At 50.7% G+C, this 115,343-nt stretch carries 100 protein-coding genes and 10 pseudogenes (1 of these 110 only partly in view); 59 read left to right on the top strand and 51 right to left on the bottom strand.

All coding sequences use genetic code 11. From position 1 onward, the window contains the following. Window positions 1-73 precede the first annotated feature (73 nt). Window positions 74-297: pseudogene (locus AC6I8W_RS27730) on the bottom strand (acyltransferase); the annotation flags it as partial. Between the two features lie 262 nt (window positions 298-559). Here AC6I8W_RS27730 and AC6I8W_RS27725 point away from each other — a divergent pair. Together AC6I8W_RS27725 and AC6I8W_RS27720 are read left to right on the top strand one after the other, a co-directional pair. Next, window positions 560-1,942, top strand: coding sequence for a diguanylate cyclase (locus AC6I8W_RS27725; protein WP_497839435.1), 1,383 nt, complete (start codon window positions 560-562; stop codon window positions 1,940-1,942). A gap of 10 nt (window positions 1,943-1,952) precedes the next feature. Then, complete coding sequence (locus AC6I8W_RS27720; RefSeq protein ID WP_497839434.1) at window positions 1,953-3,074, top strand: FUSC family protein; 1,122 nt, start codon at window positions 1,953-1,955, stop codon at window positions 3,072-3,074. 11 nt (window positions 3,075-3,085) lie between these two features. Here the strand turns inward: AC6I8W_RS27720 and AC6I8W_RS27715 are convergent, their stop codons facing one another. Then, window positions 3,086-3,592, bottom strand: coding sequence for a hypothetical protein (locus AC6I8W_RS27715; RefSeq protein ID WP_497839719.1), 507 nt, complete (start codon window positions 3,590-3,592; stop codon window positions 3,086-3,088). A 217-nt stretch (window positions 3,593-3,809) separates the two neighbouring features. Between AC6I8W_RS27715 and AC6I8W_RS27710 the strand changes: the two genes are divergently transcribed. Next, entirely contained in the window at window positions 3,810-4,439 is a 630-nt protein-coding gene (locus AC6I8W_RS27710) for an ECs1377 family protein (RefSeq protein WP_497839433.1), read from the top strand. Between the two features lie 4 nt (window positions 4,440-4,443). Here AC6I8W_RS27710 and AC6I8W_RS27705 read toward each other — a convergent pair whose 3' ends face one another. Beyond that, window positions 4,444-4,851 carry a nuclear transport factor 2 family protein gene (locus AC6I8W_RS27705; RefSeq protein WP_497839432.1) on the bottom strand — a complete coding sequence of 136 codons (408 nt, stop codon included), beginning with the start codon at window positions 4,849-4,851 and terminating at the stop codon, window positions 4,444-4,446. Between the two features lie 113 nt (window positions 4,852-4,964). Here AC6I8W_RS27705 and AC6I8W_RS27700 point away from each other — a divergent pair. After that, window positions 4,965-5,243, top strand: a pseudogene (locus AC6I8W_RS27700) (ABC transporter substrate-binding protein); the annotation flags it as partial. Between the two features lie 95 nt (window positions 5,244-5,338). Here the strand turns inward: AC6I8W_RS27700 and AC6I8W_RS27695 are convergent. After that, the gene (locus AC6I8W_RS27695) at window positions 5,339-6,085 is read right to left on the bottom strand and encodes an IclR family transcriptional regulator (RefSeq protein WP_497839431.1); all 747 of its coding nucleotides are present in this window, start codon (window positions 6,083-6,085) and stop codon (window positions 5,339-5,341) included. Window positions 6,086-6,284: 199 nt separating this feature from the next. Here AC6I8W_RS27695 and AC6I8W_RS27690 point away from each other — a divergent pair, with 199 nt between their 5' ends. Then, window positions 6,285-7,436 carry an MFS transporter gene (locus AC6I8W_RS27690; RefSeq protein ID WP_497839430.1) on the top strand — a complete coding sequence of 384 codons (1,152 nt, stop codon included), beginning with the start codon at window positions 6,285-6,287 and terminating at the stop codon, window positions 7,434-7,436. 43 nt (window positions 7,437-7,479) lie between these two features. On the opposite strand, the gene AC6I8W_RS27685 is transcribed toward AC6I8W_RS27690, so the two are convergent. Together AC6I8W_RS27685 and AC6I8W_RS27680 are read right to left on the bottom strand one after the other, a co-directional pair. After that, a complete protein-coding gene (locus AC6I8W_RS27685; protein WP_497839429.1) occupies window positions 7,480-8,337 on the bottom strand; it encodes a helix-turn-helix transcriptional regulator in 858 nt (285 codons plus the stop codon). A 22-nt stretch (window positions 8,338-8,359) separates the two neighbouring features. Next, complete coding sequence (locus AC6I8W_RS27680; protein ID WP_497839428.1) at window positions 8,360-8,992, bottom strand: YbhB/YbcL family Raf kinase inhibitor-like protein; 633 nt, start codon at window positions 8,990-8,992, stop codon at window positions 8,360-8,362. 277 nt (window positions 8,993-9,269) lie between these two features. Here AC6I8W_RS27680 and AC6I8W_RS27675 point away from each other — a divergent pair, with 277 nt between their 5' ends. Further along, the gene (locus tag AC6I8W_RS27675; protein ID WP_497839427.1) at window positions 9,270-9,524 is read left to right on the top strand and encodes a type II toxin-antitoxin system prevent-host-death family antitoxin; all 255 of its coding nucleotides are present in this window, start codon (window positions 9,270-9,272) and stop codon (window positions 9,522-9,524) included. Continuing rightward, on the top strand, window positions 9,521-9,949 hold the full coding sequence (locus tag AC6I8W_RS27670) for a type II toxin-antitoxin system VapC family toxin (RefSeq protein WP_497839426.1): 429 nt from the start codon (window positions 9,521-9,523) through the stop codon (window positions 9,947-9,949). Before AC6I8W_RS27675 ends, AC6I8W_RS27670 begins: the two co-directional genes overlap by 4 nt. Window positions 9,950-10,082: 133 nt before the next feature. Here the strand turns inward: AC6I8W_RS27670 and AC6I8W_RS27665 are convergent, their stop codons facing one another. After that, window positions 10,083-10,961: a LysR family transcriptional regulator gene (locus AC6I8W_RS27665; protein ID WP_497839425.1), complete on the bottom strand. Its 879-nt coding sequence runs from the start codon at window positions 10,959-10,961 to the stop codon at window positions 10,083-10,085. A gap of 105 nt (window positions 10,962-11,066) precedes the next feature. On the opposite strand from AC6I8W_RS27665, the gene eamB reads away from it, so the two are divergent. Continuing rightward, window positions 11,067-11,654: a cysteine/O-acetylserine transporter gene (gene eamB, locus AC6I8W_RS27660; protein WP_497839424.1), complete on the top strand. Its 588-nt coding sequence runs from the start codon at window positions 11,067-11,069 to the stop codon at window positions 11,652-11,654. A 99-nt stretch (window positions 11,655-11,753) separates the two neighbouring features. Here eamB and AC6I8W_RS27655 read toward each other — a convergent pair whose 3' ends face one another. Further along, complete coding sequence (locus AC6I8W_RS27655) at window positions 11,754-12,764, bottom strand: aldo/keto reductase (protein ID WP_497839423.1); 1,011 nt, start codon at window positions 12,762-12,764, stop codon at window positions 11,754-11,756. A 108-nt stretch (window positions 12,765-12,872) separates the two neighbouring features. Next, a complete protein-coding gene (locus AC6I8W_RS27650) occupies window positions 12,873-13,226 on the bottom strand; it encodes a MarR family winged helix-turn-helix transcriptional regulator (RefSeq protein ID WP_497839422.1) in 354 nt (117 codons plus the stop codon). Between the two features lie 290 nt (window positions 13,227-13,516). Here AC6I8W_RS27650 and AC6I8W_RS27645 point away from each other — a divergent pair, with 290 nt between their 5' ends. Further along, window positions 13,517-14,905 carry an MFS transporter gene (locus AC6I8W_RS27645; RefSeq protein WP_497839421.1) on the top strand — a complete coding sequence of 463 codons (1,389 nt, stop codon included), beginning with the start codon at window positions 13,517-13,519 and terminating at the stop codon, window positions 14,903-14,905. Window positions 14,906-15,465: 560 nt separating this feature from the next. Here AC6I8W_RS27645 and AC6I8W_RS27640 read toward each other — a convergent pair. Next, window positions 15,466-16,014 carry a TetR/AcrR family transcriptional regulator gene (locus tag AC6I8W_RS27640; RefSeq protein ID WP_497839718.1) on the bottom strand — a complete coding sequence of 183 codons (549 nt, stop codon included), beginning with the start codon at window positions 16,012-16,014 and terminating at the stop codon, window positions 15,466-15,468. A gap of 132 nt (window positions 16,015-16,146) precedes the next feature. Between AC6I8W_RS27640 and AC6I8W_RS27635 the strand changes: the two genes are divergently transcribed. From AC6I8W_RS27635 to AC6I8W_RS27620, 4 genes are all read left to right on the top strand, one after another. Further along, window positions 16,147-17,238: an alkene reductase gene (locus AC6I8W_RS27635; RefSeq protein WP_497839420.1), complete on the top strand. Its 1,092-nt coding sequence runs from the start codon at window positions 16,147-16,149 to the stop codon at window positions 17,236-17,238. A 74-nt stretch (window positions 17,239-17,312) separates the two neighbouring features. Next, complete coding sequence (locus AC6I8W_RS27630) at window positions 17,313-18,095, top strand: SDR family NAD(P)-dependent oxidoreductase (RefSeq protein ID WP_497839419.1); 783 nt, start codon at window positions 17,313-17,315, stop codon at window positions 18,093-18,095. A gap of 117 nt (window positions 18,096-18,212) precedes the next feature. Further along, on the top strand, window positions 18,213-19,031 hold the full coding sequence (locus AC6I8W_RS27625) for an oxidoreductase (protein ID WP_497839418.1): 819 nt from the start codon (window positions 18,213-18,215) through the stop codon (window positions 19,029-19,031). Beyond that, on the top strand, window positions 19,032-20,051 hold the full coding sequence (locus tag AC6I8W_RS27620; RefSeq protein WP_497839417.1) for an NADP-dependent oxidoreductase: 1,020 nt from the start codon (window positions 19,032-19,034) through the stop codon (window positions 20,049-20,051). Window positions 20,052-20,102: 51 nt separating this feature from the next. Here the strand turns inward: AC6I8W_RS27620 and AC6I8W_RS27615 are convergent. Further along, window positions 20,103-20,588: pseudogene (locus tag AC6I8W_RS27615) on the bottom strand (IS3 family transposase); the annotation flags it as partial. A gap of 71 nt (window positions 20,589-20,659) precedes the next feature. Between AC6I8W_RS27615 and AC6I8W_RS27610 the strand changes: the two are divergent. Both AC6I8W_RS27610 and AC6I8W_RS27605 read left to right on the top strand, forming a co-directional pair. Next, window positions 20,660-21,064, top strand: a complete 405-nt coding sequence (locus AC6I8W_RS27610; RefSeq protein WP_497839416.1) for an SDR family NAD(P)-dependent oxidoreductase — start codon at window positions 20,660-20,662, stop codon at window positions 21,062-21,064. 114 nt (window positions 21,065-21,178) lie between these two features. Then, window positions 21,179-22,324, top strand: coding sequence for an MDR family NADP-dependent oxidoreductase (locus tag AC6I8W_RS27605; protein ID WP_497839415.1), 1,146 nt, complete (start codon window positions 21,179-21,181; stop codon window positions 22,322-22,324). A 36-nt stretch (window positions 22,325-22,360) separates the two neighbouring features. Here the strand turns inward: AC6I8W_RS27605 and AC6I8W_RS27600 are convergent, their stop codons facing one another. From AC6I8W_RS27600 to AC6I8W_RS27590, 3 genes are read right to left on the bottom strand one after another with little or no spacing between them, the layout of a single operon-like run. Beyond that, window positions 22,361-23,209: an SDR family oxidoreductase gene (locus AC6I8W_RS27600; RefSeq protein WP_497839414.1), complete on the bottom strand. Its 849-nt coding sequence runs from the start codon at window positions 23,207-23,209 to the stop codon at window positions 22,361-22,363. Between the two features lie 55 nt (window positions 23,210-23,264). Continuing rightward, on the bottom strand, window positions 23,265-23,627 hold the full coding sequence (locus tag AC6I8W_RS27595; RefSeq protein WP_497839413.1) for a VOC family protein: 363 nt from the start codon (window positions 23,625-23,627) through the stop codon (window positions 23,265-23,267). Between the two features lie 4 nt (window positions 23,628-23,631). Continuing rightward, on the bottom strand, window positions 23,632-24,708 hold the full coding sequence (locus AC6I8W_RS27590; protein WP_497839412.1) for a zinc-binding dehydrogenase: 1,077 nt from the start codon (window positions 24,706-24,708) through the stop codon (window positions 23,632-23,634). Between the two features lie 121 nt (window positions 24,709-24,829). Between AC6I8W_RS27590 and AC6I8W_RS27585 the strand changes: the two genes are divergently transcribed. Then, a complete protein-coding gene (locus AC6I8W_RS27585; protein WP_497839411.1) occupies window positions 24,830-25,783 on the top strand; it encodes an AraC family transcriptional regulator in 954 nt (317 codons plus the stop codon). Here AC6I8W_RS27585 and AC6I8W_RS27580 read toward each other — a convergent pair. Beyond that, window positions 25,772-26,422, bottom strand: a complete 651-nt coding sequence (locus tag AC6I8W_RS27580; RefSeq protein WP_497839410.1) for a cysteine hydrolase family protein — start codon at window positions 26,420-26,422, stop codon at window positions 25,772-25,774. The genes AC6I8W_RS27585 and AC6I8W_RS27580 overlap by 12 nt on opposite strands. A gap of 97 nt (window positions 26,423-26,519) precedes the next feature. Here AC6I8W_RS27580 and AC6I8W_RS27575 point away from each other — a divergent pair, with 97 nt between their 5' ends. Together AC6I8W_RS27575 and AC6I8W_RS27570 are read left to right on the top strand one after the other, a co-directional pair. After that, window positions 26,520-27,485 carry a threonine/serine dehydratase gene (locus AC6I8W_RS27575; protein WP_497839409.1) on the top strand — a complete coding sequence of 322 codons (966 nt, stop codon included), beginning with the start codon at window positions 26,520-26,522 and terminating at the stop codon, window positions 27,483-27,485. Further along, entirely contained in the window at window positions 27,482-28,420 is a 939-nt protein-coding gene (locus tag AC6I8W_RS27570; protein ID WP_497839408.1) for a Rossmann-fold NAD(P)-binding domain-containing protein, read from the top strand. Before AC6I8W_RS27575 ends, AC6I8W_RS27570 begins: the two co-directional genes overlap by 4 nt. Window positions 28,421-28,457: 37 nt before the next feature. Here AC6I8W_RS27570 and AC6I8W_RS27565 read toward each other — a convergent pair whose 3' ends face one another. Both AC6I8W_RS27565 and AC6I8W_RS27560 read right to left on the bottom strand, forming a co-directional pair. Then, on the bottom strand, window positions 28,458-29,579 hold the full coding sequence (locus tag AC6I8W_RS27565; protein WP_497839407.1) for a succinylglutamate desuccinylase/aspartoacylase family protein: 1,122 nt from the start codon (window positions 29,577-29,579) through the stop codon (window positions 28,458-28,460). 9 nt (window positions 29,580-29,588) lie between these two features. Continuing rightward, on the bottom strand, window positions 29,589-30,362 hold the full coding sequence (locus tag AC6I8W_RS27560; protein WP_497839406.1) for an ABC transporter substrate-binding protein: 774 nt from the start codon (window positions 30,360-30,362) through the stop codon (window positions 29,589-29,591). A 356-nt stretch (window positions 30,363-30,718) separates the two neighbouring features. Here AC6I8W_RS27560 and AC6I8W_RS27555 point away from each other — a divergent pair, with 356 nt between their 5' ends. The 3 genes from AC6I8W_RS27555 (at window position 30,719) to AC6I8W_RS27545 (ending at window position 32,777) form a co-directional block, all read left to right on the top strand. Beyond that, on the top strand, window positions 30,719-31,327 hold the full coding sequence (locus AC6I8W_RS27555; protein ID WP_497839405.1) for a helix-turn-helix transcriptional regulator: 609 nt from the start codon (window positions 30,719-30,721) through the stop codon (window positions 31,325-31,327). A 94-nt stretch (window positions 31,328-31,421) separates the two neighbouring features. After that, window positions 31,422-31,991, top strand: a complete 570-nt coding sequence (locus AC6I8W_RS27550) for a TetR/AcrR family transcriptional regulator (RefSeq protein WP_497839404.1) — start codon at window positions 31,422-31,424, stop codon at window positions 31,989-31,991. Between the two features lie 63 nt (window positions 31,992-32,054). Beyond that, window positions 32,055-32,777: an SDR family NAD(P)-dependent oxidoreductase gene (locus AC6I8W_RS27545; protein WP_497839403.1), complete on the top strand. Its 723-nt coding sequence runs from the start codon at window positions 32,055-32,057 to the stop codon at window positions 32,775-32,777. Between the two features lie 47 nt (window positions 32,778-32,824). Here the strand turns inward: AC6I8W_RS27545 and poxB are convergent, their stop codons facing one another. Genes poxB through ripC form a run of 4 tightly spaced genes read right to left on the bottom strand, consistent with a single transcriptional unit; the run spans window position 32,825 to window position 37,289 of the window. Beyond that, window positions 32,825-34,552 carry a ubiquinone-dependent pyruvate dehydrogenase gene (gene poxB / locus AC6I8W_RS27540; RefSeq protein ID WP_497839402.1) on the bottom strand — a complete coding sequence of 576 codons (1,728 nt, stop codon included), beginning with the start codon at window positions 34,550-34,552 and terminating at the stop codon, window positions 32,825-32,827. Between the two features lie 10 nt (window positions 34,553-34,562). Then, a complete protein-coding gene (ripA, locus tag AC6I8W_RS27535) occupies window positions 34,563-35,885 on the bottom strand; it encodes an itaconate CoA-transferase RipA/Ict (protein ID WP_497839401.1) in 1,323 nt (440 codons plus the stop codon). 11 nt (window positions 35,886-35,896) lie between these two features. After that, window positions 35,897-36,424, bottom strand: coding sequence for a (R)-specific enoyl-CoA hydratase RipB/Ich (ripB, locus tag AC6I8W_RS27530; protein ID WP_497839400.1), 528 nt, complete (start codon window positions 36,422-36,424; stop codon window positions 35,897-35,899). Window positions 36,425-36,446: 22 nt separating this feature from the next. Then, window positions 36,447-37,289 (bottom strand): itaconate degradation C-C-lyase RipC, encoded by an 843-nt coding sequence (ripC, locus tag AC6I8W_RS27525; RefSeq protein WP_497839399.1) that lies wholly within the window; start codon window positions 37,287-37,289, stop codon window positions 36,447-36,449. A gap of 91 nt (window positions 37,290-37,380) precedes the next feature. Between ripC and ripR the strand changes: the two genes are divergently transcribed. After that, window positions 37,381-38,259, top strand: a complete 879-nt coding sequence (gene ripR, locus AC6I8W_RS27520) for an itaconate degradation transcriptional regulator RipR (RefSeq protein WP_497839717.1) — start codon at window positions 37,381-37,383, stop codon at window positions 38,257-38,259. 4 nt (window positions 38,260-38,263) lie between these two features. Here ripR and AC6I8W_RS27515 read toward each other — a convergent pair whose 3' ends face one another. Further along, a complete protein-coding gene (locus AC6I8W_RS27515; protein ID WP_497839398.1) occupies window positions 38,264-38,578 on the bottom strand; it encodes a winged helix-turn-helix transcriptional regulator in 315 nt (104 codons plus the stop codon). 135 nt (window positions 38,579-38,713) lie between these two features. Between AC6I8W_RS27515 and AC6I8W_RS27510 the strand changes: the two genes are divergently transcribed. Further along, entirely contained in the window at window positions 38,714-39,208 is a 495-nt protein-coding gene (locus AC6I8W_RS27510; RefSeq protein ID WP_497839397.1) for a nuclear transport factor 2 family protein, read from the top strand. A 92-nt stretch (window positions 39,209-39,300) separates the two neighbouring features. Here the strand turns inward: AC6I8W_RS27510 and AC6I8W_RS27505 are convergent, their stop codons facing one another. The 3 genes from AC6I8W_RS27505 to AC6I8W_RS27495 form a co-directional block, all read right to left on the bottom strand. Next, complete coding sequence (locus AC6I8W_RS27505; protein WP_497839396.1) at window positions 39,301-40,371, bottom strand: tyrosine-type recombinase/integrase; 1,071 nt, start codon at window positions 40,369-40,371, stop codon at window positions 39,301-39,303. Window positions 40,372-40,719: 348 nt separating this feature from the next. Further along, the gene (locus tag AC6I8W_RS27500; protein ID WP_497839395.1) at window positions 40,720-42,156 is read right to left on the bottom strand and encodes a hypothetical protein; all 1,437 of its coding nucleotides are present in this window, start codon (window positions 42,154-42,156) and stop codon (window positions 40,720-40,722) included. Between the two features lie 60 nt (window positions 42,157-42,216). After that, on the bottom strand, window positions 42,217-42,918 hold the full coding sequence (locus AC6I8W_RS27495) for a hypothetical protein (protein WP_497839394.1): 702 nt from the start codon (window positions 42,916-42,918) through the stop codon (window positions 42,217-42,219). Between the two features lie 620 nt (window positions 42,919-43,538). Between AC6I8W_RS27495 and AC6I8W_RS27490 the strand changes: the two genes are divergently transcribed. Beyond that, window positions 43,539-44,471, top strand: coding sequence for a LysR family transcriptional regulator (locus AC6I8W_RS27490; protein WP_497839393.1), 933 nt, complete (start codon window positions 43,539-43,541; stop codon window positions 44,469-44,471). 77 nt (window positions 44,472-44,548) lie between these two features. Here AC6I8W_RS27490 and AC6I8W_RS27485 read toward each other — a convergent pair whose 3' ends face one another. After that, a complete protein-coding gene (locus AC6I8W_RS27485) occupies window positions 44,549-45,511 on the bottom strand; it encodes an NAD-dependent epimerase/dehydratase family protein (RefSeq protein WP_497839392.1) in 963 nt (320 codons plus the stop codon). A gap of 112 nt (window positions 45,512-45,623) precedes the next feature. On the opposite strand from AC6I8W_RS27485, the pseudogene AC6I8W_RS27480 reads away from it, so the two are divergent. Next, window positions 45,624-46,076, top strand: a pseudogene (locus AC6I8W_RS27480) (integrase core domain-containing protein); the annotation flags it as partial. 105 nt (window positions 46,077-46,181) lie between these two features. On the opposite strand, the gene AC6I8W_RS27475 reads toward AC6I8W_RS27480, so the two are convergent. After that, window positions 46,182-47,081, bottom strand: a complete 900-nt coding sequence (locus AC6I8W_RS27475) for a LysR family transcriptional regulator (RefSeq protein ID WP_497839701.1) — start codon at window positions 47,079-47,081, stop codon at window positions 46,182-46,184. Between the two features lie 141 nt (window positions 47,082-47,222). Between AC6I8W_RS27475 and AC6I8W_RS27470 the strand changes: the two genes are divergently transcribed. Then, on the top strand, window positions 47,223-47,885 hold the full coding sequence (locus tag AC6I8W_RS27470) for a DsbA family oxidoreductase (protein ID WP_497839700.1): 663 nt from the start codon (window positions 47,223-47,225) through the stop codon (window positions 47,883-47,885). Between the two features lie 264 nt (window positions 47,886-48,149). Further along, window positions 48,150-48,374 (top strand): annotated as a pseudogene (locus tag AC6I8W_RS27465) (Rpn/YhgA-type helix-turn-helix domain-containing protein); the annotation flags it as partial. Between the two features lie 260 nt (window positions 48,375-48,634). Here the strand turns inward: AC6I8W_RS27465 and AC6I8W_RS27460 are convergent. From AC6I8W_RS27460 to AC6I8W_RS27445, 4 genes and pseudogenes are all read right to left on the bottom strand, one after another. Beyond that, window positions 48,635-48,817, bottom strand: a complete 183-nt coding sequence (locus AC6I8W_RS27460; RefSeq protein WP_497839699.1) for a hypothetical protein — start codon at window positions 48,815-48,817, stop codon at window positions 48,635-48,637. Window positions 48,818-49,129: 312 nt separating this feature from the next. After that, window positions 49,130-49,411 (bottom strand): annotated as a pseudogene (locus AC6I8W_RS27455) (protein RepA); the annotation flags it as partial. Between the two features lie 496 nt (window positions 49,412-49,907). Further along, on the bottom strand, window positions 49,908-50,828 hold the full coding sequence (locus tag AC6I8W_RS27450; protein ID WP_224934919.1) for a LysR family transcriptional regulator: 921 nt from the start codon (window positions 50,826-50,828) through the stop codon (window positions 49,908-49,910). 230 nt (window positions 50,829-51,058) lie between these two features. Continuing rightward, window positions 51,059-51,853 (bottom strand): SDR family NAD(P)-dependent oxidoreductase, encoded by a 795-nt coding sequence (locus tag AC6I8W_RS27445; protein ID WP_497839698.1) that lies wholly within the window; start codon window positions 51,851-51,853, stop codon window positions 51,059-51,061. Between the two features lie 319 nt (window positions 51,854-52,172). Here AC6I8W_RS27445 and AC6I8W_RS27440 point away from each other — a divergent pair, with 319 nt between their 5' ends. Continuing rightward, entirely contained in the window at window positions 52,173-52,916 is a 744-nt protein-coding gene (locus AC6I8W_RS27440; RefSeq protein ID WP_497839697.1) for an SDR family oxidoreductase, read from the top strand. A 92-nt stretch (window positions 52,917-53,008) separates the two neighbouring features. Here the strand turns inward: AC6I8W_RS27440 and AC6I8W_RS27435 are convergent, their stop codons facing one another. Both AC6I8W_RS27435 and AC6I8W_RS27430 read right to left on the bottom strand, forming a co-directional pair. Then, entirely contained in the window at window positions 53,009-54,286 is a 1,278-nt protein-coding gene (locus AC6I8W_RS27435; protein WP_497839696.1) for an NAD(P)-dependent alcohol dehydrogenase, read from the bottom strand. 406 nt (window positions 54,287-54,692) lie between these two features. Beyond that, on the bottom strand, window positions 54,693-55,598 hold the full coding sequence (locus AC6I8W_RS27430) for an NAD(P)-dependent oxidoreductase (RefSeq protein WP_497839716.1): 906 nt from the start codon (window positions 55,596-55,598) through the stop codon (window positions 54,693-54,695). A 179-nt stretch (window positions 55,599-55,777) separates the two neighbouring features. Between AC6I8W_RS27430 and AC6I8W_RS27425 the strand changes: the two genes are divergently transcribed. The 4 genes from AC6I8W_RS27425 to AC6I8W_RS27410 are packed head-to-tail and all read left to right on the top strand — an operon-like array spanning window position 55,778 to window position 60,610. Continuing rightward, the gene (locus AC6I8W_RS27425; RefSeq protein ID WP_497839695.1) at window positions 55,778-56,611 is read left to right on the top strand and encodes a sugar phosphate isomerase/epimerase family protein; all 834 of its coding nucleotides are present in this window, start codon (window positions 55,778-55,780) and stop codon (window positions 56,609-56,611) included. A 43-nt stretch (window positions 56,612-56,654) separates the two neighbouring features. Then, complete coding sequence (locus AC6I8W_RS27420) at window positions 56,655-57,974, top strand: MFS transporter (protein ID WP_497839694.1); 1,320 nt, start codon at window positions 56,655-56,657, stop codon at window positions 57,972-57,974. A gap of 30 nt (window positions 57,975-58,004) precedes the next feature. Next, window positions 58,005-58,856: an alpha/beta fold hydrolase gene (locus AC6I8W_RS27415; RefSeq protein ID WP_497839693.1), complete on the top strand. Its 852-nt coding sequence runs from the start codon at window positions 58,005-58,007 to the stop codon at window positions 58,854-58,856. A 5-nt stretch (window positions 58,857-58,861) separates the two neighbouring features. Further along, window positions 58,862-60,610, top strand: coding sequence for a dihydroxyacetone kinase family protein (locus AC6I8W_RS27410; RefSeq protein ID WP_497839692.1), 1,749 nt, complete (start codon window positions 58,862-58,864; stop codon window positions 60,608-60,610). Window positions 60,611-60,632: 22 nt separating this feature from the next. Here AC6I8W_RS27410 and AC6I8W_RS27405 read toward each other — a convergent pair whose 3' ends face one another. The 4 genes from AC6I8W_RS27405 to rpiB all read right to left on the bottom strand — a co-directional run bounded on the left by AC6I8W_RS27405 (window position 60,633) and on the right by rpiB (window position 65,309). Then, window positions 60,633-61,598 (bottom strand): sugar-binding transcriptional regulator, encoded by a 966-nt coding sequence (locus AC6I8W_RS27405; protein ID WP_497839691.1) that lies wholly within the window; start codon window positions 61,596-61,598, stop codon window positions 60,633-60,635. Window positions 61,599-61,856: 258 nt separating this feature from the next. Further along, the gene (gene tkt / locus AC6I8W_RS27400) at window positions 61,857-63,854 is read right to left on the bottom strand and encodes a transketolase (protein WP_497839690.1); all 1,998 of its coding nucleotides are present in this window, start codon (window positions 63,852-63,854) and stop codon (window positions 61,857-61,859) included. Next, complete coding sequence (gene tal / locus AC6I8W_RS27395) at window positions 63,847-64,821, bottom strand: transaldolase (RefSeq protein ID WP_497839689.1); 975 nt, start codon at window positions 64,819-64,821, stop codon at window positions 63,847-63,849. Before tal ends, tkt begins: the two co-directional genes overlap by 8 nt. Before the next feature lie 41 nt (window positions 64,822-64,862). Next, window positions 64,863-65,309, bottom strand: coding sequence for a ribose 5-phosphate isomerase B (rpiB, locus tag AC6I8W_RS27390; protein WP_497839688.1), 447 nt, complete (start codon window positions 65,307-65,309; stop codon window positions 64,863-64,865). A gap of 449 nt (window positions 65,310-65,758) precedes the next feature. On the opposite strand from rpiB, the gene AC6I8W_RS27385 reads away from it, so the two are divergent. After that, window positions 65,759-66,760 carry an aldo/keto reductase gene (locus AC6I8W_RS27385; protein WP_497839687.1) on the top strand — a complete coding sequence of 334 codons (1,002 nt, stop codon included), beginning with the start codon at window positions 65,759-65,761 and terminating at the stop codon, window positions 66,758-66,760. Window positions 66,761-67,248: 488 nt separating this feature from the next. Further along, window positions 67,249-68,634 (top strand): MFS transporter, encoded by a 1,386-nt coding sequence (locus tag AC6I8W_RS27380; protein WP_497839686.1) that lies wholly within the window; start codon window positions 67,249-67,251, stop codon window positions 68,632-68,634. A gap of 203 nt (window positions 68,635-68,837) precedes the next feature. On the opposite strand, the gene AC6I8W_RS27375 is transcribed toward AC6I8W_RS27380, so the two are convergent. Continuing rightward, a complete protein-coding gene (locus AC6I8W_RS27375) occupies window positions 68,838-69,566 on the bottom strand; it encodes a haloacid dehalogenase type II (protein WP_497839685.1) in 729 nt (242 codons plus the stop codon). A gap of 390 nt (window positions 69,567-69,956) precedes the next feature. Between AC6I8W_RS27375 and AC6I8W_RS27370 the strand changes: the two genes are divergently transcribed. Together AC6I8W_RS27370 and AC6I8W_RS27365 are read left to right on the top strand one after the other, a co-directional pair. Then, window positions 69,957-71,702 (top strand): dihydroxyacetone kinase family protein, encoded by a 1,746-nt coding sequence (locus AC6I8W_RS27370; RefSeq protein WP_497839684.1) that lies wholly within the window; start codon window positions 69,957-69,959, stop codon window positions 71,700-71,702. 39 nt (window positions 71,703-71,741) lie between these two features. After that, entirely contained in the window at window positions 71,742-72,599 is an 858-nt protein-coding gene (locus tag AC6I8W_RS27365) for a phosphogluconate dehydrogenase C-terminal domain-containing protein (protein ID WP_497839683.1), read from the top strand. A 40-nt stretch (window positions 72,600-72,639) separates the two neighbouring features. Here the strand turns inward: AC6I8W_RS27365 and attM are convergent, their stop codons facing one another. Both attM and AC6I8W_RS27355 read right to left on the bottom strand, forming a co-directional pair. Continuing rightward, the gene (gene attM / locus AC6I8W_RS27360; RefSeq protein WP_497839715.1) at window positions 72,640-73,431 is read right to left on the bottom strand and encodes an AttM family quorum-quenching N-acyl homoserine lactonase; all 792 of its coding nucleotides are present in this window, start codon (window positions 73,429-73,431) and stop codon (window positions 72,640-72,642) included. 316 nt (window positions 73,432-73,747) lie between these two features. Further along, entirely contained in the window at window positions 73,748-74,977 is a 1,230-nt protein-coding gene (locus tag AC6I8W_RS27355) for an MFS transporter (RefSeq protein WP_497839682.1), read from the bottom strand. A gap of 283 nt (window positions 74,978-75,260) precedes the next feature. Between AC6I8W_RS27355 and AC6I8W_RS27350 the strand changes: the two genes are divergently transcribed. From AC6I8W_RS27350 to AC6I8W_RS27330, 5 genes are all read left to right on the top strand, one after another. Further along, window positions 75,261-76,394: a metallophosphoesterase gene (locus tag AC6I8W_RS27350; RefSeq protein WP_497839681.1), complete on the top strand. Its 1,134-nt coding sequence runs from the start codon at window positions 75,261-75,263 to the stop codon at window positions 76,392-76,394. Window positions 76,395-76,606: 212 nt separating this feature from the next. Beyond that, entirely contained in the window at window positions 76,607-77,809 is a 1,203-nt protein-coding gene (locus tag AC6I8W_RS27345; RefSeq protein WP_497839680.1) for an MFS transporter, read from the top strand. After that, window positions 77,806-78,645 carry an SDR family NAD(P)-dependent oxidoreductase gene (locus AC6I8W_RS27340; RefSeq protein ID WP_497839679.1) on the top strand — a complete coding sequence of 280 codons (840 nt, stop codon included), beginning with the start codon at window positions 77,806-77,808 and terminating at the stop codon, window positions 78,643-78,645. Before AC6I8W_RS27345 ends, AC6I8W_RS27340 begins: the two co-directional genes overlap by 4 nt. A gap of 69 nt (window positions 78,646-78,714) precedes the next feature. Then, window positions 78,715-79,440, top strand: a complete 726-nt coding sequence (locus AC6I8W_RS27335) for a dienelactone hydrolase family protein (protein ID WP_497839678.1) — start codon at window positions 78,715-78,717, stop codon at window positions 79,438-79,440. 246 nt (window positions 79,441-79,686) lie between these two features. Further along, window positions 79,687-80,807 (top strand): IS3 family transposase gene (locus AC6I8W_RS27330; RefSeq protein ID WP_497834991.1). Its coding sequence is split into 2 segments (ribosomal slippage): window positions 79,687-79,945 and window positions 79,945-80,807, totalling 1,122 coding nucleotides; the frame shifts between segments, so codons are not numbered across the junction. Between the two features lie 448 nt (window positions 80,808-81,255). Here the strand turns inward: AC6I8W_RS27330 and AC6I8W_RS27325 are convergent. The 4 genes and pseudogenes from AC6I8W_RS27325 to AC6I8W_RS27310 all read right to left on the bottom strand — a co-directional run. After that, window positions 81,256-81,393: pseudogene (locus AC6I8W_RS27325) on the bottom strand (ISNCY family transposase); the annotation flags it as partial. Beyond that, the gene (locus tag AC6I8W_RS27320) at window positions 81,372-81,524 is read right to left on the bottom strand and encodes a helix-turn-helix domain-containing protein (protein WP_497839677.1); all 153 of its coding nucleotides are present in this window, start codon (window positions 81,522-81,524) and stop codon (window positions 81,372-81,374) included. The pseudogene AC6I8W_RS27325 and the gene AC6I8W_RS27320, both read right to left, overlap by 22 nt. 131 nt (window positions 81,525-81,655) lie before the next feature. Continuing rightward, the gene (locus AC6I8W_RS27315) at window positions 81,656-82,048 is read right to left on the bottom strand and encodes a helix-turn-helix domain-containing protein (protein WP_497839676.1); all 393 of its coding nucleotides are present in this window, start codon (window positions 82,046-82,048) and stop codon (window positions 81,656-81,658) included. A 49-nt stretch (window positions 82,049-82,097) separates the two neighbouring features. Next, the gene (locus tag AC6I8W_RS27310) at window positions 82,098-83,444 is read right to left on the bottom strand and encodes an ISNCY family transposase (RefSeq protein ID WP_497839714.1); all 1,347 of its coding nucleotides are present in this window, start codon (window positions 83,442-83,444) and stop codon (window positions 82,098-82,100) included. A gap of 124 nt (window positions 83,445-83,568) precedes the next feature. Here AC6I8W_RS27310 and AC6I8W_RS27305 point away from each other — a divergent pair. Then, window positions 83,569-84,767, top strand: a pseudogene (locus AC6I8W_RS27305) (IS3 family transposase). A 491-nt stretch (window positions 84,768-85,258) separates the two neighbouring features. Here the strand turns inward: AC6I8W_RS27305 and AC6I8W_RS27300 are convergent. The 5 genes from AC6I8W_RS27300 to AC6I8W_RS27280 all read right to left on the bottom strand — a co-directional run bounded on the left by AC6I8W_RS27300 (window position 85,259) and on the right by AC6I8W_RS27280 (window position 100,227). After that, window positions 85,259-85,660: an Imm63 family immunity protein gene (locus AC6I8W_RS27300; RefSeq protein WP_497839675.1), complete on the bottom strand. Its 402-nt coding sequence runs from the start codon at window positions 85,658-85,660 to the stop codon at window positions 85,259-85,261. A 1-nt stretch (window position 85,661) separates the two neighbouring features. Then, window positions 85,662-97,259 carry a hemagglutinin repeat-containing protein gene (locus AC6I8W_RS27295; RefSeq protein ID WP_497839674.1) on the bottom strand — a complete coding sequence of 3,866 codons (11,598 nt, stop codon included), beginning with the start codon at window positions 97,257-97,259 and terminating at the stop codon, window positions 85,662-85,664. Window positions 97,260-97,271: 12 nt separating this feature from the next. Further along, entirely contained in the window at window positions 97,272-98,936 is a 1,665-nt protein-coding gene (locus tag AC6I8W_RS27290) for a ShlB/FhaC/HecB family hemolysin secretion/activation protein (RefSeq protein WP_497839713.1), read from the bottom strand. Between the two features lie 667 nt (window positions 98,937-99,603). Beyond that, window positions 99,604-99,942, bottom strand: a complete 339-nt coding sequence (locus AC6I8W_RS27285) for a hypothetical protein (RefSeq protein ID WP_497839673.1) — start codon at window positions 99,940-99,942, stop codon at window positions 99,604-99,606. 15 nt (window positions 99,943-99,957) lie between these two features. Then, window positions 99,958-100,227: a hypothetical protein gene (locus AC6I8W_RS27280; protein WP_497839672.1), complete on the bottom strand. Its 270-nt coding sequence runs from the start codon at window positions 100,225-100,227 to the stop codon at window positions 99,958-99,960. A gap of 367 nt (window positions 100,228-100,594) precedes the next feature. On the opposite strand from AC6I8W_RS27280, the pseudogene AC6I8W_RS27275 reads away from it, so the two are divergent. Then, window positions 100,595-100,825 (top strand): annotated as a pseudogene (locus AC6I8W_RS27275) (LysR substrate-binding domain-containing protein); the annotation flags it as partial. Between the two features lie 36 nt (window positions 100,826-100,861). Here the strand turns inward: AC6I8W_RS27275 and AC6I8W_RS27270 are convergent. Next, window positions 100,862-101,761 carry a LysR family transcriptional regulator gene (locus AC6I8W_RS27270; protein WP_497839671.1) on the bottom strand — a complete coding sequence of 300 codons (900 nt, stop codon included), beginning with the start codon at window positions 101,759-101,761 and terminating at the stop codon, window positions 100,862-100,864. Between the two features lie 139 nt (window positions 101,762-101,900). Between AC6I8W_RS27270 and AC6I8W_RS27265 the strand changes: the two genes are divergently transcribed. The 10 genes and pseudogenes from AC6I8W_RS27265 to AC6I8W_RS27220 all read left to right on the top strand — a co-directional run. Next, entirely contained in the window at window positions 101,901-102,206 is a 306-nt protein-coding gene (locus AC6I8W_RS27265; RefSeq protein ID WP_497839712.1) for a superoxide dismutase, read from the top strand. A gap of 11 nt (window positions 102,207-102,217) precedes the next feature. After that, complete coding sequence (locus AC6I8W_RS27260) at window positions 102,218-102,907, top strand: type 1 glutamine amidotransferase domain-containing protein (RefSeq protein ID WP_497839670.1); 690 nt, start codon at window positions 102,218-102,220, stop codon at window positions 102,905-102,907. Between the two features lie 85 nt (window positions 102,908-102,992). Then, window positions 102,993-103,940, top strand: a complete 948-nt coding sequence (locus tag AC6I8W_RS27255; RefSeq protein WP_497839669.1) for an aldo/keto reductase — start codon at window positions 102,993-102,995, stop codon at window positions 103,938-103,940. A gap of 102 nt (window positions 103,941-104,042) precedes the next feature. After that, the gene (locus tag AC6I8W_RS27250; protein ID WP_497839668.1) at window positions 104,043-105,077 is read left to right on the top strand and encodes an amidohydrolase family protein; all 1,035 of its coding nucleotides are present in this window, start codon (window positions 104,043-104,045) and stop codon (window positions 105,075-105,077) included. A 151-nt stretch (window positions 105,078-105,228) separates the two neighbouring features. Further along, window positions 105,229-105,786, top strand: coding sequence for an NAD(P)H-dependent oxidoreductase (locus AC6I8W_RS27245; protein ID WP_497839667.1), 558 nt, complete (start codon window positions 105,229-105,231; stop codon window positions 105,784-105,786). 18 nt (window positions 105,787-105,804) lie between these two features. Continuing rightward, the gene (locus AC6I8W_RS27240; protein ID WP_497839666.1) at window positions 105,805-106,824 is read left to right on the top strand and encodes an aldo/keto reductase; all 1,020 of its coding nucleotides are present in this window, start codon (window positions 105,805-105,807) and stop codon (window positions 106,822-106,824) included. 38 nt (window positions 106,825-106,862) lie between these two features. Beyond that, a complete protein-coding gene (locus AC6I8W_RS27235; RefSeq protein WP_497839665.1) occupies window positions 106,863-107,240 on the top strand; it encodes a DUF1330 domain-containing protein in 378 nt (125 codons plus the stop codon). 37 nt (window positions 107,241-107,277) lie between these two features. After that, window positions 107,278-107,874, top strand: coding sequence for an NAD(P)H-dependent oxidoreductase (locus tag AC6I8W_RS27230; protein WP_497839711.1), 597 nt, complete (start codon window positions 107,278-107,280; stop codon window positions 107,872-107,874). A gap of 49 nt (window positions 107,875-107,923) precedes the next feature. Further along, window positions 107,924-108,604 (top strand): putative quinol monooxygenase, encoded by a 681-nt coding sequence (locus AC6I8W_RS27225; RefSeq protein WP_497839710.1) that lies wholly within the window; start codon window positions 107,924-107,926, stop codon window positions 108,602-108,604. A 30-nt stretch (window positions 108,605-108,634) separates the two neighbouring features. Beyond that, window positions 108,635-108,861, top strand: a pseudogene (locus AC6I8W_RS27220) (carboxymuconolactone decarboxylase family protein); the annotation flags it as partial. A 113-nt stretch (window positions 108,862-108,974) separates the two neighbouring features. On the opposite strand, the gene AC6I8W_RS27215 reads toward AC6I8W_RS27220, so the two are convergent. Next, window positions 108,975-109,769: an AraC family transcriptional regulator gene (locus AC6I8W_RS27215; protein ID WP_497839664.1), complete on the bottom strand. Its 795-nt coding sequence runs from the start codon at window positions 109,767-109,769 to the stop codon at window positions 108,975-108,977. A gap of 140 nt (window positions 109,770-109,909) precedes the next feature. Here AC6I8W_RS27215 and AC6I8W_RS27210 point away from each other — a divergent pair, with 140 nt between their 5' ends. The 6 genes from AC6I8W_RS27210 to AC6I8W_RS27185 all read left to right on the top strand — a co-directional run. Continuing rightward, a complete protein-coding gene (locus AC6I8W_RS27210) occupies window positions 109,910-111,874 on the top strand; it encodes an FUSC family protein (protein WP_497839709.1) in 1,965 nt (654 codons plus the stop codon). Then, complete coding sequence (locus AC6I8W_RS27205; RefSeq protein WP_497839663.1) at window positions 111,864-112,079, top strand: DUF1656 domain-containing protein; 216 nt, start codon at window positions 111,864-111,866, stop codon at window positions 112,077-112,079. The genes AC6I8W_RS27210 and AC6I8W_RS27205 overlap by 11 nt, the downstream gene beginning before the upstream one ends. Beyond that, the gene (locus tag AC6I8W_RS27200) at window positions 112,076-112,939 is read left to right on the top strand and encodes an efflux RND transporter periplasmic adaptor subunit (protein WP_497839662.1); all 864 of its coding nucleotides are present in this window, start codon (window positions 112,076-112,078) and stop codon (window positions 112,937-112,939) included. The genes AC6I8W_RS27205 and AC6I8W_RS27200 overlap by 4 nt, the downstream gene beginning before the upstream one ends. Window positions 112,940-113,138: 199 nt before the next feature. After that, entirely contained in the window at window positions 113,139-113,324 is a 186-nt protein-coding gene (locus AC6I8W_RS27195; protein WP_497839661.1) for a hypothetical protein, read from the top strand. 416 nt (window positions 113,325-113,740) lie between these two features. Beyond that, window positions 113,741-114,517, top strand: a complete 777-nt coding sequence (locus AC6I8W_RS27190; protein ID WP_497839708.1) for a type IV toxin-antitoxin system AbiEi family antitoxin domain-containing protein — start codon at window positions 113,741-113,743, stop codon at window positions 114,515-114,517. A gap of 6 nt (window positions 114,518-114,523) precedes the next feature. Continuing rightward, window positions 114,524-115,343 carry the 5' portion of a nucleotidyl transferase AbiEii/AbiGii toxin family protein gene (locus AC6I8W_RS27185; RefSeq protein WP_497839660.1) on the top strand. The gene runs 95 nt beyond the window's last position, so the window shows 820 of its 915 coding nt (coding positions 1-820); it begins with the start codon at window positions 114,524-114,526; its stop codon lies beyond the right edge, outside the window.

Genomic DNA, 115,343 nt, shown 5'->3' with positions numbered 1-115,343 from the left:
AATAAACAGGCCGTTACTGTGCGCTCTGGATGGCAGCCAGCGCATGATCTAACCGCGCCCACTATCGCCGCACAATGCCGGGATGCTCAAACGCGTACATTTTTCGATGCATATGCACGCAGCCGTCCGGCATACAAATCGCATAGGAATTGTAATTAAGCCCGTCTTCTCCGCGTTCGGTACTGCCAGCTCGGTAATCTGTTGGGCCGTCAGGTCGGGAACGTGCCAGTAGCCGGTGAGACACATTTCCGGAAAGGCCAGAATCTTAATACCCTGCTGGATAAAGTCTTTCATCACGCAACCGGCCATGACGCAACAGATTCAGCCAGCCAGCGGTGGTGTTACTGATTCTGCTGCGTGATAACTTTCTGAGTGTGGTTTGCCCCCCGACAATTGATTTATATCTAACGAATGGAGATATCCCAATTGCCATTGATGCTGCAAAACTCTTATTTTTGTTTGGGAAGCGTTAAAAGCCCAAGACCACTGGATCAGGTATGTTAGGATAGCCGCTTTTATTTTCACCAGACTCTCCAGCTAACATTTGGTCGATAAAAAGATGCAGGAAGAAATTAAACAATATATCTCTGTCATTCTTAAAGAATGGCAGCCTTTACGCGCAGAACTGCCACAAGATGTCATCGTCATTCTGCGAAATATTGCCGAAGAACAATCAGACAATTTAGCTCATCGATTTTATGAAGGTTTGTTTAAAGATCCGGCAATTGCCAGGCATTTGTCCTATGAGTTGGTAGAGGAACAACTGAGTCGTTCCCTGTCTAAATGGGTAAAGGCAATTTTGACTCAGGACGAAAGTCAGTTTGAAGCACTGGGACAACAGCAATATCACGTTGGTGGAGTACACGCCCGCATCGGTATTCCGGTAGAGTTTGTCCAGCGTGGTGCCCGGCAGCTTAAATATGGCATTTATGACTATATAACCGACCATAATATTGCCACTTATCTGGGTTTGCAGGTCATGCATTATGCCGCGATGGCCATTGATATTGCGATCGAAATGATGAGTCACGCCTATGCGATGTCACACTATCGTGCAACGCGCAATGAAGAAGCCTATCGCATGCATGTATTGATGAATAACGCTTATCAGGAACAAGGCAAACAACAGTCTGCACTTTCCAACTGGGAAAACTCCGTTATCTACGGGTTGGTCAGTGGTATTCACCAGAAGGAACCTTTGATTAAAATTTCCGAATCCAATTTTGGCTTATGGTTCCGCCATAAATGTGCGCGTCAGTTTGGTGAAAATGATCAGATTCAACAAATACGCCAACTGATGACAACCATTGACGAAAAGATGGCTGGCCTGGATATTACGGCAGAAATACCCGTAGAGAAAATGCAGGATTTGTTGCGCATCATCCATGCCTGCTGTCAGAAAATTGGCACCTATATGGAAATGCTGTTCAATGACGTATCACATATGCAAGACGGTAAAGATGTACTGACGAATTTACTGAATAAGCGTTATTTGCCGATTGTCCTGAAACACGAAGTCAGCCTGGCGATGGAAAATCATTTGCCATTGTGCGTAGCGATTATTGATGTCGACTTTTTCAAGAAGGTTAATGATGAATGGGGACATTCTGTTGGTGATCGTGCGTTAACGCATGTGGCCAACTTACTTAGCGATAATATTCGCGCCAGTGATTACGTGTTCCGCTACGGTGGGGAAGAGTTCCTGATTGTATTGGTGGAAGCGGGGCAGTCCGAGGCGTATACCCTGCTGGAGCGTATTCGTCGCATCGTCAGCAGCACGCCTTTTGAGGCGGTTTCCGGCAAAAACATCCCGATCACGGTGAGTATTGGCTTTACCGTCCATGATGGACACCCGGACTATAATCAGTTACTCAACCGGGCTGATGTTGCGTTGTATGACGCTAAACGCAACGGCAGGAATCGTATCGAGCAGCACAGGTAAGGGTATCTGCATGACCAGACATAAACTGCTTAAGTTTCGTTTGCAGATGCTGGTCAGTCGTCTCACAAAGAGTTGGGTGGGTTTCCGTGTCGCGCTGGTTCATCAAGTCTTTACTGTTCAGGTAATTATCGCCTTACTGTTGTCGGTTATGGTTTCCGACGCGCTGCACCTTGCTTATCCTGGTTGGGCTGCACTGAGTAGTTTCGCGGTTATGAGCCAGTCTGTGCGTGTGAGTATAACACGCGCGCTACATCGGGTTCTTGGGAGCGTTATCGGCGGACTCACTGCTTTGATTCTGGTGCCGGTTCTGGCTTTCAGCCCTTATCTCTTGATCTTGTTTTGTGCGCTCTCTGGGGGAGTGGCGGTCTGGATAGCGGCGACGTCTTCCCGTGCCTATGCCTGGGTGTTGGGAGCCGTCACGGCAATGATGGTGCTGGCTGAAGCGCAAACGGGTGAAGAGACTCAGGCGCTATTCAGCTTTACGTTGGCACGTCTTGAAGAGGTTATAATTGGTTGTGCGTGTTGTGTTTTTACGGTGCTACTCTTCCAACCCCTTAATCCCCCTCAACCCGACCCGGTTCTGCATCAGGATTCACCTGAAGGCAAGATAACCCCGTCCTTGCGCCTTGAGCTTGCCATACCGGCTGCGATCACCTTAGCGCTGGTCGCAGCAATATTGTTGAGATTTGATATGTCGGGCTTCTGGCAAGCGATGGTTTCCGTGCTGGCAATCTTGATTCTGCCCAACACCAACAAGGACAGAACGTCATTGGTAAAACAACGCATGCAGCAGCGTTTTGCCGGTTGTTTTATTGCCGCAGGACTGAGCCTGCTGCTATTGCCGCTATTACATGGATCCCCACCGGTTTACATTATTACGCTGGTAGCGGGATTATGGCTGGGGTGTCAGTGGCAACAGAAAACCCCGGACATGAGTTATTTAGGTCGTCAGTTTACCGTCGCCTGGATTATTGTTTTTATCCAGAATCAGTTGTGGCTCGCAGAACCCAAAACCGGGGTAATCAGGTGTCTGAGTATTTTAATGGCCGTGATGGTGCTTGCCCTGGTGATGGTTGCGGGCCACTGTCTGGTAAAAATAATGAAAAAATCGCCGGTTAAGTCAGGCTCTTGATCGGTTCGCACCTAGCGGAAGCTCCATTGCACGCTGATGACAAATACGGCGGGTAAAATAATCCCGCTCTCAATGGCAAAGTAATCGGTGAAGTTATATTGGACGGCATGATAAATGTAAGGTGCGAAGCCGATGCCGGTGACTTTTTCGAAGGAGTGATAAACCCCTTCATCGCCACAGTGACTGAAGGCGTCGAAGAAGAATTCCCCGGTGTAGCCGTACACTCCTTTAAAGGTCCAGCTGCTGTCCTTTATCCAGTCCCTGCGTACACCTAATGCGATACAACGATCGCCGTAGCTGTTTTTCAACGTTCCGGCCAGAAAGCTGTAATCTGAATCGGCGGAAAACTTTCTCTCAGCGGAAAAAAAGGCGTTATCAAACTTTTCGGTGTAAAGACCGTGATTGCCAATGATGTGATATACAAAAGATCCGGTATTAACGGAATATAAACTTAGCTCGCTGTCTTCTTTCTGCACAGCCAGGACCGGGAGCGGTAGGATCAGACACAGTAATAACATCAGGCGTGCAGGCATCGTGGTTAACCCATAAGGCATGAAGGTGCTGTAACGCAACGGTAGCAAAGAATTACGCATTCCGCATCGGATTTGCTGATTTATCAGGATTTACCACGAGATCCAGCGATAACTTTTTAGCCCGGCATCGCGTGATCGGGTATATTCAGGCTTGGGTGCCAGGTGCAATAGGTTCGACAGCATAATCAAAAGGGAACTCAGGGTGAGCGGGAAAATTGATTATCAGATTGAGAAGTACAGTTTTACTGAAAGCGCTGAACCAGCAAGGCTGGTAAAGCAGTGGGAGGAAGTGCTGGAAGAATGCCGCCAGTGTCATGCGGGTGCTGAGGAGCGTCTGCGCATCGCTTTGCTGAACGTTGATTATGTTACCAGCTTTGAACTTCCCTTTAGATTGCTGCTGATTCGTGCACCACAACTGATCGCCGGACTGCGGGATGAGCTGCAAATCCAGCAGAAAAACGTGCTGTTCAACGGCAAGCGCTTTGGTTGCGTTTACAGCCTGAACACCGATTTAAGCCAAATACCGGACGAATTCCAGTATCGCCTGTCGACCCGCATCCGCAGAGTGGATGCAGCCGGTGGTAGTGCGGCACCTTACCAGCAAATTGCCAAAGAGGTTAAAGCCCCACGTGAACGACTGAAACTGGCGCTTGAGACGGGATTACCGGTGACGGCACTGGATGGGCTGTTCTGGTTTGGACTTCAACGCATTGCCGCCGAGGTGCAGAGATTGAGAAAAACGGGGATGCAGATTGTTACCGCAGAAACCGATGTCTTCGATACACTCACCGGGACAACCCGGCGCGTGCCTTATTACCAGCTTACCCGTTGAGTCGTTAACTGACACAGGCCTGAGACACCGCGAAGCTGTCTTCAAACAGCCGGAAACGGCTGATCAGGCCATCAGTGACGGTAAAATCAAACACAAACTCGGTCTCAATCAACTTGCCGGTGTTATTTACCCGTGAGGCCAGTTTGCCTGGCACCAGTACTCTGCTGCCCTGCGTCAGCATGCCACTGATTTCAAAATGCTCCGAGGTGATGTGCTCGCGAATCTGGCGATAAAATTCAGCTGCACCCGCTTTGCCCTGTTTGCGTCCTATCCACGGCACAGTGGCAACATCTCCGGCGATATACCAGTCAACATCATCGCTGACCAGGTCCGCGATGATTGATACATCCTGCGCGCTGGCGGCACGGTTAAAAAATTCCTCAATAACAGCTTCAGGTTGCTGTGCAGACATAATGTTCCTTCTGTTTTATCAACGTGAATATACCCAAGGTTCTAACCAGGATGAATAGCACCGTCAAATCAGATGGCACGGAATGCTTTATTCTTGGTCCGCCAACAATAACGCTGGAATTAAAAGCGAACTCGATGGGCGCATTGTGTGAGCGAGTATCACTGACGGCAGAGGCGCTGGGGCCATCCGCTGTGATAATTAATGATCGTTACCAGCAATATTTTGACCGTAATATCGCGCTGATTAAGCAACGACTGCAAGGGTTGCCAGACAGTGGACAGGTGACACTTTATCACAGCATGGGGTTACCACTGATGACCAGTGGCCGACCGTCGCTCAATCAGGACTGGATGGATTTAGCGGGTGCGCGTAATGTTGCGGAGCATTGGTTTAGTGCCAAAAGAAACGCATGATTTTTACCGCCAATTTTTCGGCATAGACCTTACGTCACAACAGATTCACAGCATTCTTAACCCTTAAGGCGAAGCTATTTTATCAATGCTTCGATTTCGGCCTTACATTGCATCAGCGAGCTAACTAAATGATCAAACTTCTCTTCAAAGCGAAGTGATGGAACGGCGAGGGAGAGAGCATAGTGATCATTTAAACCCAGTTGCAGATATACCCCAACGCCACAGACACCACGCGCGTGTTCCTCCTGGTCAATGGCGTAGCGACGCAACCGGGTTTCTCTGATGTCATCCAGAATCAATGGCAGGCTATGCAGGGTGTTATCCGTTCTCACATCTGGTCGCCCGCCGAGCACACCTTCAATTTGCTCGTCTGTTAATGTTGCCAGAATGGCCTTCCCGTGTGCTGTGCAGTGGCAGGGGAAGGCCGTACCGACGGCCGAGACGACGCGAAGCTCCTGATCTGAAACAAACTGACTGACGGATACCGCATGGCTACCCCGATACACACACAAGTCCACCGTCTCACGTGTGCGACGCCCCAGCGTTTCTATTGGAGAGCGAGACAGCGATATGACATCGGTATGCGCGGAAGCCGCCAGACGCGCCAGCGCTGGCCCCAGACGGACGCCTGAGTTTCCCGTAATCAGCAATTGTTGTGATTCCAGTGAGGCAACCAGACGATGAACCGTGGAGCGAGGAAGGCCGGTTTCGCGGGATAGCTGCGTGATAGTCATCCCCTTCGGCATAAGTTCCAGGGCGCGCAAAATAGTGGCAGCACGGGCGATAACCTGAGAGCCGCTGTTGTCTCCATCAATACTCATCAATCTTCTCCACTTCAAAAATCAAGCCATTCTACCACAATGTGCCCAATAGGTGGACAGTGTGGACAGTCCTCCTGATTACGGCGATGCCATGCAGTTCTGGCTTGTCGGTCATTGACTTGTTAAAGAGATTTTATGAAAATGGCGTCCATATATTGGATTATGTATCCATATAATGGTTAGTTATTGAGAGGGAAATATGCAAGATATAACCAGGGCGGGAGTCTTTACTTTGCTGGCGGTGGCCTGTCTGACCATCATGGTCGGCTGCGTCATTGTGCCGGGTCTTAGCGAAATAGCCGATAGTCTGGGAACCCCTTCTGCTGCGAGCTGGCTGGTCACGGTGCCCTCGCTTGGGGTGGTTATCTTCGGTCCACTCGCGGGCAGATTTATTGATCGAGCCGGAGCCTGGCGCGCTTTGACATGGGGGCTTTTCCTGTATGGACTGCTGGGAAGCTGCGGGGTGTTTTTGCGAGGTTTGCTACCGGTCATGCTCGATCGTCTGTTGCTTGGCGGAGCCACCGCGATAGTCATGGCGGCGGGTACGGGATTAATTTCCACGTTTTATAGTGGAGATGCCCGCCTGAAAATGATTGCCAAACAGGGGATGTCGATTGAACTGGGCGGCGTGATATTTCTTTTTATTGGCGGACTGCTGGCGACTCTCAGCTGGCGTTGGCCTTTCGTTCTGTATCTGGTTGCCTGGTTGTTACTGATGATGCAACTTCTGTTTGTCCCTCAGCCCCTGGCAAAATCAGGTGAGAAATCTACAGCGAATGAAAAGCACGTAAAGTCACAACCCACTGAAAACCTTAGAGCCGTTTATTTTGCGGCCGTTTTTTCAATGATCGTTTTCTTTACAGCCGTCATTATCATCCCGCAGCATTTTCATAAAATAGGTATTGGGGCAGCAGAAACGGGCTACTTTCTGTCATTCATTTCTCTTGTCGCCGTGTTCGCTGCGGCGGCGATGCCAAAAGTTATATTTCATATTAGAGAGTCAGGTACGCTTTATCTGGCTTTCTCATGCTATGCGCTGGCACACCTAATTTTTTCTGTTGCATCCTCTGTACCGCTTTTTGTCGCCGGCGGCGCTCTGATGGGATGTGGTTTTGGCCTGTCAGTGCCTCTGGTCAACCATATGACGGTTGAGCGAAGTCATGCCAATGTTCGTGGGCGTAATCTGGCTTATTTGTCGATGGCCATCTTCTCCGGGCAATTTCTTTCATCCTTTATGGCATTGATCCCTGGTAATTCTGCGTACATATTCATCAGTGCGGCTATCATCAGCGTTGCTGTGGTTATTGTACTGATGAATACAGTGTTGAGGATAGCTAACTGGTTTTTATAAGGTTATCGTGCTGGATAGTTGTGACTGGTCAGATACTTTTCTGTCATCGCAATTGTGCAGGCGAATTGCCAAAGCGGTAGCGGAATCTCTCGCTAAAACGAGATACCGATTTGTAGCCACATGCATCAGCAACCTGGGCAATATTCCAGTGGGTGGTTTGAATCAGCATCAGGGCATGATGCATACGAATATCCAGCAACAGTTGTTCAAATCGGACGCCCTCCTGCCGCAATCGGCGGCGTAGCGTCGATTCACTCATCGCCAGTGCATCGCTGGCGACTTTGGCCGTCCATCCTTGATCCGGCGCGTCTCGTAATAGCTTGCTCAATCGCGGGAAAATCCCCTGCTGCTGAGGCAATAAAAAGCGGATATTCTGTTCAGCCAGTACCAGCAACAGATCAAAGATACGCAGGCGGACCCGATCATCACTTATCCGTGGGTTCTCTAACGTTGTCAGCAAATCGCGTATCGAGTCTTCCTGGTTACGCAATAACTTCACAGTGGTTATCTGCGCATTTTTTCTGGAACCGGCGAGATATTGCGGGAAATGTTGATAAAAACCGTCAATGACATCGGAGTTGATAGAAATAAACAGCGAGCGAAATGCAGAAGCATCGGTTGCCGGAGACTTGATATAGTCGGCATCTACCCCTTGATCGATCACCCCCAATAGCGTTGGAGTGTTGAGCTGATAAGGTTTTTCGCCGTGGGAGAATTCAATCTTCCCGGATAACACCAGCAACAGCGTAGGTTCATAAAAGAAAAAAGAACTCGCCTTCTGCTGAATTTTCAGTTCTGGCCAGGCTACGGAGATTAAGTTAGTACGGCTAAGACTGTCGCGGGAAAAACCAGACCATTGCAACGACCTGGCTTCAACAAGTAATGCGCTTTCACTGGTCATGGTTTTTCCTGATGAAGTACTGTTAAATCTTCACGTTCGGATTCAGGCTGTAAAGCCCGGTCAGCTTCGCTTCAGCCAGAACATCACTATTATCCAGGGCGCGCTGGATGTTGGCACCGGTTGGTTCGCCTTCGAATGTCAGGGTTGGCGCTGACAGCGCATATAATGTGAAAACATAATGATGCACGATCTCATCGTTCCACGGTGGGCAGGGGCCATCATAACCATAATAAGTCCCACCCATGGCGTCATCACCGGCAAACCAGCCGGTATAATCATTGATGCCGTGTTTCAGTCCACCCGGTGCTTCAGGTCCGGATTTCCCTTTGGCCGTGATGCCGTTTGACTGTGAACCTTCAGCGATCTCGGTCTGCGTCACCGGAATATTAAACAGCGACCAGTGATAAAAATCGGTGCGTGGCAGAGACGCCGGCACGACTTTCCCTTCCTGATTGACGTTTTCGCCGCTGGTCGGCACATCATAATCATGGCAAATCAGCACCAGTGACTGCGTTCCGGCAGGCAGATCTGACCAGCCGAAATGCGGGTTCAGGTTGTCAGACAGACGCACATGGCTCTGTGCATCATAAACCGCGAAACTGTTTTTACCGGGGATGACATCCCCGTCATTAAAGCTGTGGCTGAATAATTTCATGTCTTCTCCTTTTGCGATTCGGATGAAACGATAACCAACGTCAACCTGATTATAAAAAGGTTCGCTACTTCAGGACGATCTAATCCAGTCAAATTTATCACCGAAGCCGTCATTATGGACAGGATTAGTTGGGTTGCTATGCCGGAATTACCAAAACGTAAAAAATGAGGGCGGGCAGGGGAGTATCAGCTCGTGGTCTGGGCAAAGAGTGTCACAATTGAAAAAATGCTCAACCAGCTTATAATGTAGCTATGTTCCTACTTTATGGGGGATCGCTATGAGCATTACGACGATTTCAAGCCGGTTATTCAACCAGCAAGTTTCAGCTGCCAAAAAGATGGCAGAAAATGGTCCTGTCTACATCACGGATCGTGGTGAGCCTGCACACGTCCTGCTGACCTTCGAAGAGTACAAAAAACTTACGGGCACACGGCGTAACATCCAGGACGCGTTGGTTATGCCGGGTGTGGCTGACATTGAATTTGAATCAGAGCGTGCGAATATCGGATTCAGGGACGTGGATTTTTCATGAGGTATTTGATCGATACTAACGTTATATCGGAACTTCGTAAGGCAAGAACACCCAGGATAGATCAACATGTATCAAACTGGACTGATACGGTTGAAGCGGGCGATATGTTTATATCCGCGATCACCATTATGGAGATTGAAAAAGGTATTCTCCAGGTTTTACGAAGAGATACGTTCCAGGGGGAGATGCTGCGACGGTGGTTTACACAAATGGTGTTGCGTGAGTTCTCCGGGCGCGTACTGCCTTTTGATACGGAAACCGCCATACACTGTGCAAGCCTGCATGTACCTGATCAGCGTTCGGCAAATGATGCCATGATTGCTGCGACCGCATACCGGCATGACATGACTGTCGTTACCAGGAATGTGAAAGATTTTGAAGAGTTAGGTGTTAAGTTGCTTAATCCGTGGGAGTGGCATCAGTAAAGCCTTCTTGTTCCGATCCTGAGTTGCTTCGTACCTGACCTGACGGTACCCCCTTCTGCCATTCACCATTGTCAGCCCTGTCGGTGGATGGCAACCGACAGGGCAATCCTGCACAACAATGAGAGGTGTGCGGTCAGACGTCCAGGCTCTCCCGTAAGATCTGAATGAACAATTCCATTGCCGGAGTTATGATCTTACCTGAATGATGAGCACAGACTGCAGAAAGGGTTTCAGGGACCGGTGAGAGCGGCAGTTCCTGCAGTAGCCCGGCACGTAGCTCTTTTTCCACTGTGAACCGGGGCAAGTAAGTAATGCCTGTGTTCGCCATTACGCACTGCTTAATGCTTTCGATGCTGATGAGTTCAATGGTGGAATCAAACGTTATTTTTCTTTGCCGCAGGGCCGCTTCAAACATGAGACGGAATACACATTGTTTTTCATTAATAATGAAACTCACGGGAATATGCTGATTGTCCCGGGTAAAATCAACCGTTGTTAATTCGGGAGAAGCAACGAGTACCAGAGGATGGACGCCATAGTTTTGCATGATCAAAGAGGTATCATTACCTACCCGGTAGAAAATCCCCAGGTCTGTTTCATTGGCAAGAAGACTGTCACGGATCGTATAACAGTTCTGGGACTGGAGAGACAGCAACACATTCGGCGCCCGAACCTTAAAGCTCTTCAACACCTGCGGTATCCTGTAGGAAAGCAACGTCTCACCTATGGCGATGCGCAGTTCACCTTCCGGTACAGCGCTCTGCTGGACGGCCTGCTTAATGCCATTCATGACGATCATCATTTCGTGAATATGCGGCATCATATTCCTGGCGGCATCCGTTGGTACCATGCGGCGGCCTATTTTTTCAAACAGCTGCACGCTGTACTCCGCCTCCAGTTGTCTTATCTGGAATGTGACCGTTGACTGCGTACAGCAGAGTTTGCTGGCTGCTTTGGCAAAGGATCCCTCCTCCAGAATGGTCTTAAGAGTAAACAAACGACGTAAGTCCAAGATTGTCTCCTGTAAAGTATTCATAAAGTTGAATCATGAATGCGAAAACATTCAATATTTTTTCTTATTAGCATCCTCTAAATTTAGAATAAAAGAGGAGTTATTATGTCACTATCAATTGCTGGTGCTTTTCTGGCTTACACCTTCATTACTGCGCTGACCCCAGGCCCTAATAACATCCTGGCTCTGAGCAGCGTACACACGCACGGATTCCGTAAAAGCCTGCGTCCCCTGGCTGGTATGGGAGCGGGATTTCTCATTATCATGCTTCTGTGCGCCTTATTTACCGTGGCGATAACCCGGACATTACCTTCCGTCACCCACTGGCTGACCTGGTTAGGCGTGGTTTATATTCTATGGTTGGCGCTGAAGATTGCCCGAAGCCACCCAGCAAATAACGCCTATTCTGATATCCCGCTGAGCTTCAGAACCAGTTTCTTACTGCAGTTTGCGAATGTAAAAATCATCCTTTACGGGATCACAGCACTCTCCACTTTTGTCATTCCCTATACCAGCAGTAAGGTCTGGATTATTCTGGTCAGCGTTTTGCTGGCCATGATCGGCGCCTTTGGCAACCTCTGCTGGGCGGCGGCAGGGCACCTGTTTCAGGCACTTCTCCGCCGGCACGGCCGACTGGTCAATTTGATCCTGGCAGGAGCGCTTGTGCTGGTCGCAGTGGATATGCTGCTGTAAGACAGTGACATTACGTATGCTCGTGTCCCGGACACTTCAGTTGAATAAACTGACAACAGTTCTGATGTCAGTTTATTCCTCAGGGACATTGCTTCAGTTTTATGCCACCGGCTTACCCGGTATAACCTGCCCCAGAGATGCCTGAACGGGCGCAGTTTTAACGTCATAGTCAAACTGGCTGACGTTGTTCAGTCTGTTAATTTGTGCATCTGTCAGATTCAGCCCTGAAAAACCGGCATTACTGACGTACTGCGCCTGAGTCCGGGGACCGATAATAGGGATACAGTCCTGTGCGGCAACCCAGGCAATCGCGACCTGATCGGGGCTTGCGCCGGTTTCGGCAGCAATATCCAAAACTTCGTCAAGAATGGCGCTGCGCTGTTCGCTGTTTTCTGCCTGGAACACCTTTCCACCCATCCCTTCAGCCCTGCCTTTTTCACCGGTCCGATATTTGCCGGTGAGCATTCCACCACCCAGCGGGGACCAGGTTACGGGCGTTATCTGCAGCGCTCTGCAGGCTTTCAGCATGTCACGCTCTGGCTGACGAGCAACCAGACTGTACTGGAACTGAGAGGCCACAATCGGCACCGCATGAGACAGCTCGGCAAGCGTTGCTGCGCGAGCGAGTCGCCAGGCCGAAAAATTGGACAAACCGGCGTAAAGAATTTTTCCGGCTCTGGACAGATCTTCAAGCCCCCGGACAAGCTCCTCAGACGGAGTAATATCGTCAGGATGATGAATCCAGTACAAATCAATACGATCTGTTCTGAGTCGCTTTAGGCTTGCTTCCACTGAGGACACCATCGCCCGGCGGCTATTGCCCGTAACCAGCCTGCCGGCCGTTTTAGATGCGCCGCTCGAATATTTTGTCGCGAGAAGAAAATCGTCTCTGCGTCCCTGAAGGAGGGCACCCAGAAATTCTTCAGACTCACCGAACTGATACACATCGGCGGTATCAATGAAGTTACCACCATCGTTTTCATAGGCGTCTAAAATCACCCGGCTTTCTTCTGACGATGCGCCATGCCCCCACCGCATACCAAAGTTTGCCGTCCCGAGTGCCACTGAAGAAACTCTCACGCCGGTTTTTCCAAGGATCTGATATTTCACATTATCACCTCTGCCTTTTGCTCATGATCTAGTGGTTTCAAGACTTAGACCCATTTACGGGTATATACCCGTAAATTATCTTATGCGTTTAAGCTGGTAATCTGCAATTCAGATCTGGTGAAAAATGTGCTGCAGTACCCCGACTTTGTCTGCACCAAGACGTTCTTCGATGATGTGTTGGCAGTGCTGCCAGGCCGGCAATGCTTTACTGATTAACGCGTTACCTTCCTGGGTAATGGAAACCTGTTGCTGTCTTTTGTCTCCGCCATCACGGTCAACCTGTAACCACCCCTGACGCGCAAGAACGGTAACGTTTCGTCCTATCGTTGAGCGATCCAGCCCGGCGATCTCACCGAGCCGCGTCAGGCTGATGGGGTTATTACTGATAACCAGTCTCATTAATGAATACTGCGCAATATTGATACCAAAGGCAGCCAGCTCAGCGTCGTAAATAGCTGTCATCTTTCGTGTGAAATCACGCAGATTTTTACAGTAGCAGGGAGAACTCATATTCAGTGCTCGTTTCAAACTCAGCAAACCAGATGGGTTACGAGCATATACCCACATTATCTCTGAGTCCACAGCCCACTCGCGAACAGGGGCCCTCTGATACTTACACACCCACACGCGCTGGGCAGGTTGTTTATGAAGTTGCGGGTTGTAAAGCGATGCCGCTCGTTGCAATATGCGGGTATATACGCGCATATTGCAAACCCGCCGTCAATGAGCAAAGCTTCCTACAGAGAGGAACAATGAACCTTAATTCAACAGCTATGCCAGAAAGTTCACAGTCACGGATGCACCCGGCAGGCCTGCTTTCAATTGGGCTGGGCAGCATCCTCAGCTCACTGGATTTGTTTGTCGTCAATCTGGCATTCCCGTCGATCAGCCGCAGCTTTTCCGGACAGCCAGCCGCCTCACTCTCACTTATCCTGACAATCTTTTCAGTCTGTTTTGCTTCCACACTGGTGCTGAGTGGCCGGTTTGCCGACCGATATGGTCGCCGGACCATTTTTTCCGCAGGTCTGGCCCTGTTTGGTCTTTCAAGCTTGCTCTGCGGAATTGCCCCCACGCTCTGGATACTCATCGCCGCACGGGCAGTTCAGGGGGTTGCGGCGGCAATGCTTATCCCGACAAGCCTTGGGTTGCTGCTGGGTGCATATTCTCAGGAAAGGCATAAGCAGGTAATTGGATACTGGGCAGCCACTGGCTCTATTGCAGCTGCGGCCGGTCCGGTACTGGGCGGTTTTCTGGTTCAGGCTGACTGGCATCTGATTTTCTTTATCAATGTACCGATTGTTGTCGGGGCGCTGATCTGCACCCGATTCCTCCAGGAGAGTAAAACACATACCGGGCCGGCGCCGGATATCATGGGAAGTACTCTTCTGACGTCTGGGATAGCACTCCTTACGAGCACCATAGCTCACGCATCGGAATGGGCCATCCATGAAGCCGGTATTATCACGGGCGGTGTGGGAGCTATCGTTATTCTGACAGTATTTGTTTACCACTGTCTGAAATCCTCCCGTCCTCTTCTGGACCTGAGCCTTTTCCATTCCCGGGCTTTCACAACGGCAACAATAGGCATGGGATGTTTTTATATAAGCTTTGCCGTTATGTTACTCGGCGGTACGATGTTCCTGACTCAGGCATGGCACCTGACTGCCACGCAGGCAGGTCTGGCTTTTGCTGCAGGACCCGGCACTGCCGTTATCGCCTCGCTGCTTATTGGGAGGATAAAGGCCAGCCCGCAAAGCCTTGCTGTCGCAGGCTCTGTACTGTACTTCCTGAGCGGACTCTGGTGGTTTAGTACGCTCCGCAGCTATACAAATGATGCCTGGTTACTGAACTTTTTGCCCGGTCTAATTATGACAGGACTCGGTGCGGGTATCGCACAAACGGGCTTTATGGCAGGAGCCATTTCCGGGCTTCCGGCACATTTGTATTCGACAGGTACAGGGCTCATCAACACCTCACGCCAGATTGGTGCGGCGATCGGAGTGGCGCTCTTTGTTGCGCTAAGCGGGAAAGCTGATACACCCGACTCCTTCCTTACAGCCTGGCTGCTGATGAGCCTGTGCGGCCTCATTGCGGCACTTGCAGCCAATTACCTGCGGCGCAGAATCCCCCCGAAAAAGTAAATGGCCTCAGCGACACGCGAGCAGATGCTCCAGTGTCACTGGCTTAGCGTGAGAAGATCAGACCTCCGTTTCATGTACTGAATTAGCCTCACTCCACTGTTGGTGAGTCTACGGATTTGACCTCAAAGCACTTACCGAAGCGATAGCGCTTCGTTTAAGTAAAAACTTCACCTTTATCCTGTGGATTTGACCCTATATATCCAGACGCCTGCTCACGCCTCGGTTAGGGCTGCGCAGAACTGCTGGCAGCTTAAGGTCAAGCCAGGTGATGGGAACGGTCCGGAACCCGCGAAGGTGCTGGCGAAGTCGTCACAATGTGACGGGAAGGAATAGCCAAAGTTTTGCGGTGCAGGCCCACACGCCGGACAATCCGGGGCGGCCCGAAGCGCTGCTCTCACGCCATATTTATGATTCACCAAACAACGTTAGTCATTCACCGTTGAGTGAGAACGTCTGCTTTTGCTCGTTTCGGCCAAAGATATTTGGACACAGGCCGTTAGATGCGTTGGTGATTTATTTATATGCACAGTTCAGAAAATAATAACCGGAGCCCGGCACATTCAGTCCGTATGAGCATTCTGATTGAGAAGCCGCATGCGGCATACAGCCAGAATCTCATCAGCCAGCTCTGAGTTATCAGGACAAGCACGAGAGAGCACCAAGGCGCCCACAAGATGCGCAATGGTGTCTATCAGATCAGCACGCGTTCCATTTTCAGTTCCTAAAACTGCCAGTTGGCGTTCAATGCCGGCGGCGAACTCCCCCTTTATTGACTCAGACTGACGGGCTGTATCGGCACCGAGTGCCGACATCACACACCCTTTACCCATATCATCGCGATGCTTTCGGGAGAGGTAGTATTCAATCAATTTTTGACGGTCCACACTCGCCGTGCTTTCTGCGGATTGCGTGAAACCGCAGCTCATTGCCTCGGCCATCAGGTCAGCTTTGGAACCAAAGTGCTTGTAGAATCCTCCGTGGGTTAAGCCTGCGGCTGCCATCAATTCAGCAACGCCTACACCATAGTAACCGCGCTCACGAAAAAGTTCTGAGGCCGTTTCAACAATGCGCATTCGATTTTCCCGAACCTGCTCTTTTGACACTTTCATGTTTTCAATCCTCCCGAAATATAAGGCTGAGTATACATTGATGATGGTCATAATCAAACCAGTTGACTTTAAAGATTACAATCATCATCATTAAATTATTGCCATTAATCATCACTTAGCTGGGTATTGAACATGACGAACAGAGAACTATTTCAACCCTACGTCCTTGGGACTGTAACACTTGCCAACCATATCGTGATGGCACCACTGACGCGTAACCGTGCAGGAGCAGGGTTGGTACCGGGTGAACTGGCGGCGACCTACTACTCCCAACGTGCATCAGCAGGATTGCTGATTACCGAAGCAACGCAGATCTCTGCGCAGGCGCAGGGTTATCAGGATACGCCGGGGATCTATACGCAGGCTCAAATTGATGGCTGGCGCAAAGTGACCGACGCTGTGCATGCCAAAGGTGGGCGCATATTTGTACAGCTATGGCACGTAGGACGAATTTCGCATGTTGATTTACAGCCCGGTGGCGCTGCACCGGTAGCTCCTTCTGCCATTCGTGCTGAGACCAAGACCTTTGTGAACAACAGTTTTGCTGACGTCTCTGAGCCACGTGCGCTGGAGTTGCATGAAATACCGGGAATTATCGACGATTTCAGAAAGGCATCGGCCAATGCCATCTCCGCCGGGTTTGACGGCGTTGAGATCCACGGTGCCAATGGGTATCTGCTGGAACAGTTTCTTAAAGACGGTGCCAATCAGCGTACTGATCAATACGGCGGCTCTGTCGAGAACCGTGCGCGCCTGCTGCTGGAAGTCACAGCGGCCGTAAAAGATGAGATCGGTGCAGAGCGCACTAGCGTGCGTATTTCACCGGTTTCAGCTGCTAATGCGATTTCCTGCAGTGATCCGCAGCCACAATATAATTACCTCGCTGAACAACTCGATGCATTGGGAATCGTGTACCTCCATGTAGTTGAAGGCGCGACAGGCGGTCCGCGTGATGTATCACCGTTCGATTACGACGCCCTGCGCCGGCGTTTTAAAAACACCTACATTGGCAACAATGGCTATGACCTGGCACTGGCCTCTGATCAGCTTGCGCAGGGCAAAGCCGATCTGTTCGCGTTTGGTCGCCCGTTCATCTCTAACCCGGATCTGGTCGAAAGGCTGAAGACGGGGGCGCCTCTGGTCTCACTCAATCCTGAAACACTTTATGGCGGTGGCGCTGCGGGATATACCGATTACCCGTCGCTTACTGAGGCCGGCAAGTAAAGCATTGCTGTCCCGGTTCTGCACACATCACACATTGCGGATTCTGCTTACACATTAATAAAGAAGATATACTTATGACTAAAGCTTCAGTTCTGATTACAGGCGCATCCACGGGTATTGGTGCTGTTTACGCGGAACGTTTTGCCCGCCGGGGCCACGACCTTGTTCTGGTCGCGCGCGACAAAGCGAAGTTAGAGATACTGGCCGCACGTCTGCAACAGGAAAATGCTATTTCTGTCGACGTTCTGCCTGCTGATCTCACGCAAGCGAGTGATTTAGCCACGGTCGAAGCCCGCCTGCGTGAAGACGCGCAGATTGGCATCCTCATCAATAACGCGGGTATCGCGCAGTCTGGCAGTTTTACACAGCAGACGCCTGATTCGATAGAAAGCCTTATCGCGCTCAACGTCACAGCCCTGACCAGACTGGCCAGGGCCGTGGCACCTCGCTTTGTGCAAGCGGGTGAAGGATCGATCGTCAACATCAGCTCTATCGTAGGCCTCGCTCCGGAATTTGCCATGACGGTTTACGGCGCAACCAAAGCCTTTGTTCTTTTCCTCTCTCAGGGAATGAATGTAGAGCTGTCATCTAAAGGCATTTATGTCCAGGCGGTGCTTCCTGCCGGCACCTACACGGAAATCTGGGACCGTGCAGGTATCGACATCAGTAATTCGGCAAAATTCATGGAAGTGGGCGAGTTAGTGGATGCCGCACTGGTCGGCTTTGATCGCCGTGAATTGGTTACCATCCCGCCTTTACATAATGCAACCCGCTGGGACACTCTTGATGCTTCGCGTCAGGCTCTGTTTTCAGACATCAAACAAGATGAAGCCGCTGAACGATATAAAGCACTGTAATCAATGAGGTGCACTGTGCAGAACGGTCTTCCGGCTGTTATTCGACCTAAATCCCTTACAGCCTGTCGTCTCATCAGCGATGAGAAACCTTAAACACATCATGAAGGCTTTTTCAGCATGATAAAAAAACGTATAGCACTGGTTACCGGTGCGTCCTCAGGTATCGGCGAAGCGTCTGCCCGTAAACTTTTAGCCGCTGGATTTACTGTATATGGTACGAGCCGGCGTGGCGCCCGGGTGGGAAAACATCCGTTTCCGTTTCTGACGCTGGATGTGACGGACGACGCTTCTGTCGGAGCCGCCATTGAGGAGTTGCTGCGTCTGGAGGGGCGGATCGATGTTCTGGTGAACAATGCGGGTTTTGGGGTCGCTCCGGCGGCGGCGGAAGAAAGCTCTGTCGAACAGGCCAAACACATTTTCGACACCAACTTTCTGGGCATCGTCAGGTTGAGCCGGGCGGTGATCCCTCATATGCGACATCAGGGCAGCGGGCGCATCATCAATATCGGTTCGATACTCGGCATCGTTCCGCTGCCGTATGTGGCACTTTATGCAGCCAGTAAGCATGCGGTGGAAGGGTATACGGGCGCACTGGATCATGAACTGCGTACGCAGGGCATCAGAGTTTCTGTTATTGAACCTGCCTATATAAAAACACTGTTTGAAGCCAATAATATTGAGCCGGATGCCAGGCTTGAAGAGTATGACCTGATCCGGGCTAAGCTGACGAAAGTGGTGAGAAAGGCAATGGCTGAGGCGGAAAGTCCGGAGGTGGTGGCTGAAGTGGTGGTTAAAGCGGCTCAGACTTCACGTCCAAAGATTCGCTATACGGCGGGAAAGCTGGCAGGTCAGTTGAATTTTATTCTCAGATTCGCCCCTGCATCATTCCTGGATAAAGTGGTGCGCAAAAGTCTTCAGCTTGATGCGAAAGAATAAATGAAGAATAAGACGATGAAAGCATTTACGTTTAAACGCTACGGTAAATCCCCTGAGCTTGGATTCGATAACATCGATTATCCAGCCCCCGCTGCTGATGAAATCCTGGTTGAAGTTTACGCTGCGGGTCTGAACCCGATTGATAACATGATCCCAACCGGAATATTCAAACCGGTTTTGCATTTTAAACTCCCCGCCACATTGGGCAGCGACTTGTCCGGGGTTGTCATCGCTGCGGGGAGTTGCGTGACGCGTTTCAAGCCAGGCGACGAAATTTTCGCCAGCATTTTCGACAGGGGAACGGGTTCTCTTGCCGAATTTGCTTTGGTGCCTGAAAGCGCTGCGGCCATGAAACCTGCAAACCTGGATTTCGTGCAGGCGGCTTCGCTCCCGATGGTGAGTCTCACATCCTGGCAGGCGCTGACAGAGCGCGCCGGTTTGCGGCCCGGACAGAAGGTCTTCATCCCGGCAGGCTCCGGAGGGATCGGCAGTTTTGCCATCCAGCTGGCCAGACAATTTGGTGCAAAGGTGGGAACGACTACCAGCACAGACAACGTCGGTTGGGTAAGTCATCTTGGCGCAGAGGAAGTGGTTGATTATAAAAAACAGGAATTTGAAAAACAGCTGAGTGACTACGATGTGGTTCTTGGCACCATCAGAGGTGACTCAATTGAAAAGTCTACCCAAATTCTCAAGCCGGGTGGAAAGATTGTTTCTCTTGTTGGCCCATTAGATGCTGCGTTCGCCCGGACACGGGGACTAAACTTCCTCCTGCGTTTAGTGTTTGGACTGATGAGCCGCAAGATTATGCGCCTTACCAGAAAGCGGGGCCTGGCATATTCCTTTCTTTTTGTCCGACCTGATGGCGATCAGCTGACTCAAATTAGTAAACTCCTGGAAGCGGAAGACATTATCCCCGTGATCGACAAGGTTTTCCCCTTTGCAGCAACCAAGGATGCGCTTGGCTATCTTGCGGAGGGACATGCGAAGGGCAAAGTTGTCGTTAAGATACACGAGTGACATCAACTGTGGTTTCATCTGCTAAAGGAAAATTGAATCGCCACGGATAATCTAGACACTTCTGAGCCGTTGATAATATTGGTTTTCATATTCTGTCGGTGACATCTGATCACTCGAACCATGCCGACGCTTACTGTTATAAAACATTTCGATGTAATCAAAAATATCGCTGCGGGCTTCTTCCCGCGTTCCATAGATCTTTTTCTTTATCCGTTCGCGTTTCAACAACTGGAAAAAGCTTTCTGCAACCGCATTATCGTGGCAGTTACCGCGACGGTTCATGCTGCCTTCCAGGCCGTGTGATTTCAGGAACCACTGCCACTCATGGCTTGTGTACTGACTGCCCTGATCCGAATGAACCAGCACCTGTTTTTGGGGATTACGCCGCCATACAGCCATCAGCAGTGCGTTCAGGACAATGTCCTTTGTCATCCGGGATTGCATGGACCAGCCGATAATTTTGCGTGAGAACAGATCAACAACCACGGCAAGATACAGCCAGCCTTCGTGGGTCCTGATGTAGGTTATGTCCGTTACCGGATAATAGCGGCAGGGTGGTTATTGGCAGCTCCAGCGCCAGTATCCAGCAGGCCCCGAAGGAGGGGGTGATGTTTACGAATCTGGACGGCAGGCAGTTTTATAAACCTTTCACGTTTTACGGCCAGTCCAAATTTGCCACAGCGCTGTTTGCAAAAGAACTGTCCCGGCGGGTCAGTGCACGTGGCATCAGTGTGAATTCATTCCATCCGGGCGCAACGGCGGGCACAAAGCTTAACGCTAACCTCGCCTTTCCGCTGAAGGCGGTGATGCTGATTGCACAACATTTTATGAAGTCGCCCGGGCAGGGCGCGGCAACGCAGTGCCTGCTGGCTGCGTCACCGGTTGCCGAATCGGTATCGGGCGAATACTGGGCGGATTGCCGTGTAGCAAAGGGAAATCCTTTACTCGATGACTCAGGGCTGGCCGGTGAGTTATGGCTTATCTCTGAGCAGATAATAAATAATGAGCTGTGAGCAGGTCTGTTTGAATTTCTGTACTCTCAAATAAGAAATACAGCCTTTTGGTTATCCGAATTAATATCAGACCACGTTAGCATAAGGTTTTCCAGCCAGCGGAGAACCTGTCTTATGCAATCTGACTCTATATCATCACCCACATTCCTGCCCGCCACCTACCGTAAATGGGTTGTTGACGGGATCACTGATAGTTCTGATCTGAACGAGCAACATTTCCGCATGAAAGAGTGCGATATGCCATTTTTGAAAGACGGTGAAGCGTTGATTCGGGTGAAATTGATTAATATCCACTCTGCTACACGTCTGCGTATCCTGCGTGGCATGATTAAATCCGGCGAGACGGATTTGAACAATTATGCCTGTGCGGAAGTTGTTGCCTCTCGCGATGCCGCTTTCTGTGTCGGTGATATCATCGCCTGTCAGGCCGGATGGCAGGAGTACCAGGTGATCAGTAGTCGGGATACTCCGGTGGGATTCTCTGAAGCGAACCAGCTGGTGCAGGCGTTGAACGGTACCCATTCTCCCTGGGCCTACGTTTTCAGGACTGCGATGGTCAGGATGTGGCCGGTCTCAACCCTGATGGAGATTTTTGGCACCTCTGGCATGACCGCATGGTTTGGCCTCCAGCAGAATGGACCGCTGCTGGCGCGGGATACTGTTGCTGTTGCAGCGACTACCGGCTCAGTAGGCTCCATCGTGGCGCAAATCGCCCGGGCTGCCGGATGTCGGGTGGTGGGCTTTGCCGGAGGCGCAGATCGCTGCGCCTGGGTGACATCAGTGCTTGGGATTGATGACTGTATCGATTACACCTCACCTGAGCTGGACAGGTTGTTGCAACGGGCATTTCCTGCAGGGATCGACCTGTTCTCTGACGGTGTCGGCGGAGAGCTGACTGAACGCGTAACCCGCCGGATGAATCGCCATAGTCGCCTGTTTTCTTACGGTTCGGCTGCGTCCTACTATGCACCGTCAATTGGCAGCGCTCCTGCGGTACGACCGACCATGCGCCAGAACTTTGGCCTCAGTGATGAAGTGGAGAAGCGTATCGCGGAAAGACATATCCGCTCCCATGTCTGGACGGTGGATCAGTTTTACCATCAGCGACTTCAGGCTGAGGACGCCTTGTCTCAGTTGTTGATTTCCGGTCAGTTGAAACCACACAGCCATGCGGTTCAGGGCTTCGAGGCGCTTCCCTGCGCCATCAACGCGATGTATCAATCGCGGCAGCCCGGGAAGTTACAGATAGCATTTGAGTGAGGCTAACCACCGCGCCGTTGAGGGCGCGGGATTTTATCACTTATCCTGTGAGTCATCCGAACCGGGCGTGAATACACTGCGCATAAAAGCCATGTATTCTTCTTCGGATGAACCACGGCGTGCATTAACGAAAGGCTTGATGTCATCTGTGAGCACATACCGCAACTGGTTACCGTCATCCATCAATGCCTCACAGATACCTGCGGCGACTTTATTGACTGCATCGGCATCTGCACGAGAGCGGAATCCCTGGTAAAGACGTGCCATATCAGAACGGAAACGATCGTAGTCACCAATTGCAGTATATTCTGCGGAACGCGCGCGACTCTTGCGGGAAAACGCGGTTTCTGGCACTGCGCCCGGCTCAACGATTTTTACCCTGATGCCCAGTCCATCCAGTTCGTAAGACAGGGATTCTGAAAACCCTTCCAGAGCAAACTTTGAAGCGTTGTACAGCGTGGCGAGGGGTAAACCAAAAACCCCCACTCCTGAGCTGACATTCATAATGGTCCCTTTCCTGTAAGCACGAAAGTGGGGAAGAATGGCACGGGTAACATCCATAACGCCAAACAGGTTCACCGCAAAAATTTCCTCAATGCTGGCCTGGGGAACCTCTTCAAACACGGCGTTGATTCCCCATCCGGCGTTGTTAATCACGGCATCTATGGTGCCGAACTGCCGGATTCCCTCTGTGATGGCGGTAGTAATCGAGTGTGGGTCTTCCACATCCAGTCGTGTCACCAGAATCTTTTCTGACGGCGGAAAAAGGGTGGTATCGGGTTTTCGCATGGTGGCGATGACATTCCAGCCCTGGCTGGCAAGCAGTTGTGCCGTTGCCAGACCGAATCCGGAAGAACAACCAGTTATCAGGACGGTTTGAGACATGATATGACCTCTTTATTGATACGGGGCCGGGATGAACGACCCCGGACATCAATTATCAGAATTCAGACTGGTAGTATTCAGCAATCAGACCATCCGGATGGGCGACAGTGGCATTGCGGCCTCCAGGTGCCACTTGTGGACCATGCAAAAGCGTTGCGCCCTGAGCAGAGAGCCAGTCGAGAACAGTATCCAGATCATCCACAACCAGCAGTGCCTGGGGGGCGCGAACCTCCTCCAGTGCGCTGTCGCTGCCGGCAAGCAGAATAAATGCCCCGACAATGGCAACCTCGATACCGCGTTCCGGGAAACTCAGGCGTTTATCGCAGTGGATACCCTGTAGGGTTTCATAGAACGCGATAGTTCCATCCAGTTCAGCGGATGGAAGGTATAGACGGAATGCATGGTGAACGAGACGCATAGAGTTACTCCTGATGATTGATAACAACGGATTGCAGACCGGTCGCCTGCCGTGCGGCGTCCATCGCCACAGGCACATCCGCCAGACTGTAATTAAGGGAAGTGATGGCGTCGGGCGGCAGCAGCCCGGCACGAAAGAAGTTCAGCACCTGCCGGTAAGCTGCAGGCGGGTACATGAAATTGCCGATAATCGCCCAACTATTGAGCATCAGTTCGGTATAAGAGAGGGGAAGCGGGACCGACATGCTACCCATAAGGACGATACGTCCACCGTGGCGCAGGCTGTGGAGACAGGCCAGCGTCATCGCCGGGTCCCCGGCATTCCCGACCATATCAAAAGCCATATCCACATCGCCGTCAGCATGGTCGCGGATAAGTTGAGTGTCTGTCTCCGGATGGCCCGTGACAACGACCGGCACTACGCGGGAACCTGTCACTTTAATCAGCGCATCCAGTTTGGCAGCATTACGACCCACGGCTATCACCCGCCGGGCACCCATTGCCAGTGCCAGTAATACGGCAGCAGCGCCATAAGCTCCGGTTGCGCCAGATACCACCAGAGATTCTCCCGCTGCAAACTGTCCACGCAACAGACCACCATAAGGCACCGTGTAACGCATACTCATCGCCAGCTGCGCATCGCTCATGAAATCGAGACCATCAGCCGGGGTGACCAGACTGGCCGGGAGTACCGCATACTCTGCCAGGGTGCCGTCGGGCCAGTCGTTCAGCATCCGGCCAGCGACGTCTCCCTGTCCGGTCACGCCGAGCAGAATTTGTCCGGGGGAGCTTACGTTTTCATGCGCCATCAGATGCGGGGAAATGACGACACGCTGGCCGGCCTTCAGATGCCAGACGTTTTCTCCTACGGTATGAATCGTCCCCGTACCATTACCACCGGGAATAAAAGGTTTGTCGGGTGCCCGATAGACCGACAGGCGTCCTTCAACGTAATCGCGCATATAGGACATCAGGGATGAGGCATGCATCCGGATAACGACACTGCCGCTTCGGGCTTCAGGAACAGGGACGTCGTTTAATCTAAACGGGCCACCGAGATAATCGAGCTGCCAGGCTTTCATGGGACTCTCCACAGGCTGGAGCAGGAAACCGCTCCGGATTGATTGTCAGTGCCGTGGATTATTTCGCCTGCGAGGTGTATTTTAAATAATATAAATCGCGTAAAAGGTTATTAACAGTACAATGGATGCACTTTCTGACGTACTTTCAACATTGCGGGTTAACAGCATGTTCTCCTCACGATTTGAAGGGGTGGGGCGTTGGGCGCTGCGTTTTCCGGCTTATAAACACATCAAGTTCGGCTGTGTGCTGTCCGGGGAGTTCTGGCTTGGGATTACTGGCGCTGAACCGGTGCGGATACAGTCCGGTGATATCTACCTGTTGACCAGCGGGAATCCGTTTTATTCCGCCAGCGATCCCTCGACACGTCCTCTCGACGGACCCGAAAATTATCGGCGTTATCGAAATGAAGATGGGGTGGTGCGTTTTAGCGGCAGCGAGGATGCGGTCTGCTCACCCGTCAGTCTCGCCAGCGGGCGCTTCACCTTTGAGCATGATGCGGCAGATCTGCTACTGGATAATCTCCCGCCCCTGATCCATCTGAAAGCCAGTGAGTCAGATACGACTGCGTTGTCTCTCCTGATGAATCTGCTGAGACAGGAGGTCAACCGGGAAAGCATTGGCGGAGAAGTTGCTCGCAGCAGTCTGGCTGCGCTGATTCTGGTGAATGTTCTGCGTGCATGGATCGCGAGTACGACATCACCGACCGGCTGGCTTGGCGCATTATCGGATGCCAAAATTGGGCGTGCGCTGACGATGATGCACGCCCAGCCAGCCAGGAAGTGGACGCTACAGGGACTGGCATCGGAGGTCAGCATGTCCAGAACCGCTTTTGCCAGTCATTTTCGCAAGGTGGTTGGTTACACACCGCTCGACTATCTGTTCCGCTGGCGGTTGTTAATGGCAAAAACAGCACTGCGCCACAGCAGCGAAAGTCTAAGCGAACTGGCCTGGCGTATCGGTTATCAGTCTGATACCGCATTCAGTATCGCGTTTAAACGCGCTACGGGTTACAGCCCGGGTCAGTACCGGCAATGTAGCCGCAGCGCGCAGCCAGAAGAAGCATCAGCTGATTAAAGCCTGCTTCAGTGCCTTAACGATGGTATCCGTATTCAGCAACTGCACCCCGATTCCGGTCAGTTCGTGTTGCCCCTTTTCATACAGCCCGGACAGCGCATCCTGTGCCAGCACGACGCGATAGTCACGTTCGCTGGCCTGATAAATCGAGGTGCGTGGACAGTTTGGATAGTTGCACCCGGCAAAGATCAGGGTATCGATCTGCTGCCCGGCCAGCCATTCCTGCAACGGAGTTTGATAGAACGCGCCCCAGCGGGGTTTATAGATAATCACCTCACCCGATCCGATATGCTGAATACCGCCATTCAGCAGCGTCTTGTTATCGAAGCGAATATCGGGTTCCGGCAACAGGGGTTGCGCAAGCTCACATCCTTCTGAACCTTCCAGCAGGATAGCTGCGCCGCTTTCTACCGCCTCGCGTCGGCAGAGATCCACATTGCTGCCATTACTCTGATAGATGCGCACGATATGTACGACCGGTAAACCGACTTCACGCCATGCCTGGGCCAGTTTCACGATATTAGGCAATGCAGCGCTGGTGCCGGGAATTTCCAGCGGTTGCCCGTCCAGTGTGTCTCGCTGTGTATCAATGGTGATCAGAGCCGAGTGACGATAGTCCGGCTGGGTGTAATGACTCATGGGTTCTCCTTTGCCTGAAAAGCGATGAAAAAATTGCTGGTAGACATAATGTACTAAATGTCTATATTGGACAATAAATACATACCAAGGAGTTCTCATGTCACTTCCAACCGACGTCTGCCAGTCCAGCCAACTGGCTCACACCGCATTGCGTCCGCAGGTGCGTATGACCCCGTTCGACAAAAGCCACCGCTTCTCTGAGCAGTATGGTTGTGAGCTGTTCCTGAAAGCCGAACACCTGCAACATACCGGTTCATTCAAATTTCGGGGTGCAAGTAACAAAATACGCCTGCTGACCCGGACTCAGCAGGGGCAGGGAGTGATCACGGCTTCATCCGGCAATCACGGGCAGGGTATGGCTCTCGCTGGAGCCCTGGCGGGCGTGCCGGTCACTGTCTATGCAGCGGCCAGTGCTTCGCCGCTGAAACTGGATGCTATTCGGGCTTATGGCGCAAAGGTCATCACGCTGGAAACTGATGCATTAAGTGTGGAGCTTGAGGCTGCGCGTGCAGCTGAACGCGCAGGGATCACCTTTGTTTCTCCCTATAACGATGCCGATGTTATCGCCGGTCAGGGAACCATTGCCTGTGAGATGCTGGAACAGGAAAAACAGCTCGATGCCGTGTTCGTGGCGGTGGGGGGCGGTGGGCTGATATCCGGTATCGGTTCGGTGATGAAACAACTGTCGCCGGCTACCCGTATCATTGGCTGCTGGCCTGCGGCATCAACGGCGATGTATGCCTCATTACGCGCAGGTGAAATTGTCGAACCAGAGGAGCACGATACCCTCTCTGACGGAACGGCGGGCGGGCTGGAGCCCGGCACCATTACGTTTCCGCTGTGTCAGCAGGTGATAGATGAAGGTGTACTGGTGAGTGAAAGTGAAATTCGTGAAGCCATGCAACTCCTTGCTCGTCATGAACGCTGGATAGTGGAAGGGGCTGCGGGTGTGGCGATGGCGGCATTTATGCAACAGGCCGATATCTGGCGTGGTAAGCGGGTTGCGGTGATTCTGTGCGGCAGAAATATTACCCTGGAGAAATTCATCGGAGCTGTGCAATGAAAGTCCTCAGTGAACCGGAAATCCGAGCGCTGTATCAGGAAACCCCCGCGCTGGAAAAACTGAAAGCGGGTTTCATCGCCTGGTCTGAAGGGCGGGTACAGATGCCGCCAGTGCAGCAGTTTCTGTTTGATGAGGCCGGTGGCGACTGCTGTGTCAAATCAGCCTGGGTTACCGGCGGCGACAGCTTCAGCGTGAAGATATCGACCGGTTTTTACCGCAATCCACAGCTGGGTTTAGCCAGTAACGATGGACTGATCATGCTGCTTTCAGCAGTGACCGGGCAGCCCCGGGTATTGCTGAACGATCATGGCTGGCTGACCGCAATGCGTACCGCGCTGGCAGGCCGTATTGCCGCAGAAATTTTGATGCCTGCGCGTGTGGAGCGGATAGGTATCTTCGGCACCGGGTTACAGGCAGAATTACAACTCAGGCAACTGCTGAACGTCACATCCTGTCGCAGTGTCATGGTATGGGGACGCAGCGTTGCCTCTCTTGAACGTTTTATGCAAAAAGTGTCTGACCTGGACGCGGACATTCAGGTCACACAGGACGCAGAAATCGCTGCACGGGATTCACAGCTGATTGTAACGGCAACGCCTTCGACGCTGCCACTGATACAGAAAGCGTGGATTGCCCCCGGAACACACATCACTGCTGTCGGAGCTGATGCACCAGGTAAACAGGAGCTGGATCCGGCGCTGGTGAAGGTGGCTCAGTGCATCATGGTCGATTCTGCCAGCCAGTGCCATGCCTACGGTGAACTGAGTCGGGTAGAAAGTACGGTGAAGTTAAGGGTGCATGAAATCGGGACATTGTTGGCCCGACCTGAACTGTATCAACGGAACGAAGCAGACATCACGATTGCAGATTTGACCGGGTTAGGCGTGCAAGATCTTCAGATAGCACTCAGTATTCTGGAACAGATGTGCGCCTGAAAAAGACCCGGCTGATTTAGCCGGGCTTATTATTAACTCAGAAATGCATCAGCAGCTTTCCCTGTCGCCGATCGGGCAGCGGTGTGCCTCCGGCGATGAGCGCCACCCGCTGTCCGGTTCGGACCAGTTTCATTAACGGTTGAACCAGAATGATCCCGTCAATGGGGCTGACAACCGGCAGGCGATGCCCACGGGTAGTTCCCTGCATCACCACCACTTCACCGATGATTTCATTCCGGGAAACCCATTCACCGGGTTGTTTTTTCCAGACGACCAGACCATTACCCGGAGCAGGGAGATGTGTTGCGCCTTCGAGTGGAAAACTACTGACCTTTTCCCTGGACTGCTCATCGACATCCTCAGCACCGCTGGTGATGATCCCCTCTGTTTTCAGAAAACGAATGATCCGGCGTGCATCCTCTGCCGCTAATTCGTCGCTGACATCAGCCTGTCCCCGTAGCTCCAGCGACGCGGAAAAGGGGATGCGGGCAGCGGGGGCTAGTCCTTTTTCAGCCAGCCACTGCCAGCCCAACGTGCAGGCTTCATCAAATGCACCCCCACCGGCAAAGCTTTCCAGTAACACCACGGGTGCGCCAATGGCTGCCGCCAGGGTCACGGCACGTTGCGGATAACGTTCATGTGTGTACAGATGCAGAATGCCTGCGGTATCACAGTGCAGATCGAGAATGACATCGTGTCTGATGGCCTCACGTAACAGCGCCTTTTTCGCCGCAAAGATGACATCATCATGATCTTTTTCCGCCAGCATCTGTGCGAACAGCGCTTCAGGCTGATCATAAGGAGGCGACAGCGCCTCAAGTCCGGCGACGACATCAGGAAAATTGCGGTTGAAATTCTCTCCGTTCGCCAGGTTGAACCGACCGGTCCAGCAGCCCAGCACGTTTTGCATCATCCCGATGGGATTGGCATAGGGAACCAGCGTTACCTTCCCGTCTAAAGCATCAAGATTGTGGAGATCACTGAGCTGTGTCAGCAGATGTTGAATTACCAGCATTCCCGGATGTTCATCTGCATGCAACCCGGCCTGGATATAGACCGCACGCTCACTCTTACCTCCGGTAAACACATGCATCAGCGTTTCTGTCTGCGTGCCAGTGCCGGTTGGGGCGCTAAACAGCACACGGGTATCAATGGCCATACAGGCTCCTTAGTAAATATCAAAAGGGAAATAACGGGCATTGAGTTTTTGCCAGGTGCCGTCCTGCCTCAGTTGGTTAAAGGCGTTATCGATTGCCTGTTTTAGCACCTCATCGCCTTTTCGCAGACCCATGCCGACACCCACACCGAAAATCTGATCATCCGTAACAGCCGGTCCGGCGAAAGCAAAGTTGCGACCTGATGGCTGTTTCAGAAAGCCGAAACTGCCGGCCACCTCATCCTGAAACGCCGCATCGAGACGTCCGGCAATCAGGTCGGCATAGATATCTTCCTGAGATGGGTAGGACACCACGTTAGCACCAGAGGTCCGCCAGTATTTGTTGGCATAGGTTTCCTGTATCGATCCCTGAAGCACGCCAATATTTTTACCTTTCAAGGCTGCTGCGGTGGGCTGAACAGGGGAATTTCTGACGGCAATCAGGCGGGCTTTGGCTGAATAGAGTTTTTCGGTGAAATCGATTTCCTGAAGGCGGGCCGGGGTGATAGACATTGATGACATAATGGCATCGATTTTCCTCGCCTTCAGCGACGGGATCAGCGCGTCAAAGGGCGACTCGACCACCACGCAATGTGCTTTCATTCGTTCGCACAATGCATTCATCAAATCAATATCGAATCCGGTTACCCGACCGTCAGCTGCCTTGCTTTCAAAAGGAGCGTAACCAGGATCGGTGCCAATCCGCAGCGTGGCAGGAAGTTCAGCGGCATGCACCGATAAGGACAGCAGTAATAGAAGGGAAGAAACAACAGGTAGTGCGCGCATAAGGGCCTCCGGTGTGGGTGTGCGCCAATCCCGGTAATCACCTCTGGACTTTTAGTCTCAAAGTTACCGTTACTTGGACTTATATTCTATAATGTACTTTTTGTATATTGCTTTAAAAGGAAGGTATGGTGCAGAACTGGCATGAAACAATAATCATATTCATGATTATTAATGAGTTAATAAAATTTAAGCGGAATATACGGTTTTGATCTGACCAGAAAGTAATACAGGCGTGGTGATTGCAAATAGACGAAGTGTCTGCATTAATCAGGGAAACCCGTCGCGGTTTCGGCTACAGTAGACGGCATAACACGTATCGGGAGTAACATGTGAAATCACAGGACCTTACGTCTGAGATGAAGACGGAGCAATTCAATACTCTGTGTTCGATCGCTGACGGTATTGCTGCGCTTTTTTTCCCCTCGGTTGAAGTCGCTGTCCATGATGTCAGAGACGGAAAAATTGCCTATCTGGCCAATAACCTGTCTAAACGCAGTATCGGTGATGATGCCGGGTTGGAAGAACTCAGTCTGCATGACCTGGACCGGCTGACCGGTCCGTATGAAAAACTTAACTGGGATGGCAAGACGATGCGTTCGGTCAGCATCAGAGCAAATCTCTCTGGCGATCCGGGTTACATCTTTTGCATTAATTTCAGTACCTCACTGCTGGACGACGCGAAAAACGCGCTGGAACTGTTTTTGTCTGTAAATCGCCTGCAACCCCAACCTGCGCAACTGTTTAAGCATGACTGGCAGGAAAAAATAAATACCTTCCTGCATCAGTGGCTGGCTGAACATCGAACCTCGCTTTCTACCCTGACGCGTGTTGAGAAAAAAGCGCTGGTCACCGAGCTTTACCACCAGGGGGCATTTAACGTGCGTAATTCGGCTGACTACATAGCCAATGTGCTGTCGATGGGGCGCGCAACTGTCTACAAGCATCTGAAAGAGATTAAAGTGTAAAATTTCGGACTGATCATTCCAGAAAGCACTGACGGTAAAACTTGCTATGGGCAAACCCGCGTAGATTCTCAATCATCATCCCGGAGAAAGAGTAATGGCCCGTAGTAAAGCATTCAACCGTGAAGACGTTCTGCATCGTGCCATCAGCGTGTTCTCTGAACATGGCTTTGCCGGTACCTCAATGGAAATGCTTTTGTCAGCAATGGGACTCAGCAGGCAAAGCATTTACGATACTTTCGGGGATAAGAAGCAGCTGTTTGATGCGGCTCTGGCGATGTATGTGAATGACAGCGTCAGTGGAATCATCACAACACTGATTCACACCGATTCACCAGCGCAGGCAATCGAGGACACTATCGAACAGTTTATCGCGCGTCCGGCTGCTCAGGGGTGTCTCGGCATTCTCTCGATCTGTGAATTTGGCACCCAGGATGATGAGATTACGCAGATAAACAGGGTTGCCGGGCAACGGTTGATGCGTGTGTTTGAGGGGACCATCCTGCGTGGTCAGGCATGTGGTGAGTTCACAACAGAGCAAACGGCACCGCAAATGGCGGCTTATCTTGCTGTCCTGCTCAATGGGTTGCGGATCGCCAGTCGGGCAGGTACCAGCCGGGAAGAACTGCGTTTTATGAAAACAATGGCCTTGCGGGCGCTGAGATAAACATAGGTTTCTGCAAGATTAACTGCGTTTAATTTTGGAATGATCATTCCGATAAGGTGATATATGAGCAGAAAACTGGAAGGTAAAACCGCGCTGGTGATTGGTGGATCACGAGGGATTGGTCACCGAATTGTCAGCCAGCTAAGTGACCTGGGGACAAGCGTAATCTACACCTCGAGGCATCCGGCCAGCGAACCCTTTCCCGGAGACGTCGCACCCTTTTTTATCCCTGCCGACAGCGGAAATGCTGAGGCGTTGATGCAGGCTGTAAACCAGGCGGGTGAAAAATCGGGGGGGATCGATATTCTGGTTTACAACGCCGGGATACTGGTCACCGGCATCATTGATGATTTCAGTGTTGCTGACCTTGATCAGATGCTGGCTGTGAACGTCCGTGGGCCATTCGTCGCCATCAAAGCGGCTTTACCCTATATCCGCTCCGGCGGGCGTATTATTACCATTGGCAGTATTGCGGGAGATGCCGCGAGAGGTCCGGGTTCGACGGTCTATGGCATGACGAAAGCGGCCGTAGAACGCATGGTCCGGGGACTTGCATGGGATCTTGCCTCGCGGGGTATCACCATTAATGATGTACAGCCCGGACCGGTAGCCACAGATATGACGCCGTCCGAGGGAGACCTGGCGCAGCGTCTTCGCAGCATGCATCCCCAGAAGCGGCTAGGTGAGCCGGAGGAGATTGCTGCGATGGTGAGCTGGCTGGCAGGAGAGGCACCTGCATACGTCAATGGTTCTGCTTTGCGTATTGATGGCGGGTTTAGCGCATAAAAAAAGCTCCGGTTCCGGTTGGGAATCGGAGCTTGCTGGTGACAATGTCACCGTAAAAAGTTTGTTTTCGCCAATTCAACGACTTCATCTGCTCTGCCGTTAAGTACGGCTTTTACCATGTACAAAGTGAATCCCTTCGCCATCTCAGCAGTGATTTTTGGCGGCATCGCCAGCTCCATTCGACTTACCACCGCATCCACCACCACTGGCCCTGGGTGATTAAGCGCTTCGGCTATTTTTCCTTCAGCTTCTTCGGGGTACTCGATGCGAATCCCTTTGATTCCGGCAGCCTGAGCCATAGCAGCAAAGTCCGGATTTTTCAGCTCAGTGCCGGTATCAAGGAAGCCAGATGCTTTCTGCTCAAGCTCAATAAAACCCAGTGCACTGTTGTTAAACACAATAACTTTGACCGGAAGATTGAGCTGAGACAGGCTGAGCAGATCACCCATCAGCATAGAGAAGCCACCATCACCAGCCAGCGCGATGACCTGGCGCTCAGGGCTGGAGGCTTGCGCGCCAATGGCCTGAGCAAGGGCATTCGCCATCGAACCATGCCAGAATGAGCCGAGTAAACGTCGATAACCATTCATGGTCAGATAACGCGCCGCCCATACAGTAGGAAGGCCGACATCGCAGGTGAAAATCGCATCATCATCCGCAGCGTTATCGACCAGACGTGCAATGAGTTGAGGATGAAGTCTTGCACCTTCGTTCTTGCTGGCGAGCGCATCCAGTCCTTTACGTGCCTGAATGTAATGCTTCAGTGCGCTATCAAGATGGCTCCTGTCCTGTTTTTCATGCAGCAACGGCAGCAGTGCAGTCAGTGTCGGGCTGATGTGACCAATCAATCCGATGTCTACCGCAACCCGCCGGCCTACTGCTGCAGCATCAATATCAATCTGGGCAACCTTCGCTTTTTGCGGCAGGAACTGTCTGTAGGGAAAGTCCGTCCCGAGCATAACCAGCAAATCACAACTTTCCATTGCATGATAACCAGAGGAGAAGCCGATCAGGCCGGTCATGCCAACGTCAAAGGGGTTCTCCCATTCAACATGCTCTTTACCGCGCATAGAGTGAACCACTGGCGCTTTCAGGGTTCCAGCAAGCTGCATAAGCTGATCGTGAGCACCGGCACAGCCACCACCGCAAAGCAATGTTATACGGCTGGCATCGTTGATCATGGATGCCAGTGCTTTCAGTGAGGAGTTCTGTGGCAAGGTAAGCGAGGCCGAAGGCAAAAGTCCTGCGGGTGGTGCCGCAGGTGCTGCGCTTGCCTGCTTCAGCGCAACATCTCCTGGGATAACAATGACACTTACGCAGCGTTCTGACAGGGCGCGACGCACGGCAATTTCAAATACCCGAGGCATCTGTTCCGGTGTCGAGACCAGTTCACAGTATCCTGAACATTCCCTGAATAACTGCTCAGGATGGGTTTCCTGGAAGTATCCGGTGCCGATTTCCGGTGATGGGATATGTGCCGCAATGGCAACAACCGGAACTCTGGAGCGGTGGCAGTCAAACAGCCCGTTAATCAGATGGAGATTACCCGGACCGCAGCTTCCCGCACAGACCGCGAGTTCACCAGTGACCTGGGCATCCGCGCCTGCTGCAAAGGCGGCAACCTCTTCATGTCGGACATGAAGCCACCTGATTTCTCCGTGACGTCTGATGGCATCGGTAAAGCCGTTCAGGCTGTCTCCGACAATGCCATAGATACGTTTAACTCCTGCGTCATGAAGGGTTCTGACCATCTGGTCAGCGACAGTTCTGGCCATGATGAACTCCTTAAATCAGATGCATTTTTCTGGCGGCAAGAGTTAACTCATCCCTGAAGTCGGGATGGGCCAGTTCGATGATACGCAGGGCGCGTTCCGTTGATGACAAACCCTTCAGGTTAGCGCTGCCATATTCGGTCACGATGAAATGCGTATCGATACGCGGTGTCGTAACCGGACCATCCAGTCGGGGAACAATGCGGGAAACGACGCCTTTAGCCGCAGTTGACCGGGCTGCAATAATGGAACGGCCGCCTTTAGAGGCGTATGCCCCTCTGACAAAATCCAGTTGGCCGCCTGACGCGCTGTACTGATGCCCGAGCATATGTTCCGAATTACAGGCACCGGTCAGATCAATTTGCAGTGTGGCATTAATCGAGACGACATTGTCGTTCCGGGCAATGATGCGGGGATCATTAACGTAATCAACCGGCCGACTGAACACGGAAGGGTTACCGTCCAGGTAGTCATACATGGCCTTCTGTCCCATCGCAAAGGTAAATACTGATTTGCCACGGTCAATAGCTTTGCGCCGGTTCGTTACCACCCCAGCTCGGACTAGTTCAACCAATCCGGGGTTCAGCGCCTCGGTATGGATGCCGAGATCATTTCTTTCCCGCAAAGCGTCGCAGACAAGGTTCGGCAACGCGCCGACCCCCATTTGCAGACAAGCGCCATCCGGGACCAGCCCGGCGATAATGCTGCTGATCGCTTCATCTTCAGGACTGGCGGCGCGTGTCGGCAACTCGATAAGTGGGACGTTGTTTTCAACGATCGCATCAACTTCGGAAATATGAATCTCTGCGCCATCTCCCTGCACGCGCGGCATGTGGCTGTTGACTTCGAGGATAAGTCTGCGCGCGGAGCGGGCGATGCGGGAGGAGTAGTCATTACCCGTACCTAAACTGAAGTAACCATGCTGATCCATTGGAGATACCGTATGCACGAACGTGTCGATACCAATTTCATCAGCTAACAGGCGGGGTGCCTGGTGGAAATTTGAAGGTACATAGTTGATGACCTTACGTCCGCCATCCTCCATGCCACGACGAATAAGGGCACGCTCGACACCAGTAACAAACATACTGTAGGGCTTTATCCGATCGTTCAGTTCATAATGAAGAATGGTGTCACCAGCGATCTTAGCCGTTTCGTAGTAATACACGCGGAGGTCGCCGACTTCCCCCCGTTCAGCCCGTTGCGCCAGGGCATTCAGCAAGGCGGGGGGTTCTCCGGCATACATTCCCATCGACAGACGCGAGCCTGACGGAATACCTGAGACAGCATCATCAGGTGTGGTGAGTTTCTCTGCATAAAGAGCATTGATGTCCATGAATGAACTCCTCAGTATCCGGTTGCTTCTTCAGGTGAATGCCCACGGCGATAAACCAGCATGGTGCGTTCAAAACTCATGACCTCAGTACCTTCCTGGTTAATTCCGCGCGTCCTGACTGTCACGATCCCCTGTCCGGGACGACTTTTTGAGACACGTTTATCCAGCACCGTACTTTCTGCATAAAGCGTGTCACCGGCGAAGACCGGATGAGTGGCTTTGACGTTGTTCCAGCCAAGATTGGCGACCACTTTGGCACTCACCGTGCGCACGCTCATTCCTGTAAGCAGCGCGAGTGTGAAGGTTGAATCAACCAGCAGCTTTTGCCATTCCGTTTTGCTGGCGTACGCCGTATCAAAGTGGACCTGCTGAATATTGAGAGTGAGCAGGGTAAACCACACGTTATCCGTATCCAGCACTGTCCTGCCGGGTCGATGCTCAAACACATCGCCAGGAATAAAATCTTCCCAGTAAAGGCCAGAAGTTTCGCGGAAGCGACGTTCGCCCACCGCCTTATATGCAGGTAGTAAAGAGTCCATATTATTCTCCGGGTTGTTGAAGTCAGGCAGACAGGCCAGCGCGGGAAAGAATGCGTCGTGCCTGGCGGGCAACAGCCTCATCAATCATCATGCCGTTCAGGGTGCCAACACCTTTGGCGTTCTCGGCAAGGACTGAACGTGCCCGCGTGATTTCTGCTTCTGTGGGGGTAAAAAGCGTATTGATGACGCTTATCTGAGCCGGGTGGATGGCAGCCTTTGCGGTAAAGCCAAACACCGTTGCTTTGAGGACTTCAGCTTCAAGTCCTTCCTGGTCGTGAATATCGAAGAAAGGCGCATCGATCGCGACGATGCTGCCGGCAGAACAGGCGTTGATGATCCGGCTCCGGGCGTGCGCCAGTGGTTCCCAGGTCGCGGCAGAACCGATATCGGCAGCCATATCAGCAGCACCAAACATCAGTCCGGTCAGTCTGGTTGTGGCCGTTGCAATGGTTTCCACAGCGTTCAGGCCACGTAAAGACTCGATTAGACCAATCAGCGAGGTTTGTGATCCCACAGACGTCAGCAGGCGGTCCAGTATCTGTAAATGGCTTGCAGACTCCGTTTTGGGCAGGATCAGATAATCCGGCTGCGCTCCATGGTCAAACAACGCACAGAGGTCCTCAATTCCGGTCGGCGTATCCAGGCCATTAATTCGTAGCGCCAGTGGTAACTCTTCCGGGCGGCGGGATTTAATGAATGTCACCGCAGTGTGTCTCGCCGACGCTTTGTCTGCGGGTGCAACGGAATCTTCCAGATCAATGATGGCAATATCGACGCCACTGGCAGCAGATCGGGTAAAACGCTCCGGTCGGGTTGCGGGAGTGAATAGCCAGCTGCGCATAGGATGTTTCAGATAATCAGACATAACGTTCCTCCTGTGACATTCAGTCTGCGCTCGTGCCTGATATCTATCCAATATATGATATAGGCATTCCTGATAGCTTTTGGAGATGATGATGGAACTACGCCATATTCGTTATTTTCTGGCGGTAGCAGAGGAACGGCATTTCACGCGAGCGGCGGCGAGGCTCGGTATAGGCCAGCCTCCGCTTAGCCAGCAGATTAAAGATCTGGAAAATGAACTGGGTGCAGTTTTGTTTCGGCGCATGCCTTATGGTGCAGAGCTGACAGAAGCGGGAGAAGCGTTTCTGGCGGTTGTTAAAGAGATGCCCGCCACTGCTGAACGCGCCTCGCGTGCGGCGCAACGAGCTGTCCGCGGTGAACTGGGTTTACTGAGAGTGGGGTTTACTGCCTCTGCTGCGTTTAACAGCGTGGTTCCTGCCGCCATCAGAGCATTCCGGCGTGCTTATCCTGAAGTCCGGCTACAACTGGAGGAAGGAAATACCACCCGACTGGTTGATGGTTTAAGTGAGGGATCGCTGGATGCGGTATTTCTGCGGCCGGGTTTTGCGGGTAGTGACCGTTTTCAGTTACGCATGCTTTCTGAAGAATCGATGGTCCTGGTATTGCCAGAAAGCCATCCTGCTGCATCGAAGACGTCAATCGCACTCAGGACATTACGTGATGACGATTTTCTGCTGTTTCCACGGGATATTGGTCCCACGCTTTATGATTCTGTAATTGAGGCGTGCCGTAAATCAGGATTTGAACCCAACATCGCGCAACTTGCACCTCAGATTGCGTCAGTGATTAATTTGGTCGCAGCAGAAATGGGAGTGTCTGTGGTTCCCTCCTCAATGGGGCAGGTTAAGGTGAATGGGGTCATATTCCGCCAGATTGAGGATGAAGCACCGGTTGCTAAACTGGCGCTGGCATTCAGGCGGGCGGACACTTCCCCGGTTCTCCGCAATTTTGTATTACAGACGCTCGTGTGAAACATCAGTCACGCTGCGCGGCCCAGTCCTGTAATGCCTGCAGCGCGGGCTGAAGTGCACGCCCCTGATCTGTCAGCCGGTATTCAACTTTCGGTGGCACTTCTGGATATACGGTGCGACTGACAACACCATCCCGTTCAAGATCACGTAATTGCTGGATAAGCATCTTCTGAGAGACCTCCGGGATCGCTCTGCGCAACTCGGAGTTACGCATCACTGGTGCGCTAAAAAGATGATAAATAATCAGTGTCTTCCAGCGACCTTCAAGTATGCGCAGCGCATCAGCCAACTGTCCGGCTGAACATGTTGATTCTTTCACAATTCAGACTCATGGTTACTTTTTGGTAAGTATATAACGAAATGGTGCATTCTTGTCTGATATATACCATGTCGCTAACATGCCCGAAATACCTGAAGACGCGGTGTCGCCAGGAACCTGAAAAAGGAAAGCAGCATGTCCGACTTAACAATTAACGCCGATCAGCTCCAGTACCTGCTGGACCGTCAGGATATTCAGGACACCATAGCCCGCTATTCACTGGGTCAGGACAGTCATCAGGGAGATGACCCGGCTATCCTGACTCAGTGGGACGAAACCTTTACTGAGGACGGAAAAGTCGATTACAGCGCTGCGGGTGGCCCGACAGGAACATATCGGGAACTGGCTTTATGGATGCGTGGAGAGAATGGACAGTCCGGGAGTATGAGTAGTTTTTCTAACTGGCAGCATATGTTGAGCCTGCCGGTTGTGACTGTAGAAGGTGATCGAGCGCAGGCCAGGACCGATTTCTTTGCTACCCATCGGGGGCGAGCAGATCAGGGGGCGAACATTCACTTCAATGCGAATGGTGCATTTCATGATGAGCTGGTGAGAACGGAAAAAGGCTGGCGGATTTTGTTTCGGCGGCTGGAATTATATTTTGGGGATGCAATTGCGGTCGCGGGTTGAATTCTCAATATTCAACTTAGCTTGAATGCCATATTTAACGAAGGCTGCTTGCAGGGATGCAGTCCAGTGCCACCCTACTAATACAAATCAGTTTACTGTGGACGTTCCTCATAACCTTGCGTGCTGTCTTGTTTGCCTTTCTTTTTTTCCATCATATCAACCATAGCACCTTGATGTGCATCAACATTACGGATATAGCGCATCAGGGTTTCGGGCTTTTTCCACGTTCCTTCCTGCATAATCTGCGCGACCGGATAACCATTCCTGGTCATGTCCTGCGCAGCACCGACGCGCGCACTGTGACCGCTCCAGCGCCGATATCTATTTTTATTAGCCTGGGCAGTCACTGCCTGGCCAGCTATCTGCCAGGCTTTGTTGAAAATATCTTCTATCGCCGGTCGGCTCAGGGGTTGGAGCTCTGAAGGTAATGCCTTATTCGAACGATGTACCCGGCAGAAAAGAAATGCATCCGGTTCGCCATTGAGACCAGATGCTTTCAGCCACTCATCCACTCTCTGACTTGAAAAGGCACTCAGCGCCTTAATCAGCCCACCGGTCATCACGATCGTTTTGGTGTGGGAAATGTCGAGAATGATCCGCCCATCTTCAGCCCTTGAAATATCACGCACGCGAATGCGCGATATTTCACTGATACGGAGCAGGGTGCTGTAGGCGATATGCAAAAAGGCGAGATTACGCATTTCCTGCAAGCGTTCAGAACCCGCCCAGCAATCATCGACCTTATCCAGATCAGCCAGTCTGAACGGAACGGCCTGACCGGCGCGCTCTCCGGACGTCACCGCCATGCGGTTTATCTTCTTCATCACACGATAAATCAGGGGTGAGACGTTGGGTGGTGTGACTCCGGCGTTACGGTGTAACATTGAGATCAACGAGGCATGGGTTGAAATGGTACTTGAAGCCCTTCCGGTCTGCTGTAGCCACGAGAGGTAGTCACGGAGATCGCTGGATAACATCGGCAAAAAGCTACGCTGATTTTCCTGCGACCAGCGCCAACAGACAGCCATTACGCTCATCAGCTGTGACCAGGTATTGGATGAAAACGCATCCCTGTCCTGAGCAAACTCTTTCAGACGCGCTGAAATATCACCGTCATCGGGGAAGTTGAGAGTCAGCGCGGTGTTCTGTACAAATTCCGTCATTATCGCGTGTTATTTGCTCGATTATTGAATTGATCGCGCTACGTAAATTCTGAGATTGCACATAGGTAGTTCCCCTACAGATTTTACATAGCGACGCCTGATTTATGAACAATCTTGTATTTAATGGAGAAAGCATCAGTGCATATACAGGCCGTTAACATGGCTGAGCGTTATCATAAACGGATCCTTCGCCGGATCCTAACTTTACATAACTCCCATTATGTAAAGTTAGTATTTTTTGCACGTTACTTATCACTATTAAATTAAAGCCAGGGACATCGGCGCTTCCCTGACTTTATATCGCCCACGCAAATGTACTGAACTCAGCAAATATCTGATGAGTCGTGATTAACGGGTAATCTCCACATCCGTAATCGCAATCGGTTTTATCACACCATGATAAGTACGTTCGAGGGGAATGAAGATCCGCAAATCATTTAACCATGCGATGGCTGATTTTTCCGGTCCATCCGAACCTGACTGCGTACATTCCACACGCCAGTAATTCCCGGTAAATGCAGCGTTAATCTTTGCAGCATCATCCCTGGATACGACGTGGCAGTCTCGCTCAATCCGCGAGACCTTTTCTCCATCTTGCCCCTTGGTCAGCGTTAGCAGATGATAATGCTGCCCCTTAAATAAAGGGAAACGTAGCGTTGTTTCGATCCTTTGCGTGATGGACGGAAGAGGGCTGATACTCATTGCGCCCTCCAGTTGAATGTCATTAGCCACCATAATGCGCTGCGCGAGAAAAACGTTATAGTCTTCAAGCCGCCGAACCAGGCCATTAGCCTGAACATCAGCGATTATTTTCACCGGCTTATCACCGGCCTGCGTTTCTGACCATTTAAGTTGCCTGAAGCGAGGCGCCGCCCAATTCTCAATCAGTGCAATTCCCTTCGACTCCACCTCCGGTGTCAGTGGAAACTTCATTAACCAGTTCGAATTATTATCCCTGAAGTCAGGAAGGAGGGGGCCGCTGTATTTGGCAACCGTTTTATGCGGATGAATCTGGTATTTTCCTGCACCGGCATAACGCTGTGGTTCGTCCATGCGGCACATTGTTTTGAGTGATTTCATAACCGCCGGACTGTTAGTGAAGTCGGATGCACGCTTTTTCATTGCTTCACCGATCAAACTATCGGTAACGAACCCGTCAGGATCCACATCTGTCGCCCCTATCACCGTGTCCTGGTCGGTTTTACAGTCGTAAACATGGTATTCGACTTTAAGATCAAAAGGAGCATCGTAAGGGGGGTCATAATCAATCTCGTCGTAGCCGTAACCCAACCGGACAAGCAGCTTATCCTTAACTTTAATGACATTCGCGACATCCACCAGAGAAGAGGCTTCCGCAATATCCTTACCGACGTTGTTTTTCTTTTCGCTGTAAACCCAGTCGCTGTTTTTAACTTTGATATCGCAGAGGATTGCGGCTGCCTTTGCCTCATTACCGGTTATTTCCCGCGGCGGGGCATAGCGCGCATAACTCTTATCGCTGTAAAAGCGATCACTCAGCTTGCCGTCTTTATCTACTATATCGAGGTACAACCGGTAATATTTTTTATTTCCGCAGTCCAGGGTATTCCAGCGTTCAACTCTGGAACCATTATTCAGTTTCACCATCGTGACATAGGTGAGGTGGTCATTCTGACGATAGAAATAAAGAGGATTGATAAAAACATTGCTGACCTTCGGCGGGGGCAGCTTTTCATCGTTGGCTTGTACCGCACTGACTGCAAACAACGTTGTCAGTGCTGCCAGCAGCGTTATCGACTTTTTCATTTTTTGCCTGTTCTCTTTATATTTCCTGCTAAATCCCATGATGCCTATATGTTGGTCGTATCAAAGAAAGGATCGCACCTGGCTGCTGAAGGTTGTCACGCAGCTATCCATGAGTTTCTGCGTGACCTCATTCACTTTGGCATAATTATTTGCCTGCCATTGTGGGAGAGTAAATTGCGGCGTGGTTGCATCCGAGCTGCATTCGATTTGTTTGAATGTTGGGTGTCCCGCTGGATCGCTGACAGTACGTGTGAGTGTCGTTGTCATCACTAATTGATAATTATCATCCCCGCCTGCGAGATTTTTATAAATCAGCTTCCAGGTCAATGGCTTTATAATTAGCGGTTTATCGTATTTTTTGGTTGGCAGACGATCCATCTCGGCTTTAAGGACTTCACTCACTCGCGGAGTCAGGTATGTCAGCGAAGGATTAATGACATCAACGACTTGCGTTCCTTTAAGTTGATCCTTGCTAAATCCCTGAATCTGGCCGCCAACAAATATCATTGAAACAAACTGCAGTGTTTTTAGTGCCGCCGCTTTAGTGGTGTCACCCTGAGTGATATAACGCAACTGTGTGTCTGAGGGGCGGCTGTAATCGGTTTCGAGGTCCTGCCAACCTTCAACAGTAAGCTGGGATTGATTTTCTGACATAACTGTTTCAGTCTGGACGCGCTTTTCAGTCGGAGGCAGGGGTTTTGAAGCACATCCGGTCAGCGTTAATGTTGTTGCCAATAGAGAAAGGGGCAATTTTTTCGACATGTTTTCATCCTTAAAAGTAACGGTTTGTTATAGGGGGATAACATCGGCAAAAAGGCGGGTAACTTTATCTGCACTTCAAATTTGCTGCCGGACCAGATAGAGGAGCTGGGACTTCGATGAGCTGCAACGGCTGTAAGGATTTATGCGAACCCTGGCGCGCTATTCGCATAGCGGCTCGGGCATTGCACAGAGTACAGTGAGTTAAATTGAACTTGCATCCGAATACAGGTGACAACGTAACGCCACCTGCCTCACCCGCCATACTGAAAACAACGACTAAAATACTAATCGTTACATATATCGTTGACAAAGTTTTCCTCAATAACTAATGCATCGATCGATACATAACAGGATTGCATGAATTCTCAACCCCGTTTAACCAGGATAAATGTTCAATTGGGGACAAGGCTTGGTGGGGTGATCGGCTGGAGAAGTGCCTTTGCCAGGATATCTGCCCTGACCGTTGTGCTGGTGATCTAAGGGGTTAATCTAAACCAAAGCTCAAGTCAGTCGCTTCCCGCCTAAAAACTTCCCTTCCTGTTAGGAGGGATTGGCTGATTATCGTCAATACGTCGGTTCAATAATGTAGAACTTATTACCCACAATTTTGAGTAGTAGTTATGATTGAAGAATATTACTCAACAATAGTAAGGCGTTTTTTAACGATGACTGATCTGAATGTCTTGAGAATTTTTATCGCAGCGGCTGAGCTTGGAAGTTTTTCTGCAGCAGCAGTCAGACTCAAATTAACGCGTTCAGCTGTAGCGAAAGCCATTGCCAGGCTCGAACAGAGCACAGACACCCGACTTTTCCAGCGAACAACGCGAATCATCGCGCTGACCTATGAAGGTCGCATACTGCTTGAACGGTGCGCTAAAACCATAGAATACCTGGAAGATACTCTTGATGATATGTCCTCAAAGCGAAACGAGCCCAGGGGTATATTACGCATGACGCTTCCTGCCGCTTTTGGCAGAAGTGAGGTCATGCCGGTACTCTCAAAGTATCTTCATCGCTGGCAGAGGGTGGATGCCGAAGTCAGTTTCAGCGATCGTACGATAGATTTTATCGCTGACGGGTTCGACCTTGCCGTACGGTTAGGGGGATACAATATCAATGAAGACCTTGTCTCCAGAGCGATCGCCCGCCAGCGTTTGAGTTTCTGCGCATCGCCATCGTACCTTGAAGAAAAGGGTATACCCAGAACCTTGGCAGAGATACAACAGCACACGGGGATCCACTTTTCACAACACGGTAAACTGCTCCCATGGCAGCTAAGAAACGAAAGGGGGGAGGAGATACAAATGGAAACTTCCAGTAGGGTAAGATTTGACGCAGGTGAAGCGCTGAGGGATGCCGCAGTTGCCGGATTTGGTATTGCGCAGTTGCCCGAGTTTCTGCTCAGACAAGCGGTCGAAGACGGCAGACTTGTCAGGATTTTGGAGGAGTTAGAACCTGAATGGATGCCTGTTTTGGTGCTTTATCCAACAAGAAAGTTTATGTCACCAAAGGTCAGGCTGTTTATTGATAGCCTTATTGAGGCGAAAATATAAAGTCAGTTGGGATTGCGTATAATCCTTTTTACGCAATCTTCATTTACGTTAATTAACTGGTCTATCCACTTAATGATTTAAGGTATTTGACGGGCTTCATATGCCAGACGATATTCATTAATTCCGTCAATGAAAGTAGTTTTTGTTTCTTGCCAACTAACATCCTGACGGATCTTATCTGAACCTACCCATTGCCAGAAATTAGCCAAACCATGAACGGTAGTGATATCAATTTCCTCCGTCGGTACTTCAAATTCGAGTTTAAGACCATAAGATGCAGCAAGAACCTCACCAATCTGTTGCGCGGTTTCGTAATGCTGATTTGAGATGTTGTAGGCTTGTTGAACAATTTTTCTACGGTCTGAATACTCTGCCAGCATGACGTAAGCCTGAGCGCAGTCATCTACATGTAGCGAGTGCATGATGGCATTAGGGTCAGCAATCAATTTCAGTGTTTTATCACTTCGGGATGCAAGTTCAAACAAAGGGCCGTAATGACTGGAAGAGTGACCGTAAACAATGGTGGGGCGAAGTACTACTGCATCATAATGGGCATTCTTTTGCTCGAGCAGGTAAGTACCATATTGTTCGCGAGGCAGCAGCTGTGCGGGAGGATTCATCGGGCTACTTTCTGTGTGAGGGGCGAGACCGTCATCGCCATGTTTTTTATCCATCATTCCATAATCTTTACAGCCACTGGTGAACATGACCAGGGAGCGGACACCTGCAGAGTGGCTTTTTTCTGCAATCTTTTCGATCATGGTTTTGACCTGTTCCAGGTGTCCGATCATGTCGCTCCAGTCTTCGGTATTGGAAATGATTACATCGAACACCACGCCATCTGTTTGTTTCAGAAACGTCAGATCCGCAGGGGAACCAATCACTGGATGTATTTCATTTAAGGCGAGGTCAGGTGCATCTTTTTCATTTCGGATAAGACCATATGTTTTCCAGCCTGCACGGTTAAAAGCCTTGGCGATTGCGTTGCCGATGTAGCCGTTTGCTCCAGTAACAAATGCGGTTCTTTTTGGTGTAGACATGCTGATTCTCACTGTTATTGAGGTTTATGTTCTTCACAACATGATTACAGCACATTCATTGTTGAATGTTTTTCTACAGACTGGTGCCCTGTAGTCATCAGAATAAACTTGCTTGTTTGACGGCCGCCGGCTTCGCCTGCTGACGGTAATCGATCTCTACACGCGCGAATGTCTGGGGATCTGCGTGGGCCAGAACCTGCGGTCCTCAGAAGTGGCTGAGATGCTGAATAACATTGCGCTGAGGCGACCGCTGCCACAGCTCCTGAAAACTGATAATGGTTCTGAATTTGCTGGAAAAATGCTGGATAAATGGGTGTACGAACGTGATATCCGGATTGACTTCTCGCGACCGGGTACGCCCACGGATAACGCCACGGTGGAATCATTCAACGGCAGGCTGCGGCAGGAATGCCTGAACGAGAACTGGTTTATGTCGATGGAGGATGCCCGGTGCAAAATCGAAGCCTGGCGCATACACTATAACCAGAGTCGTCCCCATTCTGCGCTGGGCTGGATGACGCCATCCGAATTTGCCGAAACATCTGCCGGTTGCCAGAATAGGTAGCCAGACCGAAGCCGGTTATTCCAGATTATGACTGGAGCATATTCGGGGGCAGGGTCAAAAAACCGACATTATTAACTGCTCGTTGTATCTAACACTGGGGGCAGGTCAAGCTTCCAGGTTCGCCACTAAATAATCCACAAAGACTTTGACCTTCCTGGTGTTACGTCTGGATGGGTGATAAATGGCATAGATTGCCGAATCTTCTTCGGCGGCATTGACCTCTGCTCGCCAATCGGGGAGCAACTCCACCAGTTTACCTTCAGCGATATCCAGCTTAACCAGCCAGTCCGGCAGCAGCGCAATACCATACCCACTCAGTACTGCTTCACGCAGGATATCGGAGTTATTGCATTTCAGTGTCCCTTGTACGTTAACGCTTTCCTGTTTTTTTCCACTGAAGTACCAACGTGTTTTTCCCGAAGAATACGAGAACAGCAGGCAGTTAAAGCGCGGTAAGTCCTCTGGCAGCATTGGTGTACCGTGCTGCTCCAGAAATGCATGGCTGGCACACACTAGCCGACGCTGTGACAGCAGCTTGCGGGCAATCAGATTCGTTGACTCTACTTTTCCCAGACGAATCGATAGATCGAGGCGCTTTTCGACTAAATCCACTACATCATCAGTGAATGTCAGATCCAAGTTGATAAGTGGATACTGGCGTGAGAACGGAGCCAGCAATGGTGCGATATGCAATCGGGAATAGGAGACGGGAAGGCTGATACGCAGTGTGCCACGCGGTTCCCCACTGTGATCGCGCGCTTCCTGATTGGCCGATTCGAGGTCATTAATTATTCTTACTGCGTGTTCGAAATAGGCCTGTCCTGCCGTTGTCAGCGCGACGCTGCGTGTTGAACGCGTAACCAACTGTGTACCGAGTGATTTTTCTAGTGCATCAATCTGGCGGGTTACGGATGAAGTGGCGACCGATAAATGCCGTCCAGCCGGGGCGAAACCACCTTCTTCAACCACTGTAATGAAAGCCTGTAATGCGGCCAGCATATCCATTCTTTTTGTCTCCCGGTTCGGTGATGGTCTGCTTAATTCTACAGCGACATCGTTGCGATATACGCAACACTGTAAGCCATTTTAACTCTATTATCACCTCTCATGGCCAGTGATAGGATTCTGTCTATAGAGAGGTGAATCATGAAATTAACCATTGAAGTGACATCTGATTTTATCTGCCCATGGTGCCGGATCGCTGAGGCCCGACTTGATGGTGTCCTGAAGGCATTGCCTGATGGCGTTGAGGTTGAGGTGAACTGGCTGCCATTTGAACTGAATCCAGACATGCCGATCGATGGTATGGATCGTGTGACGTATCGTAGTGCGAAATTTGGTAGCTGGGCATATTCACAGCAACTTGATGCTCACACCGAGGAAGCTGCGAATGAAGATGGCCTGACATTCAATTATCCGTCAATGAAACGTGTGCCTAATACGCTAGCCGCTCATCGACTGATGTGGCTGGCAGCTAAAAGCAACCTGCAAGCAATGATGATTGAACGTCTGTTCCACGCTTACTTTCAGGACGGTAAAGACATTGGCGACCATGACGTGCTGGCAGACATCGCCGCTGAAGCAGGCATGAATCGTCTGAAAGTAAGAGCATTTCTGGCAGGCCATGAGGGCGAAGCGGAGGTTATTCAGCAAGAAGAATTAGCCAGACGTAGCAAGATAAACAGCGTACCTGCATTCAATATCGGCGGTGTACGCATTTCTGGCGCCGTTTCGGCAGAAGTACTTCATCAACATATTTATGAGGCCATTAACAGCCAATCCAAATCGGAGGTGAAAGATGCCAGGTGAAACACTGACCAGAAAACGTGCGTTGATTATAGGTGGATCACTCGGCGGATTGTTTGCAGGCAGCATGCTCCAGCAGGCTGGCTGGGACGTGGATATCTTTGAACGCTCGCCAAATGACCGGTCTCAGCGAAGACGAACTGTCTCAGATCCATCACTGATAACCTGTTCATTCTCCCTGCCTGACCTTTTCACGTACCGGACAGGCAGGGGCTGAGTTTTATGACAATGCCCCCTTTCACTTCGCTCTGCCGACTATACTTCTGTCACGGAGAGGCACTGATGACCATCGCACAACAGCTGGAACAGAAGGGTATAGAGAAAGGCATCGCGAAGGGCATTGAGCTCGGCGAGCTACGAGGCCTTGAATAAGGTGAACACATTGGTGCCCTGAAAATCGCACGCACCATGCTGCAGAACGGTCTCGACCTTAACACCGTCATGAAAATGACTGGTCTGAGCGAAGAAGAACTGTCTCAAATTCACCATTAATAAATTTTGGCCCCCCTGTCTGCCCTTTTCACGTACCAGGTCGGCAGGGTTGAGTTTCAACGCGCTTTCCCCTCCTTTTGCCTCTAAACGATTAACTTTCATGACATTCGAATGATTATTCGGCCATCAAGTGCTTAGGGGTTTAACGATAAGCAGTGGTATCAACGCTGGCATCTCCGGATGAAGATGCGCGAAAGATTCACCACCCAAAACAGTTATATACGTCCTGATAATGGTAGGACCACGAAAGGTGGGTAGACCTAAACTAACCAGAAGGTCAGGCCGATGACAACAAGCGCGAAGAGGGCAGTTGACCCCCACGCTATGGATGGCCAGAACGTCACCGCGAGCATCCCGAACCCAATGATCAGCACTGCAGGAATGAGGGTGCTGGCAAAAAAACGCAGCTGGCGACGCAGCCAGGTTTTGAAGTAATTACTCATCTGATTATCCGCATGATGGCGTCAGCGATTTCATCCTCTGACGACGGGAAGAAGTGGAGGTGGGCATTTCTGCTGATGACCGGCTCAATGATGAAATAGAGCATTTCCAGCTTCTCGGCATAGAGTGCAAAGTAAAAGGCGGGGAGCTGTTGTCTAAGCCGCCCGGCAGCGTCTGCCGATTCCTGGACATACCCGTAGTAACTGACAATGGTCACTGACGCTGCTGAAATTTTGGCGAGCTTCGTATCCATCGCGATGGTGGCCCCGAAGCTGTAACCGATGGCTGCAACGATGTCTATGAATCACACACATAATGATGCCGAGCCACGTTTTAAAATCTGTCGACATGCTGAGCTTCGCGCCCTGGATCTTTATGTCCGTGTAACCTTCGCGCTTCGCAACTTCCAGGCTTGAGAGCTCATCTGACGCATCGATCAGAAAGTCACGCTTTCCTTTTTCCTTGGGGGCCACGGGCGTGAAGACGCTCAGACGCAGCAATGCCACCGGCTGAACGGTTTTGTTGCTGTTCGGCTCCAGTAGATAAACTGTTTCTGAATCCTTTTTTACGATGGCAAAAGGATTGTTTATGTCTATGACTTTGTTGTCGTTTCCCACTTATCCACACCCACAGGTCAGAAAGATCGCATTGTCATGAAAGTGGATACCCATCTCATGAAAGTAGAGACCTTATTCATGAAAGTAGATATCCAAAGTGCTGTTTTTTGCTTTGAGATCATTAAGATAGGAGGCTGGTGATCTCTATATGATCTTCTAATGATCTTGAAAGAATTGATCTATCCAGTGGATATGTTGATAACGTCAGTTGACTGCCGCGCCTGACGGCTTGCCCAACGCTTCCCGACCACACAGTAAACTGTATGGCCGCTCACCGTTATCATACCGAGTGTTTGGAATGACAATTTATAATGGCTTGTGTATCTCTTTGGGCTGAAGGAGGGACTGATGCATGATGCAGCTTCGGTCATCTGGGTTAAACCCAGCCAGTAAACAGAAAATACTGGCTGAGTATGGCGTATAAATTCTGATCGCCCACATAAGCGTTTTGGTTGACGCTTCCTTTAACCAAAAGTTATGAATTGGTCTCATCTTTGAGCATGTCGATAAGCTCTCTGAGGCCCTGAGGTATTTGCCTGTGACCAGGATAGTACAGATGCATTGCAGGTTCGATCGGAGCCCAGTCGGATAATACTTCGACAAGTTCCCCGCGTTTGATGTAATCGCTAACCCTGTCTTCAAGGCAATAAGTGATTCCCACATCGCCGAGGGCCAATTCTACACCCATTGTCGTTTCATTTACGCACGTCTGCCCTGGCACTTCAATTGCCCGGTATTCATCGCCTTTTCTGAACTCCCACCTGTAAATCGTTCCGGACCCCATACGGATCTGAATGCACGAGTGAGAACGTAGATCTTCAGGGACGACAGGTTTCTGCCGACGAAACAGATAACGGGGTGATGCAACGGCAACCCATCGCAAGTCATGGCCAAGTTTTACTGCCACGAAATCTTCAGGAACTGTACCGCCGAAACGTATACCAGCATCGAATCCTCCAGATACGATATCTACCATCTTATCATCGACTGCTATCTCAATTTCCACTTCAGGATAGGCCTGTAAAAATCGTGGAAGATGCTTAGCGAGGATGAGACGGGCGCCATCGCAGAGAGCATTCACTCGAAGTCGCCCTACGGGTCGGTCTCGAAAATTGTTTATCTCATCGAGTGCATCGCCAATTTCTTTGAAACCAATTTCAAGACGCGAAGCGAGAGAAGCACCTGCATCAGTAGGCGCGACTGTTCTGCTGGTCCGGTTCAGAAGGCGAACGCCGAGGCGAGCTTCAAGATTACGAACTGAATGACTCAGGGCTGAAGTCGTTATACCCAGTTCGACAGCAGCCTGGGTAAAGCTTCGTAGCCGTTCAACGGCTCTGAATGCGTTAAGGTCGGCAAGATCGCGGCGGGAAAGTTTAGCGATTGGTCTTACAGGCATGAGCCATATTCCATCGTTGAATTTTTTTAAATGGCCCTTGCATTAATATTCAATTATTACAAGGCCCGTGAGAGCTATTTTTAATTAAATTCAACAATGGTGTCATTAACTGTTTTTCAAAATTGAGATAAGAGCATCCACAGAAGACAGGATGACTCCCAATGAAGGCTGTACGGTAGAGAGGAGAGAAAGGAAAAGGGGCAACAACATGGCGTTGTTACCCGGATGACTTACTGGCCAGCGGAGTCCGGTTCAGAGATTAAACGATGTCGCTGTGCTTTCTGAGACTCACTTTGGATACGGTTAAGGATATCACCCTCATGCTCAGCATCATCACTCCCGTACACGTATTCATGGCCGCTCATGAGGGCATACCATGCGCGTTCTGCAACCTCTTCAGGTGTCGTTGGCTGGCTTGCTCCTACTTTGGTATTGGCCTGGCCTGCGTTATTAAAGAAGTTCGTTTGCGTTGCTCCAGGCATGAGTAATGTCATATTGAGACCTTGTCCTTTCAACTCATTTCTGATGGCCCAGAAGAATGAGTTAACAAATGCCTTTGAAGCACCGTAGATGGCTTCAAAGGGGATAGGCGATGTACCTGATACTGATGAGGTCATCAGAACATGACCCCCACCGTTTTTTATCAGCTCGGGAAGGAAGACTTTTGAGAGGTGGACGTAGGAGTCAATATTAAGACGAATCAAATTGAGCTCTTTGCTAAGCTCAGTTCCGCCGATAAATCTACCACCAAGGCCCTGGCCTGCATTTATGACCATTGCATTAATTGATAAGCCTTCGCTGTCAATCCTTTTTTTTAGTGATTCAATATCATCATAGTTGCTGAGATCAGCAGGATAGGAGAATATTTCAGTGCCTGATTTCCGTAACTCTTCGCAGGCTTTATTTAACTTCTCTTCTCCACGAGAAACAGCAATTATGTTATGGCCATTTTTAGCGAAAATTTTCGCCAGTTCGTATCCAATTCCGTTCGAAGCCCCGGTAATCAATGCAGTTTTTCTGTTCATAATTATCCTCATCTGAATTTAAAAATCCAATTTAAGGCTAGCATTGATTTTATGTTTTGTTTTCCGATTCGTATTTCGGGTTAATCCAAAATACATCATCCAGAGTAAAAGGTATTTAAAATCAATGGCTTGCTATTGATGATATTTATTCAATGGTTCATTTATAAAATAGCACATCAAATGTATCTTCATGAAAAACAATGAGAAATTAAATTAATTTGTTATTTCATCGTAAGGTTTTAAATTGCTTACTGTGACTGGGTGGTTAAATTAAACTATATTGACTTGTGATGAAATTCATTCAAATAAAGGAAGTTTAATGTCAATTACAAGTGAAACAGTTACTGTCATTACAGGTGCGTCATCAGGTATTGGTTCCGCTTCAGCAATTCGAATTGCTAAGCATGGTGGTACAGTTATTTTAGCTGCCAGGAATGAAGAAAAGTTAAAATCTATTGTTAATCAGATCAAGGATAGTGGTGGATATGCTGATTATAAAGTTACGGATGTAACCGACATTGAGAGCCTGAAATCACTCGGGCAATATGTTCTGGAAAAGTATGGAAGAATTGACCATCTGGTTAATAATGCCGGGTTGATGCTGTTTTCCAACTGGAAGGATGTGGCACTGGATGACTGGAAGAAAATGATCGATACCAACATCCATGGTTATCTGAATGCTCTGGCTGTGTTCTTACCTGTATTAGTTAAGCAAAAACATGGTCACATCCTTAACATGAGTTCGGTTGCAGGTATCCATACCGGTGACGCAAGCGGGGTTTATAGCGCAACAAAATTCTTCATCAGGGGGCTCACAGAAAGCCTGAGAAGAGAGATTGGGGTAGGTGAGGGCATTCAGGTATCGATGATAAGCCCTGGTGTCATTAACACTGGTTGGGCGGATAAGGTTGAAAATAATGAAGGAAAGGGTATTGCGAAAAAGCTCAATGAAATTGCAATCTCTCCTGAAGAGGTTGCCGATGCAGTAGCTTATGCACTGGATAAGCCTCAGAACTTAACGATAAATGATATTGTCATCCATCCTACATTGCAGGGGTGGTGAGTGTTAAAAGAGCCCGGGTCCGGGCTCTTTTTCATGGTATAAACTCTAAAAAAAGCGTCATTACATCATGTCAGACACTCAAACCGTTCAAATCATATCTGCTTTAAATCCATCACATAGCGATATCTGGCTTTTTTAGCGACAACATCCGACCACGTCTGATTAATATCTGAAGGCTTTATAAGCCTGTAGTCAGGTTTGATACCGTGAAGGTTACAGTAATCAATCACTTCCTGAGTTTCACGTATGCCACCAATTGTCGATCCTGCAAAACTGTAGCGCCGCAATACCGTTGTAAACGGTGATAACTGATTCGGCTCAGAGACCTTGCCGATGCCAACGAGGCAAAGTGTTGCATCGCGTTTCATCGTGTTCATGATCGGATCAAGTTCATGCTGGTAAGGAACAGTGTCCAGCACAAAGTCAAAGTGTCGGTTTAACTTTTTTAATTTTTCTGCATCGTAGTTTACAACCACGCCATGGGCACCAAAACGGCGGGCATCGTCTGCTTTATCCGGAGACGTAGTAAATACCACCACTTCAGCCCCCATTGATTTGGCGAGCTTCACTGCAAGGTGTCCTAACCCTCCCATACCTACAATTGCCACTTTTGAATCTTTTCTTACCTGCCAGTGGCGAAGCGGAGAGTAAACGGTAACTGCAGCACACATAACTGGTCCAGCAGCAGCAAGGTCATAGTCTTTTGGAATTTTTATAACAAAATCTTTATTTACTACAGCTGCTGTGGAATACCCCCCTTGAGTAACACCGGTGGGTTCTACACTTTCAGGTACAGGGCTTCCGTAGGTCATTGTTGGTCCTACCTGACAGTATTGTTCCATTCCCGCTCTGCAGTCGCTGCAAACTCCACATGAATTCACCATGCATCCGACACCGACGTGATCGCCTACTTCAAATTCGCTAACTCCGCTTCCTAGCGCGACAACAACACCTGCCAGTTCATGACCGGTAACCAGTGGGAATTTCATCGGGCCCCAGTCACCGTGGCCGGTATGAATATCGGAATGGCAGACCCCGCAATAATGTATGTCAATCACAACATCATTTGGTCCGACCGCACGACGACGAAAATCGAAGATGCTCAGCTTCCCGCCAGCTGTTCGTACTGCATACCCTTTAACCGGAAAAGGTTGGGTATAGAGAGAAAGTGGTGCGCCTGCGCGAACTGGGGCAGGTGCTGCATTAGCCGAACCGGAACTTAATGTCGTGACAGCCGCCGCCCCCAAAACAGTTAACGCGCTTGAGCCTGCTGCGTATTGAAGGAATTTCCTTCTGTCAACTCCTGACATATTTTCAGTGGTATTTGAAGACTCTTCAACGTTAACCTTTTCATTTTTCTTTTCACTCATTGTGACTATTCCTCAGGATAATGAAATTAAGAAGTGAGGGAAGTGCAATATATTGATGTTTTTTTATTTTTGCAGGGATATAAAAATAACATGTATAGTTAAACGTTGTCTTGTGACCTTATATCTATGGAGAGTGTATTTTTTCTCAACAATAAAGTGCGTCGCTGGTTTAAAATATAAGCAGGGTGAGGGGGGGGGGAATATACTCTTTTCAAAAGCAATAAGAACCGTCAGTGAGGTTTGTGGGATGACGCTAAAGGGGGGCTGGGGGAAGAAAAGAGGTCATTTTCATTCGTTCATATGATAAATGCTTGTTCATATGGTGTGTTGCGTGGAAACGTTATGAGGTTCATTTTTGGCAGTGATTTAACCAGGGGTAATAGCCCCCTGGCATTGTTGAGCTTCCTTACAGGAAAGTTTTAATCACGCTACTGTCATCTTCTTTGGCCTGACCACGTGATGCAGCAAGATCAAACCGTTCGCGAGCAGCGTTTAAAAGTGGTGTGGCTGCACCAACATTTTCTGCCGCGGATGCGACAAGCCCTGAATCTTTTACAAAGATCCCGATTGTACTCAGCACGTCGGCACCTTCGCCCTGGAGCATTCTGGGTCCTCGATCATTCAACATCCATGAACCTGCAGCACCATGTCGGATCAGTTCAAAGACTTCTTCAGGATTCAGGCCGAGGTGTTTAGCGAGTGCGAGGGCTTCAGCTGCGGCCACAAGATGTACCGACGCGAGATGCTGATTGACGACCTTAACCGACTGACCGTTTCCAACAAGGCTTCCTACGTTGCGGATATTTCCCAGATTAGCTAGCAATATCTGAGCTTGTTCAACATCGGTAATTGCTCCCGAGGCGAAGACGGTGAGCTTACCTGCAACAGCGCCGGAGACGCCTCCAGTAACAGGTGCATCAACAACCCGCGCACCGAGTTCTGCTAGCTTCACTGCAGCCTGATGAACTGAGTCAGGCCCTACAGTTGACATTATGATCCAGAGAGAAGATGCGATTTTGTTGCGATTGGATTCAAGAGTCGCTTCTGCCACCAGGTCATCCAGTTGTGCAGGCGTTGCAACCATGACAACAACCACGTCATTTGGGGGAGACTCAGTATAGGTCTCTACCATCGATAACCCGGCTTCACGGCCACGAACACGTGCGGCCTCAAACGGATCGACACCGGTTACGGAGTGGCCGGCCTCTGAAAGACGTTGTGCCATTGGAAGTCCAATCGCGCCGGTACCTACAAAAGTTAGGGTAGACATGCAATGCTCCTGACCAAAGAATTTTAAATAACTTTTTGTTATGTGTGTTCTATCACATGTATAAGCTGAGTCAAGATCAAATGATTAGCCATTGTTCATTTGTGATGGCACTCATAATTTCTGCAAATCAGAACGAAGTTTGGGTTAAACCAATTGACAGTTTTTTCCAATGGGCGTTAGTTAATTAAAGAAATAAAAATACTCAGATGGAGGAACCATTAATGTTGAATTTAACTAATAAACTAATCCCTCAACAACTGTCCTGTTCAACAGTGTGTTTCAGAGACAGGAGTTTAGCGGATGCGTTAAAAACGATTGAGGAAATGGGTTTTCAAAGTGTCGATCTGGCCGCACTTGCAGGATTGTGTGAACATATTCCACCACAGGCTGAAACACATAAATTAACAGCGGCATCTATCGTTTTAAAAAATTCAACGCTGCGTTTTACCAGTATAAACGCTGATACAGGATCTTTTAATTCTGATATTGATAACAATATGATTTACCAGCGTGTAACTAAGCTTTCTAGATTTGCATCTGAGCACCAGATCCCCCTTATTGTTCTGACCAGCGGCGAGAAAGAACAGCCTGAGGATGATGTAGTTACCCAGATCCGTCGTGTGGCAGAGGGGCTGGCTCGGTGTTATGAGCTTGGCGCAGCTTATGGCGTCGAGATTGCTGTTGAAGCACCGCATTTCTTCCGTCTTGTTAATACCCCTGAGCGCGTGAATTTACTCGATAAGCTCTTGGATCCTCGCGTGAAATTCATTTTTGACACTTCACACATCCGCGCTCCCGGACAAAATGTAAGTCTCTCCTATCAGTCGTTCGCAAAGCGAACTCGCCTGATTCATTTAAGAGATGCGGTAGATGGTGATATCCGACGGGTCATTGGCGATGGGGATATTAACTTCCGTGACTTCTTTGAAACGGCAGCTTCCTTAGGCTACCACGGAGACTACGTACTGGAGCTGGAAACCCACAACAGTCCATTTGCCACGAAGGATGAAGAAGTTTCAGACGCCGTGCGACGTCTGTCTCCGCTGCTCGCATAACAAGCCTTTCCTGCCCGTACCCTACGACTACGAGATAACAATAATGGCTATCGCAAAACTTACTAATCCTCCACCACCATCCGGGGCATCCAATATTCGCTGGAGCAAGGTGGGGCTGATGCTCTTCATCACCTATCTGGTTGCTTACATTGACAGGACGAATATGGCCATTGCAGCCCCGTCCATGATCAGAGAGCTTGGCTTGACCTCGTCAGAAATGGGCTTGCTGCTATCTGCCTTTTTTGGCGGATATGTCTTTAGCCTGGCTTTTGCTGGGCTCGTCGTGACGCGGTTTGGGGCAAAAAGGAGCATGGTTCTGGCCCTGATTGTGTTTGGGCTCGCCTCCGCATCAACGGGCCTGACAGAAGACTTTGCTCAGCTAATTGCCGTTCGTCTGCTGCTCGGGCTTGGAGAGGGGTTTGTCTTCCCAGCAATCACTATCTTTTTTGTTAAGTGGTTTCCTGCCTGGGAGAGAGGGCGCATTTCCGGACTGTGTCTTCTCGCAATTCCAATTTCTGCGCTGATCATGGCCCCAATGGGAGGGTGGTTGATAGGCAGTCTGGGCTACAAAGAAATGTTTGTGATTCAGGGGATCCCCCCGTTAATTATTGCGGTACTGGTGGCAATTATGCTGAAAGAAAGCCCGGTACATGATGCCTCTCTGAATGAAAAAGAGCGTGATTACATTTCTGCACATACCGAAGACACAACTGCTGATACCCGCGATAAGGGAGCTATCAGGGGGGTCTATTTTAATCTACGAATTTGGCTCATTGGTCTGGTCTACCTGCTCTGGATGACAGGGTTATACGGATTTAACCAATGGCTTCCAACGCTGCTGTCGGAAGCATCAGGAAGTGGAATCGAAGCGGTTGGGTTGCTCACTGCTATTCCTTTTGTTTTTGCCGCGATAGGAATGGTTTTCGCCGCCAGCGCCTCAGATAAAGCGCGCTCGAATCGTACTCCCTATGTTGTCGTTCCCGTCTTCATCGCGGGTATAGCACTGCTTCTGCAGCATTTCATTGGCGGTGGTATTACTGCGCAAATTGTCTTCCTCATTATTGCCGGTGTCGGTATCCACGCTGCATTTGGCCCATGGTGGCCATGGGCTCTGAATGAAGTTCCTGCTAACCAGACGGGCTATGCATCCAGTCTCGTGCTCACAATCGGAAACTTCGGTGGCGTAATCGGCCCTTTGCTTGTGGGCTTTCTGTCAGGCGGAAAGTCCATTGCACAGGGCGGATTTTACGTACTGGGTTACATCCTTATCGTTGCTGCAATATTGGGATGCGTGATCGGGTACTACAACCGATTTCACAAATTAAATGCAAAACATCCGGGATTAAGCAGCCCACAAAATTAAATCTCTATCATTATGAAGAATGGGAATCTTATGTTTGAACATCATTATGAAAAGCTGACCGATCTCACTGTTCACTATGTAACGGCAGGTGAAGGAAAGCAGACTCTTGTCCTGCTGCATGGTTATCCGCAAAGCTGGTATTGCTGGCGGGAGGTCATTGAGTGTCTTGCTAAAGACTATCGGATCATCGCTCCTGACCTGAGAGGACTGGGGGATACGACGCGACCGGCATCAGGTTATGACAAACGTACGCTTGGCCGCGACGTAATCGAACTGCTGGACAAACTGGGTGTAGATAAATTTGCCGTTGTTGGTCATGACTGGGGCGGAACTGTTGCTTTTGCGGTTGCTGCGGATAATCCCACTCGTGTAACGCATCTGGGGGTGATTGACGTTGCTATCCCAGGCGACGGTCAGCCAAATATCGGGCAGGGGGGGAAACGGTGGCACCACTCATTCCTGCAGACGCTTGATTTACCTGAAGCGCTGATCAACGGGCGAGAAGAATACTATTTTGACTGGTTCTTTGAGAACTACGGTCACACTCGCGCTGCAATTACGCGTGAAGCCCGTGATGAATACATGCGAAACCTGAACACTCCAGGCGCATTGCGTGCGGGGTTTGCCTATTACCGTGAGGTTACGCAGGACATCCGTGATAATGAGGCCAGAACTGAAAAGCTGACGATCCCTTGTCTCGCTCTGGGCGGTGGGGGCTACTGGGGACGCGGTGGAGAAGTTGCCACATCCCTGCGCAGAATGGCGAATAAAGTCACTGAAATTGTGGTACCAGAGTGTGGCCATTGGGTTCCTGAAGAAAAACCTCAACTGCTAAGCGAATCGATAAGAGATCTGCTGTCACTCCCTTCTGACGTGGAATAATTGACATGACTCGAATTCACAATGTGCCTGATGATTTTGTCGATGAAATGATTGAGGGATTCGTTGCGGCCAACGCCGATCGCGTGATGCAGGTCAGGGGAGGCGTTGTTCGTTCGACCAAGGTCACGGAAGGCGAGGTCGCCCTGGTTATTGGTGGCGGATCTGGGCATTACCCGACATTCTGCGGTTTTGTCGGGCCAGGCCTTGCTCATGGAGCCGCCATGGGCAACCTCTTTGCGTCTCCCAGCGCACAGCAAATTTATTCGGTAGCCAAAAACGCCCATCATGATGGTGGCGTGATTTTCAGCTTTGGAAACTACGCCGGCGATACCCTGCACTTTGGCCATGCCGCTGAAGAGTTGCAAAAAGAGGGCATAGACTGCCGAATTGTGAAGGTGACCGATGATGTTTACAGCGCTGCAATTGCTGAAAAGAGCAAGCGACGCGGCATCGCAGGTGATTTTACCGTGTTCAAAGTAGCCGGTGCTTCTGCTGCGCGTGGTGACTCACTGGACGAAGTTACAAGGCTCGCGGAAAAGGCCAATGAGCATACCCGATCTATCGGCGTGGCATTTTCAGGGTGCTATTTGCCTGGGTCAGACGAACCGCTTTTTGATGTACCGAAAGGACGTATGGAAGTCGGTATGGGCATACACGGGGAGCCGGGTATTAATGAAATCGATACGCCAACCGCCGATGACCTGGCCGCATTAATGGTTGAAGCTGTTCTCGCTAAACAAGAGTGGCCTGCCGGAATCTGCACTGAAAAGGGCGCGCGAATTGTTGTGATGCTCAACGGCCTTGGCTCAGTGAAATATGAAGAACTATTCGTGGTTTATCGCAAGGTCAATATGCTGCTTAAGGAGCGAGGTATCGTTATTGTTGAGCCTGAAGTGGGTGAACTTGTTACCAGTTTTGATATGGCTGGCGTGTCACTTACTATTTTCTGGCTTGATGACGAGCTCGAAGCCCTCTGGTCAGCTCCTGCCAGCGCGCCGGGGTATAAAAAAGGATCAGGGATCGAATCTAAGAGATTAACTGCAGATGAAATGGCGCGAAACAACGAATCGTCAGCTGCACTTAACCCTGGTTCTCTCCCTTCACAGCAGCTGGCTGCCTTTATACTTGCAAAACTGCGTATTCTGGCTGAAACCATCAATCTGAATGCTGAGCTGCTTGGAAAAATTGATGCCGTCGCTGGGGATGGCGATCACGGTATCGGTATGAATCGCGGCATACAGGCCGCGGTACGTGCTGCAGAGTTGGCCCTCGACAAAGGAGCCGGTGCGGGCAGCTTGCTTCAAATTGCAGGGGATGCCTGGAGCGATCGTGCTGGCGGAACGTCAGGTGCCCTGTGGGGAGCGGCATTGTCTTCAGCTGGAGCAAGAATTGGCGATGAAGCAGTGCCGGATCTTAATACGATGATCAGCACAGTACGAGACTCAACAGACGCCATTCTTAAGTTTGGAGCCCAGGTAGGCGACAAAACCATGGTCGACGCGCTGGTGCCCTTCAGTAAGGTCTTTAGTGAGAGTAAAGACCATGGGGGGACGCTTTCCGACATCTGGCTTGCGGCATCTTCCGCAGCCACTGAAGCAGCACTCGGAACAGCCAGTCTTCTTCCCAAAGTGGGTAGAGCCAGACCACATGCCGAGAAGAGCTTGGGTACGCCAGATGCCGGTGCAGTATCGTTTGCCATTCTGGTTGAAGCAGCAACGTCAGACGAACCTTTGAGGTCTCATCCCTTTAACTAAAAAAGGCCGAAAGGCCTTTTTATTATTGGCTGATACTCAGTAGCGTTCTGACGTTTTTAGCACTGGTTGCGATGATGTCTATCGCACCAGTTCGCAGTGCGCCGACGATAGCCATTGCTTTGGTCCCCTCGGAAGCGATAGCGATTACACATGGGATTTGTTTGAGTTCTTCAGCGCTTAAACCGATGACACGATCATCCATCACTGTATTCACGTGATGCCCCTGAGCGTTGAAGAAATCAAACCCCGCGATATCACCGGTAACGCCTAAACGGATGCTGGCGTCATTAATTTCCTGAGGCGTAAACCAGCCTAACTGCACCATATAACTGTCACTGTTCATGTCGCCAATGCCTACCAGAGCTATGTCAGCCTTTCGCGCGCGATCAAGCGTGTCCTTAACCGTACCGTTTTGCAGGAACAAGGATTTCAGTTCCGCATTTTCGACGTAAGCCGGTGCATAAAGGGATTCACTGGTACCGCCGAACTTACGGGCAAGTAGGCGACTGATATGGTCGGCGTTTATTACATCACCCGGCCGATGAGTTCCGCCAATTCCACAGATAAAACGGGTATTACGTGGTTGAATGGTGCTGGAAACCGTCTCGGCAACTGCCGCGACATTGCGCCCCTGTCCGACCGCAACGATCATATTGTCCTTGAGGTTTGCAGACAGGTAGTTAGAGACCATAGCTGCAACAAGGCGACGTTGCTCATCGGCATCATTGTGATCTATGGCAATTAACGCCCGGCTGATGGGAAAACGTTCCAGTAAAAGCTTTTCCAGCTGCGTGCTGAAAACAGGATGATATTTAACATTGATCTCGACAATGCCTTCTTCCCGCGCTTTTTTTAGCATACGGCCAATCTTCATTCTCGAAAAGCCGAACTTATTTGCAATCTCTTCCTGTGTCACTTCGTCACGATAGTAGGCGATAGCAATTTCAGTCAGTATCTCGTAATCCTGTGCCTGAATGTCTTGTTCCATAACGACGTTACTCTCCACCTGCCTGAGGCTGAATGCAAAAGAACATTGTATCAGAAGTAGCAAATCTCAAGGAGAACAGCCGCGATTAAGCTGCGAAATTGGTGATTAAGAACACAGAGCATAGATGTCAGACTGACCGTAATGCAGAGCTGCAAGTAAGGCGGGAGTTAGTGGGTAAATCTGACTGTATAAAGGAGAATGATCAGTTAATCTCGGACAAAATAATAATGAGCCCGTTTGGGCTCATTATTCAGTATTTTAACCGTTCAGAAGACACTGAGCCTTTTTTATCAGGTTTTCAGTAGTAATGCCAAATTCGTCAAAGAGAACGTCAGCAGGAGCTGACTCGCCGAATGATCGCATACCAATGATTGCGCCATTCAGACCGGTATATTTGAACCAGTAGTCCGCAATACCTGCCTCAATCGCAATGCGTTTTGACACAGTTTTTGGCAGCACGGATTCACGGTAAGTCGCATCTTGCTTGTCAAAGGCATCCGTTGATGGCATTGAAACCACGCGCACTTTTATACCTTCTGCAGTCAGATGTTTGTAAGCATTAACTGCAAGCTCGACTTCTGAACCTGTAGCGATCAGGATTAGCTCAGGCGTTCCTTCGCTGTCTTTCAACACATAACCGCCGCGCGCCACGTTAGCCAGTTGCTCAGTGGTACGATCCTGTTGGGCGAGGTTTTGACGTGAAAAGATCAGTGCGCTTGGGCCGTTAAGGCGTTCAATCGCATATTTCCAGGCTACAGCTGACTCAACCTGGTCACAGGGGCGCCATAGGCTCATGTTTGGCGTCACGCGCAGGCTGGCCATCTGCTCAACCGGCTGGTGCGTTGGGCCATCTTCACCCAGACCAATTGAGTCATGGGTATAAATCATTACCTGGCGCACTTGCATCAATGCAGCCATACGCACGGCATTACGGGCATATTCCATAAACATCAGGAAAGTCGCAGTGTACGGCAGGAAACCACCGTGTAGAGCAATACCGTTAGCGATTGCGGTCATACCAAACTCGCGCACGCCGTAATGAATGTAGTTGCCTGCTGCGTTTTCGTTTATTGGCTTTGCGCCCGACCACATGGTCAGGTTGCTCGGTGCCAGGTCAGCAGAACCGCCCATGTATTCCGGCAGGATCTTACCGAAGACTTCGATGGCGTTCTGAGACGCTTTACGGCTGGCGATTTTAGCTGGGTTAGCCTGCAGTTGTTCGATGAACTTCTGAGACTCGGTTTCCCAGTTCGCTGGCAGCTCGTGATTCATGCGACGTGTGAACTCAGCCGCGAGATCAGGGTGTGCTGCCGCATATGCTGCAAACTTATTATCCCATGCGGCTTCTTTTGCCTGACCGGCTTCTTTGGCATCCCACTGTGCGTAGATGTCTGAAGGGACTTCAAACGACGCGTGGTTCCAACCCAGTTGCTTACGGGTCAATGCGATTTCGTCGTCACCCAGCGGTGCGCCGTGCGAATCGTGGGTACCGGCTTTGTTTGGTGAACCGAAACCGATGATGGTTTTGCACATCAGCAGTGAAGGTTTATCAGAAACGGCTTTCGCTTCTTCAACCGCTTTCTTAATCGCTTCTGCATCGTGACCATCTACGCCACGGACGACGTGCCAGCCGTAAGACTCGAAACGCATCGCGGTGTCGTCAGTAAACCAGCCATCAACATGACCGTCGATTGAGATGCCGTTGTCATCATAGAAAGCAACCAGTTTGCCCAGTTTCAGGGTACCGGCGATAGAGCACACTTCGTGTGAGATGCCTTCCATCATGCAGCCGTCGCCCATGAACACATAGGTGTTGTGATCGACGATGTCATGGCCAGGACGGTTGAACTGTGCCGCCAGCGTGCGCTCCGCAATGGCGAAGCCCACCGCATTAGCGATACCCTGGCCCAGTGGACCGGTGGTGGTTTCAACGCCTGCGGTGTAGCCGTATTCCGGGTGGCCTGGAGTTTTAGAGTGCAGCTGACGGAAGTTCTGCAACTCGCTCATCGGCAGATGGTAACCGGTGAGGTGTAGCAGGCTGTAAATCAGCATGGAGCCGTGACCGTTTGACAGCACGAAGCGGTCGCGATCTGCCCACTGCGGGTTAGTCGGATTGTGGTTCAGAAAGTCACGCCAAAGCACTTCGGCGATGTCCGCCATGCCCATTGGGGCACCCGGATGTCCCGAGTTAGCTTTCTGTACTGCATCCATACTTAACGCGCGAATGGCATTAGCGAGTGTTTTGCGATCAGACATTTTGTACTTCTACCTCGTTAAATCGTTCCTTAATCATTAATTCAAGCTTGATCTGATCAACACCGAATTGTCTGATGCCCTCTGCCAGTTTCTCAACTGCCATGGCATCTGAATGGTGTTCCCAGTAAAATTCAGCCTCAGTCATCGCTGATGCTCGATCTCGGTAAGGAACCTCAGGGGTTAGCATGCGATTTAAAGGTGCGTTGGACGCTTTCAACGCTTCAAGCAGTCCAGGGGAAATCGTCAATCTGTCGCAGCCGGCAAGAGCGACGATCTGATCTGTGCGGCGGAAACTCGCCCCCATAATAATGGTAGGGTAACGTCGTTCTTTGAAGTAATTGTAGATTTGAGTTACGGACTTAACGCCTTTATCACTGGCAACGTCATAAGAATTTGACGTCGAACGCGCCTGGTACCAGTCAGTGATCCTGCCAACGAATGGAGAAATGAGATATACACCTGCTTCCGCACATGCTCTGGCCTGTGCAAATGAGAATATGAGGGTCAGATTGCAGTTGATGCCTTCACGTTCGAGTTCTTCGGCAGCTCTGATGCCCTGCCAAGTTGCGGCGAGCTTAATAAGAATGCGTGAGCGGTCAATACCTTGTTCTTCGTACATTCTTATGAGTTTTCTGGCTTTAGAAAGGCTCATTCCGCGGTCAAATGAGAAGCGGGCGTCTACTTCGGTTGAAACTCTGCCTGGAACCACTTTTAATAACTCTAAACCAAAGTTCACTGCCAGTTTATCTGATGCGTTAATCAACCGTGTCTGGTCAGAGCCACCTTGGGAAACAGCATATTTTATCGCATCATCAATCAGATTCTGATAGTGAGAAATCTCAGCAGCCTTAAGGATAAGAGATGGGTTGGTGGTAGCATCTTCGGGTTTAAATTGAGAAACAGCTTCAAAATCGCCACTGTCTGCCACAACAACTGTCATTTTTTTTAATTCATCTAACTGGCTCATTTTCACCTTCGAGATGAGAGTTAAAAGATAGGATGGAATAATTATTTTTCATCATCATAGAAATTAATACGCTCAACCTTTGAGGCAGAACGTCCGGCTTCAAATTCTGAATCAAGCCAGATTTGCACTAGAGATTTCGCAAGCTCAATACCAATAACCCGTGCGCCCATCGTCATAATTTGTGCGTCATTGCTTTTACGGGATCGTTCGGCAGAATAATTGTCATGTACTTGAGCAGCTCTGATACCTTTAACCTTATTTGCCACAATCGCCATTCCAATACCGGTGCCGCACACCAGTATTCCGCGATCAAAGTCGCCTGCAGCAACTGCCGTTGCGAGATTATGAGCTATGTCAGGATAAATTTGGGCATTACCTGGTAAGTCATGGCTGAAATCAGCTACTTCAATACCTTTTTCTACCAGAAAAGCCTTGACGGCATTTTTCATCTCTGTCGCAGCATCATCAGCACCGATTGCTATTTTCATAAAATTCAGCCTGTTAAGTAGTGAGTGATAGGTTTGTATCATATGAGCATACAGTGTTCATATGATCAAGGCTACAACTATTGCTGGGTAAGCTATTTAAGTGATAGCAATATGATTAAGGTCACAAAACAAACTAAATTCATCTAAATCGGTCTTGTGAGTCGCTTTTAAAATTGCGCTTAATGGTTCAAATGTTACATGTGAGTTCATTTGATGACTCTTCCAACCTAAAATCAAAAGTATGATTAACGTAACTCTCGGAGATGATGAGGATTATTGTTTTGAAGGGTTAGTAGGGTGATGAAGTGAATGTGGAACATTGTGAATAATTCAATTTAACATTGAATTATATTCAATAAATAAACTTTCCGTTCAATGTCAATATTGAAAATCATTTGAAGATTCGTGATTAATCATCAATCTAAAATAAATCGTTAACCGGAGAAAGTATGAAATATAACAAATTGGGCAGGACTGGATTAGATGTCTCTCGCCTGTGTCTTGGATGTATGACATTCGGTGATCCTAAATCCGGTGCTCATCCATGGACTATTGGAGAGGAGGAAGCGCGACCGATATTTCGTCAAGCTGTAGAGAATGGTATTACTTTCTTTGATACATCCAATAGTTATTCTGCAGGTACTTCAGAAGTGATCGTTGGTAAGCTCGTTAAAGAATTTACCCGCAGGCAGGAAGTTGTAATTGCCACAAAAGCATTCTTTCCTCCAGAAGGGGTGATCTCACCCGCCAGCGCAGGAAAAAATATTGCTGGATTGTCACGTAAAGCGGTACTGAGCGCTGTTGATGAAAGTCTGAAGAGGCTGGGGACGGATTACATCGATTTGTATCAGTTACACCGTTGGGATTATGACACACCGATTGAAGAAACTATGGAAGTGATGCATGACCTGGTTAAATCCGGCAAGGTGAGGTACATAGGTGCATCATCAATGTACGCTTGGCAGTTCGCCAAAGCACAGGAGATTGCGCGTAAGAACGGATGGACCACGTTTGTTTCAATGCAAAACTACGTGAACCTGCTGTACCGCGAAGAAGAACGCGAGATGATCCCACTGTGTAAAGATCAGGGGGTAGGATTAATGACCTGGAGTCCTCTGGCCAGAGGAAAACTTGCACGGCCGGTGGGTACCGAAACCCAGCGTTCAAATACAGATGAGATCAATAAAAAACTCTTCAGCAACACTATTGAAGCTGATAACAGGGTTATCCGGTCAGTCAGTCAGGTCGCTGATGAGCGGGGTGTGCCAATGGCTCAGATAGCACTTGCATGGGTATTAAGGAAGCCTGAGGTATCATCGCCAATCGTCGGTGCCTCCCGCCCAGATCAACTCAATGATGCTATTGCTGCACTAGATATTGAACTTTCAGACGAAGAAATTCGCATTCTCGAAGAACACTATGTGCCACATTCTGTAATGGGACACAGTTAGTCACGTTTAGTCAGCTGCCAGTCAATATACGGCTGGTGGCTCTTTCCTGTACCCCCCATCCTTCCAAACACCATTTCTTCTTCTTCAGGGGGAGTGATAGCCGCTCGCCCCGTTCATATGAGTTTATTGTGTTCTTTTGTTTGTGAGCGAAGCTAAACGATAACACTTACAAAAGAAGATCATTGTCACAAAAAATAGCGAAAAGCATTGGGTTATTTACAGGCTGATTGATGCGTGAGCCGGATCACTATTAATAAAACGTTAACTAGCCTATAACATATGCACAATACATAATCATATGTAAGGGTCCCAGTTAAGAGTCTTAAAGTCAGCCTCTGAGCTATAAGAGCAGAAAATTCGGCCCTTTTATCGCGTTGCCTTAATTCAGGGAAGCCTCTGCGTTAGAGCCCGTAAATCAGAAAATCAAGTGTGACTCACTCATGTTGAGCCTTATTAAATGAGTAAGCATCCAAGTAATTGGGGGTACCATGTCTAATATAGAATCAAGCTCAGTTGGCACTGTTGACAGTGCACAAATTGAAAAATCAGCGATTAAGAAAATCATGATCAGGCTCGTGCCGTTTGTGGCGCTGATGTTTTTCATCAACTACATGGATCGCGTGGCAATAGGTTTTGCTGGACCAAATGGCCTTAACTCTGATTTATCTCTAACTGCTGCCCAGTTTGGAATGGCTTCAGGGATCTTCTTTATCGCGTATATCTTGCTTGAAGTGCCCAATAACGTACTACTTAACAAATTTGGAGCCAGACGCTGGCTCTCCAGGATTATGGTTTCCTGGGGGATCGTATCTATGCTGTTCACCTGGGTTCAGAATTACGAACAGCTTGTAGCGCTACGTTTCCTGCTAGGCGTAGCAGAAGCCGGTTTTTTCCCAGGAGCTATTTTCTTCCTGAGCGTGTGGGTACCCTCACGCCATCGAGCAAAAATTCTGGCCACATTTTACGTAGCACAGCCCCTAACAACTGTTTTTGGTGCGCCGATTGCGAGCATGCTGATTAATGCTCATGGCCTGTTCGGCCTTGAAGGTTGGCGCGTCATGTTCCTTGGCGTTTCCATTCCTGCGATCCTCGTTGGTATCGCTGCCTTCTTCTATCTCACAGATAAGCCAGCTGATGCGAAATGGTTAACAAAGGAAGAAGCTGAGTGGTTAACTCGCGAGCTTGAACGTGAAGATGCAGCAAAAGGTAATAAAGGTGTACATCCTCGTGTCCGTGATGCCTTTACCAATGGTCGTGTATGGGCGCTGGGACTGGTCTATTTTGGTCTGGTGTATGGGTTCTATGCCCTGGCATTCTTCCTGCCTACCATCATCTCAGGCTTCGAAAAAGTTATAGGTGCTCCGCTTACCGTGTTGGATCGCGGTCTGCTTACAGCGGTTCCATACCTTCCAGCCGCAGCGGCACTCCTGTTGTGGTCTCACTATGTGCACAAAAAAGGGATTGCTATCTGGCATGTTGCTCTGCCGGCGACGATTGGAGCCATTTCAGTTCCGCTTGCACTTTATGCGGGTTCTCCAACAGCCACCATCGCCGTAATTACTGTCACCGCCAGCTGTATTTTTGCGGCATTTCCTGTGTTCTGGTCAATTCCGGCGCGATTCCTGTCTGGCGTAACAGCGGCTGCGGGTATCGCCCTGATTGGTTCAATTGGAAACTTTGCAGGATTCGTGGCTTCGTTTGTCACCGGGTTCCTTAAAGATACAACTGGTGGTTATGAGGTCGCGATGTTTGTTGTAGGAGGGGCGATGATGATGTCTGCCATTACACTTGTAATACTCGATCGGCAGAAGATAAGCAGTTCTTTCGCTGAAAAAATAGTCTCTCCTGAAACTGAAGGTAAGTATCTGAATTAAAATATTAAAAAACAAAAGCGCACCTTTTAAACGGTGCGTTTTTTTATTTGAACAATGATGTTGCAGTCTGATATCACGTACTTTACGTAAGCCGATTAAGCAGGCTCTGAGGTCAGGAACGATGTTAACCGTGGGAATGATGAATCAGGGGTGAAAGTAATGACGGTAACTAAGCAAGCGCCGGAAGCACCGGCGCTACAGGATTACGGGCAGTTCAGAATGTTGGCCAGATCAATCATATCTTCCGCAACGTAGTCCCAGTCGTGTTCAGCAGAAAGATCAATCGACTGAGATGGGCCATGTTCAGTTCGTCTGAAAACAAAAATCGTTTTCAGGCCCGCTTCTTTTGCTGCTAAAAGGTCATCATTATGTGCAGCGACCAGAGCAAACTGTGAAGGCTTGACGCCAGCTGCATCTGCAGAAACCAGATAAGTTTCAGGTCTCGGCTTATAATTTCTGGCCAGTTCTGCACCTAAAATTGCATCCCAGGGAAGATGAGCAAAACGAGCCAACGTCACCATCCCTGCAATATGGCTGTTGGAGAGCGTGCCCAGGAAAAAGCGCTTTTTCAATCTGTTCAAGCCTTCAACTGTATCTGGCCATGGATCGAGTTTCTCCCATGCTGCGTTCAGTGTATCGAGTTCAGCGGGAGGGATCGCCGATAGTTCAGCATTATGTCTGGCAAGAACAGCCTCCAGATTTTCCCTGTTCAGTACGCCGAGCTTAACCCATCCGCGACGACCAGTACGTACTTCTTCCATAGCTGGCTGGTAGAGTGAGCGCCATTCATCGGCAAACAGGAAAGGATCTACATCCAGATGATATTTACGTAAAAAGGGTTCAGATGCCCTGGCTACACCAGTACGCCAGTCAACAACGGTGCCAAACACGTCAAAGCCAAGAAATTCTATATCTTTTGCATTAACAGTCACTTCAAACCTCCAATCGAAACCTTGTGATTTACCGAATCAAGAACGGGCTGAAAACCGAACAGGAAAAATTTTGTAATTCATGTGTGGAATACAGAGTTCAACCCTAAATGTGGATAGGAACTAAAAAATCAGCTTTTATTCTTGAATAGAATTTAACGCCACGTTGAGATAAATCTAATGAACATATGATGTTCTTATGTTGCATCCTATTTAAAACGTTTTTTTGCATTTTCAGTAACAACAATAAAGCTGACTCACCGTAACGGATGATATTTATTGGGGAAAATATATAGGTTGATGAACGTCACATTTCTGAATTGAGGTGATTTTAACGCAACAAATGTTTGGTTAGTGTTCATATGAGCAAAACATTAATCATTGGAGCGTCAAATGACCTACCTATTTAATGACCCATCAGACTTCGCAAAAGAGCTGACGGAAGGCATTGTTGCCGCCAATTCGGAGAAGCTCCGCCAGGTTTCAGGTGGCGTGGTACGCAATACCAAGACAGCAGATGGAAGCGTTGTCGTTATTATCGGAGGAGGGTCTGGCCACTATCCAGCCTTTGCGGGTCTGGTAGGGCAGGGAATGGCTCACGGCGCTGCGATGGGTAACCTCTTCGCTTCACCTTCAGCCCAGCAAATTTATAACGTTTCAAAAGCGGCAAACAAAGGTGGGGGCGTGGTGCTTGCATTTGGCAACTACGCTGGTGATGTACTGCATTTTGGCCAGGCTCGCGAGAAACTTCGCGCTGAAGGGATTCCCTGCGAGATTGTTCTCGTAACTGATGATATTTCAAGCGCTTCAGTAGATGAGATTGAAAAACGCCGTGGTGTTGCAGGAGATTTGACGGTCTTTAAAGTTGCCTGTGCAGCTGCTGACGCGGGTTATTCACTTGATGAAGTTGTCGCTTTTGCTAAGAAAGCTAATTCCTGTACCCGAACGTTAGGTGTCGCATTTGCAGGATGCACCCTGCCTGGTGCGACTGAACCGTTATTCTCCGTTCCTGAAAATCGCATGGCTATTGGGCTTGGTATTCACGGTGAACCCGGAATCAGCGAATCAGATATTCCACTGGCGGATGATCTTGCCGAGTTGTTCATCGACCGGCTGATGTCAGAAATACCGGTGGGAGTCAGCGTTAATCATGGGGCAAAGGCGACCGTGATTTTAAACGGTCTGGGCTCTGTAAAATATGAAGAACTGTTTGTTGTTTACCGTAAGGTCGCAAAACTTCTGACTGAAAGGGGCGTTACTGTTGTCGAGCCCGAAGTGGGCGAGTTTGTCACCAGCTTCAACATGGCTGGTGCATCTCTGACCATCATGTGGCTGGACGATGATCTGGAAAAATTCTGGAAACAGCCAGCTAATGCTCCTGCGTTCAGGAAAGGAAGCGTTGAACCTGCACCTGTTCTGAGCCCTGATGAGGTTCAAATTGAGCCGCAGGAAATCATTCCTGATGCATCACTGGCATCCCGTAAAAGTGCCGCGTGCATTTTTATTATTCTTGAAGCTATCCATTCGACAATCAAAACAAACTGTGAGTACCTGGGGCATATTGATGCGGTTGCTGGTGATGGTGACCATGGGATCGGGATGGAGCGTGGTTCAAGGGCTGCAGTAGAGAAGGCGCGTGAGATGTTAGAAAAAGGCGCTGGCGCAGGAACGTTGCTGGGACGAGCTGCTGATGAGTGGGCCGATAAAGCGGGGGGAACCTCGGGGGCTATTTGGGGCGTTGCATTAAATTCAATCGCTTCGACTATCGGCGATTCTCTGGTACCTGATGCGCATCGAGTAGCTGATGGTATCAAAAAAGCGAAAGAAGGAATCATGCATTTTGGTAAGGCCAAGGTAGGAGATAAAACCCTGGTTGATGTTCTCGTTCCGTTCAGTGAAGCCTTGTGCGAGCAGGTTCAGCAGCAGAAGTCGTTAAATGATGCCTGGAGAATTTCTTCAATAGTTGCCAGTGACGCAGCGGGTGCCACTGCAAATCTTTTACCAAAAATGGGGCGTGCGCGACCACTTGCTGAAAAAAGTTTAGGTACACCTGATGCTGGTGCCGTTTCTCTCTCTCTGATCGTAAACCGAATTGGCCAGATGATTGAGTCGCAAGCTCCACAGGTTCAGGAAGCCTGAATCTGAAGCTCTTAGAAGAATGAATTGAAGGGGGTTGTTATGGCCAGAAAATATCAAACCGTTACTGTTATTGGTGCCGGTGGAAAAATGGGTATGCGAATTTCTGCCAATCTGCAGAAAAGTGCTTACAACGTTTTCTACTGCGAAAACTCTCCTGTTGCACAACAACTCGTATCCGAACAGGGGCGCGAATTATCAGATGCAGCGAGTGTAGTTGTTAAAAGCGACGTGGTTATCCTTGCAGTACCTGATATCGTTCTCGGAAAAGTATCCGAAAGCGTTGTGCCTCAGATGAAAGAGGGGGCTGTGCTGCTGACGCTGGATCCTGCGGCTGCTTATGCAGGTTTGATCTCGCAGCGTAATGACATTCAATATGCTGTTGCCCATCCATGCCACCCATCTGTATTCCTTGAGCGTTACACGAAGGAAGAGCACCAGGATGCATTCGGTGGAGTTGCTGCACTTCAGCACATCGCTGCATCTTTTGAAGGGGGCTCTGCTGAGCAAAAAGAGTCACTGAGCGAAGTTATCAAGGTCATGTATGGTCCGGTCAATGAAGTGCATTGGGTTACCGTCACTCAGCTTGCGTATCTTGAACCAACTCTTGTTGAAACTGTGGCCTGTATGGCCGGTGCTTTCATGAAGGAAGCGCTTGATGAAACGGTTAAACACAGTGGAGTTCCTCTTGAAGCCGCCCGTGCAATGCTCTATGGACACATACAAATAGCGTTGGCTGTTGCGTTTCGTTCAACTAATCCTTTCTCCGATGCCTGTATGATCGCTATGGAATATGGTCGTGAGAAAATAATTCAGCCTGACTGGAAAGTCATTTTTGAACAGGATGAGTTGGATAAGGTTATAGCGAGAATGCTCAAGATTGATGCAGTAAAACGTTAAACTTAATTAAAAAGGCATTTCATATGAAATGCCTTTCTTGTCATGAATAATATTCTGGAGAGTGTCGTAAGGTCGGCCAGGTATCTGGATCATGGCCAGTTATTAGCAATGCATTAGTTTCTTCGCAAAGTATTCTTAATTTCTTTACTGACCTGACGGAATCTGTAGCCGAATCGAGGAAACCTGGCAGAGATTTTTCATTCCAGTGATCTAATGTATATACAGCGTCAGCTGCAATGATCACCTTTTGACCTGAGGGAAGACTTACCAAAATTGACTGATGCCCCGGCGAATGACCAGGGGTGTAAACAGTCAACAAGGATCCATCGCCATAAATGTCGTAGTAATCGTTACTGTTCCCATCAAGAAAAAACCAAGTCTGACCGGCTTTATCAATATCTGATTTAATATACGAACCGGCCGAATACCAATCTGGAGCCTGAGAGTACTCATACTCTTTCCGTTGAACGATATGCCTTGCATTTGGGAAGCGTCCGATAGCACCCGTATGGTCCAGATGGAGGTGAGTCTGAACGATAAATTTTATATCCTGCGGATCAATTCCCAATTTTATCAGTTGAGCCAAGCAACTATCATCTTCACTTACTTCAGGTCGGTATGTATTAATTACATCTCCCCAGTATGATGCAGCATCAACTGCTACCTCTGGTGGTATACCTCCATCAATTAGAGTGTGACCAGATGGATGTGTTAAGAGATAAAAAGGTACTGGGATTGCGTAATTATTGTTGATGCCTTGATGCATTTTTACATGGTGCTCTTTGCAATGCAATGTTCCACCTTGAAAAAGGTAAAGACGCTTCTCCATAATTAACACCTCTTTTTTAATATGGCGATGAATTTTATTTGTTGATTAATAAACATTGTAATATATGTTGTGTTTTAGTAAATCGGTGAGGCGCTATAATTACCGAAACTGTGAACACGATCTTTATATATCGTATGTATTATTAATTTAATGGGAAAATTCAATTGAGTATTGAATAACACTCAATAATGCTCTTATCATCGGAGGTTTTTTTATGAACCGAATTGCATATGGTGAAGAAGCCTAATGCAAAGCTCTGCTGAGCTTTAAACGTCTATTTATTCTTAGAAGTAGTTTTACCAAGTCATATCAATGTGCATCATTCGTTACCTTTAACTACCCATGGAAGCCCTTTCGTACGTCGGCTCAAGAACAGCCACCCCGCGCAGGCTAGACCGAGAGCAAGGCCCAGCGTAAGCATTGAGTTCCTTAACCCAATGACTTTAGCTACGGGACCAATGATTAAAGGACCAGCTAGAAGACCAACGTAAGCGATACGTGTCGTAACAGCGAGTCCTTCTGAAGCAAGCATGCCTGAATTATTTGCTAACTTCGCTGATGTAGAGAACAGTATAGGTAGAATATTTGATATCCCGATCCCAGTAAGGAGAAAACCTAAAACTGCTGGTGTTGGACTACTGATAAACAGCGCAATTGCTATTCCTGTAGATGCTATCATCCAACCCGTAATGATTATAGATTGATGGGCAACGCGTTCCCGAAGCCAGTCCCCACTAAGGCGTCCCACAACCAAACCTATTGAAAATGCTGCGTAACCATAGCCTACCCAGTTTTCAGGAGCTTTAATGACATCACGCATATATACAGCCGACCAATCATAAAAGGCACCTTCAATTACTAAGGCAGCAAATGCCAGCGATCCTATAACTATAAGTCTTTTTTTAGCTATAATTTCAGAGTTTGTTTTCTTTTCAAAAATTAATGATCTATTTTTATCGTCTGATTGGTTTTCGACTTTTAGTGAAATCATATATTTACTGGATATCACTAAAGCTACTATCCCTGCTACAGAGATAGAATAGAAATTTATTACTTCAGGTAGATCCGTGATTGTCCAATTGCTGGCAAGCAGTGCCCCACTAAGGCCCCCTGCGCTGAAACTTGCATGTAAAGCCCCAATTAGCGACCGTCCTGTACTTCGTTCCAGAAGTGCAACTTGTGTATTGACTGCGATGTCATTGACTGCAGCAAAGACGCCAAAAAGGATCATCAATATCAGTAGTTGAGGGAATTGCGGCATGACTAGTATAAATGATGAACATATAGCCATCATAATTCCGCTTAGCGTTGCTCCGGTTCGGCTTCCTGTTCTTGTGATTATTTTCGATGCTGCGGATAATGCGACAATCCCCCCGATGGCTACAGCTGCCAGCAATAGAGATAAAGTATTATCTGATAAATAAAATTTATCCTTTACAATGGGTATTTTTACTCCCCATGTTGAAAAAATCACTCCATTAAAATACAACGACGTCATAGACGCCAGAAGAGCTCGTTTAACCTGACTTTCAGTGATTTTCGAATCCATTAAGAAACCAACTTTGGGAAGGTTGGAAGGTATTCAAAAAACACTTCCAATCTTTACTGTTTATTGTTAATTCTTATTATAATCTGAAGTAACAATTACATTGATTAGTTGAATTACATGCATCAATGAATAAATTAACAGGAATTTTAAGTTGCAGAGTTCATAACATTTACATTAATGAGTTAAATTCATTGCTTCGTGGAAATATACTAAACAAGTTTTTATATTTGCAATGTTAATATTGTTTCTTTGTTTAGAGTGACGGTTCTATGGGGGCCTTATCGTGTTTCATTTATGGACACTATTACCAGCATTATATGTTTGTTTCCGATTTGTTTTTCCTCTCAACAGACCTTTGCCATTAAAAATCTTTCTATCATTAGTCGTGATAGCAGGTTGTGAATTTCATCTGATAAGCCGATTTGTGTACGGCAGTATGTTTTCTCCTGAACTTCCATACCCATTAATGATCCTGATAGGCTGGTTTTTTGGCGCCACAATTTTCTTTGCATTATTTCTCCTGATAATTGATTTTGTTCAGTTTTTGTTAAAAGTTTTTATGCATCGTCATTTTACAGAACTTCAACCGTTGAAGGTTGTTGCGCTTACAGCTGGATGCATTTTTTCAGCCATGGGGATTTGGGGGGGGATTAAGGTTCCAGAAGTAAAAAGGCTTGAGATAACAGTTAAAAATCTTCCTCCAGCATTTGATGGCTTTACTGTCGTGCAACTTACAGATTTGCACGCAAGTCGTCTGTTGTCTCGTCATTGGATTACTTCAGTTGTCGATCGCACAAACAAACTTAACGCTGATTTGATCACACTTACAGGCGACATGGCTGATGGCACAGTTGAAGCCCGCCGTGAAGATGTTTCTCCGTTAGCAAGTCTTCATGCTAAGTATGGAATATGGGCAATAACAGGAAATCATGAGTATTACTTTAATGCACCTGATTTGATAAAGGAATATCAACATATGGGGATAAATTTCCTTTTAAATAAACATGTAATTCTTCCCAAGGACGGTTCTTCTTTGGTTCTCGCTGGAGTGAATGATGAGGCCGCCACTCAGTATGGGCAGGTCGGTCCTTCTATCACAGGAGCTTTACAAGGTATTCCCAAAAATATGCCCATATTACTGTTGGATCATCGTCCTGGAAATGCCAATGAGAATGCAGCAAAAGATGTTGGACTACAGCTGTCTGGTCATACTCACGGCGGGATGATTACTGGCCTCGATATTCTTGCATGCCCTGCGAACAATGGTTTTGTATCCGGTCTCTATTCTGTGAATGGAATGTCACTTTATGTGAGCAACGGAACTGGGATTTGGAACGGGTTCCCTTTACGTATTGGCCAGAGCTCTGAAATAACGTTAATAACGTTACGTTCACCGACCTCAAATCTCCATCGTTGATTAAAATTCAACAAAGCATGCCGTAAAGCTAATCAAAATTGATCAAGATTTCGTTTATAGTGTATTGCATTTCAACAATTCCACTGCATTGTCGTCCCCTGAATAGGGGCTGAATTCGACACAACAGCCAACTTTGGCTGGGAGCTGCTGGCCCCACCCGGCAGTTCTTTTTTGTGCTTATGAGGCTATGCGTTTCACTTGGGAGTTATTTTATGTCCAATGACACATTCACTATAGAGCAAGAGAAGGCCAGTCAGCCTAAATCGCTTTTGCCAGCGATGCTTGCATTGGGGGCCGGCGGATTATGTATAGGAACAGGCGAATTTTCTCCTATGAGCCTCTTACCAGACCTTGCAAAAGGAACTGGTGTGTCTGTTCCTTCTGCGGGAGGTTATATCTCAGCTTATGCAGCCGGAGTAGTAATAGGTGCTCCTGCAATAGCTATCTTATGCGCTAAATGGCCGCGTAAACATCTTCTTTTGCTGCTACTGGCAATTGCTCTAGTGGGATATGGACTGAGCGCTTCAGCGTGGAATTTTTCTTCACTGATGGTTGCACGTTTTGTCTCCGGTCTCCCACATGGCGCCTGGTATGGTGTCGCTGCTCTTGTTGCAGCATCAATGGTATCCCCCAGTCTTAAAGCCCGTTATATCGGTTATGTAATGCTTGGACTCGCGATCGCTAATGTGGCAGGAGTACCGTTAGTTACGTGGGTTGGTCAGACTATGGGCTGGCGAAGTTCCTTTTTTATCGTTGCAGCAGGTATCGTACTTACAGCAATCATGGTGATTCTCTTTGTTCCTTCGATAGCCGCCAATGAGAACTCTACACCATTGAAAGAACTTGGTGCGTTGCGTAGTCCTCAGATCCTTATAACATTTGGTGTCGCATCGGTTGGCTTTGCAGGGATGTTCGCGGTATACAGCTTTATAACACCAGCACTTACGGAAATAACTGGCTTTCCGCTTAGCTATATTCCGTGGATATTGGTTTTGTGGGGAGTTGGGATGGTGACAGGAAATGTCATCGGAGGTCGTCTTGCAGATAAGGCATTGATTCCTTCTATATTTGCAATGCTCTGCTGGAACCTCATAATGTTGGGTCTTTTTTCTCTTTTTGCTGAGTTTAAACTCCCCGCGCTTATTATAATTTTTCTGCTTGGAAATGGCTTTGCCCTTGTTCCTGCTTTGCAATCACACATGATGAATATCGCAGGCGAAGCTCAAACACTTGCATCTTCACTGACACATAGTGCATTTAATATTTCTAATGCCTTGGGTGCAGCATTTGGAGGATTGGTGATTTCCTCTGGAGGATCATGGATTTCGACAGGTTGGGTTGGCGTTGTCTTTTCAGCGATTGCGATCTTGCTTATGTGGTTATCCGTTCTAAATAACAGAAGGAGTCAAAAATGACAGATTCAATCATTGCTTCAGGTCGCGTGGCAGTTATCACAGGTGCGGCAAAAGGGATTGGCGCTGCACTGTCTCGTCGTCTCAGTCGTGAAGGGATGCGTCTCGCGTTGTTTGACCGTGACAGTGTAGCATTGAATTCACTAGCTTCATCATTAGATACTGAGCATTGCGTTGTCATAGGTGATGTAACCAGTGTTGATGATTTGACGCGCCTTCGCGATGTGACCATTGAAAAATTTGGCGAAGTCGCGATGGTTATTAATAATGCTGGAATTAAGGAAGGAGGTGGGCCGTGGGATTCTCCAGTAAAATGGAGGAAGAATTTAGAAGCTAATCTGCTGTCAGCTGTCACAGTTCAGCACCTTTTCGTACCTTTCATGATAGCTTCTGAAGTTCCTGCTGCCGTAGTCAATCTTGGTTCGAAAGAGGGGATCACTACACCACCGGGTAATGCGGCCTACAGTGTCGGAAAGGCAGCGATGAAAGTCCTTACAGAACAACTTTCTCATGAGCTTCTCAAATCGACTTCAGGACGAATTACAGCACATCTTCTGGTCCCTGGATACACGTGGACAGATATGAACTTTCCTGGGATGGATGAATTTACTAGTAGTAAGCCTCCCGAGGCGTGGACTTCAAGCCAGGTGGTAGATTATTTCATTGAACATTTCAGGGCAGGTGATTTTTATATCATTTGTCCTGATAACGCCGTTACATCTGAGCTTGATAAAAAGCGCATTTCATGGTCTATGCAAGATATGACTGAAAACAGGCCTGCTTTATCTCGCTGGCATCCAGACTGGCAGGATGAATACAAGCGTTGGGTAAAAAATTGACTGAACATCGTTTCAACTACCTGAAATTTTGTAAAGTCTGTTTCGCGTAATTAATAAAGGCTCGTAACAATGATTCAAATCGCTGAAGAGCATGTAAATTACACTTCCGGAAAAACCGCGCTTAAAGGTGCCTTTATTTATGATGTACACGCCCCTGGGCCGATGCCTGGAATTGTAATGGCTCCAAATATGATGGGAATTACAGCTTCAAACATCGCACATGCAGAACGCCTGGCGAGTGCGGGGTACGCCGTATTGGTAGCCGATTTATACGGCGTGGCTCCATCATCTTCGGATGAAGCATCGTCCCTTATGCATGCCTTAAAAGATACACCTGAAGAACGTTATAGAATGCGGGCCGCTCTGCAACAACTCTCTACCGATCCGCGAGTGGACAGCAGTAAGATAGCTGCAGTTGGCTTTTGCTATGGTGGACACTGTGTGCTTGAACTCGCAAGGTCAGGAGTTGCAATACGTGCAGTGTTCAGTGTTCATGGTACTCTAGATACGCTGTCACCAGCAGAGAAAGGACAAGTACCTGCCAAAGTCGTGGTTCTCAATGGAGCTGCCGACCCGTTCGTCTCGGCAGAACAGATTGGTGAGTTCTCTAAAGAAATGGCCGCAGCTGAAGCCGACTTCATGTTTATAAACTATCAGGGCGCGGTACATTCTTTTACTTATCCGCGCGCAGATGTTGCAGGGAAAATGGAATATAATGAGACCATTTCTAATCGCGCGTTCAATACTATTTTAGACGAACTGCATCTCGCATATTATCGGATGCCTACCGCATAATACACTTGCAGTGATGTCAGAGTCTGTGATTATAAGTTGTCGTGACAAGACCTGTTTTTTAGTCCTGACTGTATTGGTCTGGCTCTATATATGATGGCATGAGTCGCGAACGTACGTTTCGCGACTCAATGTTTTTAACAGCTAAATTGTATTAATCTAAATTAATTATACCGTGTGACCTGCTCCCCGTTGATTAATACACCGCGATGTTAGTAATGTCTTCATCAGTCACATGAGGACATCCCTATGAAGAAGCGATTTTCCGACGAACAGATCATCAGTATTCTCCGCGAGGCCGAAGCCGGGGTTTCAGCCCGGGAACTCTGCCGCAAGCATGCTATTTCAGACGCCACCTTTTACACCTGGCGCAAGAAGTTTGGCGGCATGGAAGTTCCCGAAGTGAAGCGGCTCAAGTCGCTTGAAGAGGAGAACGCCCGCCTCAAGAAGCTGCTCGCTGAAGCCATGCTGGATAAGGAGGCGCTTCAGGTGGCTCTTGGCCGAAAGTTCTGACGACAGACCAGAAGCGGGAAGCCGTGGAAGTCATGTGTGAGGCAACGGGTCTGTCGCAACGTCGTGCCTGCAGGCTGGCAGGTTTGTCCCTGTCCACCTGCCGTTATTCGGCTCAGCGTCCGGCTGCTGACGCGCAGCTGTCTCTACGCATCACAGCGCTGGCACTTGAGCGCCGCCGCTTTGGTTACCGGCGCATCTGGCAGTTATTGCGTCGGGAGGGCCTTCACGTCAACCACAAGCGGGTATACCGCATCTATCATCTCAACGGCCTGAGTGTAAAACGCAGGCGACGCCGCAAGGGGCTGGCGACTGAGCGGCTTCCGCTTCTTCGTCCGGATGCGCCGAACCTGACATGGTCGATGGATTTTGTCATGGATGCACTTGCCAGCGGCCGCAGGATTAAGTGCCTGACCTGCGTGGATGATTTCACGAAGGAGTGTCTGACGATCACCACGGCATTCGGGATTACAGGCGTTCAGGTGACACGTATTCTGGACAGCATTGCGCTGTTTCGTGGATATCCTACGACGATAAGAACTGATCAGGGCCCGGAATTTACCTGCCGCGCGCTGGATCAATGGGCCTTTGAGCATGGTGTTGAGTTGCGCTTAATCCAGCCGGGCAAGCCAACTCAGAACGGATTTATTGAGAGTTTCAACGGTCGCTTTCGGGATGAATGCTTGAATGAACACTGGTTCAGCGATGTTCTTCATGCCCGAAAAATCATTAATGGCTGGCGGCAGGACTATAACGAGTCCAGACCTCATTCATCGCTGAATTACCAGACGCCATTTGAATTTGCAGCAGGCTGGCGAAACGGGAAACATGAAGAAAAATCAACCGATATTACTAACTGAAGGTTGTATCTAATACTGGGGGCAGGTCAGGTATCCCCTTTTTCCCTGGGTGAGAATAGTACAGTTAACGCCAGTAATGCTGCCGGGAATTTCATAAAGATACCGCAAAAATTTGCAGTTGTGATTAGTCCTTCAGGAGATTCGATGGAGCAGCTAAAACCAGGTATGTCTGTTGTAGTCAGAATTTAGATGCCACTTCAGACGACCGGTAGCATCATTAATGTAAATCAGCAGGCCGCATTTTAATGCACGTTCTTCAAACCAGTCATGGTGTGAGCCGGGCAGTCGCGGTGATGTAGTGGCTGATAAATGCGGGGCTTATGGGGTACATGCTGGATCCTGAGTCCGTCAGAAGTCATCCAGCAGTGTAGCGTTTCAACAGAGATCTTAACCCCGTGACGTTCCTGAAGCTTTTCGGTGGCCAGCGTAGGCCCAAGATCAGCATACTGATGCCATGCAGCCTAAGTTCCTTGACCAGACGGTCCTGCAACGTGAGATCCGCACGCTCCACGCGGCCCTTGGCAGCGCTGGTGTTGGCGCAGATGCCGGTGATGTTCAGCTCGTTCATTGCACGTCCGAACTGCGTCTGACGCGGTAGCGCTGGAGCAGGCGGCGACACTGTCTGTCAGAAATACCGAGACGCTCCGCGGCGAGATGTGTTGTCAGCCGCCGGTCAACAACGTCCTGAATCACTTTAAGCCGGTTAACTTCGTTCATCGTGAAAAACTCCGCATCTCCGAAGCGGCCAGGTCAGCTTTGCCTCTATATGCAATGTCTATCCATTATTAAGATGTCGTCTCAGTGGCTAAGTTAAAGTGTCATCTGTGACATGAAAAGAGTCTGGCTGTTCAGAGTATTTTTCTGGGGCGGGCTACCCAGGTATTTTCAGCCATCATCAGCTTTCTGACGGTTTCTTTTGAGATGCTCAGCCCGAAGCCTGCGTTCAGTAACCGCCATGCGCCGGTCGGACTCATGCCCCGGCAGCGGGTGCGGATAAGCTTCACGACCTGAGTTTTCAGGTCTTCCTTCAGCTGATAGTTGCCGGGTTTTCCCCGACGCAGATTCACCACGCCGTCACGACCGGATTCACGGTAGCGGCTGACCAGACGCCGGCACTGGCGGGGAGAGACTTCCATCGACTGCGCGGCTTCTGCCACTGTGATGTCGCCTGCCAGATACATCTCAATCAGGTCGGCCCGCAGCTGTTCCTGCAGCGTCATGACCTTTTTTTCCTGACTCATTTTTCCTCCCTGTGGCGTTGTGTCCGCTGAAGCGGGCAGGGGAAGGGACTCAGCGCTTGAGGTCAGAGACAAAGTCCTCCGGGCTGACCAGCACCGGATTGACTGCCCTCAGTGCTTCAAGCGCGCGTTTCTGCGCCCGCCGTCGCGGCATCTTTTTGCTGCGTGAGCGTTTACCTTCAGCTTCCAGCGCATCCTGTTTTTCCTGTGCCAGCCGCAGTACGGTACCGAGGCGCTTGTTATCGACGATCTCCCCTTGATCCACGCAGGCCAGCTTGTCAAAAACCTGATAACGCAGCTCACGGTGGGCATAACGGAAGCTGATCCTGCCGTCAGGATATTCGAATACGGTGATTTTTTCACCCGCAATGCGGGTGTTGGCATCAGAGGGTTCAATGAGATAGAGTATTTTATCATACTGAAAAGTCAGCGATTTTGATAACTTCCGCTGGTCCTGCCAGGCAAAGATATCGTCCAGTTCATCCGGTGTCAGACCGGACGGGCGGTGCAGATCCTTCGGATACTTTGGCGGTCGCGCAAAACGGCAGTTAAAGTCGTCGATAAAGCCCTCAATCCAGCGGTTCGCCTCGCTGATGGAGCTGATGTTGTGCAGCCGCAGCTCCTTCACCAGCCGATCCTGCAGCGTCTGGTTGGCGCGCTCCACGCGGCCTTTTGCCTGGCTGCTGTTGGCGCAGATGAGCTCTATGCTCAGGTCGCGCAGTGCACGGCCAAACTGTGTGGTACCGCTGCGGCGTGCGTCCGTGCCGTTAACCCTGAAAACGGCATGCCTGTCGCTGTAGAATGCGACGGGTTTCCCATGTAAATCAATATACTCCCGCGTTGCTGTCATATAATCGAATGCTGACTCCGAATCGCAGAAGCGCAGGTGCATCAGGCGACCGGTGGCATCGTCAACGTACACGAGCAGGCAGCACTTCGGTGCGCGATCCTCAAACCAGGCATGATGAGATCCGTCCAGCTGAACCAGTTCTCCGAGACAGTCGCGCCGGTGTCGTGGCTGATAAATGTGAACCTGACGCCGTGAATGTGGCCGCCAGAGTCCGTCTGAGATCATCCAGTTGCGGACAGTCTCAACGGAAACCGGAATGCCGTGTCGTTCAAGCAGCTTCTCGGTGGCCAGCGTTGGCCCAAAATCCGCGTAGTGCTGCCGGATCAGTTGCAGCGCAGCGCAGCGTAAATCTTCGGGAATGCGGTTGTTGCCGGGCCGACCACGACGGGCAGACACAATCGACGCCGCACCGTGTTCACGGTAACGCCGCAGAACACGCTGCACCTGACGAACCGTGAGTTCGAGAAGGCGTGCGGCTTCACGCTGGAGCAGAGTGTGGTCGTTAACGCGCTGAATGATACCGAGCCGGTAAAGATCCTTATCTGTCATGGTCACCAACATAAAGTCTGCATCCTGAGCTGAGCCTGAGGAAATTTAAGACTAGTTCAGGGACGAAATCTGTAAATTGTTCCGGGGGGTGCGGACGATTTCCTGGACCTTCGGGAGATAATTCATGCACTCATATGAGGATCGGATCCGGGCCGTGGAGCTTTACTTCAGGTATGGCAAAAGGCTGACAGTTGTTGTCAGAGAGTTGGGCTATCCATCCGTTAAACAGCTTTCCCGGTGGGTTCGAATTTATGAAGAGGCCGGTGACTTACCCAGGGAATTAAAGCCAAGAAAACGCTATTCACACGCACAGAAAGTCGCCGCGGTTGAGCATTATCTTACGCATGGTGGTTGCCTGGCCTTCACGCGTCGCGCCATTGGCTATCCCAGTAGCGAAGTGCTCAAGAGCTGGATCGAAGAGATTTATCCGGGACGACGCCCACTGATTATTCGTTCGAATACAAACAAATGCTTCAGCCCGGAGGAAAGAACGCAGGCCGTTCGCGAGCTCTGCACCCGACGTGGAACCGCCCTTAAAGTGGCACAAAAGATAGGTATCAGCGTTCCGGTCCTGTACAAATGGAAGAAAGACCTGATCGACGATGAGGCTTATCAATCCATGCGTAAACGTAAACCAGCTTCTCAGGATAAGCAGCAGGATGAACTGCGCGATGAAATAAAGCAGCTTAAACAGCAGGTTCATCAGCTACAGCTTGAGCGTGACATCCTGACAAAAGCGAATGAACTGATAAAAAAAGACATGGGCATCAGCGTCCTGACCCTGAAGAACAGGGAGAAGACCCGGCTCGTTGATGCCCTTAAGGAAATTTATCCCGTTGCTGAATTGCTCAGTGCTCTTCAGCTTGCCCGCAGTTGCTATTTTTATCACAAAGCAAGCCTGCGACTGCATGACAAGTACGCGAAGTGAGCTGGGCCATAGGGACACGTCCGGACGCAAAACTGGTAAATGCCATGCTCGATGATGCGATCGATACGCTTAGCGAAAATGAAAGGCCGGTGATACACAGTGACAGAGGAAGCCATTACCGATGGCCGGGCTGGCTGGATCGTATCAAGGGATCGGGTCTTATAAGGTCCATGTCACGCAAGGGTTGCTCGTCGGATAATGCGGCGTGCGAAGGCTTCTTCGGGCGGGTCAAAAATGAAATGTACTATGGCAGAAACTGGGCGGGCACATCGCTGGAAGATTTTATGTGCTTCCTGGACAGGTACATACGCTGGTATAACGAGAAGAGAATCAAAATATCATTAGGTGCGATGAGTCCGGTGAAGTACCGGGAGCATCTGGGGATCACAACATAGCAGTCCAGGAAAACATCCGCATCTCCCCGTACGACATTAGCGTTTTGGAGTAACAAATCTAATGCGCATAATCATTATTATGTTAAGTAATGGATCCGACTCATCCCCGAAGCGCCCACCTCTCCCGTAGCGATTAGCGGCAGCTAATTCGCTCAACATGAATGCAATGATCGGATACGTTCATTTTTACCGAACGCAACTTGAACCGTTCGATAAAGGCATTCTGCGTTGGCTTGCCGGGTTCCAGCATCACACCAAATTGGCTGCTGAAAGGTAACTGACTGATAAAATAGCAAATCCGGCACTGTGGTCAGGTTTTTTCATATGGCTATTAACTTTCCGATACTGCCGCTGACGCTGTCGGTATCACAGCTGAGACAGGCCAAATCCTGCATCTGTCTATTAGGGGCCCTTGCGGTGATGGTGCCACCTGCCACCATGGAATGGGTGGTAAATCCCGGCCCTGTTCGCGGTGGCAGGGATTAAAGTTTTTAATTATCCTTGAAAGGATTTTTAACAAGTATTTTATTAAATTCCTCCCTAGTTTTAGTACCCCATTCATAGTTGAGCTGAGAAAGATATTCAATTACTTTTCGAAAAATAACACGCCGAACATCACATCCTTCAATCCTATGATTAAGCTCATAATTTACTGCCATTTGGTGCACAATATCGTACATAATCCAATAAAGCAGTTCATCTAACGATGATGTTTTTTTCCTAGAAAACTCATACCCTCTTTCTGAGTAGATATAATTGTATTCATCATTTTCTACAGATAAGTAAGGACGACCATCATCAAACGGTGAAATGCCAACATGGCTCTGCGGAGCATGGATCTTTTCACACATAGAGTTAACAATTTTTTGGATTTCCTCTATCGACACGGACATATCAATGAATCTCCTTCAAGTAACCATTATCAATCAACCATTGAACATTAACTCGCTCAGTCATATTCGGTAAAATTTGTGTCCCACCACCGACTTGACCAAACGCTGGTGCGATTGTCCCCTGGATGGCTGGAAGGGGTTTCATTACTTCATATTCATGATAACCGTTAGCTTGTGATCCTGGGGCAAGGGCACGTTGTTCATAAGGAGTATCTTTTGGCGCAAGAAATGCACCATTGCTATCACCATATCGATCCAATGTAGTTCCTACAGGAATAGTCGTTTTAACTGGTTCTCCTGAAAATCCCAAATTCTTAGGCCAATCCCAGCCACCATCAGCATTCTTAAATCTGTCGTAGTAAGAATAACCTCCGGCCTCAGCATCAGTAATTGCACTTGAAGAGTTCGGGTTGTTAGGTACGCTTTCCTTAACAACACCCTGACCTAATGCACTAATTTTATTAGCAGCCGCAGCCCCCAACACTGGCGCCATCGAAGCGGCTACTGTTTTCATCCCGTCATAAGTGGATATGTACTGTTCTGCCGTCGCTTCATCTATACCAAACTGCTGCATTGCATAGTTCACCATGGCATCCTTCACCTGTTGCTGATTCTGTGCATCAACGCTGGTGATATTCAGCAGGTTTACTATCTGACCATAAGAGTCAGCATACATATCACTGACTTTGTTATTGTACTGCCCGGTTTCGTATTCACCTTTGGCCGAGATAACTTCCAGCCTGGCTCCGGCACAGCCCGCGCTTGCAGCTTTACCATTTCCACAGGCATCCATCACTTTCTGGTCGCGACTGATATCCAGTTCCGTTAATTCAGCCACCTTTTTCTGCGCCGCTTCACGTTCGGCAGGGTCGCTACTGTTAAGTTTCTGTTTCGCTATCTCCAGCTCCGTCTTCTCACTGACGTGCAGATAGTTATTCTCCACCGCATTCTTCCCTGCAACCGCCCCGGTCCCTACGCCCACCCCTGAATCCGATGCCAGCCCCCCGGCCAGTCCCGCCGCTATCTGGCTCAGTGCGCTGACCGTCTGCTTCTGGCTTTCCGTCAGGTCGCTGGGGTTTTTCACATCTGGATACAACGACGCCACTATCGCCCGCGCCATCAGTTCACCGCTGGCAGCCCCGGCGGCACCCGCTGCGGCACTGTTCCCCGCCAGCTGTGCCAGCACCGCGCCCGCCACTGCGTGCGCCATGGTGTTGGCCACCAGGTTGGTTTCCTCCTTCCCGTTGGCGTCATAGGTAGTGGTCGCTTTCTTTATCGCGTTGGCGATATACGGTGCCATCGCTCCGCTCGCCGCCGCGCCAAAGTTCCCGGCGCTCAGTCCACCTAAAGCCCCGGCCACCGCGCTGGTGACCATTGAGTAAGTCCCTCCCGTCCCCCAGTCTGCCGCCACATCCTTATAGCTCTGGTCTGCCATCACTTTGTCATGCAGTTCAGCCTGCGTCAGCTTTGCGTAATCTGGATGTTCATTCAGCAGCCGGTCAGAGGCTTCTTTTTCCGCCGCATCCAGCTTGTAGGTTTTGATGTCTCCCGCCACGCGCTGAGCCAGTTCCTGCACACCCTGAGCGAACGCCATCTGGTTTTCGACTTTCTCTTTGTCGAAAATCTTGTCGATATGCCCGTTGGCACTGTCGGTATCACGGCTGAGGCCGTTTACGTCCTGCGTCTGGTTCTGCGCATCGCGTACCGTAATGGTGCCGTCCGCCACCGCCGAACGGGTGGTGCCTGAAGCGCTGTCCGACATATTTACCATCGTCGGCAAAAAGCCACCGGCGTACTGCTCGCCCGGTTTCTGGCTGCTGTCATAGCTGCCGCTGATGCCTGCTGAGGCGCTGCTGGCGTGGTACTCCGCATGGTTTTCGATGCTGTCCCAGCCGAGGGTGCCGGTGGAGAAAGTGTTATTCGCCGCATCGGCGGTGGAGGCAATCACTGCCCCGTTCAGCTGGGTGTGATTACCGGCATAGACGTCGTAGCCACCGTCGCCGGCAAACAGCCCGCTCTGGTCGCCAACGCTGGCGTATTCGCTGTTCACTTTGCTGGTGCTGAAGCTCAACCCGCCGGAGGCGCTCATGGAGCCCCAGGTGACGCTGAATCCGCCGCTGACGCTCTGCTGTTTACTCTGGTAGTTGTCGATGTCCTGCAGGCTGGTGATAGTCAGGTTGTTGCCTGCATCGGCGACGATGCGGTTACCCAGCGCCTGCGCGCCGGAAAGCAGCATGTCGTTGCCGCTGCTGAGCGTCAGGGTGTCGCTGGCGTTAACACGGCTGTTGACGTATTCGGTACTGTTGCCGTTTTCAGAGCCGTCAGCCAGATAACCGCTGGCCTGCACGCCGATACCGGTTTCCTTGCCAATGGACACATGCCCGCCCACGCTCCAGCCGGAGGATGAGTTGCTGCTTTTCTGGTCGGTGTTGTCGCTGGCGGCGACCAGATTCAGGTCATGGGCGGCAGCCAGCGTCACGTTCTGGCCGGTGATGCCGCTGCCTGCCATATTGAGATCACCGCTGCTGCCACTGGCACCGGTCGCAATTACATTGACGTTACCCCCGCCGCTGAGCGAGCTGCCGCTGACGGTGTTGCTGCTGTAGTCTGAGCTGGAATTGCTTTTACTGGACCCGACACTGAGCGAGATCGTAATGCCGACGTTATTCAGGTCGCCCTTCGCGAGCGCTGTGGCGGACTGCGTCGCCCCTTTGGACAGCGCCCAGCCGCTCTCCAGCATCTTCACGCTGTCCAGCGCTTTCAGGCGATCATTACCGGCTTCACTGGCTTCCTTCGCCTGGGATCCCAGTGTCAGCAGCGCGTCGGTAATCGGACTGGTTAGCTGCAACGTCAGGCCGCTCTGCTTCTGCTCGTAAGACTGGTGGCGCGTCAGAGTATCGTTACCCGGATCGATCGTGACGGAGCCGCCCACCAGGTTGATATCCTGTTTTGCAATCACGTCAGATCCGGCCACATGGGCATCATTGCCCGCCACCAGGGTGACGTTGCCGCCGGTGCTGCCGACCGCGCTGGCACTCTGGCTCTGGGTGGTGCCATCCTGGTTCAGCTGCTGACGTGTCGAGGCGCTGCCGAAGGTGACACCCAGGCCACCACCGCTGAACATGCCGCTTTTCTTCGTTTCGCTCAGGCGGTAGCTGCTCTGTTCCTCTGTGGCGGCGGTGATGCTGAGGTCATGGCCGGCTTTCAGGCCGACATCACCCTCACCCACGACGGAAGATCCGTTCACCGTCAGATCATTACCCGCCACGATCGAGACCTGATCGCCACTCAGCTGCGAGGCTTTTTCGGTAGTGGAACTGTCCTCAGCAATGGTGTGCGTGGTCTTCTTGCTGAACAGGCTCTTTTTGGTTTTGGTCGCTTCGTCGTATGCGTAATCGCTTTCCGTCGCCGTGGTGATGTTCACATCACGACCGGCGTTCAGCGCGAGGTCACCGGTGGCGTTTACCTGAGCCGCCTGGCTGGTGATATCGCGTCCGGCGGTGATGGACATGTCGTCGCCGCTGGCAACTTCCGTGCCATCCTGTCTCACCGCTTCGCGGATGCTGACGCTCTGATTGCCGTGTTGCTCGCTGTAGGTGCTGCTCTGCTGCGCGTTAAGGTTAACGTCACGGCCAGCGCTGAGAGCGGCGTTGCCATCTGCCGTGAGCTGTGCGGCCTGCGAGTTCAGGTCCCGCCCGGCACTCAGCATCAGGTCGGCACCGCTGCTCACCACCGTGCGGGTGGCGTTGTTGTCATCAGTTTTGTTACTGCCGCTGGTCTGATGACTGCTGTTATCCATCGTGTTGAGACTGAGGTCATTTCCGGCCAGCAGCGTCGCATCGCCCTGCGCGGTAACGGCGCTACCCGCAACGGTCAGATTGTTCCCGGCGCTGGCGACCAGAGCGCCTCCGGTACTGACCTCGCTCGTCTGGCTATCGCTGCTCTGCGAACCGCCATTTTTCGTGGTTTTACTGGTGCTGAGGGCATTACCGCTGATGTTGAGATCATTCAGCGCCACCAGTTGCAGGTCGCTGCCCGCCGTCAGCTTCGCCCCGGTGTTGTTGATGTCGTTACCGGCACTGAGCGACAGTCCTTTGCTGGCGGTGATACTGGCGGTATCACCAGTCAGAGTCTGGCTGAAGGTCAGTTGAGAGGACTTGCCGCTGCTGACCGGCGTCGCCGTCCACTGCTGTGCCTGGGTGACGTTGTTGATGTCCCCGCTGACCGAGGCCAGTGCCACCGTCTGTCCGGCGATGGAGGAGCCGATGTTGTTGATATCACCCAGCGCGCTCATCTGCACGCTGCCACCCGAGGCGATCAGCCCGGCATTAAGGTTATCCAGCGAGGTGCTGCTTTTCGCCGCCAGCTGCATCTCTGCCTTCAGGGTGCTGCCGCTGTTAACAATATTTCCGGCATCGAGATTGACCGTGTTACCGGCAATCACGCTGCCCTCCGCCACGGTGCTGTCTTCCGGTGACAGGTACAGTTTCGGCACCAGCACCGTCTGGCCGGCAATGGTGGTTTTTTCCCACCAGACGATACTTTTCGTCAGCCCGGCCACCTGATCCGCTGTCAGGCTGACGCCGAACTGCAACCCTAATCCCTGCTGCTGTTGGGCCGCGTTATCGAGCAGATACTGCATCTGCGCCAGATCAGAACCGGTGCCGCCGAGATAACGCTCTCCGGTCTGGCTGAGCACCGCGTTGCTGACGTAGCGGGTATCGAAGGCCGCATCGCCGAGGAATTTATAGTCCGTATCCGGTGCCAGGTTCAGGCGATCCAGCAGGTACGATGAGCCGATGAACTGCGCCGGATCGGTATAGACAGCGGCTGTTTCCGTACGGGGGGCAGTGACGGGTGTTGCCGCCTGCACCGCAGGGGTTGTCACCTGAACCGATGTTGATGTTCCGGCCAGCGTCAGTGCCGGGGCTGCTGCGGTTGATTTTTGCTCCGGAGCAGAGACGGCGGCTGTGGGTTTTGCCAGATAATCGTTCAGCGCATTAAACAGCGACGGATCGGTTTTCCCCACGCTGCCCAGTTGTGGATTGGTGGTGATCAGATACGGGCTGGTGGGATCTTTACTGGCGACAAACAGGCCATTGTTGCTGGTTGGCAGGGGATAATCAGTCAGTGCCGCGCCCTGATTACCGAGCTGCTGCAGCGCGCTGTTGACCGAACTGGTCCACTGCACCGAGCCGACCGCCAGATGGCTGTCCCCCGCCAGTTGCTGGCTCTGCGTGCCGCTGACGGTTTGCAGTTCGGTTGTCCCGTTCAGGGTCGGGGCGCTGATGGCGTGGATCAGGCTGCCTGCGCTGGCGGTGGTGGTGGTATTGCTGATGTTGTTACTGAAGCTGGCATTCACCGCCCCACCGGCCTGAATGACCGCACGATACCCCTCGCCGGTGACGGTGGTTTCATATTCCGGCGTGCCGCTGAGGAAGTAGTTAAAGCTGGCGTTTCTCTCAGAGCTGCCGCTTTTTACCCGGTATACCTGGCTGCCCTGCGTAGTATCAAATGCATAGGTCAGATACTCCTGTTGCACCGAATTCTGATAAGACTGGTTATTAAGCACGTTACCGGAGAGCGTGATATCCTGGCCTGCCAGCATGTTCCCGGCGAGGTTATCCAGCGTCCCAGCCGACACGTTAAGATTATGGTTTGCCGCAATCCGCCCTGCGCCACCACTGGCTACCACACCCAAGGTTGAGGTACTGACCAGGAAGGTTTTCTTCAGCCCAGTGTCTACCGGTTTTACATAGTTGGTCGTTCGGGTGATACCGTTATTCTTGCCGTCACTGCCTTCATGGGTGGTAACCGTGTAGGCTTCGAGCTCGCTGGTGTCGAAGTCGGCGTAGTGCAGCGTAATTTCCGTGGCACCATCGCCTGCCGGAGTATCTGCGGCCACTGTCGTACTGGTGGTATTCAGGCCATCGCGCTGATTCAGCAGATGCCCGGTACTGATGCTGATATCGCCGTCGGTGGTCTCGATATTGCCGGAGTTATTCACCACTTCGGTGCTGGCGTTGCCCGCTGCATCTTTCTGCATCCACAGGCTGTTGCCCGCGAGAATATCGCCCTGATTGTTGTGCAGGCTGTCGGCCAGCAGTTGCATGTTGTTGCCGGCATACAGCAGCGCGCTGTTCTGCATCAGTCCGTTAGCGGACATCAGCACATCACCCGCTGCACCAACAAAACCGTCATTGCTGAGCTGACCACGGCTGCTTAGCCGGATATTACCGCCAGACTGCACGCTGCCGCTGTCATTCAGGGTGATGTTGCTGGCATCTACCCCCACTGTGCCGCTGCCACCGCGCAGCTGTCCATTGTTGACCATATCGCCAATGGCGCTGAGCTGGATCCCGTTCCCCTGGAGAGTGCCGAGTATGTTGAGATCACCCTGGGTGCTCAGGCTGAGATTTTGCCCGGCGGCCAGGGTGCCGGTCTGGGTGAAGCCTGACCCCAGCTGCAACGTCATATTGCCCAGCGCCAGCAGGCTGCCCGCCTGATTCAGGCTGGGCGTGTTCAGCGTCAGATCCCCGGCGCTGTAAAGTTTGCCGCCAGCCTGGTTATCGGTGTTTTGCAGGTTCAGCCCCAGCAGCTGGCTGCCAAACACCGTACCGATGTTATGCAGCGCGTCAGCGGTCAGTTGCAGCTGATCGCCCTGCAACTGCCCCTGGTTATCGGCCTGATCGAGTTGCAGGGTGCTGCTGCCCAGCCCGCTCAGGGTGCCGTTGTTGGTCAGGCTGGTGCCGGTGAGAGTCAGCCCCTGCGCCTGCAACACCCCGCTGTTGCTGATGACGGGCGCAGACAGTGTCAGGCGATCGCCGGTCAGCAGCGTGCCCTGGTTATTGAGTTCGCCCGTCAGCGTCAGATGGCTCAGCCCGTCACCCTGTACCTGCCCCTGATTCAGCAGTGACTGTGCCGTGAGATCGAAGCTGCCCTGGCTGCGCAGCATGCCGCCATTCTGGTTGGTCACACCCTGTTGCACCGTGCCCAGCAGGCTCTGCTGTCCCTGAAGCTGCCCGGCATTGGTCAGGTTGCCCGTATCTACCACGAGGTTATTCGCCTGGATATTGCCGCTGTTGGCGATGTCATTCGCCTTCAGCGTGCTGGTGCCGGCACTGAGCAGTGCGCCGCCCTGCAACACCTGCACCTGACCGTTGAGCGTGCCGTTCAGTGCGCTGACACCGGTGATCGTGCCGCTGCTGGTGAGTGAGCCACCTTCCAGGCTGAGATTATCGGCCGACCAGCTGCCCTGATTATTCAGGCTGGCGGCCTGCAAAACGGCCAGGCCGGTAGAGACGATTTTACCCTGCACCTGCGTATTGAGTGCGCCGCTCAGGTTCAGCCCGGCACGGGTGGTGGCCTCTATCGCCCCACTGAGATCCAACTGGCGACCCTGCAGGTCCACGCTGTCTGCCTGCCAGCTACCGGCGTTAGTGACGTGATCGGCTGTCACCTTCAGTGCACCCTGGGTAAGCAGATTACCGGTGGTGGCGTTGCTCAGGTCCTGTTGCAGCTGCACCGTCAGCGCTTTCAGGCCGATCAGGTTCCCGCTGTTCTCTGCACCCGTGCCGTTCAGTGCAAGGATATCGCCCTGAATCTGTCCCCGGTTGGTCAGCTGCGCGGCATTCAGAGTGGCGGCTTTTTCACTGAGTAGCTGGCCGCTGTTCTCCAGGGTGGCGGCGTTAACCGTAGCGTCGCCGGATGACAGCAGGCTGCCGCTGTTGTTCAGGTCGCCCTGCATCTGCGCATTCAGACCTTTCGTCCCGAGCACGGTGCCGTCATTGGTCAGGTTGTTACCAGCCATGTTGAGCTGGGCGGATTGCAGGCGTCCCTGGTTTTGCGTGGTTGTGGCATGCACATCCAGTGTGCCTGCGGACAACACCTGCCCCTCAGCACCGTTCTTCAGGGTATCGGCGCTGAGCGTGGCCCCGCCGGTGCCCTGGATCAGGCCGTTATTGCTGATGCCGCTGGCGGTGACGCTGAGCGTCTGCGTCGCCAGCGTGCCGCTGTTGGTGAGGATCGGCGTGGTGAGCTGTGCGTTACCGGCGGCGGCGATCACCCCGCTCTGCTGGTTGATCAGACGATCGGTGGCGTTGATGTCCAGATCGTGCGTGGAAAGGGTGCCGTGATTGTCCAGCACCTGGCCGTCAAAGTTGATCTGATTTTGAGCGGTGAGGCTACCCTGCTGTTGCAGGTTATCAGCCTGAATATGCAGACCGTCGTCGGCCGTGATCGCTCCGCTGTTGGTCATCTGACCGGCATTAATATCCACGCTGTTGGCACCCAGTGCCGCTGCGTTGGTCAGGTTTCCGGCCTGGAGTGTCAGCGTGCCGGGGGTGACCAGTTTGCCGCCCAAATCGGCTTTTTCAGACGCACTGATCCCCAGTGATTGTTTACCCTGGGTCTGTGAGTCGCTGCCGGTGGTGAGCTGGCCGGTGGTCAGCGCCATATTGCCATCGGCGGAGAGGAATCCGTTGAGGCTGGCGGTATCCGCACCGACGCTGATATCCCGCTGGCTGCTCTGTACCGATCCGGCCTGGCTGGTCAGCGAGTGGGTGTTGAGTTGCACCCCCTGCGTGCCGCTCAGGCTGCCACCCAGAGTCGCCCCGGTGGTTTTCATGGTCAACAATCCGTTGGCCAGCAGCGTGCTGTTGTCGCCTGTCGTGACGCTGTCACGCGCATTCAGAACCAGATTGCCGCTGGTGCCGGTCAGCCCCTGATTATTCAGTTGATTCAGGGTTAACGTCTGGTCATCGCCGGACTGCGCCGTCCCGTTATTGTTAAAGATGTCACCGGTCAGCTGCTGAGTACCGAGCGACTGAAGCAGCCCCTCGTTGGTAAAGCTGTTGAAGCTGAACTGCCCGTTACGGTTCGCGGCGAGCGTGCCGCTGTTGCTGAAATCGCCCGAGCTGAAATTGAGGTCGCGCCCGGCGATCAGACTACCCGACCACTGGCCGCCCTGCGTCACCGTGGCCTGCACATCGTTTTGTGCCGACGTCCTGCCGCTTTGCGCGGCATTGAGCTGATCGGCACTGAGGGTCAGATTGCCGCCGGCGCTGGTGATGCCATCAAGTTGCTGCTGGCGGGCGGATAGCTGCATGTCACCGGTGGTGGTCAGCGCGCCGGTATTGCTGACCTTAAGTGCACCACCGCTGGCGGCCAGCGTCTGTCCGTCCAGTGTCCCGTTCAGTGTGGCCTGGTTGCTGGCACTCAGCGACAGCGTCTTATCGCTGTGCACGCTACCCTGGGCACCGACGGAAAGATCATCGGCATGCAGGCTGACGTCACCGCTGGCCGATAGCTGCCCGTCCAGCGTCTGCTGTGAAGCGTTAAGCTGCATATCCCCGAGGCTGGTGATCTGCGCGCTCTGACCTGCATCCAGCGAGTCGGTATTGAGCGTCAGGCCGGATTTACCGGTCAGCGCACCGTTGACCGTTGCCTGACCCGCGTTGAGGGTCAGTTGATCGCCGGCAAACAACGACCCCGGCTCGCCGAGCGTCAGCTTATCGGTAATCTGTAAATTCAGTGCCTGCTGCGAACCGATCAGTCCCTGGCTGTCGAGCGTGTCTGCACTGATTTGCTGTGCACCTCCCGACTGCATTTTTCCACTGTTGCTTAACGCACCGGTATTCAGCGTCTGGCTGCCCTGTGCCTGAATCAGCCCGCTGTTGGTTAACTGCTGAGTAGTGAACTGCGTATCCCCGGCGGCCGCCAGCGTGCCGTTACTGGTGAAACTGGCAGCATTGACCGCGAGATTGCCACCCGTCGTCAGGCTCCCGTTCCACACTCCGTTGTTACCGGCGCTGACCTGAGCATTGCCAGCCGCGTAGGTCTGTGCGCCTTTGCCGGAACTGAGCGAACCACTTACCAGATGCAGGTTCTGCCCGGCGCGCAGATTACCGTTCAGCAGGGTGCTGCCGGTGGCCTGAATATCCGCATCGCTGCCGGACTGGAGTTGTGAGCCGGAATCGGTGGTCAGCTGTCCGAAGCGCCCGGTGATGACACCCTCGCCGGAGAGTAAGCCACCCAGTTGTGCGTGGTCAGCGGTCAGCGCAAGCTTGCCTGCACTGGATAGGGAGAAATCATCGAGGGTACGGAGGGAGCCAAAATTTAACTGGCTGTCCTGCTGCCCGCTGATGGAGCCTGCAAGCGTCGCCTGTCCGGCGGTAATCCCCAGGGCTTCACCAGCGGTGAGGGTGCCGTGACTCCCCTGTGTCAGCGCCTGATCCACTGTGAGCTGTAATGCGCCATCCGTACCGATGGTACCGTTATTCTCGAGGCTGCCTGTCTGAATGTGTTGCGATCCCGCTGCCTGCAATTTTCCACTGTTACTCAGCGTTGTTGACTGAAGTGTCTGGGTTTGTCCCTGAAGCGTGCCGCTGTTGGTCAGGGTGCCGGTCTGGATTTGTTGTGCTCCACTTGCCAGCAACTTCCCGCTGTTATCCAGTGTCGTTGCGTGAAGCGTCTGGGTTTGCGCCTGGATTGTGCCACTGTTAGTCAGGTGCTGCACCGACAACTGAGCATTGCCGGTGGCAGCGATCAGCCCGTTATTGCTGAGACTCTCGCCGCTGAGTTGCAGATTTTTTCCGGCTGTCAGGTTGCCCTGCACCGCCAGTTCTCCCTGACTGGTGAGCGTCATATCACCGCCCGACTGCTGGCTGCCCTGGAGCGCCATGGACTGCCCGCTGGCGGATAATTTACCCGCCGATGTCGCATTGCCGATCGTCAGTCTGCCACTGGCGTCGATCTGCATATCACCAACGGAGGTATTCAGATTGCCGAGGTTAACGCCTACCCCCTTCTCACTGGACACCAGATGAATACGGTTGGCGTACATCCCGCCGAGCGCACCAGTATCCACTGCCACCGTCGGCAGTTCCCCTTCCCCGGCAATCGGCGTGACGGAACCATCGGCCCCGACCCGGTTAGCCCCGGCGGTGATCGACAGATCTTTCGCGTAGATCCCGGCGTTGATCTGCGTGGCGCGCGCCACGATCGACACTGCATCGGCACGGCTGCCGTCCAGTCCCTGTCCTTCGATCGTTACGGAACCTTTGGTCACTTCCAGCGCGGCGAGATTGCCATTCGCATCCAGTTGCGGTTTACCGGTGGTCAGCGTGACATTTGGCGTATTGATAAATCCGCAGCCATTACAGGTGATGCCATACGGGTTGGCGACCATCACGCTGGCGGCTTTACCTGCCACCTCGGTGTAGCCCTGCAACTGGGTACGGCTGGCACCGGTCACTTCGTTGATGATGGCCTGGGCTTCGTGCCCGGCAGTCAGGTTAGGGTTGTTCTGGATCAGGCCACCGAGCTGCGTCTGATTCAGCTGCCCGGTGGCGTTGTTGAGGATCAGCCCTTCCGTGCCGACGTTATACTGCTGATACTGGTTATGCGAGATCCCTGCCTGGTTGGGCGTGGCAATATTGACGACCGGCACACCGTTGCCCGCCGCATCCATCTGCGTGCCGGGTGTGACCGGCGTGATGGCAGCGGCCGCCGCAGGCAGCATCGGCTGTACCGCAATCAGGTAACAGACGACATAACTCAGGATACGGCGGGACGGTGAAACAGGCTGACGATCGTCCATAATCATGACCTCTTAGAAAACCAGCCCGATGCGGGCATAAATGCTGACGTGATCCGGTTTGAGATAGCCGGGATAGCTGAGCGGAATGCCCACCGTATACTGGGTGTAAAAATGGCGGCCACGGGTACTGAGGCCAACGGCGCTGCCCCACAGGGTGCCGGTGGACTCGCGGTCCTGCTTGTCGGTTTTCAGCCAGCCGCCATCCACCGCGGCCAGTGCGCTGACGTCGCCAAGGATCGGCAGGGTGAACAGGCTGTAATTCAGTTCGTTACGCAGGTAGCCACCGCTGTCCCCGGAGAGATACTGCTCTTTAAAGCCGCGTACCGAGCTTTCGCCCCCCAGTGTCAGGCGTTCACTGCCGTAGAGCCTGTCCGGTGACCACTGGCCGTAAATGCTGCTCAGCCACCACAGGCTGTTGGTCAACGGACGCTGAAAGCTGGCGCTGATGCTCCATTTGCGGAATTGCGCTTTGGGCAGGTCGCCGGTTTTACCCGCATCGCTTTCGGCATCAAACCACGGCATACCGCGACTGAAGGCAGGATTTAAGGTGGCGACACCGCCCACAATCTTCTGCGTATGGTTGATGCCAAGCTGAACGCTGGTGATTTTGCGGCTGCTGCTTTCCAGCAGCGTGTCGTTAAGCCAGTTGTGGCTGGAATAATGGTTCAGGCCGAGCTGCACGCCGGTTTTGATATCACCGTTGCGGAAAAGCACCCAGGAGCCGCTGAGACGGTGCGAGATATTGTCGCCAGAGCTGTACCAGGTGAAGCCATTATTCACGAAGCTGCTGTGGTAGTTGCTCCAGCTGTAGCTGTAGTCCAGCAGCCCGTAGCCGTAAGGTATGCTGACGCCTGCCTGTACGTTTTGTGCGTCACGCCAGGTGCTGAAGGCGCTGCTGCGTCCACCGCTGATAAACCAGCGGTCTGCCAGCCCCAGCAGGTTATTGCCGACCAGCGACCCGGTCAGCTGACCCACGCCGGTACTCTTCTGGCCGCTGTTATCAAATCCGAGTGAGGCGGTTACCGGAAATTCCGGTTTTTCCGTCAGATTCACTACCGAATAACCCACTTTAGGCGAGGGCCGGATATCAATCTGTACCGGTATGCTGCGCAGTCGATTTATCTGCTCCATCCCTTGCTCAATATCACGCAGGTTAAGAATCTTACCTGCCAGACCGGGGAACACCATCCGCAACATATAAGGGTATTTGCCGTCGAGCTGAATGGTGTCGAGCTTTCCTTCCAGTACCGGAATAATTAACTCGCCGTGTGACAAATCCTGTTCGGTCAAAAAGGCACGGCTGGTGATGTAGCCGCGCTGCATATACCAGTCAGAAATGTCATGAACCAGAGAATTAATTTTGGTCAAGTCGAGGCAGCGATTAATATAAGGTCGGGTCAGTGCCTGTTGCTGGCTGGCAGAAATCAGCGTGGCGTTGCGAATATCAATGTTGCTGATAGTGAAGCAAGGTCCGGACTGCGATGAACCTATGCTGGGTGCGCTCTGCGGGGATGCTGCCTGCCACAATGCATCACGTTGCTGCTGGTCCTGTTGCAGACGTTGTTGCTGCTGGTTCTGAATAAAGTCGCGGTCGCCGGGCGTTAAAGGTGCAGCCACTGCGCTACCCGAAATCAGCACGGCACCGAGTGCCAGCCACTTCCGTGTTTTTGCCATCATCATTGAAAAGTTTAATTATTCTGATTGTAAAGGCTGTGTAAATACGAGAAGGCAGGATAACACTTAAACAATCGGTTTTTTCCTGGATTGCCAGGAAAACGACAGGGTGTGGGGTATTCGAGTTAATACATTTCGAGTAAATTAATTAAGTCAAATATTTGGTGTGATGCTTGGTGAGGGTAATGTATTGGAAATATCTCCCCTGTGTCGGGAGACAGGTCAGATAAGACTGGCGATAAAAGCGTGGTATAAATGCTGGTGCAGTGAGCGCTATTCATTAGGCAAGCAGCCTTGCTGCCAGGTGAAACTGGTCATTGCGCATGATGAAGTATCGCCATTACGTACTGGTGAATGAAATGTGGCTGGTGTGTAGATGTTCAAGCTGGGTAGCACGTATTGGGTAAAGGGATCATGAGGGTGTTTCATCAGGTGTGATGGTAATCCCCCCCACTATGTCAGGTACAAAGATAGATTTCGGGGCAAACAGCAACACATCTCCGGGATATAACATCATAATTATGTTAAATATCAGTTAATTAAAGCCAATAAATCGCACTTGGCTTGCTGGCCCACTACGATTAGGAATCCTGGTTATGGGTAACAGACCTGCGGAAATGCGAAGTGAACCTCTCAGCTATTCGCTGGGGGCTATCGTCTTCACGTAGAATTACGGCCTTGAAATCTGGACGAGATAAAGCAGTGTTAAATAGTCCTGCCGCGTGCTGGCGAAAATGTCGAGTATCGCCTCATCAGTATGCTTATTGTAACGGAAAAGGCAGACGTATTTCCCTGTGGGATCTAACCAGCGCCTCAACTGCACGCCGTTGGCCAACGCATTTTGTTCAAAAGGATATTGAAGAGGATTTTCCTCAATACCGACGATAGCCTGTTCGAGCAAATCTGTCGCAAAGTCGCGAGCATCTTCCTCTGACATTGTTACCGCTTTATAAGTCTCAATTGCTGAGAGAGTTTGTTCTGTTACCTGAGTGGTTAGTGCTACCGTCATTTAGTGGTCCTTATATCATTTATGCCGTTCGGATCGCCTCCGTGCCAGAAGCTCACGAGCTGATTCGTGACGGCTATTTTCAAAATCATGCTGGGATAAGCTAACAAGCTTTAGCATGGCGTTTATTTGCTGCTGCTGATGACGTTCAGCCAGCTCCGCTTCACGTTCTTCTGCGGTCTGGATAAACAATTCAGCTGCACCGTTTTTAGTCACATACACACCGCCTCTGAAGCTCTGCGGAGTGCCAAGCATCTCTCGTGCAGACTTCTGCGAAATGGTAGTCATGTCGAGTCCTCTTACTTAATGGTGTAACTGCACGGTTGAAAGCGTCCGCCAGTTACAGTCTCCTTCATTGCTGACCTGCCGGAATTGGAGGTCATGCGTGCTTTCAGGGTATACATTAGCAAAATACTGAGCATGGTTCAATATTTGTCATAAATTTTACCCCCCCCTGCTCTTTTTGGTTCCGTTGGCTTTAACTCTTTAAAGAGTCAGTTTGGATACGTGCTGCTGTTCAGACACCTGTATAGCACTTAGCTTTCAGGCGTAGCCGGACGGGCAAGTCGTGTGCAGTCTGTCCCGTGAATGCCGCGTCAGTGGTATGGAGGCGCCAGAAAAAGATAAGGACGGCTCTTAGCCACAGGGCGCCGATAACCAGGCTGAAACGGGCCTTGTAGCCGTACTGGGCGGTGCCGGCCTGATGTATTTTCCGGAGCCTCTTGTTGCACCCTATGTGAAGGACGGACGGCTCCGCCTGGTGCTTACGGAATGGTCCCCGCTGGAGGAAGGTTTTCATATCTACTATTCAAGCCGTCGGCAATTGCCGACCGGGCTTCGCCTTCTGATTGAGTTCATACAGGAGGCCAGGCCGCTGGGGTTGTGAAATAGCGCTTCCATACTGAACGATGCGTTATCGTCTTTATCGCCCCGTAGCCGATATCAGAAAATCAATCAGGGCCTTCACTCTTTTCGTTTTACCCGCGTTTTTTGGGTAATAGAGATACACTGGCGGGTAGGTTTTCCAGTAGCTCTCCATCACGGGTATAAAGCGCTCCCTGTCGGGCTGTAACTGCCAGATGGGTTCAAACAAACGTCCAATTCCCAGGCCGTTACGGATCCCGTCAGCCATAACGTCAATATCGTTGCTGATTAACTGCCCGGGCATCTCAACCGTCAACTGCTCTCCGAGATCGTTCAGGATCAACGGAAGGATGCGGTTGTTAGTGATAAAACGGTAGCCAATCAGCTTGTGTTGACTGAGGTCTGACGGCACCTCGGGCATTCCATGCTCGCAGATATAAGCTGAGGATGCATATAACCCTTCACGAAAGGGTTTCATTAACGGTCGAGCCACCACCCCACCTTCGAGAATATCGCCAAAACGGATCCCAAGATCAAAACGCTCTTCAATAATATTCACGGTACCGTCATAAACCGATATTTCCAGCTGTATACCCGGGTATTGCTGACAGAATTCCGCCATTGCAGGCTTAAGAATTAACAGATAGGCAAAACGCGAGAGCGTGATTCGCACGATACCAGAGGGCTCCTGATTCTGGTCGCGAATGCTTTCAAGTGAAGTCTCCAGCGATTCCACCGCTGCAGTGGTCTTTTCCAGCAACAGTTGCCCAGTTTCTGTCAGCTCAATACGGCGGGTTGTACGCACAAAAAGCGGATGGCCAATATGCTCTTCCAGCAGCTTAAGCGCATTGCTGACGGAGGGAGGCGTAATTTGCAGTTTTCTTGCGGCTGCCGAAATATTACCCTCACGTGCAATGCTCTGAAAGATGCGTATCTGGTTATACAGGGCGTTATTCATAGTTTTTTCCTTTAGCAATCCCCGCCTGATTATTAAGTACAGTCTAAAGATGCTTAAGTCAATGCCCCTCTAATCTTCATAAAATGCGCCTCTTATACTTTAATCTCTTTCTATAACGACCTGAGTTCAGGAGATTATGATGCGAATTTTATGTCTGGATATCCCCGCACCTGGAGCATCGCTGGAAAAATATGCTCCACACATTAACGCTGAAGCGCTGCACGCCTGGGGATTGTATAAATCAGGCTTCATCCGCGACATCTACTTCCGTCAGGACAGACCTGGCGTTGCTATTTTTCTTGAATGTGACTCTGTCGATGAAGCGATGAACGTAATGGCCGAATTCCCGCTGGCAAAAGCAGGCTTATTAAGCTTTGAGTGCATTCCGCTTGGCTCCTTTATTAACTGGGAAAATCTCTTTGCCGCTGAATTTAAAAATAAATAGTGAGGCCCGATATGAGACCTGCAGATAAACCCGTGCTGTGTGTCGTTTCCAGCCATCCGATTAAAGGCGCATCCGGTGTACCAACCGGTTTTTTCCTGGCCGAGCTGACGCATCCGCTGAAAGTACTGGAAGATGGCGGACTAAAAACGACGATAGCCAGCATTCGCGGGGGACAGCCGCCGGTGGATGGATTTGACCTCAGTGACCCTGTCAATGCCTGGTTCTGGAACGAAACCGATTCTCAGCAGCGCCTGGCAACAACGCCTGCGTTATCCGAGCTGAACGGTACCGATTACAGCGCCGTTTTCTTTACGGGGGGGCATGGCACCATGTGGGATTTTCGCGATAGCCTGGATGCCCAGCGTATTATCCGCGAAGTGTATGAAAGCAATGGGATTGTCTCAGCCGTCTGCCACGGCCCTGCGGCACTGGTTGACGCCAAGCTCAGTAGCGGCGAATACCTGGTGAAAGGCAAAAACGTGGCGGCCTTTACCAACAAGGAAGAGGAGGAAGTTCAAACCACAGATGTGGTTCCCTTCCTGCTTGAGACGGCACTCCGCGAGCATGGCGCGCTTCACCATGAAGCCCCAAACTGGTCTGAAAAAGTGATTACCGACGGATGCCTTATCACCGGACAAAATCCCGCTTCAGCGCACGGTGTAGGTGTGGCGCTGTTAAATGCACTCCGCCAGACAGCTTAATCTATTCATCTATATATCACCGTTACTCACCCTCTTTTGGCCGGTTAAAGTCAGCAACGATCCGGCATTTTTTCAGGAGCTGAATATGAAAACACTTCCTCCCGTCGCGCTGGGCACATGGTCCTGGGGCACAGGCTTTGCCGGTGGCGACACCGTCTTCGGCAATCATCTTTCTGATACTCAGATGTCAGAAGTGTTCACCACGGCCATGAGTAAAGGGCTCAATCTCTGGGATACCGCAGCAGTATATGGCATGGGGAGTTCCGAGGCAGCGCTGGGAGCATTAGTCCGTCAGTTCTCCCGCGAGGATATGATTATATCCACCAAATTCACGCCGCAGATTGCGGACGAACAGTCAGCGCAGCCTGTCAGCGATATGCTTGAGGCCAGCCTCGGACGCCTGGGCGTGGAAGCGATTGATATCTACTGGATCCATAATCCCCTCGACGTCGAGAAATGGACGTCAGGACTGATCCCACTCTTACAAAGCGGTAAGGCAAAACGCGTCGGTGTTTCCAACCACAATCTGGCACAAATCAGACGCGCCAACGAGATCCTTAACGCCTCCGGTTATTCCATCAGTGCAGTACAGAATCATTACAGCCTGCTCTATCGCGCTTCTGAAGAGGCAGGGATTCTTGAGTATTGCCGACAAAATAACATCACGTTCTTTGCTTACATGGTCCTTGAGCAAGGCGCGCTCAGTGGTCGTTATGATTCAAATCATCCCATGCCTGCTGGGAGTGGCCGGGCCGAAAGTTATAACGCAGTGCTGCCGCAGATAGAGAGATTAACCGCCGCCATGAAAAAAATGGCAGCCGAGAGGAATGCCAGCGTTGCACAGATAGCCATCGCATGGGCTATTGCGAAAGGGACCCTTCCACTCATCGGCGCGACTAAAGTCCATCACGTTCTGGACGCCGCCAGCGCTTCAGATATCCAGTTACGCGATGAGGAAATTATCCTGCTGGAAAAACTCGCAACAGAGACCAGAGTTGATACACGTGGCGGCTGGGAAAAACCGATGGTGTAAACCCCGGCCGGGACAGACTGTCATGAATGACACTCACGTATGGGCTGTTCCGGGTGATTCTAATATGCATCACTTTTACTGCTGTGTATGAATAGTGAGAATATGAAAATCATTTGCCTCGAAGAACATTATCTCGACAGCGAGTTAGGGCGAGCGTGTATGCCTGTTGCGCTTGAGCAGGCGCCTTTCCTTGGCGACTGGGGGAAAACCGTCGCTGATGGTCATAATCCGGACCGAAGCCGGCCGCAGATAGAAAAGAATGCGCTGATACACCAGAAAGGGGTTGATTTGGGAAGCCGTCGCCTCAGAGATATGGATGAGGCTGGAATTACCATGCAGATCCTCTCTGTGGGCGGATTCCCGCAGCTGGCACCCGAGGATGAAGCGGTAACATTAAACACGGCGGCAAACGACCGCCTTGCCGGGGCGGTAAGCAATCACCCGGAACGCTTCGCGGCATTTGCCACACTTCCTTGGGCACAGCCGAAAGAGGCCGAAAAAGAGCTTGTCCGAGCAGTTGAAGAACTGGGTTTTAAGGGGGCACTTCTGAATGGCAGACCCTCTTCATGCTTTCTCGATCATCCTGACTATGCCCCCCTGCTTTCCCGCTTTAATAAACTGAATGTGCCACTCTATCTTCATCCCGGATTACCGTTTAAAAGCGTGCAACAGGCCTACTTCACTGGCTTCAGCGCAGAGATCAACGCCAGGCTCACTATGTTTGGCTGGGGCTGGCATCACGAAGCGGGGATCCATTTGTTAAGGCTGATGTTATCGGGCGCATTTGATAAATATCCCCACCTGCAGGTTATCAGTGGCCACTGGGGGGAGATGCTACCCTTCTGGCTTCAGCGTCTTGATGACAGCCTTCCACTGGCTGCAACGGGTCTGTCACGCACGCTAACGAGGATCTTCCAGGAGCACGTTTACGTTACCCCGCCAGGTATGCTGACACTGCCACACTTCAAGTTTATCTACGAGTTAATGGGGGCAGAAAGGATCCTGTTCTCCGTTGATTATCCCTATCAGACCCTGGACGGTGTAAAAACATTTATCGGCAGTCTGCCCGTCAACAAGGCTGAAAAAGAGGCCATCGCGTTTCGCAATGCAGCGCGTTTCCTTGGCATCACGGTTTAGTTCACCGGTTCATGATGACTGAGTACAATGAGATCAGCCGACAATTATTAGTTTTTGTCTAAAAGTGAATGAGCCTTTACTGCTCTAAAAAAAATAATGTTGTCACTTTATACTGGGTTAAATATTCATCAATAATATTTAACTGATTGAAATGAAAAATATCCTTGTTGTTTCAGGTCATCCTGAGCTTACCCATTCCGTCGCCAACGCCACTATCCTTGATAAACTGGCGACCGCACTTCCCGATGCTGAAATTCGTCGTCTGGACTGGCTCTATCCGGACGGCAAATTCAACATCACCGCAGAGCAGGAAAGCCTGCTCAGGGCCGATGTGATTGTCTGGCAGTTCCCTTTTTCCTGGTATGGGCTGCCCGGGTTAATGAAACAGTGGCTGGACGAGGTCTTTGTCCACGGCTTCGCGCATGGCTCAACGGCGAAACTGGGCGGTAAAAAGCTGGTCCTCTCCTTCACCACGGGAGCGCCACAGGTGCTCTATACCGCTGACGGTTTCTTTGGCCATGCCATTGAAGAGTATCTTATTCCGTTCGAGACCACGGCAAGGCTGTGCAATCTTGAGCTGCTGGCGCCGGTTTATACCTGCGGTATCAGCTATGCCGACCGGGATGCCGACAAAATCGCACAGCAAAAAACGCTTGCCCGGGAACACGCTTCAAGGCTTGTCGATCTGCTCAATACCGTTCGTGAATAATCCAGAGGGAGAATAACGATGCAGTATACCCGGCTCGGTAAAAGTGACTTACTGGTCTCCCGCATCTGCATGGGATGTATGGGGTTTGGCGATCCGTTGACGGGCCAGCATCGCTGGACGCTGGACGAAACAGCAAGTCGTGACATCATTCGCTACGGCCTCAAAAACGGCATCAATTTTTACGATACCGCCATCGCCTATCAGAACGGTTCCAGCGAGCGATACGTTGGCCGGGCGCTGCGGGAGATGGCAAAACGCGAGGACGTGGTGGTGGCCACCAAGTTTCTGCCACGAACCGCCGCGCAAATTGCCGGGGGGATCGGCGGAAAAGAGGCAATAGCCCGATCGCTCGACCAGAGCCTGCAGAATCTGGAGATGGACTACATCGACCTCTACATCTACCACATCTGGGATTACAACACGCCCGTTATTGAAGTGCTTGAAGCGCTGCATGCCGCCGTTACTGCGGGCAAAGTGCGCGCTATTGGTATTTCAAATTGCTATGCCTGGCAGCTGGCGAAGGCGAACGCCCTTGCCGAACGCGAAGGGCTGACGTCCTTTGTTTCCGTACAGAGCCACTACAACCTGATTATGCGTGAAGATGAACGAGAGCTCTTTGGTCTGTGTGCTGAAGATAATATCGCTATGACCCCCTATAGCGCGCTGGCCAGTGGCCGTCTCTCCCGTAAGGAAGGCCACACGCGACGAGCCACGGAGGATGACTATGCGCGTGGGAAATATGAGAGCACGGCTGAACAGGACCGGAGCATTATTGAGCGCGTAGCCGAGCTTGCCGAACGGTATCAGGTAACTATGACGGAAATCTCACTCGCCTGGCTGCTGACAAAAACCACGTCTCCTGTCGTAGGGGCCACAAAAAAAGATCACGTCGATGGCGCGGTAAACGCAGTACATCTTCAACTGAGCCAGGAAGAAATTCAGTTTCTTGAAGAAACCTACCAGCCGCATGTTCTGACGGGGATCATGGCGCAAAACACGCCGCAAACGAAAGACGTTAAGCAGGTCTGGACGCGGTAGCTCTTATTCAATTTCATTAAATTTAATCAGGAGGAAGAATGATTTTTAAGACAGCGGTGGCCTTTCTGTTCGCGTTCTCTGGGCTTGCTTCAGCAGTGGCGGCAACGCCTGCTTATTATATCGCAGAGTTTCAGGCGACCGATCGTGAAGCAATAAAGCCGTACAGTGCTCAAGTTGAGTCAACCTTCAGGCCCTTTGGTGGACAGTTCATCGTCAGAGGTGGTGAACCCGATGTAAAAGAAGGGTTTGGAGCACAGGGTCGACTTGTTGTTATTAAGTTTGAGAGTCTCAAAAATGCCCAGGACTGGTATAACTCGGCTGCGTACCAGAAGATCATTCCTATCCGTCACCGTGCAGGCAATTCGCGAACCTATATTGTCGAAGGATTACCAGAACTGACTCCTGTTACGCCATAGCGCTTTACTGCCTTATTAAGACAAAGAAGGGTTTATGATGTGGTTACGTCAGCGCAGAACAGCAGCATTGTTTTTGTTTGCATTTATCTTCCTCATGCCTGTTAGTCATGCTCATAGCCGTGAAAAGACCGACATTAAAACGCTCGTTATCGTCTCTCACCCTTATCCGGAACGCTCAGTTCTGACAAGAGGGTTGCAGGAAGCCGCTGAGAGTCTGGAAGGCGTGACGGTTCGCAACCTTGAGACGTTGTATGGTTATGACACACGTCGGATAAATGGCGACGCGGAGCGAAAAATGATGCGTGAGCACCGTCGTGTCGTTTTTATCTATCCGACACACTGGTTCAATATAACACCGATGATGAAAGCCTGGTTGAATGAAACTTGGGGGAGTGTCGGGCCCGGTTTGTGGCAGGGAAAGGAGATGCTTGTTGTCAGCACGGCTGCAGGTGGAAGCTCCACTTACGGGCCAGACGGCAGGATCGGGGTATCGCTTGCGGATGTATTTTTACCGATGAAAGCCAGCGCACTGCACGCAGGTATGACGTGGCTTCCTCCCCTGGTCTTTGAGAGCGCCCGTAGCGATCGGCTACCTTCCTATCAACACCAACTTATCGAACGTCTTAAACAGTAATTTCATTAAAAGGATTATCGTGAAAAAGAGCCTTATGCTTTTAATTTGCATGCTAATAAGTAGTCCTGTTTTAGCAACAAAACCGGACACGCAGGATAAGCGAGTGATGAATATCTTCGAGATAGGTGTCCGGCCCGCTCGGGACAAAGATTTTGCAGACGTGGCCAGACAGACGATTTCCGCTTCGGTTGATCATGAAGAAGGTACGCTGGCGATGTTCGCCATGCAACGCAGCGACAATCCACGTCAGGCATTCATGGTCGAACTCTACGAAAACGAGAGTGCTTACCGCAAACATCTCAATGCCGCCCCATACAGAGCATTCGCTGCTCGTGCACCTGACATTATCGATCGGAAAAAGAAAATCACCCTGGAGCCACAGTTTCTGGGGGATAAACACATCATACCGAATGAGAGAACCATCAATAATCTGGTAGTCGTCGAGGTAAAGCCTGAATTTCAGACCGAATTTAAAAACATTGTCCTTCCTGAAATGGCGGAGTCGCTCAAAGTAGAGAAAGGCGTGTTAGCCATGTATGCCGCTACAGACTCACAAACTCCAAACCGCTGGTATTTTTATGAGATTTACGCCAGTGAGGAGGACTATCAATTACATCGACAAACGCCGCACTTCCGTGACTATCTCAGACAAACGGCGCATATGAGCACCAAAAAGAACGCTATCCCAGTAAAACCAGTATTTCTTCGTAACAAAGGCGGAATCAAATAGGATCAGCACCGTTGACCAGTGAGGATTAACATGAAAAGCGTAATTGCAGCGGCGGCCATGTCGCTTGTCATTTCTGATTTTGCTAATGCTGAGGAAACAAGAGGTAATGCTATGTTGTATATTGAAACTCAGCGATTTCGGAAGTTAATATTCGTTCTGTCTCACCGGCTCTGGCACGCTTTGGTCGCGAAGCTATTACTGAAGATCTGTGGACACGCGATGCCCTCTCGCCCAGGGTGACATGCTCCCGGTTAATTGACACAAAGCGCTGTTAGCAATGTCCGCAGATCGCTCAAAGCAGACATTCAACTCAGTAAGCTTGCCCGCTTCTTGCCCACGCGTAAATCAAGAGCCGCACACTGTATCAAGTCTATGAATCTGCCGTTTTGCGAACAGCAAAATAGTGCGCTGGCGTACTGCCCATGGTTTTTCTGAACATGGTGATAAACGCGTTAACCGACTCATACCCCAGGTTTGCTGCCACGTTTTGTACCGACACACCACTTGCCAGCTCCCGCAGGGCAATAATCAAGTGCAGTTGCTGACGCCAGCGACCGAAGGTCAGACCGGTGTCACGCAGCATTAAGCGCGCTAACGAGCGCTCGCTGAGTGCCAGTCGCTTTGCCCAGACTTTGAATGTGCTCCGATCGCCTGGATTGCTGACCAACGCATCGGCCATCGCGCGAATTTTAGGGTTAGCAGAGACCGGCAGGCTCAATTTCTGCTGCGGCATGGTCACGAGTTCATCGAGCGTCACTCTGGTCAGCCTGCCAACATGACTCTGTGGTGTGTAATCAACGTCTTCATTCGTTAAGCGATCAACTAATTCTTTAATCAGCGGTGAAATTGCCAGCGTGCAGCATTTATCCGGCAGTGCGGCAGCACCGGGTTCAATAAACAGATAGTTAAGGTGAGCATTCCAGGTCGCTTTGGCGCTATGAGGAACTCCACCTGGGATCCACACCGCGCAATCGGGTGGCACAATCCAGATATCGTTTGCCGCACGACAAATGACCGCCCCATACAGAGCAATAATCAACTGCCCTTTACGGTGCGTATGAACCGGCACTTCGGCTGCGTAATCGACGAAATCGATATGACGAGCGACTGCCGGGCTCGACGTGCTGTCGGGATCAAACAACGTATTGGCAAGTCGGGATGTCATATTATTGGCAACATTTAGATATTTTTTGACAGAATAGAGTATTTAGTGACGTGCGCAAACCGGGAATAATTCTCGGCATGAATACAATCATCCCCTTTTGGCACGCGATACGCCGCTGGTCAGGCCGCATAATAACTCCCATGCTACTGAGCGATGCCCACGCCCTGCTCTATTCCGTCAGGAGTTTTGCCGCAGCGATGCTCGCCTATTACATCGCCCTGTCGATTGGTCTTGAACGACCCTCCTGGGCCATTATCACCGTCTATATCGTTTCGCAAACGTCGGTGGGGGCCTCGCTGAGCAGGAGTCTCTATCGTCTTGCAGGCACGGTGGTTGGCGCGGGGGCAACGGTGCTGATCGTGCCCATGTTTGTGAATATGCCCATTTTATGCAGCGTGATGCTGACAGGCTGGATCACATTCTGCCTTTGGTTATCCCTGCTAGAACGCACTCCCCGCGCCTATGCCTTTGTGCTGGCCGGTTACACCGCAAGCCTGATTGGCTTTCCCGCCGTATCCGACCCTGGCTCGGTGTTTAACATTGCTATCATACGGGTGCAGGAAATAACGATCGGCATCGTCTGCGCCGCGCTGATTCACCGGTACATTCTGCCCAGTCGGATATCCGGCCTGTTCAACAGCAAATTGACGCAGACACTACACGCGGCGCGACAGCGTATTGCCGATACCCTGGCGGGCAAGTCTGATGCGGTTTCAGCCCCCTTGCACCTCGCGCTGGCACTGCAATTCCTGCAGGGCATCAGCCACCACATCCCGTATGATTTTGCCCTTTCAGTTCCGGTCCGGCAGGCCAGAAAAGCACTCCATGACAGGCTGGCACGATTAGTCATCGTGAACGGTGAATTACGCGATCGCTTGCAGGTGATCACGGATATGCCCGCCGATATACAGACGCTGCTGGATGATGTTCAGGCTTGGCTCACTTGCGACAATGCCGGGAAACGCAAAAGCATCGCAGGTGCCCTACAAAAACGTAGCACCCTGTTACTACAGGAGCGTGCGGTGCGTGCACTGACCTTTAAGGACGCCCTGAGGGTGAACGTCTTAGGCTACATAGCGGAGTTGATTAGCCTTATTCACCAGTGTGAGCGCCTTTCGCAGGCTATATTTCACGCGAAACCCGCGCCCATACGGGCGGAAGATAGCGCGGCGAAAGGGTATGTTTTTCATCGCGATCCTCTGAGTGCAGTCCGCACGGCACTGGGCGCGTTTGTCATCATCCTGAGTGGCTGTCTGATATGGATTGACTCAGCATGGTCAGATGGCGGTACGGCGGTCTCCATTCTTGGGGTTTGTTGCACGCTGTTTGGCAGTTTCGACACACCTGCACCCCATATTGTGAAATACATTATCGGCTCCTTCTGGGGCGTATTGATAAGTTTCATCTATAGTTTTGTCCTGCTTCCCCAGCTCAACGATTTTCCCGTACTGGTTGCCGTGCTTGCTCCGGTCTACCTGCTTGCCGGGTCACTCCAGGCACGGCCGCCCACCACGTTTATGGCGATGGGAATAACGTTGACGCTGCCCGTATTGTGCGAGTTGGGTGCGCACTACAGCGGCAACTTCGCCGATGCGGCTAACACCGCCATCGCGTTATTTTTCGCAACCGGTTTTGCGGTCTTTAGCATGAGCCTGCTGCAAACCGTGCAAGCCGACGCGGCAATAAACCGCCTGCTGAAACTTTGCCAGCGTGATATCCGCCGGAGCGTGAACGGCGTTTTTAAAGGCGATGAAACGTACTGGACCAACCTGATGATTGATCGGGCTGCCCTGCTGCTGCCACGCATGCCGCGTAGCAGGCCGTCATCTGCTCGGGCACTTGTTCACCTGATGCACTTTCTGCGCGTTGGCCTTAGTGTGATGTATCTTCGCCGCTGCGACATGCCCTCAGGTCGTGGCATCAACGCCATCCTTTATGACCTTACCCGCTGTACGGAGACAGAAGCCTTACGCGAGCGCATCGCTGCGATAACCGATCTCTGCTTGCCCGCCACTGATGAACCATCACGCCAGTTAGTCGACAAACTGGTTGATCTGCACTGCGCGTTACGAACGCAGGACGAGGAACCCACAAATGATAAATGACATCAATATCGGGGGTGTTTTTGTCCCCGGCCTGCTGGTGACTGCGCTCATCGCGCTGATCTGTACGTTATCACTCGTACCAATTTTCTCTTTCAGCAGGCTTTACCGCCGTTTGCCCTTTCGCCCGTTGATTGATTTTTCAACCTTTATCATTAGTTTTTTCCTGCTTGAGCAGGGCCTGACCACTCTGGGATTATTTGCATGAAATCTTTACTCTCTTTGCTGGGTCGCTATGCGCTGACGTTAAGTGCAGTGGCTGTGGCGACACTCGTGGCCTTTATTTTCTGGAAACACTATGCGCAGACACCCTGGACACGCGATGGGCGGGTTCGTGCGGATGTGGTGCAGATTGCACCGGATGTTTCCGGGCCGGTGAGCCGCGTGGCGGTCCGCGATAACCAGTGGGTTAACCGTGGCGATGTTCTCTACGCCATCGATCCGCACTGGCTGAAGCTGGCCGTGCTGAGTGCACAGGCTGATGTTGAGGCAAAACGTCATGAGATGCTGATGCGCCAGGATGCGGCCAGGCGACGGGCGCTGATCAAAGGGGTGATTTCCAGTGAGGACATCCAGCAAACAGGCAGTGCGGCAAGCATCGCGGCGGCCAATTATCAGGGTGCACTGACCGCGCTGGAACTGGCGCAGCTTAATTTAGCGCATGCCACCGTGAGATCACCGGTGGATGGCTATGTCACGCATCTCCGTCTTCGCCCCGGTGACTATGCCACTGCGGGAGAGACAAAAGTCGCCATTGTCGATGCGCACAGTTTCTGGGTGGTAGGCTATTTTGAAGAGACGAAACTGCGTCATATCCGCGTCGGGAAAACCGCGCAGATTTCGCTGATGGGTTTTGATCCGCTGATCACGGGCCATGTGGAGAGTATCGGGCGGGGGATTGATGACAGCAACGATGAGACTGGCGGGCTTGGGTTACCTGATGTCAATCCCACCTTTAGCTGGGTTCGGCTGGCTCAACGGGTACCGGTGCGCATCCAGTTAGACACCTTGCCTGCAGGCATTGAGTTAGTGGCAGGGTTATCCGCGAGCGTATCCATCATGCCTTAACAGGTATTAACAGCCCTGACCATAACAGGATTGAGGTAACGGTGTATGTAACACAGGTCATCCTGTAAGCGCCGATTCAAGACTGTGATCGGATACATTCAGGTCAAGCAGTTTGCGTGTGGTGGGTTTAAAATGGCCGATATGTGTTACAGGAGCTGAATGAAAAATAGTCTTCACATCGTTCAACAGGGATGCACCGTTGACCACTGTTACGACAGATTTTCGTACCCTACGATTTGAATGTGCGGTGTTATCTTTCTCATCAGGTATTTTGCCCGAAGTTGAATCCTGGGCCGATATCGTGCTGACTCTGTTTCTGGCAGTGTTCATTGGTCGCAGTGGCGGTGGAGCCGGAGCATTCCCTTTTTCCTTCGCTTTCCAGTAACCCTTCATAGGTCGCGGTATCTGAAGGTCAATACAGTGGAAAATAATTGTGTCTTCCCGCGTTTTGTATCTGGCTGCTATTTCTGCCAGTGGCTCACTCCAGACCAGTTCGTAGAGGGAGTTTCGGTCCTGAGGAGCTACGTGGTTGCCCATTCTGCTGATTATGTGGAATTGCAAATATCACCCTCATGCTCATGATTCGATGACGATAACTTCATCTGACTACAATATTTATATCGTTTTCCGCAATAATCAGCATCATGCCAGTTGGTCTATGGTTTATCATTTATTTAATCCACGGCAATTATCGCCGTGATTTTGAATAAAAACAAACCAGAAAATATGCTTAGTTTGACTGTTATGCAATTCACGGCAATAATTGCCGCAAATCCATTGTTTTGTAAACCGGTGCATTTGATGCTGAATAATGAAAGCAGGCAAAAGCTGAAAGCGTTGCTGCCTGCTGATCTGATAGCCACAAAGTCATGGTTGCAGCAGCAGGGGCTGAGTCTGCATTTTATCGATAATGCGGTGAAAGGACGTTTGCTCAGGGTTCTTCATCCCGGCTTGTATGCACGGGATGAAGCTAAACTCAACTGGAAAGGTGTAGTCGCCTCGCTACAGCGGATGGCGGAGTTCCCCGTCCTTGTCGGTGGGCTTACGGCCCTCAATATTGAGGGGCTGGCCCATTATCAGGAGCGGGGAACGCTGACGTCAGTTCATCTTTATTCAGCCGTACATTTGCCCGCGTGGCTGGATAAACTCGATAGTGGAATCGGGCATTTCCAGTGGCATGGGACACGTCAGCTGTGGCCAGATACGCTCATGACAGATAAAAAACTTTTCCGCGAGGATCACTGGCGTGAATTCCTGCCCCCCGTGCGCTATTCGGCACCGGAGAAAGCCATTATCGAGATACTGGCTGATGTGCCCAAAGCGGTTAGCTTTGAGCATGTTGATCAACTTATGCAGGGGCTTTCAACGCTCTCACCGCGCAAGCTCGATGTTGTTATGCGCGCGAGTACCAGCATCAAATCAAAGAGGCTGTTTATGTGGTTAGCCCAGCGGTACCAGCATGCGTGGCTGAAGCATCTGACGCCTCAGGACTATGATTTTGGGTCCGGTAAACGCGAACTCGCCCGGGATGGCCGCCTGGATAAAACATGGAATATTACCGTACCCAGGGGGATGTGATTATTTATGGATAGAACCAATATTTACTACCAGCAGGTTCAGTTTCTTTTGCAACTGGTACCGGTGATTGCCAGACACGACTGTTTTGCCTTAAAAGGCGGAACGGCGATTAACCTGTTTATCCGTGATCTGCCCCGTTTATCGGTTGATATCGATTTAGTCTTTTTACCGGTTATGGCGCGAGCAGAGTCATTGCTTGCGATCAAAACGGCGTTAGATGAGATTGCAACTGATGCCGTAAAAGTGCTGCCCGGCAGTAAAGTCGCCAGGTCCTATGAAGATAAAAAGGATGCCCTGCGTCTGACGGTCGATCGTGACGGTGTTATGATAAAGATTGAGCTTTCGCCTGTGTTACGTGGGACAGTTTATGACAGCGCCATGATGGCGGTCAGTGAAGTGGTGGAAGAGGAGTTTGGTTATGCTGAGATGTCTGTAGTGGCGTTTCCGGACCTTTATGCTGGCAAAATCTGTGCAGCGCTGGATCGCCAGCATCCCAGGGATCTCTTTGATGTCAAATTCCTTCTTGATAATGAAGGGCTCACAGAAGAACTGCGTAAGGCGTTGCTGGTGTACATCATCAGCCACCCACGCCCGATTGCGGAACTGTTACAGCCACAATTGAAAGACATCAGCGCTATATATGAAGGGGAGTTTCGTCATATGGCGGAAGTTGATGTTCCGCTGGCTGAACTGGAAACCTCCCGCAAGATACTGATAGAGCAAGTCAACGCCTCGTTAACCAACTCTGAGCGCCAGTTCCTGCTGAGCTTTAAAACGCGGCAACCTGACTGGGTTTTGTTGGGGCTTGAGGGTATCGACAGGCTTC

This window comes from Pantoea sp. X-Soil-TKNS-1211 (genome assembly GCF_059730495.1).
This window is presented reverse-complemented; position numbering and strand designations above follow the sequence as displayed.

Excerpts from the sequence above, each read along its gene's own strand:
- AC6I8W_RS27245 (WP_497839667.1), top strand. The coding sequence starts at position 105,229 with ATGAAAAATATCCTTGTTGTTTCAGGTCATCCTGAGCTTACCCATTCC.
- AC6I8W_RS27270 (WP_497839671.1), bottom strand. The coding sequence starts at position 101,761 with ATGAATAACGCCCTGTATAACCAGATACGCATCTTTCAGAGCATTGCA.
- AC6I8W_RS27460 (WP_497839699.1), bottom strand. The coding sequence starts at position 48,817 with ATGAGTAATTACTTCAAAACCTGGCTGCGTCGCCAGCTGCGTTTTTTT.
- AC6I8W_RS27690 (WP_497839430.1), top strand. The coding sequence starts at position 6,285 with ATGCAAGATATAACCAGGGCGGGAGTCTTTACTTTGCTGGCGGTGGCC.
- AC6I8W_RS27415 (WP_497839693.1), top strand. The coding sequence starts at position 58,005 with ATGTTTGAACATCATTATGAAAAGCTGACCGATCTCACTGTTCACTAT.
- AC6I8W_RS27635 (WP_497839420.1), top strand. The coding sequence starts at position 16,147 with ATGACGAACAGAGAACTATTTCAACCCTACGTCCTTGGGACTGTAACA.
- AC6I8W_RS27645 (WP_497839421.1), top strand. The coding sequence starts at position 13,517 with ATGAACCTTAATTCAACAGCTATGCCAGAAAGTTCACAGTCACGGATG.
- AC6I8W_RS27580 (WP_497839410.1), bottom strand. The coding sequence starts at position 26,422 with ATGAGTCATTACACCCAGCCGGACTATCGTCACTCGGCTCTGATCACC.
- ripB (WP_497839400.1), bottom strand. The coding sequence starts at position 36,424 with ATGGACTCTTTACTACCTGCATATAAGGCGGTGGGCGAACGTCGCTTC.
- AC6I8W_RS27450 (WP_224934919.1), bottom strand. The coding sequence starts at position 50,828 with ATGCCTGTAAGACCAATCGCTAAACTTTCCCGCCGCGATCTTGCCGAC.
- AC6I8W_RS27295 (WP_497839674.1), bottom strand. The coding sequence starts at position 97,259 with ATGGACGATCGTCAGCCTGTTTCACCGTCCCGCCGTATCCTGAGTTAT.
- AC6I8W_RS27720 (WP_497839434.1), top strand. The coding sequence starts at position 1,953 with ATGACCAGACATAAACTGCTTAAGTTTCGTTTGCAGATGCTGGTCAGT.
- AC6I8W_RS27230 (WP_497839711.1), top strand. The coding sequence starts at position 107,278 with ATGTGGTTACGTCAGCGCAGAACAGCAGCATTGTTTTTGTTTGCATTT.
- AC6I8W_RS27680 (WP_497839428.1), bottom strand. The coding sequence starts at position 8,992 with ATGAAATTATTCAGCCACAGCTTTAATGACGGGGATGTCATCCCCGGT.
- AC6I8W_RS27595 (WP_497839413.1), bottom strand. The coding sequence starts at position 23,627 with ATGCGTCTCGTTCACCATGCATTCCGTCTATACCTTCCATCCGCTGAA.
- AC6I8W_RS27705 (WP_497839432.1), bottom strand. The coding sequence starts at position 4,851 with ATGTCTGCACAGCAACCTGAAGCTGTTATTGAGGAATTTTTTAACCGT.
- AC6I8W_RS27610 (WP_497839416.1), top strand. The coding sequence starts at position 20,660 with ATGTTTACGAATCTGGACGGCAGGCAGTTTTATAAACCTTTCACGTTT.
- AC6I8W_RS27445 (WP_497839698.1), bottom strand. The coding sequence starts at position 51,853 with ATGAACAGAAAAACTGCATTGATTACCGGGGCTTCGAACGGAATTGGA.
- ripR (WP_497839717.1), top strand. The coding sequence starts at position 37,381 with ATGGAACTACGCCATATTCGTTATTTTCTGGCGGTAGCAGAGGAACGG.
- ripC (WP_497839399.1), bottom strand. The coding sequence starts at position 37,289 with ATGTCTGATTATCTGAAACATCCTATGCGCAGCTGGCTATTCACTCCC.
- AC6I8W_RS27380 (WP_497839686.1), top strand. The coding sequence starts at position 67,249 with ATGTCTAATATAGAATCAAGCTCAGTTGGCACTGTTGACAGTGCACAA.
- AC6I8W_RS27565 (WP_497839407.1), bottom strand. The coding sequence starts at position 29,579 with ATGGCCATTGATACCCGTGTGCTGTTTAGCGCCCCAACCGGCACTGGC.
- AC6I8W_RS27715 (WP_497839719.1), bottom strand. The coding sequence starts at position 3,592 with ATGTTATTACTGTGTCTGATCCTACCGCTCCCGGTCCTGGCTGTGCAG.
- AC6I8W_RS27200 (WP_497839662.1), top strand. The coding sequence starts at position 112,076 with ATGAAATCTTTACTCTCTTTGCTGGGTCGCTATGCGCTGACGTTAAGT.
- AC6I8W_RS27725 (WP_497839435.1), top strand. The coding sequence starts at position 560 with ATGCAGGAAGAAATTAAACAATATATCTCTGTCATTCTTAAAGAATGG.
- AC6I8W_RS27425 (WP_497839695.1), top strand. The coding sequence starts at position 55,778 with ATGTTGAATTTAACTAATAAACTAATCCCTCAACAACTGTCCTGTTCA.
- AC6I8W_RS27210 (WP_497839709.1), top strand. The coding sequence starts at position 109,910 with ATGCTACTGAGCGATGCCCACGCCCTGCTCTATTCCGTCAGGAGTTTT.
- AC6I8W_RS27605 (WP_497839415.1), top strand. The coding sequence starts at position 21,179 with ATGCAATCTGACTCTATATCATCACCCACATTCCTGCCCGCCACCTAC.
- AC6I8W_RS27435 (WP_497839696.1), bottom strand. The coding sequence starts at position 54,286 with ATGAGTGAAAAGAAAAATGAAAAGGTTAACGTTGAAGAGTCTTCAAAT.
- AC6I8W_RS27280 (WP_497839672.1), bottom strand. The coding sequence starts at position 100,227 with ATGACTACCATTTCGCAGAAGTCTGCACGAGAGATGCTTGGCACTCCG.
- AC6I8W_RS27470 (WP_497839700.1), top strand. The coding sequence starts at position 47,223 with ATGAAATTAACCATTGAAGTGACATCTGATTTTATCTGCCCATGGTGC.
- AC6I8W_RS27250 (WP_497839668.1), top strand. The coding sequence starts at position 104,043 with ATGAAAATCATTTGCCTCGAAGAACATTATCTCGACAGCGAGTTAGGG.
- tal (WP_497839689.1), bottom strand. The coding sequence starts at position 64,821 with ATGAGCCAGTTAGATGAATTAAAAAAAATGACAGTTGTTGTGGCAGAC.
- AC6I8W_RS27650 (WP_497839422.1), bottom strand. The coding sequence starts at position 13,226 with ATGACAGCTATTTACGACGCTGAGCTGGCTGCCTTTGGTATCAATATT.
- AC6I8W_RS27310 (WP_497839714.1), bottom strand. The coding sequence starts at position 83,444 with ATGACAGATAAGGATCTTTACCGGCTCGGTATCATTCAGCGCGTTAAC.
- AC6I8W_RS27370 (WP_497839684.1), top strand. The coding sequence starts at position 69,957 with ATGACCTACCTATTTAATGACCCATCAGACTTCGCAAAAGAGCTGACG.
- AC6I8W_RS27640 (WP_497839718.1), bottom strand. The coding sequence starts at position 16,014 with ATGAAAGTGTCAAAAGAGCAGGTTCGGGAAAATCGAATGCGCATTGTT.
- AC6I8W_RS27410 (WP_497839692.1), top strand. The coding sequence starts at position 58,862 with ATGACTCGAATTCACAATGTGCCTGATGATTTTGTCGATGAAATGATT.
- AC6I8W_RS27225 (WP_497839710.1), top strand. The coding sequence starts at position 107,924 with ATGCTAATAAGTAGTCCTGTTTTAGCAACAAAACCGGACACGCAGGAT.
- AC6I8W_RS27600 (WP_497839414.1), bottom strand. The coding sequence starts at position 23,209 with ATGTCTCAAACCGTCCTGATAACTGGTTGTTCTTCCGGATTCGGTCTG.
- AC6I8W_RS27625 (WP_497839418.1), top strand. The coding sequence starts at position 18,213 with ATGATAAAAAAACGTATAGCACTGGTTACCGGTGCGTCCTCAGGTATC.
- AC6I8W_RS27495 (WP_497839394.1), bottom strand. The coding sequence starts at position 42,918 with ATGTCGAAAAAATTGCCCCTTTCTCTATTGGCAACAACATTAACGCTG.
- AC6I8W_RS27315 (WP_497839676.1), bottom strand. The coding sequence starts at position 82,048 with ATGAGTCAGGAAAAAAAGGTCATGACGCTGCAGGAACAGCTGCGGGCC.
- AC6I8W_RS27405 (WP_497839691.1), bottom strand. The coding sequence starts at position 61,598 with ATGGAACAAGACATTCAGGCACAGGATTACGAGATACTGACTGAAATT.
- AC6I8W_RS27320 (WP_497839677.1), bottom strand. The coding sequence starts at position 81,524 with ATGAACGAAGTTAACCGGCTTAAAGTGATTCAGGACGTTGTTGACCGG.
- AC6I8W_RS27335 (WP_497839678.1), top strand. The coding sequence starts at position 78,715 with ATGATTCAAATCGCTGAAGAGCATGTAAATTACACTTCCGGAAAAACC.
- AC6I8W_RS27440 (WP_497839697.1), top strand. The coding sequence starts at position 52,173 with ATGTCAATTACAAGTGAAACAGTTACTGTCATTACAGGTGCGTCATCA.
- AC6I8W_RS27420 (WP_497839694.1), top strand. The coding sequence starts at position 56,655 with ATGGCTATCGCAAAACTTACTAATCCTCCACCACCATCCGGGGCATCC.
- AC6I8W_RS27590 (WP_497839412.1), bottom strand. The coding sequence starts at position 24,708 with ATGAAAGCCTGGCAGCTCGATTATCTCGGTGGCCCGTTTAGATTAAAC.
- AC6I8W_RS27345 (WP_497839680.1), top strand. The coding sequence starts at position 76,607 with ATGTCCAATGACACATTCACTATAGAGCAAGAGAAGGCCAGTCAGCCT.
- AC6I8W_RS27290 (WP_497839713.1), bottom strand. The coding sequence starts at position 98,936 with ATGATGGCAAAAACACGGAAGTGGCTGGCACTCGGTGCCGTGCTGATT.
- AC6I8W_RS27205 (WP_497839663.1), top strand. The coding sequence starts at position 111,864 with ATGATAAATGACATCAATATCGGGGGTGTTTTTGTCCCCGGCCTGCTG.
- AC6I8W_RS27685 (WP_497839429.1), bottom strand. The coding sequence starts at position 8,337 with ATGACCAGTGAAAGCGCATTACTTGTTGAAGCCAGGTCGTTGCAATGG.
- AC6I8W_RS27265 (WP_497839712.1), top strand. The coding sequence starts at position 101,901 with ATGCGAATTTTATGTCTGGATATCCCCGCACCTGGAGCATCGCTGGAA.
- AC6I8W_RS27555 (WP_497839405.1), top strand. The coding sequence starts at position 30,719 with ATGAAGACGGAGCAATTCAATACTCTGTGTTCGATCGCTGACGGTATT.
- AC6I8W_RS27560 (WP_497839406.1), bottom strand. The coding sequence starts at position 30,362 with ATGCGCGCACTACCTGTTGTTTCTTCCCTTCTATTACTGCTGTCCTTA.
- AC6I8W_RS27695 (WP_497839431.1), bottom strand. The coding sequence starts at position 6,085 with ATGAGTATTGATGGAGACAACAGCGGCTCTCAGGTTATCGCCCGTGCT.
- AC6I8W_RS27505 (WP_497839396.1), bottom strand. The coding sequence starts at position 40,371 with ATGACGGAATTTGTACAGAACACCGCGCTGACTCTCAACTTCCCCGAT.
- AC6I8W_RS27255 (WP_497839669.1), top strand. The coding sequence starts at position 102,993 with ATGAAAACACTTCCTCCCGTCGCGCTGGGCACATGGTCCTGGGGCACA.
- AC6I8W_RS27500 (WP_497839395.1), bottom strand. The coding sequence starts at position 42,156 with ATGAAAAAGTCGATAACGCTGCTGGCAGCACTGACAACGTTGTTTGCA.
- ripA (WP_497839401.1), bottom strand. The coding sequence starts at position 35,885 with ATGGACATCAATGCTCTTTATGCAGAGAAACTCACCACACCTGATGAT.
- AC6I8W_RS27575 (WP_497839409.1), top strand. The coding sequence starts at position 26,520 with ATGTCACTTCCAACCGACGTCTGCCAGTCCAGCCAACTGGCTCACACC.
- AC6I8W_RS27630 (WP_497839419.1), top strand. The coding sequence starts at position 17,313 with ATGACTAAAGCTTCAGTTCTGATTACAGGCGCATCCACGGGTATTGGT.
- tkt (WP_497839690.1), bottom strand. The coding sequence starts at position 63,854 with ATGTCTGATCGCAAAACACTCGCTAATGCCATTCGCGCGTTAAGTATG.
- AC6I8W_RS27490 (WP_497839393.1), top strand. The coding sequence starts at position 43,539 with ATGATTGAAGAATATTACTCAACAATAGTAAGGCGTTTTTTAACGATG.
- AC6I8W_RS27545 (WP_497839403.1), top strand. The coding sequence starts at position 32,055 with ATGAGCAGAAAACTGGAAGGTAAAACCGCGCTGGTGATTGGTGGATCA.
- AC6I8W_RS27570 (WP_497839408.1), top strand. The coding sequence starts at position 27,482 with ATGAAAGTCCTCAGTGAACCGGAAATCCGAGCGCTGTATCAGGAAACC.
- AC6I8W_RS27300 (WP_497839675.1), bottom strand. The coding sequence starts at position 85,660 with ATGTCCGTGTCGATAGAGGAAATCCAAAAAATTGTTAACTCTATGTGT.
- eamB (WP_497839424.1), top strand. The coding sequence starts at position 11,067 with ATGTCACTATCAATTGCTGGTGCTTTTCTGGCTTACACCTTCATTACT.
- AC6I8W_RS27285 (WP_497839673.1), bottom strand. The coding sequence starts at position 99,942 with ATGACGGTAGCACTAACCACTCAGGTAACAGAACAAACTCTCTCAGCA.
- AC6I8W_RS27620 (WP_497839417.1), top strand. The coding sequence starts at position 19,032 with ATGAAGAATAAGACGATGAAAGCATTTACGTTTAAACGCTACGGTAAA.
- AC6I8W_RS27550 (WP_497839404.1), top strand. The coding sequence starts at position 31,422 with ATGGCCCGTAGTAAAGCATTCAACCGTGAAGACGTTCTGCATCGTGCC.
- AC6I8W_RS27485 (WP_497839392.1), bottom strand. The coding sequence starts at position 45,511 with ATGTCTACACCAAAAAGAACCGCATTTGTTACTGGAGCAAACGGCTAC.
- AC6I8W_RS27340 (WP_497839679.1), top strand. The coding sequence starts at position 77,806 with ATGACAGATTCAATCATTGCTTCAGGTCGCGTGGCAGTTATCACAGGT.
- AC6I8W_RS27240 (WP_497839666.1), top strand. The coding sequence starts at position 105,805 with ATGCAGTATACCCGGCTCGGTAAAAGTGACTTACTGGTCTCCCGCATC.
- AC6I8W_RS27510 (WP_497839397.1), top strand. The coding sequence starts at position 38,714 with ATGTCCGACTTAACAATTAACGCCGATCAGCTCCAGTACCTGCTGGAC.
- AC6I8W_RS27190 (WP_497839708.1), top strand. The coding sequence starts at position 113,741 with ATGCTGAATAATGAAAGCAGGCAAAAGCTGAAAGCGTTGCTGCCTGCT.
- AC6I8W_RS27215 (WP_497839664.1), bottom strand. The coding sequence starts at position 109,769 with ATGACATCCCGACTTGCCAATACGTTGTTTGATCCCGACAGCACGTCG.
- AC6I8W_RS27675 (WP_497839427.1), top strand. The coding sequence starts at position 9,270 with ATGAGCATTACGACGATTTCAAGCCGGTTATTCAACCAGCAAGTTTCA.
- AC6I8W_RS27385 (WP_497839687.1), top strand. The coding sequence starts at position 65,759 with ATGAAATATAACAAATTGGGCAGGACTGGATTAGATGTCTCTCGCCTG.
- AC6I8W_RS27260 (WP_497839670.1), top strand. The coding sequence starts at position 102,218 with ATGAGACCTGCAGATAAACCCGTGCTGTGTGTCGTTTCCAGCCATCCG.
- AC6I8W_RS27585 (WP_497839411.1), top strand. The coding sequence starts at position 24,830 with ATGGATGCACTTTCTGACGTACTTTCAACATTGCGGGTTAACAGCATG.
- AC6I8W_RS27355 (WP_497839682.1), bottom strand. The coding sequence starts at position 74,977 with ATGGATTCGAAAATCACTGAAAGTCAGGTTAAACGAGCTCTTCTGGCG.
- poxB (WP_497839402.1), bottom strand. The coding sequence starts at position 34,552 with ATGGCCAGAACTGTCGCTGACCAGATGGTCAGAACCCTTCATGACGCA.
- AC6I8W_RS27235 (WP_497839665.1), top strand. The coding sequence starts at position 106,863 with ATGATTTTTAAGACAGCGGTGGCCTTTCTGTTCGCGTTCTCTGGGCTT.
- AC6I8W_RS27365 (WP_497839683.1), top strand. The coding sequence starts at position 71,742 with ATGGCCAGAAAATATCAAACCGTTACTGTTATTGGTGCCGGTGGAAAA.
- AC6I8W_RS27475 (WP_497839701.1), bottom strand. The coding sequence starts at position 47,081 with ATGGATATGCTGGCCGCATTACAGGCTTTCATTACAGTGGTTGAAGAA.
- AC6I8W_RS27670 (WP_497839426.1), top strand. The coding sequence starts at position 9,521 with ATGAGGTATTTGATCGATACTAACGTTATATCGGAACTTCGTAAGGCA.
- rpiB (WP_497839688.1), bottom strand. The coding sequence starts at position 65,309 with ATGAAAATAGCAATCGGTGCTGATGATGCTGCGACAGAGATGAAAAAT.